The sequence below is a fragment of the Pandoraea thiooxydans genome (genome assembly GCF_001931675.1).
Classification (GTDB): domain Bacteria; phylum Pseudomonadota; class Gammaproteobacteria; order Burkholderiales; family Burkholderiaceae; genus Pandoraea; species Pandoraea thiooxydans.
In genome coordinates, this window is sequence record NZ_CP014839.1 from 2,222,736 (window position 1) to 2,338,078 (window position 115,343).

Annotated in this window: 101 protein-coding genes and 3 pseudogenes (2 of these 104 cut by a window edge); 47 read left to right on the top strand and 57 right to left on the bottom strand. The window is 62.0% G+C overall.

Annotated elements, in window-relative coordinates; genetic code table 11:
* The 9 genes from bamA to rpsB all read right to left on the bottom strand — a co-directional run.
* A protein-coding gene (gene bamA / locus PATSB16_RS10210) for an outer membrane protein assembly factor BamA (RefSeq protein WP_047214032.1) crosses the window boundary here: on the bottom strand, window positions 1-2,184 show its 5' portion. Its footprint begins 123 nt before the window's first position; 2,184 of the gene's 2,307 nt are visible here — the first part of the coding sequence; its start codon is at window positions 2,182-2,184; its stop codon lies off the left edge, out of view.
* Window positions 2,185-2,252: 68 nt separating this feature from the next.
* Window positions 2,253-3,611 (bottom strand): RIP metalloprotease RseP, encoded by a 1,359-nt coding sequence (gene rseP, locus PATSB16_RS10215; protein WP_047216464.1) that lies wholly within the window; start codon window positions 3,609-3,611, stop codon window positions 2,253-2,255.
* A 15-nt stretch (window positions 3,612-3,626) separates the two neighbouring features.
* Window positions 3,627-4,811: a 1-deoxy-D-xylulose-5-phosphate reductoisomerase gene (gene ispC / locus PATSB16_RS10220; protein ID WP_047214033.1), complete on the bottom strand. Its 1,185-nt coding sequence runs from the start codon at window positions 4,809-4,811 to the stop codon at window positions 3,627-3,629.
* A gap of 1 nt (window position 4,812) precedes the next feature.
* Window positions 4,813-5,622 (bottom strand): phosphatidate cytidylyltransferase, encoded by an 810-nt coding sequence (locus PATSB16_RS10225; RefSeq protein WP_047214034.1) that lies wholly within the window; start codon window positions 5,620-5,622, stop codon window positions 4,813-4,815.
* On the bottom strand, window positions 5,623-6,399 hold the full coding sequence (uppS, locus tag PATSB16_RS10230) for a polyprenyl diphosphate synthase (protein ID WP_047214035.1): 777 nt from the start codon (window positions 6,397-6,399) through the stop codon (window positions 5,623-5,625). It lies immediately after the preceding gene.
* A 34-nt stretch (window positions 6,400-6,433) separates the two neighbouring features.
* Complete coding sequence (frr, locus tag PATSB16_RS10235) at window positions 6,434-6,994, bottom strand: ribosome recycling factor (RefSeq protein ID WP_047216465.1); 561 nt, start codon at window positions 6,992-6,994, stop codon at window positions 6,434-6,436.
* A 72-nt stretch (window positions 6,995-7,066) separates the two neighbouring features.
* Complete coding sequence (gene pyrH, locus PATSB16_RS10240) at window positions 7,067-7,780, bottom strand: UMP kinase (RefSeq protein WP_047214036.1); 714 nt, start codon at window positions 7,778-7,780, stop codon at window positions 7,067-7,069.
* 87 nt (window positions 7,781-7,867) lie between these two features.
* Entirely contained in the window at window positions 7,868-8,761 is an 894-nt protein-coding gene (gene tsf, locus PATSB16_RS10245; RefSeq protein ID WP_047214037.1) for a translation elongation factor Ts, read from the bottom strand.
* Window positions 8,762-8,918: 157 nt separating this feature from the next.
* The gene (gene rpsB, locus PATSB16_RS10250; RefSeq protein WP_047214038.1) at window positions 8,919-9,671 is read right to left on the bottom strand and encodes a 30S ribosomal protein S2; all 753 of its coding nucleotides are present in this window, start codon (window positions 9,669-9,671) and stop codon (window positions 8,919-8,921) included.
* A gap of 370 nt (window positions 9,672-10,041) precedes the next feature.
* On the opposite strand from rpsB, the gene map reads away from it, so the two are divergent.
* From map to PATSB16_RS10265, 3 genes are all read left to right on the top strand, one after another.
* The gene (gene map, locus PATSB16_RS10255) at window positions 10,042-10,857 is read left to right on the top strand and encodes a type I methionyl aminopeptidase (RefSeq protein ID WP_047216466.1); all 816 of its coding nucleotides are present in this window, start codon (window positions 10,042-10,044) and stop codon (window positions 10,855-10,857) included.
* 170 nt (window positions 10,858-11,027) lie between these two features.
* Window positions 11,028-13,592, top strand: a complete 2,565-nt coding sequence (locus PATSB16_RS10260; RefSeq protein ID WP_047214039.1) for a [protein-PII] uridylyltransferase — start codon at window positions 11,028-11,030, stop codon at window positions 13,590-13,592.
* Complete coding sequence (locus tag PATSB16_RS10265) at window positions 13,589-14,779, top strand: pseudouridine synthase (RefSeq protein ID WP_083566748.1); 1,191 nt, start codon at window positions 13,589-13,591, stop codon at window positions 14,777-14,779. The genes PATSB16_RS10260 and PATSB16_RS10265 overlap by 4 nt, the downstream gene beginning before the upstream one ends.
* A gap of 24 nt (window positions 14,780-14,803) precedes the next feature.
* Here PATSB16_RS10265 and def read toward each other — a convergent pair whose 3' ends face one another.
* The 5 genes from def to PATSB16_RS10290 form a co-directional block, all read right to left on the bottom strand.
* The gene (def, locus tag PATSB16_RS10270) at window positions 14,804-15,337 is read right to left on the bottom strand and encodes a peptide deformylase (RefSeq protein ID WP_047214041.1); all 534 of its coding nucleotides are present in this window, start codon (window positions 15,335-15,337) and stop codon (window positions 14,804-14,806) included.
* Between the two features lie 16 nt (window positions 15,338-15,353).
* Window positions 15,354-17,444 carry an NAD-dependent DNA ligase LigA gene (ligA, locus tag PATSB16_RS10275; RefSeq protein WP_047216467.1) on the bottom strand — a complete coding sequence of 697 codons (2,091 nt, stop codon included), beginning with the start codon at window positions 17,442-17,444 and terminating at the stop codon, window positions 15,354-15,356.
* 97 nt (window positions 17,445-17,541) lie between these two features.
* The gene (locus tag PATSB16_RS10280) at window positions 17,542-18,828 is read right to left on the bottom strand and encodes a cell division protein ZipA C-terminal FtsZ-binding domain-containing protein (RefSeq protein ID WP_047214042.1); all 1,287 of its coding nucleotides are present in this window, start codon (window positions 18,826-18,828) and stop codon (window positions 17,542-17,544) included.
* A gap of 60 nt (window positions 18,829-18,888) precedes the next feature.
* A complete protein-coding gene (gene smc / locus PATSB16_RS10285) occupies window positions 18,889-22,404 on the bottom strand; it encodes a chromosome segregation protein SMC (protein ID WP_047214043.1) in 3,516 nt (1,171 codons plus the stop codon).
* A gap of 120 nt (window positions 22,405-22,524) precedes the next feature.
* Window positions 22,525-23,487 (bottom strand): DMT family transporter, encoded by a 963-nt coding sequence (locus PATSB16_RS10290; protein ID WP_047214044.1) that lies wholly within the window; start codon window positions 23,485-23,487, stop codon window positions 22,525-22,527.
* Between the two features lie 170 nt (window positions 23,488-23,657).
* Here PATSB16_RS10290 and dapC point away from each other — a divergent pair, with 170 nt between their 5' ends.
* Genes dapC through PATSB16_RS10325 form a run of 7 tightly spaced genes read left to right on the top strand, consistent with a single transcriptional unit; the run spans window position 23,658 to window position 31,649 of the window.
* On the top strand, window positions 23,658-24,860 hold the full coding sequence (dapC, locus tag PATSB16_RS10295; protein ID WP_047214045.1) for a succinyldiaminopimelate transaminase: 1,203 nt from the start codon (window positions 23,658-23,660) through the stop codon (window positions 24,858-24,860).
* A 24-nt stretch (window positions 24,861-24,884) separates the two neighbouring features.
* Window positions 24,885-25,712 carry a 2,3,4,5-tetrahydropyridine-2,6-dicarboxylate N-succinyltransferase gene (dapD, locus tag PATSB16_RS10300; RefSeq protein ID WP_047214046.1) on the top strand — a complete coding sequence of 276 codons (828 nt, stop codon included), beginning with the start codon at window positions 24,885-24,887 and terminating at the stop codon, window positions 25,710-25,712.
* Window positions 25,713-25,714: 2 nt separating this feature from the next.
* A complete protein-coding gene (locus tag PATSB16_RS10305; RefSeq protein ID WP_047214047.1) occupies window positions 25,715-26,062 on the top strand; it encodes an arsenate reductase in 348 nt (115 codons plus the stop codon).
* A gap of 6 nt (window positions 26,063-26,068) precedes the next feature.
* Window positions 26,069-27,244, top strand: coding sequence for a succinyl-diaminopimelate desuccinylase (gene dapE, locus PATSB16_RS10310; protein ID WP_047214048.1), 1,176 nt, complete (start codon window positions 26,069-26,071; stop codon window positions 27,242-27,244).
* Between the two features lie 60 nt (window positions 27,245-27,304).
* The gene (gene prmB, locus PATSB16_RS10315) at window positions 27,305-28,189 is read left to right on the top strand and encodes a 50S ribosomal protein L3 N(5)-glutamine methyltransferase (RefSeq protein WP_047214049.1); all 885 of its coding nucleotides are present in this window, start codon (window positions 27,305-27,307) and stop codon (window positions 28,187-28,189) included.
* 25 nt (window positions 28,190-28,214) lie between these two features.
* Window positions 28,215-29,648, top strand: coding sequence for a cardiolipin synthase (cls, locus tag PATSB16_RS10320; RefSeq protein ID WP_047214050.1), 1,434 nt, complete (start codon window positions 28,215-28,217; stop codon window positions 29,646-29,648).
* 45 nt (window positions 29,649-29,693) lie between these two features.
* Window positions 29,694-31,649, top strand: coding sequence for an ATP-binding cassette domain-containing protein (locus PATSB16_RS10325; RefSeq protein ID WP_047214051.1), 1,956 nt, complete (start codon window positions 29,694-29,696; stop codon window positions 31,647-31,649).
* 24 nt (window positions 31,650-31,673) lie between these two features.
* On the opposite strand, the gene radA is transcribed toward PATSB16_RS10325, so the two are convergent.
* Window positions 31,674-33,032: a DNA repair protein RadA gene (radA, locus tag PATSB16_RS10330; RefSeq protein WP_047214052.1), complete on the bottom strand. Its 1,359-nt coding sequence runs from the start codon at window positions 33,030-33,032 to the stop codon at window positions 31,674-31,676.
* Window positions 33,033-33,093: 61 nt separating this feature from the next.
* Window positions 33,094-34,164 (bottom strand): alanine racemase, encoded by a 1,071-nt coding sequence (gene alr / locus PATSB16_RS10335; RefSeq protein ID WP_047214053.1) that lies wholly within the window; start codon window positions 34,162-34,164, stop codon window positions 33,094-33,096.
* Window positions 34,165-34,446: 282 nt separating this feature from the next.
* Between alr and lplT the strand changes: the two genes are divergently transcribed.
* Both lplT and thiD read left to right on the top strand, forming a co-directional pair.
* A complete protein-coding gene (gene lplT / locus PATSB16_RS10340; protein WP_047214054.1) occupies window positions 34,447-35,751 on the top strand; it encodes a lysophospholipid transporter LplT in 1,305 nt (434 codons plus the stop codon).
* A gap of 5 nt (window positions 35,752-35,756) precedes the next feature.
* On the top strand, window positions 35,757-36,578 hold the full coding sequence (gene thiD, locus PATSB16_RS10345) for a bifunctional hydroxymethylpyrimidine kinase/phosphomethylpyrimidine kinase (RefSeq protein WP_047214055.1): 822 nt from the start codon (window positions 35,757-35,759) through the stop codon (window positions 36,576-36,578).
* A gap of 5 nt (window positions 36,579-36,583) precedes the next feature.
* Here the strand turns inward: thiD and PATSB16_RS10350 are convergent, their stop codons facing one another.
* The 4 genes and pseudogenes from PATSB16_RS10350 to tsaB all read right to left on the bottom strand — a co-directional run bounded on the left by PATSB16_RS10350 (window position 36,584) and on the right by tsaB (window position 39,630).
* A complete protein-coding gene (locus PATSB16_RS10350) occupies window positions 36,584-37,636 on the bottom strand; it encodes a DUF1853 family protein (RefSeq protein WP_047214056.1) in 1,053 nt (350 codons plus the stop codon).
* A pseudogene (locus PATSB16_RS10355) lies at window positions 37,636-38,223 on the bottom strand (uracil-DNA glycosylase); the annotation flags it as partial. The pseudogene PATSB16_RS10355 and the gene PATSB16_RS10350, both read right to left, overlap by 1 nt.
* Window positions 38,224-38,377: 154 nt before the next feature.
* A complete protein-coding gene (gene rimI / locus PATSB16_RS10360) occupies window positions 38,378-38,875 on the bottom strand; it encodes a ribosomal protein S18-alanine N-acetyltransferase (RefSeq protein ID WP_047214058.1) in 498 nt (165 codons plus the stop codon).
* Complete coding sequence (gene tsaB / locus PATSB16_RS10365; RefSeq protein ID WP_047214059.1) at window positions 38,875-39,630, bottom strand: tRNA (adenosine(37)-N6)-threonylcarbamoyltransferase complex dimerization subunit type 1 TsaB; 756 nt, start codon at window positions 39,628-39,630, stop codon at window positions 38,875-38,877. The genes rimI and tsaB overlap by 1 nt, the downstream gene beginning before the upstream one ends.
* 210 nt (window positions 39,631-39,840) lie before the next feature.
* On the opposite strand from tsaB, the gene ehuB reads away from it, so the two are divergent.
* From ehuB to ehuA, 4 genes are read left to right on the top strand one after another with little or no spacing between them, the layout of a single operon-like run.
* The gene (ehuB, locus tag PATSB16_RS10370; protein WP_047214060.1) at window positions 39,841-40,698 is read left to right on the top strand and encodes an ectoine/hydroxyectoine ABC transporter substrate-binding protein EhuB; all 858 of its coding nucleotides are present in this window, start codon (window positions 39,841-39,843) and stop codon (window positions 40,696-40,698) included.
* Window positions 40,699-40,708: 10 nt separating this feature from the next.
* On the top strand, window positions 40,709-41,380 hold the full coding sequence (ehuC, locus tag PATSB16_RS10375) for an ectoine/hydroxyectoine ABC transporter permease subunit EhuC (protein ID WP_047214061.1): 672 nt from the start codon (window positions 40,709-40,711) through the stop codon (window positions 41,378-41,380).
* Between the two features lie 2 nt (window positions 41,381-41,382).
* Window positions 41,383-42,075 carry an ectoine/hydroxyectoine ABC transporter permease subunit EhuD gene (gene ehuD, locus PATSB16_RS10380; protein WP_047214062.1) on the top strand — a complete coding sequence of 231 codons (693 nt, stop codon included), beginning with the start codon at window positions 41,383-41,385 and terminating at the stop codon, window positions 42,073-42,075.
* Window positions 42,072-42,848: an ectoine/hydroxyectoine ABC transporter ATP-binding protein EhuA gene (gene ehuA / locus PATSB16_RS10385; protein ID WP_047214063.1), complete on the top strand. Its 777-nt coding sequence runs from the start codon at window positions 42,072-42,074 to the stop codon at window positions 42,846-42,848. The genes ehuD and ehuA overlap by 4 nt, the downstream gene beginning before the upstream one ends.
* Window positions 42,849-42,960: 112 nt before the next feature.
* On the opposite strand, the gene thpD is transcribed toward ehuA, so the two are convergent.
* The 5 genes from thpD to PATSB16_RS10410 all read right to left on the bottom strand — a co-directional run bounded on the left by thpD (window position 42,961) and on the right by PATSB16_RS10410 (window position 46,805).
* Entirely contained in the window at window positions 42,961-43,887 is a 927-nt protein-coding gene (gene thpD, locus PATSB16_RS10390) for an ectoine hydroxylase (RefSeq protein ID WP_047214064.1), read from the bottom strand.
* Between the two features lie 18 nt (window positions 43,888-43,905).
* A complete protein-coding gene (locus PATSB16_RS10395; protein WP_047214065.1) occupies window positions 43,906-44,304 on the bottom strand; it encodes an ectoine synthase in 399 nt (132 codons plus the stop codon).
* Complete coding sequence (ectB, locus tag PATSB16_RS10400; protein WP_047214066.1) at window positions 44,301-45,608, bottom strand: diaminobutyrate--2-oxoglutarate transaminase; 1,308 nt, start codon at window positions 45,606-45,608, stop codon at window positions 44,301-44,303. The genes PATSB16_RS10395 and ectB overlap by 4 nt, the downstream gene beginning before the upstream one ends.
* 73 nt (window positions 45,609-45,681) lie before the next feature.
* Window positions 45,682-46,221, bottom strand: a complete 540-nt coding sequence (ectA, locus tag PATSB16_RS10405; protein WP_047216468.1) for a diaminobutyrate acetyltransferase — start codon at window positions 46,219-46,221, stop codon at window positions 45,682-45,684.
* 44 nt (window positions 46,222-46,265) lie between these two features.
* Entirely contained in the window at window positions 46,266-46,805 is a 540-nt protein-coding gene (locus tag PATSB16_RS10410) for a MarR family winged helix-turn-helix transcriptional regulator (protein ID WP_047214067.1), read from the bottom strand.
* A gap of 429 nt (window positions 46,806-47,234) precedes the next feature.
* On the opposite strand from PATSB16_RS10410, the gene PATSB16_RS10415 reads away from it, so the two are divergent.
* Complete coding sequence (locus PATSB16_RS10415) at window positions 47,235-48,833, top strand: DEAD/DEAH box helicase (RefSeq protein WP_047214068.1); 1,599 nt, start codon at window positions 47,235-47,237, stop codon at window positions 48,831-48,833.
* 100 nt (window positions 48,834-48,933) lie between these two features.
* Here PATSB16_RS10415 and aceB read toward each other — a convergent pair whose 3' ends face one another.
* Window positions 48,934-50,520 (bottom strand): malate synthase A, encoded by a 1,587-nt coding sequence (aceB, locus tag PATSB16_RS10420; protein WP_047214069.1) that lies wholly within the window; start codon window positions 50,518-50,520, stop codon window positions 48,934-48,936.
* Window positions 50,521-50,579: 59 nt separating this feature from the next.
* Window positions 50,580-51,287: a haloacid dehalogenase type II gene (locus tag PATSB16_RS10425; RefSeq protein ID WP_047214070.1), complete on the bottom strand. Its 708-nt coding sequence runs from the start codon at window positions 51,285-51,287 to the stop codon at window positions 50,580-50,582.
* A gap of 108 nt (window positions 51,288-51,395) precedes the next feature.
* Here PATSB16_RS10425 and PATSB16_RS10430 point away from each other — a divergent pair, with 108 nt between their 5' ends.
* Window positions 51,396-52,355, top strand: coding sequence for a LysR family transcriptional regulator (locus PATSB16_RS10430; RefSeq protein ID WP_047214071.1), 960 nt, complete (start codon window positions 51,396-51,398; stop codon window positions 52,353-52,355).
* Between the two features lie 108 nt (window positions 52,356-52,463).
* Window positions 52,464-52,898: a universal stress protein gene (locus tag PATSB16_RS10435; protein WP_047216469.1), complete on the top strand. Its 435-nt coding sequence runs from the start codon at window positions 52,464-52,466 to the stop codon at window positions 52,896-52,898.
* Window positions 52,899-53,078: 180 nt separating this feature from the next.
* On the opposite strand, the gene aceA is transcribed toward PATSB16_RS10435, so the two are convergent.
* From aceA to PATSB16_RS10460, 5 genes are all read right to left on the bottom strand, one after another.
* Window positions 53,079-54,398: an isocitrate lyase gene (aceA, locus tag PATSB16_RS10440; protein ID WP_047214072.1), complete on the bottom strand. Its 1,320-nt coding sequence runs from the start codon at window positions 54,396-54,398 to the stop codon at window positions 53,079-53,081.
* Window positions 54,399-54,705: 307 nt separating this feature from the next.
* Complete coding sequence (locus PATSB16_RS10445; RefSeq protein ID WP_156884702.1) at window positions 54,706-55,614, bottom strand: DMT family transporter; 909 nt, start codon at window positions 55,612-55,614, stop codon at window positions 54,706-54,708.
* Window positions 55,615-55,760: 146 nt separating this feature from the next.
* The gene (locus tag PATSB16_RS10450) at window positions 55,761-56,174 is read right to left on the bottom strand and encodes a gamma-glutamylcyclotransferase family protein (RefSeq protein ID WP_047214073.1); all 414 of its coding nucleotides are present in this window, start codon (window positions 56,172-56,174) and stop codon (window positions 55,761-55,763) included.
* Window positions 56,171-56,665, bottom strand: a complete 495-nt coding sequence (rraA, locus tag PATSB16_RS10455) for a ribonuclease E activity regulator RraA (RefSeq protein WP_047214074.1) — start codon at window positions 56,663-56,665, stop codon at window positions 56,171-56,173. Before rraA ends, PATSB16_RS10450 begins: the two co-directional genes overlap by 4 nt.
* 41 nt (window positions 56,666-56,706) lie before the next feature.
* Window positions 56,707-57,669, bottom strand: coding sequence for a LysR family transcriptional regulator (locus PATSB16_RS10460; protein WP_047214075.1), 963 nt, complete (start codon window positions 57,667-57,669; stop codon window positions 56,707-56,709).
* Between the two features lie 214 nt (window positions 57,670-57,883).
* Between PATSB16_RS10460 and PATSB16_RS10470 the strand changes: the two genes are divergently transcribed.
* The 3 genes from PATSB16_RS10470 to PATSB16_RS10480 all read left to right on the top strand — a co-directional run bounded on the left by PATSB16_RS10470 (window position 57,884) and on the right by PATSB16_RS10480 (window position 61,702).
* Entirely contained in the window at window positions 57,884-59,200 is a 1,317-nt protein-coding gene (locus PATSB16_RS10470; protein ID WP_047214077.1) for an MFS transporter, read from the top strand.
* A gap of 26 nt (window positions 59,201-59,226) precedes the next feature.
* On the top strand, window positions 59,227-60,792 hold the full coding sequence (locus tag PATSB16_RS10475; RefSeq protein ID WP_047214078.1) for a sulfatase-like hydrolase/transferase: 1,566 nt from the start codon (window positions 59,227-59,229) through the stop codon (window positions 60,790-60,792).
* Between the two features lie 64 nt (window positions 60,793-60,856).
* A complete protein-coding gene (locus PATSB16_RS10480) occupies window positions 60,857-61,702 on the top strand; it encodes an AraC family transcriptional regulator (protein ID WP_047214079.1) in 846 nt (281 codons plus the stop codon).
* 93 nt (window positions 61,703-61,795) lie between these two features.
* On the opposite strand, the gene clpB is transcribed toward PATSB16_RS10480, so the two are convergent.
* Window positions 61,796-64,390, bottom strand: coding sequence for an ATP-dependent chaperone ClpB (clpB, locus tag PATSB16_RS10485; protein WP_047214080.1), 2,595 nt, complete (start codon window positions 64,388-64,390; stop codon window positions 61,796-61,798).
* 174 nt (window positions 64,391-64,564) lie between these two features.
* Between clpB and PATSB16_RS10490 the strand changes: the two are divergent.
* Window positions 64,565-65,020: pseudogene (locus PATSB16_RS10490) on the top strand (group III truncated hemoglobin); the annotation flags it as partial.
* A gap of 18 nt (window positions 65,021-65,038) precedes the next feature.
* Here PATSB16_RS10490 and moaE read toward each other — a convergent pair.
* The 7 genes from moaE to PATSB16_RS10525 form a co-directional block, all read right to left on the bottom strand.
* On the bottom strand, window positions 65,039-65,509 hold the full coding sequence (moaE, locus tag PATSB16_RS10495) for a molybdopterin synthase catalytic subunit MoaE (protein WP_047214081.1): 471 nt from the start codon (window positions 65,507-65,509) through the stop codon (window positions 65,039-65,041).
* Between the two features lie 10 nt (window positions 65,510-65,519).
* Window positions 65,520-65,777, bottom strand: a complete 258-nt coding sequence (gene moaD, locus PATSB16_RS10500; RefSeq protein WP_047214082.1) for a molybdopterin converting factor subunit 1 — start codon at window positions 65,775-65,777, stop codon at window positions 65,520-65,522.
* Window positions 65,778-65,800: 23 nt separating this feature from the next.
* Window positions 65,801-67,009: a molybdopterin molybdotransferase MoeA gene (locus PATSB16_RS10505; protein WP_047214083.1), complete on the bottom strand. Its 1,209-nt coding sequence runs from the start codon at window positions 67,007-67,009 to the stop codon at window positions 65,801-65,803.
* 152 nt (window positions 67,010-67,161) lie between these two features.
* Entirely contained in the window at window positions 67,162-67,770 is a 609-nt protein-coding gene (locus PATSB16_RS10510; RefSeq protein WP_047214084.1) for a uracil-DNA glycosylase family protein, read from the bottom strand.
* A 15-nt stretch (window positions 67,771-67,785) separates the two neighbouring features.
* Window positions 67,786-69,246, bottom strand: a complete 1,461-nt coding sequence (gene thrC / locus PATSB16_RS10515; protein ID WP_047214085.1) for a threonine synthase — start codon at window positions 69,244-69,246, stop codon at window positions 67,786-67,788.
* A gap of 20 nt (window positions 69,247-69,266) precedes the next feature.
* Window positions 69,267-70,577 (bottom strand): homoserine dehydrogenase, encoded by a 1,311-nt coding sequence (locus PATSB16_RS10520; protein WP_047214086.1) that lies wholly within the window; start codon window positions 70,575-70,577, stop codon window positions 69,267-69,269.
* Window positions 70,578-70,640: 63 nt separating this feature from the next.
* Window positions 70,641-71,867 (bottom strand): pyridoxal phosphate-dependent aminotransferase, encoded by a 1,227-nt coding sequence (locus tag PATSB16_RS10525; RefSeq protein WP_206093643.1) that lies wholly within the window; start codon window positions 71,865-71,867, stop codon window positions 70,641-70,643.
* A gap of 273 nt (window positions 71,868-72,140) precedes the next feature.
* Here PATSB16_RS10525 and PATSB16_RS10530 point away from each other — a divergent pair, with 273 nt between their 5' ends.
* The 11 genes from PATSB16_RS10530 (at window position 72,141) to PATSB16_RS21300 (ending at window position 83,148) form a co-directional block, all read left to right on the top strand.
* Window positions 72,141-72,527, top strand: coding sequence for an Mth938-like domain-containing protein (locus PATSB16_RS10530; RefSeq protein ID WP_047214088.1), 387 nt, complete (start codon window positions 72,141-72,143; stop codon window positions 72,525-72,527).
* Window positions 72,446-74,212, top strand: coding sequence for a glycosyltransferase family 39 protein (locus PATSB16_RS10535; RefSeq protein WP_083566750.1), 1,767 nt, complete (start codon window positions 72,446-72,448; stop codon window positions 74,210-74,212). Before PATSB16_RS10530 ends, PATSB16_RS10535 begins: the two co-directional genes overlap by 82 nt.
* A gap of 4 nt (window positions 74,213-74,216) precedes the next feature.
* Window positions 74,217-74,588 carry an SMR family transporter gene (locus PATSB16_RS10540; RefSeq protein ID WP_047214090.1) on the top strand — a complete coding sequence of 124 codons (372 nt, stop codon included), beginning with the start codon at window positions 74,217-74,219 and terminating at the stop codon, window positions 74,586-74,588.
* Window positions 74,589-74,627: 39 nt separating this feature from the next.
* The gene (locus PATSB16_RS10545) at window positions 74,628-75,779 is read left to right on the top strand and encodes a DegT/DnrJ/EryC1/StrS family aminotransferase (RefSeq protein ID WP_047214091.1); all 1,152 of its coding nucleotides are present in this window, start codon (window positions 74,628-74,630) and stop codon (window positions 75,777-75,779) included.
* The gene (locus tag PATSB16_RS10550) at window positions 75,776-76,774 is read left to right on the top strand and encodes a glycosyltransferase (protein ID WP_047214092.1); all 999 of its coding nucleotides are present in this window, start codon (window positions 75,776-75,778) and stop codon (window positions 76,772-76,774) included. The genes PATSB16_RS10545 and PATSB16_RS10550 overlap by 4 nt, the downstream gene beginning before the upstream one ends.
* Window positions 76,775-76,805: 31 nt before the next feature.
* Window positions 76,806-77,714: a formyltransferase gene (locus tag PATSB16_RS10555; protein WP_047214093.1), complete on the top strand. Its 909-nt coding sequence runs from the start codon at window positions 76,806-76,808 to the stop codon at window positions 77,712-77,714.
* A gap of 10 nt (window positions 77,715-77,724) precedes the next feature.
* Window positions 77,725-78,768 carry a bifunctional UDP-4-keto-pentose/UDP-xylose synthase gene (locus PATSB16_RS10560; RefSeq protein WP_052892651.1) on the top strand — a complete coding sequence of 348 codons (1,044 nt, stop codon included), beginning with the start codon at window positions 77,725-77,727 and terminating at the stop codon, window positions 78,766-78,768.
* Window positions 78,769-78,865: 97 nt separating this feature from the next.
* Window positions 78,866-79,774 (top strand): polysaccharide deacetylase family protein, encoded by a 909-nt coding sequence (locus PATSB16_RS10565; protein WP_047214094.1) that lies wholly within the window; start codon window positions 78,866-78,868, stop codon window positions 79,772-79,774.
* A gap of 61 nt (window positions 79,775-79,835) precedes the next feature.
* Window positions 79,836-80,297 carry a peroxiredoxin gene (locus PATSB16_RS10570; RefSeq protein ID WP_047214095.1) on the top strand — a complete coding sequence of 154 codons (462 nt, stop codon included), beginning with the start codon at window positions 79,836-79,838 and terminating at the stop codon, window positions 80,295-80,297.
* A gap of 187 nt (window positions 80,298-80,484) precedes the next feature.
* Window positions 80,485-82,161: a PhoH family protein gene (locus PATSB16_RS10575; RefSeq protein WP_047214096.1), complete on the top strand. Its 1,677-nt coding sequence runs from the start codon at window positions 80,485-80,487 to the stop codon at window positions 82,159-82,161.
* Window positions 82,162-82,410: 249 nt separating this feature from the next.
* Window positions 82,411-83,148 carry a C40 family peptidase gene (locus PATSB16_RS21300; RefSeq protein ID WP_047214097.1) on the top strand — a complete coding sequence of 246 codons (738 nt, stop codon included), beginning with the start codon at window positions 82,411-82,413 and terminating at the stop codon, window positions 83,146-83,148.
* 16 nt (window positions 83,149-83,164) lie between these two features.
* On the opposite strand, the gene PATSB16_RS10585 is transcribed toward PATSB16_RS21300, so the two are convergent.
* From PATSB16_RS10585 to PATSB16_RS10610, 6 genes are all read right to left on the bottom strand, one after another.
* Entirely contained in the window at window positions 83,165-84,532 is a 1,368-nt protein-coding gene (locus tag PATSB16_RS10585) for a replicative DNA helicase (RefSeq protein ID WP_047214098.1), read from the bottom strand.
* A gap of 121 nt (window positions 84,533-84,653) precedes the next feature.
* Complete coding sequence (rplI, locus tag PATSB16_RS10590) at window positions 84,654-85,106, bottom strand: 50S ribosomal protein L9 (protein ID WP_047214099.1); 453 nt, start codon at window positions 85,104-85,106, stop codon at window positions 84,654-84,656.
* Between the two features lie 30 nt (window positions 85,107-85,136).
* Window positions 85,137-85,421 (bottom strand): 30S ribosomal protein S18, encoded by a 285-nt coding sequence (rpsR, locus tag PATSB16_RS10595; protein ID WP_047214100.1) that lies wholly within the window; start codon window positions 85,419-85,421, stop codon window positions 85,137-85,139.
* Between the two features lie 2 nt (window positions 85,422-85,423).
* Window positions 85,424-85,723, bottom strand: a complete 300-nt coding sequence (gene priB / locus PATSB16_RS10600; RefSeq protein ID WP_047214101.1) for a primosomal replication protein N — start codon at window positions 85,721-85,723, stop codon at window positions 85,424-85,426.
* A gap of 62 nt (window positions 85,724-85,785) precedes the next feature.
* Window positions 85,786-86,163 (bottom strand): 30S ribosomal protein S6, encoded by a 378-nt coding sequence (gene rpsF / locus PATSB16_RS10605; protein ID WP_047214102.1) that lies wholly within the window; start codon window positions 86,161-86,163, stop codon window positions 85,786-85,788.
* Window positions 86,164-86,291: 128 nt separating this feature from the next.
* Complete coding sequence (locus PATSB16_RS10610) at window positions 86,292-87,203, bottom strand: LysR family transcriptional regulator (RefSeq protein ID WP_047214103.1); 912 nt, start codon at window positions 87,201-87,203, stop codon at window positions 86,292-86,294.
* Window positions 87,204-87,330: 127 nt separating this feature from the next.
* On the opposite strand from PATSB16_RS10610, the gene gcl reads away from it, so the two are divergent.
* Genes gcl through PATSB16_RS10635 form a run of 5 tightly spaced genes read left to right on the top strand, consistent with a single transcriptional unit; the run spans window position 87,331 to window position 92,668 of the window.
* The gene (gene gcl, locus PATSB16_RS10615) at window positions 87,331-89,100 is read left to right on the top strand and encodes a glyoxylate carboligase (protein WP_047214104.1); all 1,770 of its coding nucleotides are present in this window, start codon (window positions 87,331-87,333) and stop codon (window positions 89,098-89,100) included.
* 50 nt (window positions 89,101-89,150) lie between these two features.
* The gene (gene hyi / locus PATSB16_RS10620) at window positions 89,151-89,942 is read left to right on the top strand and encodes a hydroxypyruvate isomerase (protein WP_047214105.1); all 792 of its coding nucleotides are present in this window, start codon (window positions 89,151-89,153) and stop codon (window positions 89,940-89,942) included.
* A 48-nt stretch (window positions 89,943-89,990) separates the two neighbouring features.
* Window positions 89,991-90,872, top strand: coding sequence for a 2-hydroxy-3-oxopropionate reductase (gene glxR, locus PATSB16_RS10625; protein WP_047214106.1), 882 nt, complete (start codon window positions 89,991-89,993; stop codon window positions 90,870-90,872).
* The gene (locus tag PATSB16_RS10630; RefSeq protein WP_047214107.1) at window positions 90,873-92,192 is read left to right on the top strand and encodes a glycerate kinase type-2 family protein; all 1,320 of its coding nucleotides are present in this window, start codon (window positions 90,873-90,875) and stop codon (window positions 92,190-92,192) included.
* A 53-nt stretch (window positions 92,193-92,245) separates the two neighbouring features.
* Complete coding sequence (locus PATSB16_RS10635) at window positions 92,246-92,668, top strand: GlcG/HbpS family heme-binding protein (RefSeq protein ID WP_047214108.1); 423 nt, start codon at window positions 92,246-92,248, stop codon at window positions 92,666-92,668.
* Between the two features lie 26 nt (window positions 92,669-92,694).
* On the opposite strand, the gene PATSB16_RS10640 is transcribed toward PATSB16_RS10635, so the two are convergent.
* Complete coding sequence (locus tag PATSB16_RS10640) at window positions 92,695-93,267, bottom strand: DUF1439 domain-containing protein (RefSeq protein WP_047214109.1); 573 nt, start codon at window positions 93,265-93,267, stop codon at window positions 92,695-92,697.
* 77 nt (window positions 93,268-93,344) lie between these two features.
* Entirely contained in the window at window positions 93,345-94,379 is a 1,035-nt protein-coding gene (locus PATSB16_RS10645; protein ID WP_047214110.1) for a type II asparaginase, read from the bottom strand.
* Window positions 94,380-94,605: 226 nt separating this feature from the next.
* Between PATSB16_RS10645 and lexA the strand changes: the two genes are divergently transcribed.
* Both lexA and PATSB16_RS10655 read left to right on the top strand, forming a co-directional pair.
* On the top strand, window positions 94,606-95,259 hold the full coding sequence (lexA, locus tag PATSB16_RS10650; protein ID WP_047214111.1) for a transcriptional repressor LexA: 654 nt from the start codon (window positions 94,606-94,608) through the stop codon (window positions 95,257-95,259).
* 55 nt (window positions 95,260-95,314) lie between these two features.
* Complete coding sequence (locus PATSB16_RS10655) at window positions 95,315-95,575, top strand: hypothetical protein (RefSeq protein WP_047214112.1); 261 nt, start codon at window positions 95,315-95,317, stop codon at window positions 95,573-95,575.
* Window positions 95,576-95,648: 73 nt separating this feature from the next.
* Here PATSB16_RS10655 and PATSB16_RS10660 read toward each other — a convergent pair whose 3' ends face one another.
* Together PATSB16_RS10660 and typA are read right to left on the bottom strand one after the other, a co-directional pair.
* Window positions 95,649-96,746 (bottom strand): enoyl-CoA hydratase/isomerase family protein, encoded by a 1,098-nt coding sequence (locus tag PATSB16_RS10660; protein WP_047214113.1) that lies wholly within the window; start codon window positions 96,744-96,746, stop codon window positions 95,649-95,651.
* Between the two features lie 108 nt (window positions 96,747-96,854).
* Window positions 96,855-98,678 carry a translational GTPase TypA gene (typA, locus tag PATSB16_RS10665; RefSeq protein WP_047214114.1) on the bottom strand — a complete coding sequence of 608 codons (1,824 nt, stop codon included), beginning with the start codon at window positions 98,676-98,678 and terminating at the stop codon, window positions 96,855-96,857.
* 221 nt (window positions 98,679-98,899) lie between these two features.
* Between typA and PATSB16_RS10670 the strand changes: the two genes are divergently transcribed.
* The 4 genes from PATSB16_RS10670 to PATSB16_RS10685 all read left to right on the top strand — a co-directional run bounded on the left by PATSB16_RS10670 (window position 98,900) and on the right by PATSB16_RS10685 (window position 103,825).
* Entirely contained in the window at window positions 98,900-99,373 is a 474-nt protein-coding gene (locus PATSB16_RS10670) for a MarR family winged helix-turn-helix transcriptional regulator (RefSeq protein ID WP_047214115.1), read from the top strand.
* 132 nt (window positions 99,374-99,505) lie between these two features.
* The gene (locus PATSB16_RS10675; protein ID WP_237170219.1) at window positions 99,506-100,969 is read left to right on the top strand and encodes an efflux transporter outer membrane subunit; all 1,464 of its coding nucleotides are present in this window, start codon (window positions 99,506-99,508) and stop codon (window positions 100,967-100,969) included.
* A gap of 54 nt (window positions 100,970-101,023) precedes the next feature.
* On the top strand, window positions 101,024-102,259 hold the full coding sequence (locus PATSB16_RS10680) for an HlyD/EmrA/EmrK family protein (protein ID WP_047214117.1): 1,236 nt from the start codon (window positions 101,024-101,026) through the stop codon (window positions 102,257-102,259).
* Window positions 102,260-102,274: 15 nt separating this feature from the next.
* The gene (locus PATSB16_RS10685; protein ID WP_047214118.1) at window positions 102,275-103,825 is read left to right on the top strand and encodes a DHA2 family efflux MFS transporter permease subunit; all 1,551 of its coding nucleotides are present in this window, start codon (window positions 102,275-102,277) and stop codon (window positions 103,823-103,825) included.
* 38 nt (window positions 103,826-103,863) lie between these two features.
* Here PATSB16_RS10685 and truB read toward each other — a convergent pair whose 3' ends face one another.
* The 7 genes and pseudogenes from truB to scpB form a co-directional block, all read right to left on the bottom strand.
* A complete protein-coding gene (truB, locus tag PATSB16_RS10690; protein WP_047216473.1) occupies window positions 103,864-104,844 on the bottom strand; it encodes a tRNA pseudouridine(55) synthase TruB in 981 nt (326 codons plus the stop codon).
* Between the two features lie 43 nt (window positions 104,845-104,887).
* The gene (gene rbfA / locus PATSB16_RS10695) at window positions 104,888-105,259 is read right to left on the bottom strand and encodes a 30S ribosome-binding factor RbfA (protein WP_047214119.1); all 372 of its coding nucleotides are present in this window, start codon (window positions 105,257-105,259) and stop codon (window positions 104,888-104,890) included.
* Between the two features lie 67 nt (window positions 105,260-105,326).
* Window positions 105,327-108,200 (bottom strand): translation initiation factor IF-2, encoded by a 2,874-nt coding sequence (infB, locus tag PATSB16_RS10700; RefSeq protein ID WP_047214120.1) that lies wholly within the window; start codon window positions 108,198-108,200, stop codon window positions 105,327-105,329.
* Between the two features lie 78 nt (window positions 108,201-108,278).
* On the bottom strand, window positions 108,279-109,754 hold the full coding sequence (gene nusA / locus PATSB16_RS10705) for a transcription termination factor NusA (protein ID WP_047214121.1): 1,476 nt from the start codon (window positions 109,752-109,754) through the stop codon (window positions 108,279-108,281).
* Window positions 109,751-110,209: a ribosome maturation factor RimP gene (rimP, locus tag PATSB16_RS10710; protein WP_047214122.1), complete on the bottom strand. Its 459-nt coding sequence runs from the start codon at window positions 110,207-110,209 to the stop codon at window positions 109,751-109,753. Before rimP ends, nusA begins: the two co-directional genes overlap by 4 nt.
* A gap of 288 nt (window positions 110,210-110,497) precedes the next feature.
* Window positions 110,498-111,922 (bottom strand): 23S rRNA pseudouridine(2605) synthase RluB, encoded by a 1,425-nt coding sequence (gene rluB / locus PATSB16_RS10715; protein ID WP_237170365.1) that lies wholly within the window; start codon window positions 111,920-111,922, stop codon window positions 110,498-110,500.
* A 447-nt stretch (window positions 111,923-112,369) separates the two neighbouring features.
* Window positions 112,370-112,943: pseudogene (scpB, locus tag PATSB16_RS10720) on the bottom strand (SMC-Scp complex subunit ScpB); the annotation flags it as partial.
* A 370-nt stretch (window positions 112,944-113,313) separates the two neighbouring features.
* Between scpB and fnr the strand changes: the two are divergent.
* Window positions 113,314-114,066, top strand: a complete 753-nt coding sequence (fnr, locus tag PATSB16_RS10725; RefSeq protein WP_047214123.1) for a fumarate/nitrate reduction transcriptional regulator Fnr — start codon at window positions 113,314-113,316, stop codon at window positions 114,064-114,066.
* 145 nt (window positions 114,067-114,211) lie between these two features.
* A protein-coding gene (aptA, locus tag PATSB16_RS10730; RefSeq protein ID WP_047214124.1) for an omega-aminotransferase AptA crosses the window boundary here: on the top strand, window positions 114,212-115,343 show its 5' portion. Its footprint extends 206 nt past the window's final position; only the first 1,132 of its 1,338 coding nucleotides appear in the window; its start codon is at window positions 114,212-114,214; its stop codon lies off the right edge, out of view.

The following is a 115,343-nucleotide window of genomic DNA, read 5'->3' on the forward strand; positions in this document are numbered from 1 at the left end:
GTAAGAGTAACGCAACTCATTGAGCTTGTAGGGCTGCCCTTCATCGAACACGTTACCGCCGTCCAGGAAGGTGAACACACGGAGCGTGCGGTCATAGCCGGTGCCGGGCAACGGGAAACTCATTTCGATATTGCCGATCAACTCGGACGCGCCGCCCAGCGGGTCCCCGTTGGTGTCGTGCGGGCCGAGCGAGCTCGGTGAATAGCCGCGCACCGACCCGATACCGCCAGCATAGTAATTCTTGAAAATCGGGAACGGTTCGCCGCCGAAACCGTGCCCATACCCGATTTCGCCATTCATCGACAGCGTGTAGCCGCGGGCGATCGGATAGTAGAACTGATGCTGGTAGAACGCACGGAAATACTTGGTCGTGCCGATGGGCGTGCCGACCTCGATGTTGGCCTGCTGATAATGACCTTCAGTCGGCACCAGCGCGCTGTCGCGGGTATCGCGAGACCATCCGATGGTGAACGGATAGTTGTTGCTGACGTAGCCAAATTGATTCGCGTAGTCGATATAGCGTTGCGGCGTGGTTCCGTCGCTGGTCAAATGGAGCTTGGTCTGCTCGATGCCCAGGCCGAAATAGACAGTGTCATTCTCCGAGAACGGAATACCGAATTTGAGACTGCCGCCAGTGGTATTGATCCGGAAATTACTATTGCTCGTCAGCAACAGCGGCTGGTACGTACGATAGTAAAGATCGGTGATACGGCTGATGCCGTCGACCGTGAAATAGGGATCGACCTGGGTGACTGTCAAAGTCCGATAAGTCTTGCCGGTGTTCACATTCATCGACAAGCTCGTGCCTGAGCCGAACACGTTGTCCTGACTGATACCCGCCGTCAGCACGACCTTGTCGGTCGACGAGAAACCCGCCCCGACGTTGATGGTGCCGGTCGGCTTTTCCTTGACCCTGACCGTGATATTGACCTGGTCGGGCGAGCCGGCCACAGGTTGCGTGGTCACATCGACATCGGTGAAGTAACCGAGGCGATTGATGCGGTCTTTCGACAGCTTGAGTTTCGCTGCGTCAAACCACGAACTTTCGAGCTGACGCATCTCACGTCGGATCACGACGTCGCGCGTACGTGAGTTGCCGACAATGTTGATCTTGTTGACGTAGAAGCGACGCCCCGGCTCGACCACCAGCGTGAGTGCGACGGTGTGCTTTTTGCGGTCGACTTGAGGCTGAGCGCTGACGTTGGCAAACGCAAAACCATAGTTGCCAAGCATGTTCGTGATGGCTTTGGTCGTACCTTGCAGTTTGGCCGCCGAGAATGTGTCGCCCGCCTTCAGTTGCACCAGTTTTTCGATCGCGTCCCGCTTGCCCAGCATGTCGCCGACCAGCTTGACGCCGGACACCTTGTACGGCTCGCCTTCGTGCAGATTGAGCGTGAGATACATCGATTGCTTGTCCGGTGTGATCGACACATCGGTGGAATCGATATTGAATTCCAGATAACCGCGATTCAGGTAAAAGGAGCGGAGCTTTTCCAGGTCGCCGGTCAGCTTTTCCTTCGAATACAGATCGTTCTTCGAATACCAGGAGAACCAGTTGGGTGTTCCCAGTTCCATCTCAGCGCGCAGGTCGGACGCGGAGAACGCCTTGTTACCCACGAAATTGATCTGGCGGATCTCGGCTTTCGGCCCTTCGGTCACGGAAAACTGAATACCCACGCGGTTACTGTCCATCGGCGTGACAGTCGTCTTGACGTCCGCCGCGTAAAAGCCGCGGGTCAGGTATTGCCGCTTGAGCTCCTGTTGCGCCTTGTCGAGCAAATTGCGATTGAAACTTTGGCCGACCGCCAATCCAATCGCCGACAACGCCTTGGTCAGCACGTCCTTATCGAATTCCTTGATACCCAGAAAATCGACGGATGCGATCGCCGGGCGCTCGTCCACGTGAATCACCAGTATGTCGCCGGGCGCTTCCTCGACGGTTACGTCACTGAACAACCCTGTCGCGTAGAGCGCCCGAATTGCTTCAGTGCCTTTCTCGTCGTTGAACAACTCGCCGGTCTTGACCGGCAAATAGGCAAACACGGTGCCCGGTTCGATACGCCGCAAACCTTCAACCCGGATGTCCTTCACGACGAAGGGTGTCACCGCATGAGCGACCAGTCCGTAAGCAGTCAACACTGCCGTCACCAGGGTTTTCGGAAGAAGGTGATATTTTTTGGACAACTTGCTTCCCCAAGAAACTATTTAACCGTAATATCGGATTTCCCGCCGCTGGCGGACATGTGACGCCATCAAAAATGCAGCAATTTTGACAGGTCGTTAGATAGGGCAACGGCGGATAGCAGCACAATGCAAATCAAACCGATCCGCTGCAACACGCCCTGCCACTGCTCGGGAACTGCTCGACCAGTGATTGCTTCGACCGCATAATATAACAGATAGCCCCCGTCCAAAACCGGAATCGGCAACAGATTCAACACGCCGAGACTGATGCTGACCAGCGCCAAAAAAGCAATGAAATAGCTGAGTCCCAGGCGCGCCGATTGGCCGGCGTAATCGGCGATGGTGACCGGCCCGCTGAGATTCTTCAAAGACGCTTGCCCGACGATCATCTTGCCCAGCATTTGAAACGAGAATCGAGTCACGTCCCAGGTGTGTTGCGCGCCGCGTTCAATGGCTTGCAGCGGACCGTAGCGCACTTCGACGGTATGCATCCGATTGACCAGAACAACGCCAATCTTTCCTTCCAGGTTCCCTTTGCTGTCGTGTTGCGCGCGAGGCGTCACGGTCAGGATTTGCGTTTTCCCATTGCGCAGCACGGTCAACTGAATGGCGCGCCCGGCGTCGGCATGCACGGCTGACACCAGCGCCGCCGCAGAGTACAGTGGCAGCCCGTCGATTTCGGTCACGCGATCGCCGGCCAGCAAGCCGCCCTGGGCACCGGCGTCATTCGGAATGACAGCACTGACGAAAATTTGCCCGGCAGGTTGCAGGCCGAGCTGTCGCATGAAGTCGTCATCAGCGCCAATGCGGCTTCCAGCCAGATTGAGTCGGTAATCGCGTCTCGCCTGCTGGCCGGCGGCGACCAAGGTGATGGAACCGTCAGCGATGATCGGGTCGAGCAGCCGCCAGCGCAGATCATCCCAGGACCGCACCGGCGTGATGCTACCGTCTCGATTGCGGATTCCCACCACGGTCTCGCCGCCGCCAAGCCCGGCAGATGCCGCGATCGTTCCGGCAGGCGGCGGCGCAAGCTTGGCGGCCGGTTCGAGTACGCCGGCCAGATTCAGGCTCGTGTACAGAAGAATGGCCAATAGGAAATTAGCGACCGGTCCGGCCAGAACGATCAGGAAACGCTTGCCGACGGATTGCCGGTTGAAGGCGCGGTGCGCCTCGTTGGCTGGCACCTGCTGAGTCTCGTCGCGCTCATCGAGCATGCGCACGTAGCCGCCAAGCGGCAATGCGCAAACGGCGAATTCCGTCTGGTCAGGCCCATGCCGCCAACTGAACAGCCGTTTGCCAAAGCCCACACTGAATCGCAGCACCTTGACACCGCACCGCCGCGCCACCCAGTAATGACCGAACTCGTGAATGACCACGAGCACGCCAATGGCAACGGCAAACGCCAGAATCGTGGTGATGAAATCGATCATCTGGGCGTCCGATCACCCCAGGCGCGCGAGCACTTCGCGCGACAGCACGCGAGCGCGCCGGTCCGCTTCGAGCACGTCGTCGAGCGAAGTGGCCTGGCTCGACGGCATCTGCTTTAGCACGTCCTCGACCAGCGCGGCGATCGCGGTGAAGCCGATTCGACGGTCGAGAAACGCAGCAACGGCGACTTCATTGGACGCATTCAGAATGGCGCTCGCGGTGCCGCCCAATTCGAGCGCCTCGAACGCCAGGCGCAGGCAAGGAAAGCGCTGCAAATTCGGACGCTCGAAAGTCAGGCGCGCGACCTCGGCGAGGTCCAGCGGCTTGACGCCCGATTGGATACGCTGCGGATGAGCGAGCGCGTGCGCGATCGGCGTGCGCATGTCGGGATTGCCCAACTGCGCGAGCATCGAGCCATCCGCGTACGAGACCATCGAATGAATCACACTTTGGGGATGAATCAGCACCTCGATGCGCGATGCCGGCATGCCGAACAGCCAGTGAGCCTCGATGACTTCCAGCCCCTTGTTCATCATGGTCGCGGAATCGACGGAAATCTTGCGGCCCATTACCCAATTCGGGTGAGCGCAGGCTTCATCGGGCGTGACATCTGCGAGCGTTGCCAGGTCGCGCTCGCGAAACGGCCCCCCAGATGCAGTCAATACCAGTCGCTCGACGCCCGCGCCTGATCGGGACGACGCGCCGGCGGCCAACGGCAAACACTGAAAGATCGCATTGTGCTCGCTGTCCAGCGGCAGCAATTCGGCGCCGCCATCCGCGACAGCCTGCATGAAAAGCGCCCCCGACATGACCAGCGCTTCCTTGTTGGCCAGCAGGATACGTTTGCCGGTTCGCGCTGCGGCCAACGTCGGCGGCAGCCCGGCCGCACCGACAATCGCGGCGACCACGGTATCCGCCTCCGGCGCCGCGGCAGCCGCGCACAACGCCTGCGGCCCATGCGCGACCTCGGTCGCAACACCCTTGGCGCGCAGCCGTCGCTCGAGCTCCGCCGCCTTGTCGGCATCGCCGATGACCGCCAGGGCCGGGCGCAACGCACAACATTGCTCGAAGAGCTTGTCGAGATTATGGTGAGCCGTCAGCGCGTGCACGCTGAAACGGTCGGGATGACGCCCCACCACGTCGATCGTGCTTTCGCCGATCGATCCGGTGGAGCCAAGTATGACGAGGCGTTGTGCCATATTAGACCAATAGCATGACAAGCGGCAGGACTGGCAGAAGAGCATCGATGCGATCCAATACCCCTCCGTGCCCGGGCAACAATCCACTGGAATCTTTCCTGCCCGCCTGGCGCTTGAGTTGCGACTCGAAAAGATCTCCCACGATGCTGTATATCACCAGCATCGTCAAGCATACAGCGCCAATCGCGACACCGAATCGATCCACCAGCACCGAAACCAGCGTCGGTGCGCCATGGCCATTGGCCAGCATTACGACCGCCGCGACCAGCAAGACCAGTAACCAGCCCCCGGCCGCACCCTCCCAGGTCTTTCCCGGACTGATGCTCGGCGCCAGCTTATGCCGGCCAAATGCCTTGCCCGCGAAATAGGCGCCGGAATCGGCCAGCCAAACGACGACCATGACAGACAGAAGGAATATCACGCCATGCAGGCGCGCCAGCCAAATCGCTTGCCACGCGGCGATCAGGACCACCCACCCGGCCAACAAAAGAAAAACACGCCACGCGCCGGAATTTTGCGGTTTGCGCCACAGCGTGTAGGGACCGATCAGCAGCCAGAAAAGCACTGCGGGGCGCAACCACGCCGACCACGGAATCATTCCGGCATAACTGACCGCCACGCCGGCCAGGGCGACCAACGCGTATGGCACGCTTCCTGCCAACGGCAACCCGAGCAAGCGCGCCCATTCCCAGGCGCCCAGAACCACCGCTACCGCGACCACCAGCCCAAATTGTCCTGGCGTGCCAAGAAACAGGGCCGGAAGCACTATTGCCAGGAGAATCAGCGCGGTCAAGACGCGTGTCTTCAGCATTTATCGAGTTTTTCCGGAATTTTTCTTGGTTTGCGCGCTGGTCCGCCCGAAGCGGCGTTCGCGCAACTGGTACGAAGCAATCGCCTCATCGAGCGCGGCCGCGTCGAAATCCGGCCAATATGTGTCGGTAAAATACAGTTCGGTGTAGGCGAGCTGCCACAACAGAAAGTTGCTGATGCGTTGTTCGCCGCCCGTGCGAACAAATAGGTCCGGCTCGGGCGCATAGGCCATGCTCAGATGCCGCGCCAGCATCTCTTCATTCGGCTCGCCTTCGATCAACAGGCCTTGGGTGCCTGCCTCGAGCGCCATGCGCCGCGCCGCCTGCAGGATATCCCAGCGCCCCCCGTAGTTTGCCGCGATCGTCAGCGTCAGCCGCGTATTGCCCGCGGTCCTGGCTTCGGCTTCCTGCACAAGCTCTCGTATGCGGGGATCGAACGCTTCGAGCGCTCCTATCACTCGCAAGCGAATGCCGTTGCCGTCGAGCTTGTCGATCTCGCGCTCCAACGCGCTGATGAAAAGCTTCATCAGGAAGGAGACTTCTTCACCAGGACGACGCCAATTCTCGGAACTGAAAGCGAACAACGTCAGGTACTCGACGCCGCGTCGCATGCACGCCTCGACCGTGCTTCGCACGGCTTCCACGCCACGCGCATGTCCGGCCACACGAGGCAATTTACGCCGCGTCGCCCAGCGACCATTGCCATCCATCACAATGGCGATATGACGCGGCACCGCGAGAGTCTCCGGCACCGCCAGCGTCGAACTCGAATAAGCCATCAGGATGTCAGTCACCCTCCATGCAGCAGCGGTCTCAGACCGTCAGGATTTCGCTTTCTTTCTGTTGGCCAAGCTTGTCGATTTCAGCCACGAACTTGTCGGTAAGCTTCTGAACATCGTCCTGCGCACGACGCTCATCGTCTTCAGAAATTTCCTTGTCCTTGAGCAATTTCTTGAGCTGCTCGTTGGCTTCCCGACGCAGATTGCGCACCGCAACCTTGGCGCCTTCGGCTTCGCTTTTGACCACCTTGGTCATCTCGCGACGACGCTCCTCGGTCAGCGCAGGCATCGGAACTCGAATCAGATCCCCCTGCGTTGCGGGATTGAGCCCCAGATCCGACTCGCGGATGGCCTTTTCGACCGCGGCGACCATTTTCTTCTCCCATGGCTGCACGCCGATCGTGCGGCCATCGACGAGCGTGACATTGGCCACTTGTGAAATCGGTACCATCGAGCCGTAATAGTCCACCTGCACGTGGTCCAGCAACCCGGTGTGCGCCCGACCGGTACGCACCTTGGCCAGATCAGCCTTGAACGCCTCAATGGACTTCTGCATTTTTTGCTGGACATTCTGCTTTATGTCAGCAACGGTCATGAAAACCTCCGAGCCAGGGAATAGAAAAAAGAAGAATTTGCGCGAGCGCAAATTCTCGATCATATTGGAATATCAAACGTGTACGAGCGTTCCTTCGTTTTCGCCCAAAACGACATGCTTGAGCGCGCCGGGCTTGACGATGGAGAAAACGCGTATCGGCAATTTCTGATCACGGCACAGCGCAAATGCCGTGGCATCCATGACTTGCAGATTTTTTGAAATTGCCTCATCGAAACTGATTGTCGAGTACTTCACCGCGTCGGCCACTTTCTTCGGATCGGCCGAGTATACTCCGTCGACCTTGGTCGCCTTGAGCACGACCTCAGCGCCGATTTCAGAACCACGCAACGCCGCCGCGGTATCGGTGGTGAAGAACGGATTGCCCGTGCCGGCGGCGAAGATCACCACCTTGCCCTCCTCGAGCTGGCGAATGGCGCGCGGGCGAATGTAGGGCTCGACCACCTGATCCATGCGCAGCGCCGATTGGACGCGGCCTTCGATCCCCGCATGACGCATGGCGTCCTGCAGCGCCAGGGCGTTCATCATGGTCGCCAGCATCCCCATATAGTCGGCCGTCGCTCGGTCCATGCCGGCCGCACCACCCGCGACGCCGCGGAAGATGTTGCCGCCGCCGATCACGATCGCCATCTGAACACCCAGACGAACCACGTCGGCGATATCAGCGACCATGCGCTCGATCGTGGCCCGATTGATGCCGAAAGCATCATCCCCCATCAGGGCCTCACCGGAAAGCTTGAGAAGTACGCGCTTATAAGCAGTAGGCATAAGGATCCTTGCAGGGTCTAGGTGGGCACAGTGATCGAGTCTGAAACAACGTTTTTCGGAGGCGGCCCGCGCCGCCTCCGGCATGCATCACGCCTGCTTGGCGGCAGCCACTTGAGCGGCGACTTCTGCCGCGAAGTCGTCCTGCTTCTTCTCGATGCCCTCGCCCACGACGTACAGCGTGAACCCCTTCACTGCGGTATTGGCGGCCTTGAGCATCTGTTCGACGGTCTGTTTGTCATTCTTGACGAACGTTTGGTTCAGCAGCGACACTTCCTTGAGGAATTTTTGTACGCTGCCGTCGACCATCTTGGCGACGATTTCAGCCGGCTTGCCCGATTCGGCGGCCTTTTGCTCGGCGATGCTGCGCTCCTTGGCGATCAGTTCGGCCGGCACTTGCTCGGACGACAGCGAAACCGGCTTCATCGCGGCGATGTGCATCGCCACATCCTTGCCGACTTGCTCATCGGCGCCGTCGTATTCGACCATCACGCCAATGCGGGTGCCGTGCAGGTAGGAAGTCAGCTTGACCGGGCTCTCATAGCGCACGAAGCGGCGAATCGCGACGTTTTCACCGATCTTGCCGATCAAATCCTTGCGCACCTGTTCGACCGTCGAGCCTTGCAACGGCAGGGCCGACAACGCCGCCAGATCGGCCGGATTCTGCTTGACCACCAGTTCAGCCACGGTCTTGCCGAACGCCAGGAAATCGTCGTTCTTGGCGACGAAGTCGGTTTCGCAGTTCAACTCGACCAAAGCGCCCAGACTGCCTGCGCCCTGGCTTTCGATGCATGCGGCCACGATACCCTCGGCCGTCACCCGGCTGGCAGCCTTGCTGGCCTTGTTGCCCAATTTAACGCGCAGAATCTCTTCGGCCTTGTCCATGTCGCCGTCGGCTTCCGTGAGCGCCTTCTTGCATTCCATCATCGGCGCGTCGGTCTTGCCACGCAGTTCGGCCACCATGCTTGCAGTAATTGCCGCCATATGTCACTCCTGAAAATCAAAATCTGTCGAACACGCCCTACCCGTCTCGGGCGGCTGCCTGGCCGCTGCGCCACGGTTCAGCCTCGGCTGCTCAAACGCTTACTTCAAAAAAAAGGGGCTCAACCGCGGCCCCTTTGTGGTTTGCCTGCGCGAGAAATTACGCCTCGTCGCTAACTTCGACAAATTCGTCGCTGCCGTCGCCGCGCACCGCTTCCACGACCTCGTTGACCGCGTTGGCGCGCCCTTCGAGAATCGCGTCGGCCACGCCGCGCGCGTACAGCGCTACCGCCTTGCTCGAGTCATCGTTACCCGGAATGATGTAATCGACACCTTCGGGCGAGTGGTTGGTATCGACCACCGCGATCACCGGCACGCCCAGCTTGACGGCTTCGGTGATGGCAATCTTGTGGTAGCCCACGTCGATCACGAAAATCGCGTCGGGAATACCACCCATGTCCTTGACGCCGCCAATCGATTTCTCCAGCTTGGCCATCTCGCGCTGGAACATGAGGCTTTCCTTCTTGCTCATGCGCTCCGTTTCGCCCGCAGCGAGCGCGGCTTCCATGTCCTTGAGCTTTTTGATGGAAGATTTCAGGGTCTTGAAGTTGGTCAGCATGCCGCCCAGCCAGCGGCTGTTGACGTAAGGCATGCCGGCGCGCGCGGCTTCTTCGCCGATGGTTTCGCGCGATTGGCGTTTGGTGCCGACGAACAGGATGGTGCCGCGATTGGCTGCCAATTGACGCACGTACTTCAGCGCGTCCTGGTACATCGGCAGCGTTTTTTCCAGATTGATGATGTGGATCTTGTTGCGATGGCCGAAGATATACGGAGCCATCTTGGGATTCCAGAAACGGGTCTGGTGGCCGAAGTGGACACCCGCCTCCAGCATTTCACGCATCGTTGCGGACATAAAATTCTCCAAAAGGGTTGGGTCTTAAACCGAGTGCCGCATTCCCGGCGCAGCCTTTCTCAAAGGCCTGCGCAACGGAAACACCCTGGATGCATCGGTTTGCGCGCTAACAACATTCACTACCAAGTACGGCTTCATTCGCCGCCGCGACGACCGCGGCAATCCTGCTCGAATTGCACTATCCCGGAAAACCCTAAGACAGAACCCGACTTAGCCCGAGATTATAGCATCCGCACATCCGCGTGCTCAAGCCGCGCGATCGAGCGCCGAATCGGCGCACCGCCCGGCGCCCCAGCTCAAATATCGTGGGCAACGGCTGACGCCACTTGGTGCGATAATGGTTCATATTTCCGTTTTTTTGCGCAAAGCCATGGCCATTACCCTGAAAACCGCTCACGATATCGAAAAAATGCGTGTCGCCTGTCGCTTGGCGAGTGAGGTACTGGATTTCATTACCCCCCACGTCAAAGCCGGCGTGAGCACGGGCGAGCTCGACCGGCTGTGCCTCGAGTACATGGAGCAGGAGCAGCACACCGTTTCCGCCTGCCTGAATTACCAGCCGCCCGGCTATCCCCCCTATCCGGCGGCCACCTGCATCTCCGTGAACGATGTGATCTGTCACGGCATCCCTGGCGACAAGGTCATCAAGAACGGCGATATTCTCAATATAGACATTACCGTCATCAAGGACGGCTATTTCGGCGACACCAGCCGGATGTTCATCGTCGGCGAAGGCTCGATCCTGGCAAAGCGCCTGGTAAATGTCACTTACGAATGCATGTGGCTGGGCATCGAGCAGGTACGGCCCGGCGCGCATCTGGGCGACATCGGCCATGTCATTCAACGCCACGCCGAGGCACAAGGCTTCAGCGTTGTGCGCGAATATTGCGGACACGGCATTGGCCAGGTATTCCACGAAGATCCGCAGGTCGTACATTACGGACGTCCGGGCACCGGCCTGGAGATCCAGCCTGGCATGATCTTCACCATTGAACCGATGATCAACGCCGGCAAGCGGGACATTCGGACCATGCCCGACCAATGGACGGTCAAGACACGCGACCGCAGTCTCTCCGCCCAATGGGAGCACACCATTCTCGTCACCGGAACCGGGCATGAGGTCCTGACCGTCTCCGCCGGCACCCCAGCCCGCCCCTCCAGCGTCCTGGAAGCGGTCGCCTCGTAAAACACCCATTGCGCGGCGCCCGGCAAGCGGTTGAGATTGTTCGGGCGCCCCGCACAGTGCGCGTCCGGTGACGATTTGATGCGATAATTCGAACGGTTCCGCGCGCGCCATGCATTCGTGCAGGCGCTGTACGCGCCCCCCCCGCCCTCCTGCGCCAGGAAAATCCGACCATGCATGCCCATGCTCGCGCCCCCCATCCGCTTCGCCAGGCTCTCAAATCCCGCAAGGATGCCTTGCTCGAGCACTATAGCCAGCACGGGAAAATCGATCCGCTCTTGCGTGGCCTGAGCGAAACTGTCGATTCGATCGCAGCACAAGCCTGGCATGCCTGCGAAATGCCCCAGCAACTCGCGCTCGTTGCGGTAGGCGGTTATGGCCGCGGCGAGCTGTTTCCCTACTCGGATGTCGACATCCTGCTCCTGCACCCCGACGCGCTCGATGAGTCGATAGCGAGCCGGCTGGAGCGCTTCATCGGATTCATGTGGGACATCGGCCTGGAAATCGGCAGCAGTGTGCGCACCGTCGATCAGTGCCTGAGCGAAGCCGAAGGCGACATCACGATCCAGACCAGCCTGCTGGAGGCGCGCTTCATTACCGGCGACCGCGCTCTATTCGAGCAATTCGAAGGGCGCTTCAAGGCGGCCCTGGATCCTCGCGCTTTCTTCCGGGGCAAGCAGCTCGAGATGCGCCAGCGCCATGCCAAATACCAGGACACGCCGTACAGCCTGGAGCCGAACTGCAAGGAAAGCCCGGGTGGCTTGCGCGACCTGCAGACGATTTTATGGATGACGCGCGCCGCGGGTCTGGGCAACAGCTGGGACGAACTCTACCAGCGCGACTTATTGACCGCGCGCGAGGTCAAGGAACTGCGTCGCAACGAGCGCCTGCTGAAAAACGTCCGTGCCCGCCTGCACCTGCTCGCCCAGCGCCGTCAGGATATCCTCGTGTTCGACCTGCAAACGCCGCTGGCCGAACGCTTCGGCATCAAGCCGACCGCCGCCAAACGTGCCAGCGAACAGCTGATGCGCCGCTATTACTGGGCTGCCAAGGCGGTCACGCAACTCAATACCATCCTGCTTCTCAACGTCGAGGCTCGGCTGTTCCCGCAAAGCAGCGGAATCACACGCGTACTCAACGAGCGGTTTGTCGAAAAACAGGGCATGATCGAAATCGCCGATGACGATCTCTACCAACGTCATCCGACAGCCATTCTGGAAACCTTTCTGCTTTACGAGCAGATCGTCGGCCCCAAGGGACTATCGGCACGCACCCTGCGTGCGCTGTACAACGCCCGCGAGTTGATGAACGTTCAATGGCGCGCCGACCCCGAAAATCGGCGCCTGTTCCTGCAGATTCTGCAGCAGACACGCGGCATTACACACGCCTTGAGACTGATGAACCAGACCAGCGTCCTGGGTCGGTATCTGCTCAGTTTTCGCGGCGTCGTGGGCCAGATGCAGCACGACCTCTACCACGTCTACACGGTCGATCAGCACATCTTGATGGTGGTGCGCAACATCCGCCGCTTCACGATCGCCGAACATGCCCACGAATACCCGTTCTGCAGCCAGCTGATTGCCAATTTCGACCGTCCGTGGGTCTTGATTGTCGCCGCCCTGTTCCATGACATCGCCAAGGGTCGCGGCGGCGACCACTCCAAGCTCGGCATGACCGACGCCCGCCGCTTCTGCGTCAAGCATGGCATGGACGCGGAAGATACCGAACTGGTCGTGTGGCTGGTCGGGCAACACCTGACCATGAGCCAGGTCGCCCAAAAGCAGGACACCACCGACCCGGAGGTCGTGCGGCGTTTTGCCGAAATAGTCGGCAATGAGCGCTACCTGACAGCGCTGTACCTGCTCACCGTGGCCGACATCCGCGGCACCAGCCCGAAAGTCTGGAATGCCTGGAAAGGCAAACTGCTCGAAGATCTCTACCGCATCACCCGCCAGGTGCTCGGCGGCGAACAACCCGATCCGCACGCGCAGCTCAAGGCACGCAAGGCCGAGGCGCTGAGCCTGCTGCGCTTGTATACCGTGCCGGAGCATGCTCACGAAGCGCTTTGGGACCAGTTGGATGTGGCTTACTTCCTGCGTAACGACGCTGCCGATATTGCCTGGCAGACGCGTCACCTGAGTCGCTTCGTCAACACGCCGACGCCGATCGTCAAGGGGCGTCCGGCGCCCATCGGCGAAGGCCTGCAGGTATTTATCTATGCGCCGGATCAACCCGACCTGTTTGCTCGGATCTGCGGCTACTTCGAGCGAAAGGGGCTGTCGATTCTGGACGCCAAGGTTCACACCACGCGCCATGGCTATGCGCTCGACAACTTCCTGATTACCGACCCCGGCGCCGGCACCAGTTACCGGGACATCATCAATCTGGTGGAATCGGAGTTGGCGCAGCGGTTGAGCAGCCAATCGCCATTGCCCGAACCGAACCAGGGCAGGCTGCCGCGCCGCTCGCGCACCTTCCCGATCACGCCGCGCGTCGATCTGCGCGCCGACGAGCGTGGCCAATACTATCTGCTTTCGATCTCGGCCAACGACCGCACCGGCCTGCTGTATGCCATCGCCCGCGTGCTGGCGCAACACCGCATCAGCGTGCATGCGGCCCGCATCAACACCCTTGGAGAGCGCGTCGAAGACATATTCCTGCTCGATGGCCGCGGCTTGCAGGACAACCGTCTTCAAATCGCCCTGGAAACCGAATTACTTGAAACCCTGGAAATATGAGCGACACACCCCGCGCTAAACTCAGCGCCAAACATCCCCGCCCGACTGAGCGCACGCGCGCCCCGGTACGCCCCGGCGGCACCGGCGCAGCGCAGCGCCGACGACCTGCCGAGACAGCGGCCACAGCACCGAATACGGCGCCCGTCGCACCAGCCCGCAAAGCGACGGCGAAGCCGCCGGGCCGTCAAGCCAACGCCGTCGCCGACAAGCGGGCGGGCACGGCAGCCGCGCGCAAGCCACGCCCGGCTTCGCCCACGTCGCCCGCGTCAACGGCTCGTGCAGCGAAACAATCTGCTGCGCCCAAGGGGCGAGCATCATCGGTCGGCGCAAAACGCCCCGCTTCGCCAGCACCGGCGCGGACACCGCGTCAGACCGCGCAATCGCCTGCTTCCCCACAAAAACGGCGCGAAGCGACGAAACAGGACGAGACCGGCATGGTGCGCTTGTCCAAGCGCATGTCGGAACTGGGTATTTGTTCACGGCGGGAAGCCGACGAGTGGATCGCCAAAGGCTGGGTCCGGGTGGACGGCGCCGTCGTAGCCGAGCTTGGCAGCCGGATCCGCCCCGAACAGGCCATCACCGTCGAGCGCGCCGCACGCAACGAGCAGGCCCAACGAGTCACCTTCGTCCTGCACAAGCCGATCGGCTATGTCTCGGGGCAGCCGGAAGACGACTACCCGCCGGCGGCGGCGTTGCTCACCGCAACCAACCGCTGGCAGGAAGACGATGCCAAGATTCGCTTCTCGCCGCAGCAACTGCGAGGGCTGGCACCGGCTGGCCGTCTGGATATCGATTCGACCGGCATGCTGATCCTCACCCAGGACGGCCGCATCGCCCGCCAGCTGATCGGCGCCGATTCGGACATCGACAAGGAATACCTGGTACGGGTCGCCTACCAATCCCATGAAGAGAACGTGCGGGCGCACTTCCCCGCGGCGCTGATCGACAAACTGCGGCACGGCCTCTCGCTCGACGACGCGCCGCTCAAGCCGGCCGAGGTCGAGTGGCAGAATCCGGAGCAGCTTCGCTTCGTTCTGCGCGAGGGGAAAAAGCGGCAGATCCGCCGCATGTGCGAGCTCGTCGGCCTGCGTGTCACAGGCCTCAAGCGTATTCGGATGGGGCGGATCAAACTGGGCAATCTGCCGCAGGGGCAATGGCGCTACCTGCGTCCCGACGAGCAGTTTTGAATGACGATCGAGCGGGTACGCCGCTCAATCGTCGGCCGGTGCGTCAAGCCCTGGGAACAGTACGTCGGTATAGCCGAACTTTGTAAAATCGGTGATGCGCATCGGGTATAGCTTGCCGATCAGGTGGTCGCATTCGTGCTGCACCACGCGCGCGTGGAACCCCTCCGCCACACGGTCGATGGGCTTGCCGTACTGGTCGACTCCCTCATAACGGATCATCGAAAAGCGGTTGACCATGCCGCGCAATCCCGGCACCGACAGGCAGCCTTCCCACCCCTCGTCCATATCCTGGGTGAGCGGCGTAATCACCGGATTGATCAGCACCGTCTGCGGCACTGCCGGGGCGTCCGGATAACGCTCGTTTTGCTCGAAGCCGAAAATCACCAGTTGCAGGTCGACGCCGATTTGCGGTGCCGCCAGTCCGGCACCGTTGGCCGCGTGCATGGTCTCGAACATATCCCGCACCAGTTCGTGCAATTGCGGTGTATCGAAGTGCTCGACGGGCTTGGCGATGCGAAGCAGCCGCGCATCACCCATCTTGAGAATTTCGTGAACCATCGAGTGCTCTCCCTTTTCAGTTCGCATCCAGCAACGCAAGCATGCCGTCTTCGTCGAGCACCGGCACGCCCAATTCCTCGGCCTTGGCCAGCTTGCTGCCGGCTTCGGCACCCGCCACGACGTAGTCGGTCTTTTTCGACACCGACCCGGCGACCTTGGCGCCGGCGGCCTCGAGCCGCTCCTTGGCTTGCTCGCGGGACAGCGTCGGTAACGTCCCCGTCAGGACAAATGTCTTGCCGGCCAATGGACTGACCGCCGCGGCGCGCTGTGGTTCGCTCTCCGCCCAACTGACGCCGGCCGCGCGCAGTTGTTCGATCACCTCGACATTATGCGGCTCGGCGAAAAAATTGGCGATGGACTGCGCTACCACCGGGCCGACATCATTGACCTCCAGCAACTCGGCTTCGCTTGCCGCCATCAGCCGATCCAGCATGCCGAAGTGACGGGCCAGGTCTTTGGCGGTTGCCTCGCCCACATGGCGAATGCCCAGCGCATAGATGAAGCGCGCCAGCGTCGTATGCTTGGCCTGCTCGAGCGCCGCCAGCAAATTGCTGGCCGATTTATCGGCCATCCGATCCAGGGCCGCCAGCTTCGCCAAGCCCAGCTTGAAGAGATCGGCCGGCGTGCGAATCAGGTGCTGATCGACCAATTGGTCGATCAATTTCTCGCCCAGTCCGTCGATGTCCAGCGCCCGGCGCTGGGCAAAGTGCCATAGCGCCTGCTTGCGCTGCGCGGCACAAATCAGTCCACCGGTGCAGCGCGCGATCGCCTCGTCCGGCAGCCGCTCGATGGCCGATCCGCACACCGGGCAGGCGCTCGGCATGACAAACGCGCGCGCATCGGCCGGGCGCCGCTCCAGCACCGCGCCCACCACCTCCGGGATCACGTCGCCAGCGCGCCGCACGATGACGGTGTCGCCAATCAGGAGATCCTTGCGGCGGACTTCGTCCTCGTTGTGCAGCGTCGCGTTGGTTACCGTCACGCCCCCGACGAACACCGGCGCCAGGCGCGCCACCGGCGTGATGGCGCCGGTCCGGCCGACCTGAACCTCGATATCGAGCAAGGTCGTCAGCGCTTCCTGCGCGGGGAATTTATGCGCCAGCGCAAAGCGCGGCGCGCGCGACACGAAGCCCAGGCGCTGCTGCTCATCGAGCCGGTTGACCTTATAAACGACGCCGTCGATGTCATACGGCAAAGACGCCCGGGCCTGGCCGACCTCCCGATAGAACGCGAGCAGGCCACCCGCGCCGTGCACCACGGCACGCCTGTCGCATACCGGCAGGCCGAGCTCGAGATACCAGCGCAACAACGCGTCGTGGGTCGGCGGCATATCCGCGCCCAGCAATTCGCCAATACCGTAAGAAAAAAACGACAGGGGACGTCGTGCCGTCACACGCGAATCGAGCTGACGCAAGCTGCCAGCCGCGGCATTGCGCGGATTGGCAAACTCCTTTTCGCCCGCCTCGCGCTGGCGCTCGTTCATCTTTTCGAAGTCACGGCGGAACATCAACACTTCGCCACGCGCTTCCAACACCGCCGGCGGGGTCCGCGTCCTCAGGCGCAGCGGGATCGAGCGCACGGTCTTGATGTTGGCCGTCACATCCTCGCCGGTCGTGCCGTCGCCTCGCGTGGCGGCCTTCACCAGCAGTCCGTCCTCATAGCGCAGCGCGACTGCCAGGCCGTCGAATTTCAACTCGCAGGCATATTCGACGGCTTGTCCAAAGAGGTCATTTGCATCGCCGTCGCGCTCATACAGCGCCTCGCTGACTCGCCGGTCGAATGCGACGACATCCTCGTCGGCAAACCCGTTGTTGAGCGACAGCATCGGGACTTTATGCGTGACGGTCGCAAAACCCGTGGCGGGCTGTCCTCCAACGCGCTGCGTCGGAGAATCGGGAGTGACCAGCTCGGGATGCTCGGTTTCGATCTGCACCAGGGCCGCGTAAAGGCGGTCGTACTCGGCATCGGGCACCGTCGGAGCGTCGAGCACGTAATAGGCGTAGTTATGCTGTTCCAGCTCGGCGCGCAGCCGCGCAGCCTGTTCGGCCGGAGAAGTGATGCCGGCACGTGCGACTGCCGTGCCGGATTTAGTAAGAGAGTCGGACATGCGCTCGTTCATTGGCGTTGACGACGATCATTATGCCAATGAAGTCGCGGTTTGTACCGCGCAAGTTGAGCGCTAAGCGGCCAATGCCGGCAACCTGCTATTGACCGAAAAGACGACGGGTCGACAGAGTGCCGGCCGGCAATCCGCGTTGTTCCAGCCGTGCATAGAGCGACATCAACTGGGTTTCGATTCCGGTCAGCGCGGCCTCCGGCAGCAGGCGGCGCTGATCATCGACAACCCGCCCGCCGATGCGCTGGCCGATTGACTTCGCGTAGTCGCACATCAACCGGAACGGCAGCAGGTCTTCGTCCGCCACAGGCACGTCGAGCAACAGCGTGATAAGGTCGCCGCCCTTGTAAGTCAGGTCGTCGCGCAGGAAATTGGTGTCGCCGAACTGCAGCGTGAACACCGGATTCTGGCGCGTGTCGAGCTTGACGAAACGCGTGCCGTCACGCGAGAGCAGCAGACCATCCTGGGTCGCCACCGCCTGGATGTAATTCGCGGACCAGGGGGCGCCGTCGGACAGCACGTTGACCGACAGTTGCGCGTCGCATTGCGCGGCGAAGCTGTCGAGGTCGCGCGCCTTGCCGACGGTCTCCATCATGTCGGGCAATTCCGGCAGGGCGTCCACCGCATCGGCCAGCGTCTGGACCTGGCTGATGAATTCGGAAAACTCGACTTCGTTGAGCGGCCCCGCGCGATTTGCCAGCTGCACCGCCATGCGCAACTGCGTATAGCGTCCACCCGAGCGCAGCAATTCCCAATGCGGGGGATCTTCCACCCAGCCTTCGACATGCACGGCCTTCCCACCGGCGCGGCGCATCCGTTGCGCCAGCGGCAGCACACGTTCGGCGTTGATCGTGCCGCCGAGCGGCAAATTCACGACACAATCGATGCGCTCATCCACGACGGCCGGCGCGATTGCCGCATTGCCCGCCGGCGCGGCCGGCTTCGGATTGGAGGCCTGCGGCTTCGGTTCGCTCGGCTCGTTCGATTTGGGGGCGCCATCATCGTGCGTCGCCGCGTCGGCAATCTGTGCAGGCGAAGCCTCTTCGACCGGCGCAGGCGCCTGGGCCGTGTCCGGCGCCTCAGGGACGTCTTCGGCCGGCGGTGTGTGCGATGCATCGACCGCCGTCCGCGCCAGCGTCGGCTCGCGCCGCTCGGCGCTCACCGGGTGAGACTTGCCGGCCGCCGGCAGGCTTGGCTCGATAAACGGACGTTCATCCTCGTGTTCGGCCGCGGCCGGCACCATCCCTTGGCTGCCGCCTTTCATCGAGCGGGGAATTCTTCGTTTCACCTTACTGCTTTGCCAGGCGTTATAAGCCACCACGCCGAGCAATATCACGATCCCTGTGCCAATCAGTCCCAGCTGCAGCTCATTCATGCGCGGCTTCCTTCTCTCGCTCCGTAGGCATTGCTATTCAATCTTTCCTGGCCAGTCCGCTCAGTTGGACTCCACCATGTTCACGGCCGATTCCATATCCACCGCAACGATGCGCGACACACCCTGCTCCTGCATGGTAACGCCGATCAGCTGGTGAGCCATTTCCATGGCGATCTTGTTGTGTGAAATGAACACAAATTGCGTTTTGCTTGACATCCGCTCGACCATCTTCGCGTAACGCTCGGTATTGGCGTCGTCGAGCGGCGCATCCACTTCGTCGAGCAGACAGAACGGTGCCGGATTCAGCTGGAACATGCCGAACACCAGCGCGATCGCGGTCAGCGCTTTCTCCCCGCCCGACAACAGGTGAATGGTCGAATTCTTCTTGCCCGGCGGTTGCGCCATCACCTGCACGCCGGCATCCAGGATTTCCTCGCCGGTCATCATCAGCTTGGCCTGGCCGCCGCCGAACAGCAACGGAAAAAGCTCGCCGAAATGCCGATTGACTTCGTCGAACGTCCCTTGCAAGAGGGTGCGCGTTTCCTGGTCGATCTTGCGGATCGCATCCTCCAGGGTATTGATAGCCTCGGTCAGATCGGCCGATTGCGCGTCGAGGAAGGTCTTGCGCTCGCGCGCGGCGGTCAATTCGTCCAGGGCGGCCATATTGACCGGTCCGAGCGCATTGATCGCATTGTTGATCCGCGTCACCTCGCCTTGCAGCCATGAGGGCTTCATATCGGCCTGCAGCCGGGCAGCCAGCGCCGCCTCATCGACCTGCGCGGCCGCCAGTTGTTCGGCAAACTGCTCCCGGTTCAAACGCGCCGCCTGTTCCTTCAGCTGCAGCTCGGTAATCCGATCGCGCAGCGGCTGCAAACCTCGCTCGACCGTCAGGCGCTGCTCATCCATCTGCCGCAACTGCAATGTCAGCGCATCCAGTTCCGAGCGGGCCGCAGTGAGGATCTCCTCCTTTTCGGCCCGCACCGTCAGGGCGTCCTGCAAACCGTTCTCGACGGTTTGCTCGGTAATTTTTACCAACTCAATCTGAGCTTGCTCGATGCTCGCGACGAGGCGTTCGGCCTGCTCATGCGATGTCTGAATATTTCTTGTTAATTCATTGATTTTATTTTCGATATTCTTCTCGGCAAATTTGGCTTCCTGAGCAGCGCGCTCAAGATCCCGCAGTTGATTGCGCGCCTCGCCAAGCATGGTGTCGAGCGATTCGAATTCGAGCTGCCCATCCTCGAAATGCGCCTGCAACTCGGCCAACCGGGCATCGGCCTGTTCGAAATTCGCCTCCGACTCCGCCCGCAGGGCCAGTTGCTCCTCGATTTGCAGGGCGATTTCGCGCAACTCGTCGTCGATTTGCGTGCTGCGTGCGTTGTAGCGCTCGTATGCCTGGGTCAGCTTGAGCACATCCAGCTGCAGCGCATGAACTTGCTGGGTCGCCCGCTCGGCACGCGCTCGCATCTCGCCAAGCGCCTGACTGCTCTGGCTGTAGGCGGCTTCGCAGCGCACCGCGGCGGTCTTGGCTTCGTCACCCAGCAGCATCTGCGCGCGCAGTTGCCTGGTCAGGTTTTCAATTTCCTGCTGCCGGGCGAGCAGTCCGGCCTGCTCGGAGTCCGCCGCATACAGTTGCACGCCAACGCGGCTGACCAGATGACCTGCTGGCACGACCAGCGTCGCGCCGGCCGGCAGCTGCGCGCGCAGCAACAGCGCCTGTGCCATGTCGTCGGCCACAAACACGGCCCCCAGCCATTCCTGCAACACCGCCCGCAACCCCGGATCGTCGATGCGCAGCAACGCCATCAAGGGACGCAGCCCGGCCGGCGACTCGAGCGGGAGGCTCGCCGCCGGGGGCGAATAAAACGCCAGTTTGGCCGGGGGAGCATCGCTGGCAAACGCCTTGATCCAGTCAAGATTGCTGATTTCGAGTGCCGCCAACCGCTCGCGCAGCACCGACTCGAGTGCATTTTCCCAGCCCGGCTCGATATGCAGCTTTTTCCAGAGGCGCGGCAATTGCGCGAGTTCGTGCTTGTCGAGCCAGGGCTGGACCTTGCCCTCGGTCTGCACGCTTTCCTGCAACTGCTTGAGCGCGGCAAGGCGTGCTTCGAGTTGTGCGATCGCGGCTGCTTCGGCCTGCACCCTAGCCTGCGCCGACCGCCGCTCCTCGTCCAGGCGCGGCAACGCTTCTTGCGCTTCGGCCAGCGCCGCCTGTGCGTCCTCGAGCAGCGCCTGCTGCTCGGCCAACTCGCCACGCAGATTTTCCAGCAAGACTTCGTCCGGCTTGTCGAGCCCGCGCGCCTCGCCCTGCAGGCGCTCCTGGCGCTGCTGCAATTGCTGCAGGGACTGGTCGGCGTTGCGTTGATGTGCGGCCTCGAGTTTCAGGGCCTGCTCGACCTGGGCGATTTCCGCACGTTGCTCGTTGAGCCCGGCCTGAGCGTCGCGCCAGCGAGCCTCGGTGGCCGGCAGTGCGTCACCGCGCGCGGCAGCCTCGTCCTGCGCCCGCGCGCTGCGCTCCTCGGCAATCGATAATTCCTCGGTCGCCTCGGCCAACTCGCTCTGCGCCTGGGCCGAACGTGCCAGCCACTGCTCGCGCTGGGCGCTCAGGGCGGCGAGCTGCGCCTGCACCCGGTTGCGCGACTCCACCACGAAGCGGATTTCCGCCTCGAGCCGGCTGACTTCGGCGTTCGCTTCATACAGTCCACTTTGTGCGGCCTGCACGGCATCGGTCGAGGTGTAGTGCGCGGCGCGCAGGGTTTCCAGCTCGGACTCCGAGGCCCGCAGCCGAGCCATCTGGGCTTCCAGGTCGATCTGCGCCTGCTCGATGGCGCGCTGCTGGCGCTCCTGTTCGGCCTGCGCTTCATTTCTGCGTAACAGCCAGAGCAGTTGCTGCTTCTCTTCGCCGTCGCTTTGCAGGGCCTTGAACTGTTGCGCGACCGCCGCCTGGGATTCGAGCTTGTCCAGGTTACTCGCCAGCTCCCGCAGAATATCTTCTACCCGCGTCAGATTCTCGCGCGTATCGTGCAGGCGGTTTTCCGTCTCGCGGCGGCGCTCCTTGTATTTGGATACGCCCGCGGCCTCTTCCAGAAATACCCGCAACTCATCGGGCTTGGCCTCGATGATGCGGGAAATCATGCCCTGACCGATGATCGCGTAGGCGCGTGGGCCCAGGCCCGTGCCAAGGAAAATGTCCTGAATGTCGCGGCGGCGTGCCGGCAGGTTGTTGATGTAATAGCTCGACGTGCCGTCGCGCGTCAGCACGCGCTTGACGGCGATCTCCGCGTACTGGCTCCATTGGCCGGCCGCGCGGCCGTCGCTGTTATCGAAAATCAGCTCGACGCTGGACCGGCTGGCGGGTTTGCGGGTGGTCGAGCCATTGAAAATGACGTCCTGCATCGATTCGCCGCGCAATTCGGAAGCGCGCGACTCGCCGAGCACCCAGCGCACCGCGTCGATAATATTCGACTTGCCGCAGCCGTTGGGCCCGACGACCCCCACCAGTTGGCCGGGCACGTGAAAATGGGTCGGATCGACGAAGGATTTGAAGCCAGCCAGTTTGATGGAGGTCAGACGCACGGCAGGTTCGCTTATACGGTCATTGGAAAAACGCTGGACACGCCCACAGCAGCGTCAGCACACCCTGTCGGCCCTGATCGCGCTGGCGCGGCACCAGGGAGCCGGATTCATGGGTGTGAATCATACCATCGCATCCCCGGCTCGGGCCCTTTTCCCGGCATCGCGATGCGAAGTTTCGGGTAACAGACCAGCGATGACGCCTGCCGCCACAATGCAAGTACCGCCGGCAACTTCGCGCAACCCGAGCACTTCACCAGCGATCAGGCACGAGGACACCGCCGCCACGACGATCTCGAACAGCATGATCAGCGCCGCGCGGTTGGCGGCGACGCGAGCCAGGCCGAACTGCACGATCACATTGGTCGCGGCGATCGTCACACCCAGCGCGATCAGAACCAGCGCGGCAGGCACGCGCTGCGAAACCGGCGCCGCACCGTGCCCCAAAGCCTCGGGCATGATCCACAGCGACAGCGCGCCGGTGATCACGCAACCGACAAACATCACCCAGGTCCGCATCTCCGCCCGCATCTCGGGCAATACCTGGCTGGCACGCCGAACCAGCACATTGTTGGCCGCAAACCCCATCCCGGCCAGCAGCCCCATCCACTCGGCCGGCGTGGCCGGTACCGGCCACCCGCCCTTGGCCGGCCAAAGCATCAGCGCGGCCCCGCCCAGCGCCAGCGCGATGAGCAGCGCGCCAGCGACGGTGAGCCGCTCGCTCAGCAACCATTGCGCCAGCAGGGCCGTCCACACCGGGCTCAGATAAAACAGCAGTAGAACCCGCATCACATAGCCGTGCGTGGTACCCCAGACGAAACAGATATTTGCGACGCCGGCCGCCAGACCGATGGCCGGCAGCAACCACGAAGCGCGCAGCGTCGAGAACCGGCGCCAGTAAACCACGCTGATGAAAAGCGTCGCGACCACTGCGCTCAACACTTGCGCCAAAGCCGCGGAAATCCCCCACGTCAGCAGCATCCGGTACGGATACCAGGAAATGCCCCACACCGACGATCCGACCAGAATCGACAGCGCCGGTGCCCAGCCCGGCGCTGCTGGAGCCGAGCGAACCGCTTCCGTCATGTTTTCCCCTTAAGAAAGCCGCCGAATGCCGCGCCGCCGATGAAGACATTCAGCGCCGAGGCGTTCTACCACGGTATAATTTTCGACTTGCCAATTTTGCGCTATCACTGCGCGTCGGCGTGAACACCCCCGATCACCCCCGATGCATTGACCGAGAATCCTCATCGCCCGTGAATCCGTTACTCGCAAAACTCCAGCCGTACCCCTTCGAGAAGCTCAGAGCCCTGGTGCAGGACATCACGCCGGCGGCTGGTTTTAAACCCATCAGTTTCGGCATTGGCGAGCCCAAGCACCCCACCCCGCTGTTCATCAAGGAAGCCCTGAGCGACGCGCTCGGCGGCTTGTCCAATTATCCAGCGACCCAGGGCACCGAGGCTTTGCGGCAGGCCATCGCCAACTGGCTCGAAAAACGTTACCGGCTGCCGAACGTCAACCCGGCAACCGAAGTACTGCCGGTCAACGGTTCTCGCGAGGCGCTGTTTTCGTTCGCCCAGGCAGTGGTCGACGCCAGCCGTCCCGGTGCGCTGGTGTTGTGTCCGAATCCGTTCTACCAGATTTACGAGGGTGCGGCGCTCCTGGCAGGGGCGACCCCTTATTTCGCCAACAGCGATCCGGCGCGCAATTTTGCGCCCGATTACGATGCAGTGCCAGCAGAAATCTGGCAGCAGGTGCAACTGCTGTTCGTTTGCTCGCCGGGCAATCCGACCGGCGCGGTACTCGGCCTGGACGACTGGCGCAAACTATTCGCGCTGTCCGACCAGTACGGCTTCACCATCGCCAGCGACGAATGTTATTCGGAGATTTATTTCGACGAAGAACGCCCGCCGCTCGGCGGGTTGGAGGCAGCGCACCAGTTGGGTCGGAATTTTGACCGCCTGGTGGTGTTTTCCAGCCTGTCCAAACGCTCCAACGTGCCGGGCATGCGCTCGGGGTTCGTCGCGGGTGACGCAGCCTTGCTCAAGCAATTCCTGCTTTACCGCACCTACCATGGCTGCGCGATGAGCCCGGCGATCCAGGCCGCCAGCGTCGCGGCCTGGAGCGACGAGGCGCACGTGCGCCTCAATCGCAGCAAATATGTGCGCAAATTCCAGACGATCGCGCCACTGCTGGGCGAAGTACTGGACGTCGCCATGCCCGACGCGGGCTTTTATCTGTGGGCCCGCGTCGACCGGCGAACCGGCCTGTCGGATACCGAATTCACCCGGCGCCTGCTGGCCGACTACAATGTGACTGTTCTGCCCGGCTCGTTTCTCGGCCGGGAAAGCCAGGGGACCAATCCGGCAAAGAATTTCGTACGCATCGCACTGGTGGCGGAAGTCGACGAATGCACCGAAGGTGCTCAACGCATCGTGCAATGCTGCCGAAGTCTTTAATTTCTTTTTTTATCGATCTATACCATGTCGCAACAACTGCAAAATATCATCGACCAAGCCTGGGACAACCGCGCTGAGATCTCCGCCAAGAACGCACCGGCCGACGTGCGCGAAGCTGTCAATCACGTGCTCGGCGAGCTCGACCGGGGCGCACTGCGCGTGGCTGAAAAGAAAGACGGCCAGTGGATTGTCAACCAATGGCTGAAGAAGGCGGTGCTGCTGTCGTTCCGCCTGGAAGACAACGTGCCGATGCCGGCCGGCGGTTTTTCGCAGTTCTACGACAAGGTGCCGACCAAGTTCGCCAATTACACCGCGGAAGATTTCGCGGCCGGCGGCTTTCGCGTGGTCCCCCCCGCCGTGGCCCGGCGCGGCTCGTTCATCGCCCGCAACGTCGTGCTGATGCCCTCGTACGTGAATATCGGTGCCTACGTCGATGAAAGCACGATGGTCGACACGTGGGCTACCGTCGGCTCATGCGCGCAGATCGGCAAGAACGTGCACCTGTCGGGCGGCGTCGGCATCGGCGGCGTGCTCGAGCCGCTGCAGGCCAATCCGGTCGTCATCGAAGACAACTGCTTCATCGGCGCGCGCTCCGAAGTCGTCGAGGGCGTCATCGTCGAGGAAAACTCGGTTATCTCGATGGGTGTCTACATCGGCCAGTCCACCAAAATCTACGACCGTGAAACCGGCGAGGTGCATTACGGCCGCGTGCCGGCAGGCTCCGTGGTGGTGCCGGGCAACCTGCCCTCGAAAGACGGCAAGTACAGCCTCTACTGCGCCGTCATCGTCAAGAAGGTCGACGCGCAAACGCGCGCCAAGACCGGCATCAACGAACTGCTGCGGGGCGACTGACCATGAGCGCGGTGCTGCACGGCATTCCCAATTGCGACACCGTGAAAAAGGCCCGCGTCTGGCTCGACGAGCAGCGCGTGGCCTACACGTTCCAAGATTTCAAGAAAGCCGGCGTGAGCGCCGCCATGCTCAGCGGCTGGCTGACCCAGGTGCCGCTCGAGACGCTGCTCAATCGGCGGGGCACCACCTGGCGCAAACTCACCGCGGCCGAGCAGGCCAGCGCCAGCGATGAAGCCGGCGCAATCGCGCTGATGATGGCCCAGCCTTCGCTGATCAAGCGTCCCGTATTGGTTGCGCACGGACGCGTTACCGTCGGCTTCAAGCCCGAACTCTATCGAGCGCTGTTCTGAACGCCCATGACCCATACGTCGCCCCACACGTCGTCCCATCCGCCCTCGCCCACCCTGGTGCTCACCGAGCAATTGATTGCCCGCCGATCGGTGACGCCCGACGACCAGGACTGCCAGGACCTGCTGATCGAACGCCTCGCGCCGCTCGGGTTCGTCTGCGAGACGATCGTCTCGGGCGACGTCACCAATCTCTGGGCAGTGCGGCGCGGTAGCGCAGGCACGGACGGCAAGCTGCTCGTGTTCGCCGGCCACACGGATGTCGTGCCGACCGGCCCGCTCGATCAGTGGCACTCCGATCCATTTCTGCCGACCCATCGCGACGGCAAGCTCTATGGCCGCGGCGCTGCCGACATGAAGACCTCGATCGCCGCGTTCGTCGTCGCAGCGGAGGAGTTCATCGCACTCGAGCCGGATCACCGCCATGCCATCGGACTGCTGATCACCAGCGACGAGGAAGGACCCGCCACCGACGGCACGGTCAAGGTCGTGCAGGCCCTGCAGCAACGGGGCGAGCGCCTGGACTACTGCATCGTCGGCGAGCCGACATCGGTCGACACGCTGGGCGACATGGTCAAGAACGGCCGGCGCGGATCGCTGTCCGGCAAACTGACCGTCAAGGGCGTGCAAGGCCATATCGCTTATCCGCACCTGGCGAGCAATCCGATTCATCTGGTCGCGCCGGCGCTGGCCGAACTGGTGGCCGAGCGTTGGGACGACGGCAACGAATATTTCCCGCCGACCACCTGGCAGATGTCGAATATCCATGCCGGCACCGGCGCCACCAACGTCATCCCTGGCGAGGCGGTGATCGATTTCAATTTCCGCTTTTCCACCGCCAACACGGTCGAGAGCCTGCAGGCGCGCGTTCGGGCGATACTCGACAAACATGGTTTTGCCTACGACCTGAACTGGACCGTCGGCGGCCTGCCGTTTCTGACCCCGCGCGGCGATCTCTCGCAAGCGCTTGGCGCGGCCATCCGGCAGGAAACCGGCGTCGAGACCACGCTCTCCACCACGGGCGGCACGTCGGACGGGCGCTTCATTGCCCAGATTTGCCCGCAAGTGATCGAATTCGGGCCGCCCAACGCCAGCATTCACAAAATCGACGAGCACATCGAAATCGCGTTCATCGAACCGCTCAAAAACGTATATCGCGGCGTACTGCTGCAGCTGGTGCGGTAGGTTTCCCAATAACGATCTTCCGCGCTGCCGGCCGCCGGCGGCGTCAATCTGGAGAAGTTCATGTCCGACCATCCCTTCACGACGGTGCGCGATCTGCTGCGCTACGCCGTCTCGCGTTTTACCGAGGCCAAGCTGGCGTTCGGCCACGGGTGCGCGTCAGCGTACGACGAGGCTGCCTACCTGGTACTGCACACGCTGCATTTACCGCTCGACACGCTCGATCCGTTTCTCGACGCCACCTTGCTGCCAGCCGAAATCGAGCGCGTGTTGTCGGTCATCAACCGGCGTGCCGGCGAGCGCGTGCCCGCCGCCTACATCACCAATGAAGCCTGGATGCACGGCTACCGGTTCTATGTCGACGAGCGCGTGATCGTGCCGCGCTCGTTCCTGGGCGAATTGCTGGAGGAGCAGTTCGCTCCCTGGATCGCCCAGCCGGAACAAATCAGCCACGTGCTCGAACTCTGCACCGGCTCCGGCTGCCTGGCGATTCTGGCAGCCGAAGCTTTCGCGCAGGCGCACATCGATGCGGTCGACCTGTCCGGCGACGCACTGGCGGTCGCCGCGATCAACGTCCGGGACTACGAATTGCAGGATCGCATCGCCTTGCACCAGGGCGATCTTTACGCGCCGCTGCCATCCACGCGGTACGACCTAATTCTGAGCAATCCGCCATACGTCAATGACCAGGCAATGCAGAGCCTGCCCGCCGAATACAGGCACGAACCCCGCATGGCCCTGGCCGGCGGCAACGACGGTATGGAGGTGGTGCGCCGCATCATCGCCGATGCCGGGCAATGGCTCACCCCCGACGGCCTGCTGGTCATCGAGGTCGGTCACGAGCGCGCCCACGTCGAGGCGGCCTTCCCCGACCTGGAAATGACGTGGCTGAGCACCAGCGCCGGCGACGACATGGTATTCCTGGTGCACGCCGCGGCGCTGCCATGACGGCGCGAGCCAATCTTTCCAGATAATGTCGCTGACACCGTTTCATCTCGGATCGCTGCTTGCACTGCTGCACCTGCTCGGCATATTGGCCGCGATCCACGCCATCCTGACGGTGCGCACCTCGCAGGGCGCGGTCGCGTGGGCCGTATCGCTGCTCGCCGCGCCTTACTTCACCCTGATTCCCTATTTGATCCTGGGGCGCAGCAAATTCTCCGGCTATGTCGAGGCGCGCCGGCAGCGAAACCGCTTAATGCACTCGCGCGTTGGCGAAATCGACTGGCATGCCGGCCAGCCGGGCGCGCTGCAACGGAACGTCGGGTTCAGCGCGCTCACACGCCTGACCGGCATGCCGTTTACCGCGAACAACGGCGTGCGGCTGCTGATCAATGGCGACGCGACCTTCGCGGCCATATTCGAAGCGCTGCGCCGGGCACGCAGTTACATCATCGTGCAATTTTTCATCGTGCATGACGATGCGCTGGGCCGGGAATTGCAGCAGATTCTGCTCGAGCGCGCCGCCGCCGGTGTCAAGGTGTACTTCCTGTACGACAGTATCGGCAGTTACGATCTGCCGGCGCAGTACACCGAGACGCTGCGCGACGGCGGTGTCCATGCGCACGCTTTCGCCACGCAGCGCAGCCTCATCAAACGCTTCCTCAACCGCTTTCAGCTCAACTTCCGCAATCACCGCAAAATCGTCGTGATCGACGGCGACCGTGCCTTCATCGGCGGGCATAACGTCGGGGTCGAATATCTTGGCCGCAAGCCACCCCTGTCACCCTGGCGCGACACCCACATCGATGTCACCGGGCCGGCCGTCATCGGTATTCAGCGCGCATTTGTGGAAGACTGGCACTGGGCCACCGGTGAGATTCCCTCGGTCAAGCGCCTGCCGGCCCCGTCCGGGGCCAGCATGCATTGCCAGGTGGTTCCCAGCGGCCCGGCCGACCGGCTCGAGACCTGCTCGCTGTTTTTCGTCGAGTGCATCAATGCCGCCGAACAACGGGTCTGGATCACCACGCCTTACTTCATCCCGGACGAGGCGGTTTTCTCGGCACTGCGCCTGGCGGTACTGCGCGGCGTCGACGTGCGCCTGTTGATTCCGAGCCGGCGCGATCACTACGTCGTGTTCGAGGCCACCACGCTCTACGCCTATGACGCGGTGCGCGCCGGCATCCAGGTCTACCAATACCAGCCCGGCTTCGTGCATCAAAAGGTCGTGCTGATCGACGACGCCGCCGCCGCGGTAGGCAGCGCCAACCTTGATAATCGCTCTTTCCGGCTCAATTTCGAGATCATGCTGTTGACCGTCGACGACGTCTTCGCCAAGGATGTCGAACACATGCTCGATACCGATTTCGCCCAGGCCAGGCCAATGACGCGCGACGCTTACTACCGTTTGCCTTTCTGGCGACGCATCGCGATGCACGTCGCGCGGCTGTTCGCCCCCATCCTGTAATTGCCCGCCCGCTAAAATACGGGTTTCACCGATTTTGACCGCATTGTGATTCGTTTCGAACGCCTTAGCCTGTCGCGTGGCACCAAGCCACTTTTCGATAACACCTCGGTGCTGATCAATCCCGGCGAGGCGGTCGGCCTGATCGGCGCCAACGGCGCCGGCAAAACCACGCTGTTCGCGCTGCTGCGCGGCGCGCTGCATGCGGATGGCGGCGAGGTGACGATGCCGCCGAGCTGGCGCATCGCGCACGTCATGCAGGAAACGCCGGCCGTCGAGCGCATTGCGCTGGACTATGTGCTCGATGGCGACACGGCGCTGCGCGCGGCCGAAGCCGCCATCGAAGCGGCTCAGCGCCAGCACGATGGCCACGCCGAGGCCGAGGCGCATGCCACCTTCGCCGATGTCGACGGCTATACCGCGCCGGCGCGAGCTGAAGCGCTGTTGCTGGGCCTGGGCTTCACGCTCGAGCAAACGCGCCAGGCGGTCGCCAGTTTTTCCGGCGGCTGGCGCATGCGGCTGAACCTCGCGCAAGCTTTGATGTGTCCGTCCGATCTGCTGCTGCTCGACGAGCCGACCAACCACCTCGATCTCGATGCGATCGTCTGGCTCGAAGACTGGCTGCGCCGCTACGCCGGCACGCTGATCGTGATCTCGCACGATCGGGAGTTTCTCGATGGCGTGTGCAATGTGACGCTGCACATCGAAAATCAGCAGATCAAGCGCTACGGCGGCAACTATAGCCAGTTCGAAGTACTGCGAGCTCAACAGATCGCGCTGCAGCAAAGCGCCTATGAGAAGCAGCAAAAAACCATTGCCCACCTGGAAAGCTTCATCAACCGCTTCAAGGCGAAGGCCACCAAGGCGCGGCAAGCGCAGAGCCGGGTCAAGGCGCTCGAGCGCATGGAGCTGATCGCGCCGGCTCACGTCACCTCGCCATTCACCTTTGAATTCCGCTCACCGGACGCCGCGCCCAACCCGATGCTGGTCCTCGAAGACGTGCGCTGCGGCTATCGTGCCGAGAACGACGGCGGTGCCTCCGCCATGGCGGAGAAAGTCATCCTGCCGGCGGTCACGCTGTCGGTGCAAAACGAGCAACGTATCGGCCTGCTGGGCGCCAACGGCCAGGGCAAATCGACCCTGATCAAAACGCTGGCCGGCACGCTCGCGCCATTGGCCGGCCGCGTCAAACACGGCAAAGGCCTGCAGATCGGTTACTTCGCGCAGCACCAGGTCGAAACGCTTCGCCACGACGACTCCCCGCTGCAACATATGGCGCGATTGGCGCCGGACACCCGCGAGCAGGAACTGCGCGATTTCCTCGGCGGTTTCAATTTCCGTGGCGACATGGCAAGCGCGCCGATCGCCCCATTCTCCGGTGGCGAGAAAGCCCGGCTGGCCCTGGCGCTGATCATCTGGCAAAAGCCGAATCTGCTGCTGCTCGACGAGCCGACCAACCACCTCGACCTGGAAACGCGCCATGCATTGACCATGGCGCTGGCGCAATTCGATGGCACCTTGATTCTCGTGTCGCACGATCGGCATTTGCTGCGCGCCACCACCGACCAATTCCTGCTGGTCGCCGGCGGGCGCGTGCAGCCGTTCGACGGCGACCTGGACGACTACCGCGACTGGCTGTTGCAGGACGCTGCGGACAAACGCAGCGCGTCACGCGCGGCTGCCAGGCCGGACGCCGGCGCGCCGGCTGACACGGGCACCAACCGCAAGGAGCAGCGCCGCGCCGAAGCTGAAGAACGGCAACGGCTGACTCAGTTGCGCAAACCGCTGCAAAACAAAATCGCCAAGCTGGAGAAGGAACTGGCCGAGCTCGAGCAGGAGAAGCAACGGCTCGAAGCCATTTTGGCCGACTCGGCCACCTATACCGACACCAACAAAACGCTGTTGACCGACAGCCTGAAGCGTCAGGGCGAGCTCACCGCCCGGCTGGCCGAAGTCGAGAGCGCATGGCTCGACGCGCAGGAAGCGATCGACAGGATCGCCTGAACGATCGGCGCGTACGCAGCGGCGTCAGAGCGCCGCGATGGCCTGGTCGATACGATCGACCGCACGCACCTCGAGTCCGTCGATAGGTTGCTTGGGAGCATTGGCCTTGGGGATGATTGCCAGCGAAAAACCGAGTTTCGCGGCTTCTTTCAAACGGTCCTGCCCGCGCGGGCTGGGCCTTATTTCGCCGGCCAGACCGACCTCGCCGAACGCCACGATGCCGCGCGGCAGCGGCCGGTTGCGCAATGACGAGTGAATCGCGAGCATGACCGCCAGATCGGCCGCCGGCTCGGTGATTTTTACGCCGCCCACGGCATTGAGAAAGACATCCTGATCGAAACACGCAATACCGGCATGGCGATGCAACACCGCCAGCAGCATCGCCAAGCGATTCTGTTCGAGCCCGACGGCCAGGCGCCGGGGGTTCGGCACTTGCGCCGTGTCGACCAGGGCCTGGATTTCGACCAGCAGCGGCCGCGTGCCTTCCTGCGTGACCAGCACGCACGAGCCTGGTACGGTCTGATCGTGCTGCGACAGAAACAGCGCCGATGGATTGGAGACGCCCCGCAGCCCTTTTTCGGTCATGGCGAATACGCCAAGCTCGTTGACCGCACCAAAGCGGTTCTTGAAGGCGCGCACCAGCCGGAACGACGAATGCGTATCGCCCTCGAAGTAAAGCACCGTATCGACGATATGCTCGAGCACGCGGGGCCCGGCCAGGTTGCCCTCCTTGGTCACGTGCCCGACCATGATCACGGTCACGCCGGACTGCTTGGCCGTGCGCGTGAGTTGCGCAGCGCATTCGCGCACCTGCGCGACGGAGCCGGGGGCGGAGGTCAATGCCTCGGAATAAACGGTCTGGATGGAATCGATCACGACGATCTCGGGGCGCTCGGCCTCGATCGCCGCCAGGATCTTCTCCAACTGAATTTCAGCCAGCAAATGGAGCTCGCCGCTGGCCGGACCGGTCAGATCCAGACGCTGCGCCCGCAGTGCGATCTGCGCGCCGGACTCCTCGCCGCTGACATAAAGCGCCGGCCGCTCGCGCGCGACCTGCGCCAGCGATTGCAGCAGCAGCGTCGATTTTCCGATGCCCGGGTCGCCGCCGATGAGCACCACCCCACCGGCCACCAGCCCGCCGCCCAGCACCCGGTCGAACTCGCCGATGCCGCTCGAAAAACGCGGCACGTCCGCTGCCTCGATATCCGCCAGACGCCGCACCGGCGTGCTCTTGGCCAGCGCCTGGTAGCGATGCCCCGAGGGGGATTCGGCGACCGTTTCCAATAACGAATTCCAGGCGTTGCAATGCGGGCATTGGCCCTGCCATTTCGGCACCTGGCCGCCGCATTCCGAACAGGTATAAATCGTCTTGGCTTTGGCCATCCGGGACAGATCTCAGAAATTTCAGAAATAACGAGGGGACAACGCGGGAGATGTCGAGCGCTTACTGCTCGATCACCGGCACGCGCGGCGCCAGTGCGCACATCAACTCGTAACCGATCGTTCCGCACGCGCAGGCCACGTCGTCGATCGGCAGCCCACGCCCCCACAGCACGGCGTTGCTGCCCACGCGGGCTTCCGGCACGGGACTGAGATCGACCATCAGCATGTCCATCGAAACGCGACCGACCACCTGGGTCAGGATGCCAGCGACCAAGACAGGCGTGCCTGTCGGAGCGTGGCGCGGATAACCGTCGGCGTAACCGCAGGCCACCACACCGATGCGCATCGGCCGCTCGGCGGTAAACACGCTGCCGTAGCCGACGGTCTGCCCGGCACCGAGCTCCTGCACGGCGATCACCTCGCTCTCGAGTGTCATCGCGGGTTGCAGGCCGAGCCCCTCGACATCCGCGGTTCTGCCGCTAGGCGAGCCGCCGTACAGGGCGATGCCGGGCCGCACCCAGGCGTAATGCGTCTGCGGATGAAACAGCGTCGCCGCCGAATTCGCCAGGCAGCGCTCACCAGGAATATCGCGTGCGCCGCGCTCGAACGCTTCCATCTGATAGTCGACGCCGCGCTCGCCGTCGGCATCCGAAAAATGCGTCATGAGCACGATCTGGCCGACTCCAGGCATCGCACGGACACGCTCCCAGGCCGCGCGGTATCGCTCGGGCACGAAGCCCAGCCGGTTCATGCCGCTGTTCATCTTGAGCTGCACCGTCAGCGGCTTCGACAGCCGCGCACCTTCGAGCATGCGCAATTGCTCGTCGCAATGCACGGTCGTGGTGAGGCCGTATTCATCGATGACCTTGAGATCCGCGGGTTCAAAAAAACCTTCCAGCAGCAAAATCGGACCGGCCCAGCCGAGTTCGCGCAAGCGCACCGCCTCATTCAAATCGAGCAGACCGAAGCCGTCGGTCTCACGCAGGCCGGGAAAGGCGCGTTCGATGCCATGCCCGTAGGCATTGGCCTTGACCACGGACCAGACCTTGGCATCGGGCGCGTGGCGCCGGGCAACATCGAGATTATTGGCAAGCGCTGCGGTGTGAATCGTGGCACGAATGGGACGAGGCATGACGATGAAGTTCTTCGGACGAGAGAGTGATTGAGTTCGGGGCTTTGCGACGGCAGCCGACCGAGGCCGGCGCCGCGCAGCGGCCGGCCGCGGCCGGGCTCGGTTAGGATTATGCATATTTTCGTGTTATAAAGCCGTGCGCACAACTTGTTTTGCCGATTTCTTTTTCCCGCCAGAGGAGCCGCCGAGGGCTTGGCCGCGCCGGACCACACTCAGCCGGCGGTGAGCGCCGGTGACATGGGACGGACGCAAAACCGCCGTCGGGAACCAATCCAAGCTGAGATGAAGACAGGTTTTTACACCATCATGGCCGCGCAGTTTTTTTCGTCGCTGGCCGATAACGCATTGCTTATTGCTGCGATAGCGCTCCTCAAGGATTCCCATGCGCCGCAATGGATGACGCCGCTTCTTAAGCTGTTTTTCGTGTTGTCCTACGTCGTTTTGGCGGCATTTGTCGGCGCATTCGCCGATTCCATGGCCAAGGGCAAGGTCATGTTCATCACCAACAGCATCAAGGTGGTGGGCTGCATCATGATGATGGCAGGCTCCCATCCGCTGATCGCCTACGGCATCGTCGGTTTCGGCGCGGCCGCCTACTCGCCGGCCAAGTACGGCATTCTGACCGAATTGCTGCCAGCCGAGCGGCTGGTGGCCGCCAACGGCTGGATCGAAGGCCTGACGGTTACATCCATCATTCTCGGCACCGTCCTCGGCGGCGCGCTCGTCAATCCGCACATCGCGCACTACATCATCGCTCGCACACCGGCTGCCATCAGCACCTCTGCCGATGCCGCCATGCTGGTCATCATGGGCATCTACATCGTCGCCGCGCTGATCAATCTCGGCATCCCCGACACCGGCGCACGCTACCGGCGTCAACAACGCAATCCGATACGCCTGATCACGGACTTCGCCGGCTGCTTCGTGACCCTTTGGCAGGATCGGCTCGGCCAGATATCCCTGGCCGTCACCACGCTGTTCTGGGGCGCCGGCGCCACGCTGCAGTTCATTGTCTTGAAATGGGCCGAAAAGGCCCTCGACATGAATCTGTCCGAAGGCGCGATTCTGCAAGCGGTGTCCGCGCTGGGCGTGGCGATCGGCGCGATGCTCGCGGCCGCCAGGATACCTCTGAAAAAATCGTTGTCGGTATTGCCGGTGGGCATTGCCATGGGCATCGTCGTGATGGGCATGGCCTTTTTCTCGAAACACACGCTGCCGGACTGGCCGATCAGCATCGGCTTCTGGCACGTTCCGTTCTATCTGGTGGTTGCTTACCTGTTTTTGATTCTGGTGGGCGGCCTGGCAGGCTTTTTTGTGGTGCCGATGAACGCCCTGCTGCAACATCGCGGGCACATCCTTCTGTCGGCGGGCCACTCCATCGCCGTGCAGAATTTCAACGAGAATCTGTCGGTGCTGCTGATGCTGTGCCTCTACGCGCTGCTGATCTGGTTCAACGTGCCGGTCGGCGTGGTGATCGTGCTGTTCGGCACCTTCGTATGCTGCACCATGTGGCTGGTGATGCGCCGCCATCAAGCCAATCAGCGTGAGTTCGATTCGGTGGCGCTGATCGGCGAAATCAAGCACTGACGACAATGGCGGCTCGCATCTTCAATGTACTGACCATCGCCGGGTCCGATCCCGGTGGCGGAGCCGGTATCCAGGCCGATCTCAAAACGTTCTCGGCGCTGGGCGCCTACGGCATGAGCGCGATCACCGCACTGACCGCGCAAAACACCCTCGGTGTCAGCGCAGTGCACGTGGTGCCGAGCGCATTCGTCGCCGCCCAACTCGACGCCGTGTTCAGTGACATCGAGTGCGCCGCGGTGAAGATCGGCATGCTGGCCAACGCCGATATCGTACGCACGGTGGCCCAGGCATTGCGACGCTACCGCCCCCCTCACGTGGTGCTGGATACCGTCATGGTGTCGAAAAACGGACATGCGCTGCTTGCGCCTGAAGCGGTCGAGGCGCTGCGCCTGGAACTACTGCCGCTGGCCGACCTGATCACGCCCAACCTGCCTGAAGCGGCCGTGCTGCTCGACCAGCCGCCAGCGACCGACGAAACTGCAATGGCGATGCAGGCACAAGCACTGCGCGACCTGGGCGCGCGCAACGTGCTGCTCAAGGGTGGACATCTGGGTGGCGCCAACAGCCCCGATTGGCTGCTCACCGAGCAGGGCAGCGAAAGGTTCGACGCCCCGCGCCTGCCGATGCGCAATACCCACGGCACCGGCTGCACGCTATCGGCCGCACTCGCCGCCCTGCGCCCGCAACATGACGGCTGGCCGGATACCGTGCGCGCCGCAAAGCAATACGTGAGTCAGGCGCTGGGATCGAGCGACGCGTTGCAGGTCGGCCATGGCATCGGCCCGCTCCATCATTTTCACGCCTGGTGGCCGCGCCGCACCGGCTGAGCCGCTCAGGACGTTTCGCCCCGCTGTGCCGCGCGCTGCCACAGTTCCGCCATGCGCCGGCGCGCACGCGCGAGCCAGTCGTCCGGGACGATGAACCCGCGTTGGGTCTCGTCCCATGTGCCATCCGCATTTTCGGCCAGGCCGACCACCAGCAGGGGCTCATGCGGCTGACCGTTTTGCCAGAGCGCGGCGATGCGCGCGCCCAACGCTGGCCGATCCATGACCTCTGAGGCTGTCAGGCGCGCCGGCGCCAGCCAGTGAACGCGCGGCAGCACGCTCCAGGCGGCGACTGCCGAGCCGTTGGCTGCCGCATCGGTCGCCTGTTGCCACTCGGCCCGCGTGGCCCACCACCCTCGCCCGTGGCCGGCCGAGATCACCGCCGGCAACGGCACACTCGGCACAGCATCGCGGCCGGCACCGAGTGGGTGGAACATCCAGCCCTTCAAATACGCCTGCGCCTGCCATGGCCCGGCGTGCGGCAGTATCGATTGCGCCGCCTCCATCGTCGTCAGGCGCAATTGATGCAGCAGCAGATGCTGGAGCTTGTCTCCCAGGCTGTCGGCAAGATTCGGCCCAAGCCATCGATATTGCTCGGCACTCGCGATGCTCGGGTCATCGACGCTCGTGTCTTCGCCCCCGGGAGGCACATAAAGATAAAGCTTGACCGCCAATTCCCAGTGCAGCATTCGCTGGCTGGCCAAATGCCTGATCAGAAAATCGCATTCTCCGAGCGTCTGCCCACCCTGCCGCCGATCGCGCACCTGCAGTCCGGCGGCCATCAATTCGTAACCGGGCCCCTCACGCAGGTAGAACTGCAGCAAGCGCTCCGCGTATCGCCCGAGGCGGGCGCTTTCGCCGGCGGCAAGGAACGTCTTCAGAGATGCCGGTTGCCGGTCCTGCGCCAGCAGCCAGCGCTCCAGCATCGCCAGTTCGGCGTCGCTGGGCGTGGCGTTGCCCAGCTCGGCGGGGAATGCGTTTGCGCCGTCGGCGCGCAGCAAATCGGAGGACAACAGCAACCACGCGAGGTCCCGCACCGGGGCCTCGTGCAATTGAGGCATCAAAGTGCGGTAGCGCTCGAGTTGCAAAGCGATTCGTAAGTGGCGCGCGCCAGACACCAGTCGGTCCAGGCCTTGGCTTTGTCCGGCAAATTGCGCAGTAAGTAGGCCGGATGGTAAGTCACGATCACCGGCACGCCTTCATAATGATGGATCTTCCCGCGCATGCTGGCGATGCTGGCCTGCGAATTCAGGATGCTTTGCGCGGCAAAGCGCCCCATCACGACGATCAATTTCGGCTGAAGCAGCGCGACCTGCCGCTTCAGATAGGGCTCGCACTGCCTGACTTCAGCCGGCTCGGGGTCCCGGTTGTTGGGCGGCCGGCATTTCAGCACGTTGGCAATGTAGACATTCTTGCCGCGCTGCAATTGGATCGCGGCAAGAATATTGTCGAGCAGCTTGCCGGCCTGACCGACAAACGGCTCGCCCTGCAAATCCTCCTGTTGGCCCGGCGCTTCTCCCACCAGCAGCCAATCGGCCTGGCGATCGCCGACGCCGAATACCGTCTGAGTCCGATGCTCGCACAATTGGCAAGCGCGGCAGCCCGCCACGCGTGCAGCCAGTGCATCCCAATCGAGTTGCCCGACGGGTGTCTGATCGGCCTCGCCCGGACTGCTTTCGGCAGGCGCCTCGCGCACCTGCACGTGCGCCGCCAGTTCGGCAGGCTTGTCGACAGGGGGAGCATCGCTGGGCGCGAGGCGACGCGCCCACAACGGCCACAATCCAAACTCTTCCAGTATCGGCTTAGGCAACGGCACGGCGATCCTCCAGCGTCAAGCGCATCACGATGGCATCCTCGCGCCGGCCATGATACGAGGGGTAATACCCCCTGCGGCAACCGATCTGCCGAAATCCATAGCGTTCATAAACCGCCAGTGCGCGGCTGTTGGAGGGGCGCACCTCGAGCAATACGCCAGTCATGCCCTGCGCCCGGGTGCGCCGCACGATCTCGTCGAGCAGGCGCACCCCCCAGCCTTGCCCGTGATGCGCCGGGTCGACACACACATTAAGCACATGATTCTCGTCGACCACCGGCATGCAAATAAAGTAACCAAGCAGATCGCCGCCCCCACCGCCCTCACCGCGCAGGCAGCAGGCGTCCTGACTGGGCCCCTCGGCGCGCAGCGAATCGACGAAATTCACCCGTTTCCACGGAAATGGATAAGCGCGCGTTTCGATCTGCATGACCTCGTCGAGGTCGGCTTCGGTCATCGCCGCGAATTGGTGAGCCTGCACCGCCATCAGCGCCCCTCCGCCAAGTGCGCCAAGGTGGCACGATTGCCGGCAGCGGCCTGCCGCTCGGCCACTGTCTGCGCAACCTTGTTGCGAATATAGAAAGGTGCCGCCTCGTGCGCCGGCAGCGTCCGCCCCAGCGCGTAATCGCGCGCGGCCAGCGCGGCCACCGCGCTGGCGTGCGGCAGCGCGTCGGACAACACGGCTGCGGCTTGCCCGGCCAGGGGCAAGCGATCCCCGAATATCGCCGCTGCGTTGCCGGCCAGCGAGAATGGCTCGTCCGGTCGCGGCAGGGCATCGGGCGCATCAAGCGCCGCGTCATGATTGACAACCCAACTCCGAGACGGCTTATCCCACGAGTAATCGGCCCAGTAGACCTCGTCCATGCGGGCGTCGAGCGCTACCACAACGCGGTCCGGCGCGGCGTCCGGCGCACGGGTCATTTCGGCGCAAGCCAGCAAAGTGCCGACCGGGATCACCGGCAACCCCGCACCATAGGCAAGCCCCTGGGCTACGCCGCAGGCAGTGCGCAATCCCGTGAAAGAACCCGGTCCGGCGCCGAAGGCAATCGCATTGCACGCGCCGAGCGCCAGCCCCGCCTCATCGAGCACTTCCCGGATGAGCGGAAGGATGTGTGTACTGGACACCGCCCCGGTATGGCGATGCCGGAAGATCGCGCGTTCGGTGCCGAGCGAATTCAGATACAAGGCTACCGAGCAAAATTCGGTCGACGTATCGAGGGCAAGTATGGAAATGGCAGACATGCCGACATTGTAATCGCCGAAACCGTCACACAGGCGTTCGCGCCGCTGCGAGGCGATGTTCCCGGGCTCGGCGACGCTCTATTCATTCGGCACACTATTAATTTCAACTGAAATCATTCTATAATGGATAATTATTTCCGCTATCGTTGCCAGACGAATGAAATAAGCGCGAAAGTCATTTCGGTAAATTTCCCTTAAAAGGACATGCTCATGAAAAAGGCCCGCAAAACAGCCCTCGCCACGCTACTGATCGCTCTGGCAGCCGGGCTGGCACAGCAAGCCGGCGCTGTCACGCTCAAGCAAATCCAGCAACGCGGCTATGTGCGCATCGCCATTGCCAATGAAATTCCGTACGGGTACATGAATCTTTCGGAGCAGGCCAAAGGCATTGGCCCCGACGTTGCCAAGCAGGTCATGAAGCAGCTTGGCGTGAAGAAGATCAAATGGGTCGTCACCGGCTTCGGTTCGTTGATTCCCGGTCTGAAGGCCAACCGTTTCGATATGGTCGCCGCGGAAATGGCGATCCTGCCGCCACGGTGCGAAAAGGTGCTGTTCTCGGAGCCTGACAGCTCCTACGGAGAGGGTCTGCTGGTCGCCAAAGGCAATCCGGATCATCTTCACTCGTATGAAACGTTCGCCAAATCGGGCAAGAAGGTCGCGATCATGGCGGGCGCGGATCAACTCGATATGCTCCAGGCGCTGGGCGTGCCCAGCAGCAATATCGTGACGATCTCGAGCAACGCCGATGCCATTTCAACGGTGGCAACCGGCCGCGCCAGCGCCTATGCGGCAACGGGTCTGACGGTGAACCAGTTGGCGGCCAAGAGCAACAAGGTGCAGGCCGCCAAGGGCTTCACCGATCCGGTCATTCATGGCCAGCCGGCGCGCAGTTGGGGCGGCTTCGCCTTCGCTCAGGACTCGAAGGGTCTGCGTGACGCCGTCAACACCCAATTGGCTCAGTTCAAGAAGACCCCCGGTTGGAAGAAACTCATGAAGCAATATGGTTTCAGCAACAAGGATGCACAGGCATCCTTCGACAAAACCACGGCACAGCTGTGCACCAAGTAAGCGTTGAGCCATGCATTGGATCAGCTACGCCACGCCTCTGCTGCAAGGGGCGTGGGTCACCGCACAGCTCACGGTCTACTCGACGCTGCTGGGCGCCTTCTTCGCCTTTTTGTTCGGTCTGGGCAAGCTCTCGCGCTTTTGGCCGATCAAGGGTCTATCGATCGGCATCATCGAGATCTTTCGCGGCACCTCGCTGCTGGTCCAATTGTTCTGGCTGTATTTCGCGCTGCCGGTGGTCGGCCAGCTGGTCGGCATCGATCTGCGGCTGCCGCCGGTCGCGGCAGGCACGCTGGCGTTGAGCCTGAACATCGGCGCTTATGGCGCGGAGGTGGTGCGCGGCGCGATTCAAGCCGTCCCGTCGGCGCAGCACGAGGCCGCCCAAGCGCTCGACTTTACGCCGCGCCAAACCCTATGGCGCATTGCGTTGCCGCAGGCCATTCCGGAGATGATGCCGAGCTTCGGCAATCTGGCCGTGCAAAATCTCAAGGACACCGCGCTGGTGTCACTGATCAGCCTGGGAGATCTGGCCTTTCGTGCCGAGCAGATCCGCAACTTCACCCAGGACAGCACGACCGTCTACACAGTGTTGCTCTTCATGTACTTTGGCATGGCCCTGATTCTGACCGCGGCGATGAAGCTGCTTGAACGCTCGGTCGGCCGTTGGCGCGCACGGAGGATCTGAGCATGTTGTTCGGATTCCATTGGAACACGGCGAATAACTGGCTGTTCGCTCAATCGATCCTGCCCATCCTGCTCAAGGGCATGCTCATCACGATCGAGGCCTCGCTGTTGGGTTTCGTGGTAGCGGCGATCCTCGGCCTGATGCTGGCCGCGCTAAAATCGTCGCGCCTGCGCATCGTCGCGTGGCCAGCGCGGCTGCTGACGGAGTTCCTGCGCGATACGCCGCTGCTGGTGCAGTTGTTTTTTCTGTATTACGTGCTGCCCGACTACGGAATCGTCCTGCCGGCGTTCATGACCGGCGCCCTCGCGCTGGGTGTGCAATACAGCGCCTACACCTCGGAAGTTTATCGCGCCGGCATCGAGTCGATTCCGCGTGGCCAGACCGAGGCGGCCCGCGCGCTCGATCTCTCCGGCTTGCGCACTTTCAGCGTGATCATCGTGCCGCAGGCCATCCCGCGCATCATTCCGGCGCTGGGAAACTACCTGGTGTCGATCATGAAGGACGTGCCGGTGCTCTCGGTGGTCTCGGTACTCGAAATGCTGAACGTCGCCAAGATCATTGGCGACCGTACCTTCAACTACCTGATTCCGCTCTCGATGGTGGGCGGCCTCTACATGATCCTGACACTGTTGGCCTCGGCCGTCGTGCGCTCTCTCGACAAGCGACTCCCTAAACGAGGATTGCCCCTGCGATGAACGAATCCATCATCAAATTCGATCAGGTCACCAAGCGCTTCGGCTCGGTGACCGTGCTCGACGCCTTGGACTTCGAGGTCCGCAAAGGCGAGAAAGTCTCAATCATCGGACCCTCGGGCTCCGGCAAATCGACCGTGCTGCGCATTCTGATGACGCTCGAAAAGATCAATGACGGCGTTATTCACGTGGTCGGGAAGCCACTTTGGCACGAAGAGAAAAACGGCCACCTGGTGCCGGCCGGAGAAAGTCATTTGCGCGAAATGCGCAAGGAAATGGGCATGGTGTTTCAGCAGTTCAACCTGTTTCCTCATATGACAGTGCGCCGCAACATCACCGAGGCGCCGATACACGTGCTGAAACTATCGAAGCAAAAAGCCAACCAGCGCGCCGACGAATACCTGGAGCTGGTGGGCTTGTCGGAGCACGCGAACAAGTTTCCGAGCCAGTTGTCCGGCGGGCAGCAGCAGCGCGTAGCGATTGCGCGCGCCCTGGCCATGCGGCCCAACATCATGCTGTTCGACGAACCGACCTCGGCACTCGATCCGGAATTGGTAGGCGAGGTGCTCAACGTCATCCAGCGGCTGTCCGAGGAGCACGACCTGACCATGCTGCTGGTGACCCACGAGATGCAGTTCGCCAAGCAGATTTCCGATCGCGTCTGCTTTTTCGACAGGGGCTCGATCGTCGAGGAAGGCCCGCCCGAGATTTTGTTCACCGAACCTCGCGAAGAGCGCACGCGGGAATTCCTCAAGGGTTTTATCCATCCCGCGTGACGGACCATCGCGCCGGCCACGCGCGCGACTCGCACACAAAAAAAACCGGACCAGTCCGCAAGGATCTGGCCCGGCCAAGTGCGACCGGCCCGCAGGCCGGCCGGGGTCACGGTTACGCCACCATGGCGGCTTGCTCGATGGGCTCCAGGGCGGCGAAGTTCCGGCGGGCCGCGATATATTCGGGGCGCGGCTCGAGTCCGTGCTTCGGCGGCTCCAATGTATTTTCTACACTGTTGTAGACCATGAACACGTTCGCGCGGGGCCACGGCGAAATATTGCCGTTCGAACCGTGCATCGTGTTGCAATCGAAAAACACGACCGAGCCGGCCTTGGCCGTCATTGCCTGAATGCCGCCCTGCTCCGCCAGCAGGTTCAGGCTAACCGGATCGGGCACGCCATACTCCTGCTTCTTGAGCGATTGCTTATAGTGATTGTCCGGCGTGCGTCCCTGGCAGGCAATGAACTGCTGCTGCGATCCGGGAATCAACATCAGCGGCCCATTGCAAGCATTGTTATCGGTCAACAGGACCGAACAACTCAACGCGCGCATGGCTGGCATGCCGTCTTCGATATGCCATGTCTCGAAATCCGAATGCCAATAAAATTCCTTGCCTTTGAAGCCAGGTTTCATGTTGGCACGCGATTGATGCATATAGACTTCCGAGCCCAGAATCTGCCGCGCGACGTGAATCAGGCGCGGATCGCGCGCCAGCCGGTCCAACTTCTCGCTGAGCTCATGCACCCGGAAAATGGAGCGTACGGCTTTGCTTCCCGGCTCGGTAATCGCCTCGTCGCGCGAGACAATTTCCGGCGCGGCGCTCATGCGTTTGACTTCGGCGAGCAACACCTCTACCTCAGCTTCATCGAACACATTTTCCAGCAATATGAAGCCGTCCCGCTCATAGCCGCTCAACTGTGCCTGAGTCAGCGCATCGGCATAGCGTCCGCCGTCATAGACGACCGGATCTTGCCTGGCAATGATGGCCGAAGTGCCATCGGTCGTGCGGGAAGCATATAAATCACTTACCGATATAATCATATCGTACTCCTTTACATCTCAGGCAGCCTGCGGCTGCTCGACCGGGTACACGCCGTCGGCGTCGTGCACTTCCTGCCCCGTCAACGGCGGGTTGAAAACGCAAATCACCCGCAAAGGCTCTTTTCCGCCGCGCAGCCAGTGGTCGTCGTGCTCGTTCAACGCATAGACGACGCCCGGGCCCAACGCATACTTCTTTCCGTCAGCAATGGTTTCCACCTCGCCGTCGCCCTCGATGCACCAGACCGCCTCAAGGTGATTCTGGTAATGGATATGCGTCTCGGTCCCCGGAAAAATCACGGTCTCATGGAAAGAAAACCCCATCCCGTCTTGCTTGAGCAGGACCCGCCGGCTCAGCCAGTTATCGGTTTTGATCTCGTCCTTGGTGCCGATCACATCATTGACGTTCTTAACGATCATCGTTTGTTTCCTCCGAATTTGAAGACATGGGCGCTGGCGCCTTCGCTGGCCAGCACATGTGCGACACTTTGCTCGATGACTTCGAGTCCGCGCTTGAGCAGGTCGTCCTCGATGGTCAAGGCCGGCAGAATCTTGAGGACTTCGTCGTTGGCGCCGGACGTCTCGATCACGAGGCCGTGCCTGAACGCCTGGCGCGCGATCTGGTTTGCCATGTCGTTGCGCCCGGAGGTTGCCAGGCCTTGAATCAAGCCCCGACCGCGCACGCTCAAGCCGGCGCCCGGATAGCTATGAACCAGATTCTCCAGCCAGTCGCGCACCAGGCGCTCCTTGCGGGCGGTTTCATCGGCAAATGTGCTGTCCGTCCAATAGGCGTCGAGCGCTTCGGCCGCAGTGACAAACGCCATGTTGTTGCCGCGGAAGGTTCCGCTGTGGGCGCCGGGCTTCCAGACGTCGAGTTCCGGCTTCATCAGCACGAGCGACATGGGCAGGCCGAAACCGGACAGCGATTTCGACAATGTAATGATGTCGGGCTTGATACCGGCGACTTCGAAGCTGAAGAAATTGCCGGTGCGCCCGCAGCCGACTTGAATATCGTCGACGATCAGCAGCATGTCGTGCTGGTGGCACAAACGCTCGAGCTCCTTGAGCCAACGCTTGCTGGCGACGTTCACGCCGCCTTCGCCCTGAACCGTTTCGACGATCACCGCGGCCGGATGATCCAGGCCGCTGCTGGGATCGTCCAGCATGCGCTCGAGATACGCCATGGTATTGACGTCGGTGCCAAGATAACCGTCGAACGGCATGAAAGTGGTATTGGCCAGACCGACGCCCGCCGCGCTGCGGAACTTGGCGTTGGCGGTGACAGCAAGCGACCCGCCAGTGACGCCGTGAAAGCCGTGAGTGAAAGAGATGACGTTTTGACGGCCCTTGACCTGACGGGCCAGCTTCAGCGCCGCTTCCACCGCATTGGTACCCGTCGGGCCGGTGAATTGCAGCGTATATTGCCAGTTGCGCGGTTTAAGCAGCACTCTCTCCACCGTCTCGAGAAAATGCTTTTTGGCGCACGTCGCCATATCCAGCCCATGCACCAGTCCATCGGTATTCAAATACTCGATGAGGCGTTTTTTCAGAATCGGATTGTTATGACCGTAGTTGAGGGTTCCGGCACCGCTGAAAAAATCGATGTATTCGTTGTTGGCTTCATCGACCAGCACGGAACCTCTGGCCTGTTTGAAAATCACCGGGAAAGACCGAACGTAGCCACGCACTTCCGACTCCATCCGGTCAAATATTTTTAAGTCCATTGCGGTTTCTCCGTGTTTTATCGGACGCGCCGATGAGCGCCATGGCGGCGCCCATCCCTCCACGCACGTCCCATCATTGAGCTGCGCAGTCTGTCCGAGCCAAAACCCGACTGGCTTGAAACGGACCGATACGCAGCAGCGGTTCGTCATCGTGGCCGTGGCCGGCAAACAGATGACGATCAAACAGCGGCAACTCGTCGATCGAGGCCTGCAATGCGTTGGCCAGCGCCGCGAAAAGGCTTCGCGATGCCCGGTTTTCCGGGCTGACCGTTGTTTCGATATATTGAATATGTTTTAAGTGCGGGCGCTGCAGCAACGTCCGCAGCATGCGTTGCCCGAGCCCCCGGCCGCGTGCTTGTCGATGGACGGCGACTTGCCATACGAACAGCACGTCGGAGCGGGACGGCGGCTCATAGGCCGAGATGAAACCGAGCACCTGATCGCCCGCCTGGGCCAGCACGCAGGTGTCCGAGAAATGCTCGCACAACAAAAGATAGGCGTACTGCGAATTAAGATCGAGCGGTGGGCACTCCTCGATCAGACGGTGTATCTGCGCGCCGTCGCGCTTGTCGGGCACCCTCAGGCATAAGCCGGGCGGATCCTGCACGGCCAAGCGGCTATTGGAATTTTCGCTGCGGTAAGCGCCGTCGTTGTCTATCAAACCACCAATCCTGATTCGGGGGGCACATCGCCCGTAGGTACATCAAGAATCGGCGGAGCGGGCTCGCTCGCCGATTCCGCGGAAACACCGCCCGACTCGATCAGATCGACAACTCGCTCTAGCGCCATCGTGATCGTGGCCTGCTCCAGTTCGGGTAGCGCATTGAGCGCCTCCGACAGCTTCTTCTGCATCGGCGCGGGCGTTTCGGTGGCAAGCTTGAAACCCGCTTCGGTCGCCGACACAAACACAATCCGCCGATCTTCCCGACCGCGCTCGCGACGAATCAACCCCTTGTCTTCCAGGCGATCGAGAATGCCCACCACTGTGCTGGCGCTGACATGAATTTCCCGGCTGATCGCGGTCGCCGTCAGCGGGCCGCGATCGATCACGGCGCGCAGACAAATCAATTGAGGCGCCGTGATGTTGCTGCAGGCGGCCAACTGCCGGGAATGCAGGGCAATCGATCGCGTGATGCGACGCAGCGCGCGCAGGATGCGCAAATCGTACTGCTGACTGCTGATTGGTGGCGTTGTCATGGATGGATCGAACAGAAAATTCCGATAAATTAATTTGCACTGAAATGATAATGTTAGAAACGATTTGAGTCAAACGGCTATGCTCTCCCTGCGACGAGAAGGCTGTCGCGGTATTGACGAGGCGATTTTGCGACGCACAACATGGCGTAAGTCTTTATAAATGCCAGCAGAATTTTCCCAAGTGGTCTATAATCTCGGCTTCCGTTGCTGCGCTGCACTTGTCAACGGATTGTTTGCGTTTTGCCCCAATCCAGTTATAAGCCTCTCCGTTCGCTCACGTAGCACTCGAGCACACTCCCGGCTTACGATTCGGGAAGTCTCGTTGTTCAACTTCCCCTGCCCCACCCGCGATTTGCTATTAGCAGCCGTCGACCCGGGTTTGCCGATTGGCGCCAACGCCTTATTCAAACCTGTGTTGTTGAGGGATTAATGGAAATCACTTCCAAACTATCTGCGCTCGCGCAGACGATCTTCGCTGCGTCCGACGAAAACGCCACCCAAGCTTCCGCGCCCGCGGAAAAAACCGCGACGCCGGGCGGGCCGACTTTTGCCGAGCTGGGCCTGAATGCCGGCATTCTGTCCGCGCTCGAGGCCGCCGGTTATACGCAGCCCACGCCCGTACAACAGCGCGCGATCCCCGCAGCGCTGGCCGGTCGCGATTTGCTGGTATCGAGCCCGACCGGCTCCGGCAAGACCGCCGCATTCATGTTGCCGGCGATTCACCGCTTCGCTGAATGGCAGGCCAATCACCCCGCGCGTGCGGCGCATCCGCGCAACGAAGTTGCCGCGCCGGGCGAGAAGCCCCGCAAGGGTCAGCGCGTGCGCCCCGCACCGGCACAGCCGGCGCTGCTGGTGCTCACCCCCACGCGTGAGTTGGCCCTGCAGGTCACCAATGCCGCGGAAACCTATGGCAAGCATCTGCGCCGCCTGCGTACGGTCAGTATCCTGGGCGGCATGCCGTATCGCCGTCAGCTTGAACTGCTGGCACGCCAACCGGAAATTCTGGTGGCAACCCCCGGACGCCTGCTCGACCACATCGCCAGCGGAAAAATCGATTTGTCGGCCCTGCAAATCCTGGTGCTGGACGAAGCCGACCGGATGCTCGACATGGGCTTCATCGAAGATATCGAAACGATCGTCGATGCCACACCGGCCACCCGCCAGACACTGCTTTTCTCGGCCACACTCGACGGCAAGATCAGCACGATCGTGCATCGCCTGCTGCGTAACCCCGAGCGCATCGAAATCGCCGCCCGCGCCGACCAGCGGACCAACGTCAATATCGCGCAGTCGCTGCATTACGTCGACGACCGTCAACACAAGGACCGCCTGCTCGCGCATCTGCTCGGCGATCGCGCACTGGACCAGGCGATCGTGTTCACCTCCACCAAACGCGACGCCGACCAACTGGCCGGCCAACTCGATCAGGCCGGTTTCAGTAGCGCCGCGTTGCACGGCGACATGCCCCAGGGCGTGCGCAACCGCACGCTCAAAGACATGCGCGAGAAGCGCTTGCGCGTGCTGGTGGCCACCGACGTCGCAGCGCGCGGCATCGACGTGCCCGGCATCACCCACGTGTTCAACTATGACCTGCCGAAATTCGCCGAGGATTACGTGCACCGCATCGGCCGTACCGGCCGCGCAGGGCGCTCCGGCACGGCCGTGAGCCTGGCGCAGCACAGCGAAGCGCATGCGGTGCGCCGCATCGAGCGTTATACCCGTCAGCCACTGGCAGTCAATGTCGTAGCCGGCTTCGAACCACGCCGTGCGGCACCGGCGGGCAACAAACCTGCCCCTGGCAAGCGCCCTGGCTATGGCCGGGCCGGCAAGCCCGGCGGCTCCGGCAACTGGGGCAATTCGCGCGACGGTGCCCGGCAAGGCGCAGGCCGCTCGTTCGGTAACCGCGAAGGCGCTGGTGGCGGCTTCCGTGACGGCGGCAACCGCTCGGAACGCGGCTTTGGCGGCGGTTACGCCGGCAAAAGCGGCGGTAATGGCGGCGGTTACGGGCGCCATACCAAGCGCGGCTGAGCCGTTTCAGCCCAGGCAATAAAAAGCCCCGCCGATTTTTTCGGCGGGGCTTTTTGCTGTTCGGCGATGCGAGCTGCGCATCGCCGCGGGCTCAGGCTGCTTAGATTTCTTCGTACAACGGCAGCGTCAGGAATTCGACGAAATTTTCGCTGGTGCTCATTTCCTCGAAGATCTTGGCGGCACGGTCGTAAGTCGGCGTTTCGCCACCAACCGTCTGCTTCACTTTGGCAAGCTCCTGCGGAATCAGCTCGCGCACCAGTTCGGCACTCACTTTGCGGCCGTCGTCGAGCACACCCTTGGGCGAGCGAATCCACTGCCACACTTGCGAGCGCGAAATCTCGGCGGTCGCGGCGTCTTCCATCAGATTGTGGATCGGCACGCATCCATTGCCTGCCAGCCACGAACCCAGGTAGTGGATGCCGACGTTGATATTGTTGCGCAGGCCGCTTTCGGTGATCGGCGCCTCCGGCTGGAACTCCAGCAGGTCCTTGCCAGCCACGTTGACGTCGTCGCGCCGCTTGCTGATCTGATTGGGACGATCGCCCAGCACCTTGACGAACTCTTCCATCGCCACCGACACGAGGCCCGGGTGTGCCACCCAGCCGCCGTCATAACCGTCGGTCGCGTCCCGCGCCTTGTCGCTGCGAATGCCAGCCATCGCCTTCTCGTTGGCTTGCGGATCGTTCTTGATGGGGATCAGCGCGCTCATGCCGCCGATGGCCGGTGCATTGCGCTGATGGCAGGTCTTGAGCAGCAGCAGCGCATACGCGCGCATGAACGGCACCGTCATGGTGATCTTGGAGCGATCGGCCAGGCAGAAATCCTTGTTGACCTTGAACTTCTTGATGCACGAGAAGATGTAGTCCCAGCGGCCGGCGTTCAGGCCGGAGCTATGGTCACGCAATTCATAGAGGATTTCGTCCATCTCGAAAGCCGCCAGAATCGTCTCGACCAGCACCGTGGCCTTGATGGAGCCTTGCGGGATTCCCAGCTCGTTTTGCGCCAGCACGAACGTGTCATTCCACAGGCGGGCTTCGAGGTGGCTCTCGATCTTCGGCAGGTAGAAGTAAGGGCCACTGCCGCGCGCCAACAGGGCCTTGGCGTTATGGAACAGGTACAGGCCGAAATCGAACAGCCCGCCGGAGACGCGCTGCCCATCGACCAGCACGTGCTTCTCGTCGAGGTGCCAGCCGCGCGGACGCACGATCAACGTGGCGGTTTTTTCGTTGAGCTTATAGGTCTTGCCGTTTTGTTCCAGGCTGATCGTGCCGCGCGCGGCGTCGCGCACGTTGATCTGGCCTTCGATCTGATTATTCCAGTTGGGCGTGTTGGAATCCTCGAAATCGGTCATGTAGCTATCGGCACCGGAATTGAGCGCGTTGATGATCATCTTGCGCTCCACCGGCCCGGTGATTTCGACGCGGCGGCACTGCAGGTCTTGCGGCAGCGGCGCGATCTTCCAATCGCCTTCACGAATCGCCTTGGTTTCCGGCAGGAAGTCAGGCTGTTCGCCGGCGTCCAGGCGCGCGGTGCGGACCACGCGCGCCTTGAGCAATTCCTGGCGACGGGCTTCAAACGCGCGATGCAACTTCGCCACGAAAGCCAATGCGTCAGTGGTCAGGATCTCTTCGAATTCGGGACGGATTTCCGCCTTGATTTCCACGCCCGCAGGCAGATTAATCGCCATGGTGACTCCTTGGTTCAACAGGTTATGTAAGAAAACGGTCGCACAAGCGTGCGTCAAATTCAAGCTGGCGCCGCGTTGCGCGCGGCAACGAAGCGCACAACGTCGCGCAGATCACGGCCCATGCCGTGCGGCGTCACGCCCAACTGCTCCAGCGGCAGCCCGCCCCGGTTGACCCAGAAGGTCGTGTAGCCAAACCAGGTTGCGCCGATCGCATCCCAGCAATTGCTAGAGACGAACGCCATTTCGCCAACAGACAGCCCGAATGCTTGCGTACCCAACTGATACGCTTCGGGCGAAGTCTTGTACTTGCGCGCCACATCAATACTCAAGACATGCTCGAACAACCCCTTCATGCCGGCACTCTTGACGGCGATATCCAGCATTTGCGGGTTGCCATTGGACAAAATGCCCAAGCGCAGCCCGTTCTCGCGCAAGCGGCGCAAGGCCTCGAGATTTTCGGGAAACGACGACAGGCAGGTGTACTCGTCCATCAGCCGCTTCTCCGCCACTGGCGACAGGCTCAGGCCCAGTCGCTGCGTGGCGAACCGCAAGGCATCGATCGTGACGTCCCAGAAGGGTCGGTAGTGCTCGCCGCGCGGCCCCGATAACGTGCGCAGAAGCGTGTACTCGATTTGCTTGTCGCGCCACAACGCGGCAAGCGCATCGCCATGGCCCGGGAACAACTGCTCGGCGGCCGCGCGCACCGAGTACACGTCGAATAACGTGCCATACGCGTCAAAAACAACCGCTTTGATATCCGTAGCCATAGTTTCGGTATAACTTGAATTTACTTTAGCATTGTATTATTTATCAATGAGCGAATAAAAGTTCATTGAAATCAATTTATCTTTTACTTTTTTATAGGTAATCGAAGCGTGGATCGTTTCAAACAAATGGAAACTTTCGTCGCTGTCGCCTCGCGGGGCAGCCTGTCGGGTGCCGCAGCGCTCGAGGGCGTGGCGCCGGCGATCATCGGCCGGCGCATCGACGGGCTGGAAGAGCGCCTCGGAGTCAAGCTGCTGGTACGGACCACGCGCAAAGTCACGCTGACCTATGAAGGCTCGGCCTTTCTCGAAGACTGTCAGCGAATTCTTAACGAAATGCACAATGCCGAGGCGACCGTCTCGGCCGGAGGCGTGAAAGCCAGCGGTCATCTGCGCATTACCGCCCCGGCCGGTTTCGGGCGACGGCATGTCGCGCCGCTGGTGCCGGCCTTTCTCGGCGCCCACCCCGAGGTCACGTTGACGCTGGATCTGTCGGACCGGCTGATCGACCTGGTCAATGAAGGTTTCGACTGCGCGGTGCGGCTCGGCGAGTTGCCCGATTCGAGCCTGGTCTCGCTGCGCCTGGGCGAGAACCGCCGGGTGTGCGTGGCCGCGCCGGCCTACCTGGCTCGCCATGGCACGCCGACCTCGCTGGAGGACCTCGCGCATCACAATTGCCTTGCGTTCGGCGCCAGCAGCAACCAGCAGCGCGGCTGGACCTTCCAGCAGGATGGCAAGGTGCTCAACATCCGCGTGGCTGGTTCGATGGAATGCACGGACGGCGCGGTCCTGCACGAGTGGTGTCTCGAGGGGCACGGCCTCGCATGGCGCTCTTGGTGGGAGGTTGGCGAGGATATCCGCGACAAGCGGCTGGTCACCGTGCTCGACGAATTCGCGGCGCCGCCGATCGGCATTCATGCGGTGTTTCCGCAGCGCAAGCACCTGCCGTTGCGCGTGCGGCTGTTCATCGATTACCTGAAACATAGCTACAGCAACCCGGTCTACTGGGAAGTAGCCGAGCACGCCGAATCCGACAGGCACCCGGTGCCCGACGCCACTGCGATGCCCTGAGCAACGGCCAGCCGGTGCGGCGCTGCGCGAAACCGACCAGAATCGCCCGCGTCGAGGATTACAATGAAATCGCTGGGCTGGCCAGCCATATCGCAAGGAGGTCATATGCTGTTCACTCATATCCTCTTACCCACCGACGGCTCCGAACTTTCCGCCAAAGCCGTCAACGGCGGACTGGAGCTGGCCAAGGCGCTGGGCGCCAGAGTGACCGGCTACGTGTGCCTGGCCGAATACCCTTACTCGCCGTTCAGCGAATACGTGCTGGAGGCACCCGCCACCTTCAACGACCGCATTCAGCAGGAAGCCCAGGTCCATCTGGATAAGCTCGCCGAGGCGGCAAAGGCGGTGGGTGTGCCATTCCGCAGCGACACCTCGGCATTCCCCACGCCGTACCTGGGCATCATCGATGCCGCCGAACGCCACCGCTGCGATCTCATCCTGATGGCCTCGCACGGCCGGCGTGGCCTGACCAGCCTGCTGCTGGGCAGCGAAACGCAACGTGTCCTGGTGCATTCGAAAATTCCGGTACTGATTTACCGGTAGTCCGGGCGGGCCGAACACACAATAAGAACTACGCCGCGCAAACCGGGTTCGCGCGGCGTGCCCTCTTTTTGTCTCCCCCTCCCTGCCGGCCAGCCGACTTTCGCGGCGGGCCGTTTTGCCTTATCGCACTTCGATCGAGGCGCTGCGCACGAGCACGCACCGCCTCGCGCATCCTGACTATCAGGCTGCCTTGGCAGTCCCCTGCGATGCATCGAAGAATTGCTCGTCTTCAGTCGAGCCCTTGAGCGCCGTGGTCGACGCTTCGCGTTCGATGGTCTGGGTCACTGCATCGAAATAGCCGGTGCCGACTTCGCGCTGATGCTTGACCGCCGTGAAGCCCTTGGTGGCCGCCGCGAATTCCGCTTCCTGCAGTTCGACGAACGCGCTCATTTGATTGCGCGCATAGCCGTATGCCAGATTGAACATCGAGTAGTTCAGGCTATGGAAGCCGGCCAGCGTGATGAACTGGAACTTGTAGCCCATCGCACCCAGCTCGCGCTGGAATTTGGCAATGGTCGCGTCGTCCAGGTTCTTCTTCCAATTGAACGAAGGCGAGCAGTTGTACGAGAGCATCTTGCCGGGGAATTCCTTGTGGATGCCTTCGGCGAATTTCTTCGCGAATTCGAGATCGGGCTTGCCCGTCTCGCACCACACCAGGTCAACATACGGCGCATACGCCAGGCCACGCGAGATTGCCTGCTGCAGGCCGGCGTTCGTGCGGTAAAAGCCTTCCACGGTGCGCTCGCCGGTGCAGAATGCCCGATCGTTTTCATCGACGTCCGAGGTCAGCAAGTCGGCCGCTTCCGCGTCGGTACGCGCGATCAACACAGTCGGCGTGCCCATGACGTCGGCCGCCAGGCGCGCGGCCACCAGTTTGGCCACGGCTTCGCGCGTCGGCACCAGCACCTTGCCGCCCATATGGCCGCACTTTTTGACTGACGCCAATTGATCTTCGAAGTGAACGCCAGCCGCGCCCGCTTCGATCATCGACTTCATCAGCTCGAATGCGTTGAGCACGCCGCCAAAGCCGGCTTCGGCATCGGCCACGATCGGCGCGAAGAAATCGACATAACCTTCGTCGCCCGGGTTTTTGCCTTCCGACCATTGAATTTGGTCGGCGCGCGCGAACGTGTTGTTGATGCGGCGCACCACCGACGGCACCGAATTGGCCGGATAGAGCGACTGGTCGGGATACATTTCACCGGCCAGGTTGGCGTCGCCGGCGACTTGCCAGCCCGACAGATAAATTGCCTTGAGGCCGGCCTTGACCTGCTGCATCGCCTGATTGCCGGTCAGCGCGCCCAGCGCGTTGATGAACGGTTCGCTGGTGATGCCGGCCCAGAGCTTTTCCGCGCCCCGTTTGGCCAGCGTGTGCTCGATCTGAAGCGAGCCGCGCAGGCGAATGACATCTTCTGCGGAATACCCACGCTTGATGTTTTTCCAGCGCGGATTGGAAGCCCATTCCTGTTCGAGCTGCTTCACTTCTTGTTGACGCGACATGGCAATCTCCTAGTCCTATGGATAAAACGAAAAACCGCTTTTTTCGCCGCCGGGTGCCGTAACGGATGTTTCTGGCACTTCTGGCGGCGAAGTCTTATATAAGAGTCTAGTGATTTCTTACGCGTCGCAACAGATCTAACCGGCCGAAAAATGAAAAATTTTTACCATATTTATCAATAACTTAAAAATATAATTTCTTATTATGGAAAGCGATTTTTTATATTGAAAAATTTTCTTTGTGCTTAGCAACGCAGATTTTTACTGACCAAAACAAGATTCCGCATCGTGAAAAATGACTGAAGCACAATCATGCCGCTTTTCTGACGCGAGCGGCCGCACCCGCCGGGCGCAAAACCAGCCACAGTGCCAGGCCGATCAGGCCACCGCCGACGGCATGAGCCCAGGACAGGCGTTCGCCCAAAAAGAGCGCGCCCCAGAGCACGCCGAACAAGGGAATCAGGAATGTCACGGTCAGCGATTTGATCGGCCCGATATCGGCGATCAAGCGGAAATACAGGATGTAAGCCAGCGCGGTGCACATGAAGCCGAGGCCGGCCATCGCCGCCCACACGCCGGGCGTGCCCCAATCGGGTACCGGCCCCGTGACGGACGAAATGGCGAAGAACGGCAGCACCAGCAGGACCGCCCCCAACTGAGATCCGAATGCCACCAGCTTGCTGTCCAAGCCACCCTTTTCGGTAATCCAGCGACGCGTGAGGAAACCCGCCAAGCCATAGCAGGCGGTGGCGACCAGGCAGGCGCCAGCCCCCAGCAGCACCGTCGGGGTGAGCGCAACCGGCCCAGCCCGAGTCAGCACACCGACACCTGCCAGGCCAAGCACCATCGCGAGGACTTTGGGCGGCGTCAGACGCTCTCCAAACAGCAGCGCGCCGATCAGCACGCCCATGAGCGGCGTGGTCGCGTTGAGAATCGCCGAGTAGCCGGCCGGCAGCGCTTCGGCTGCCAAACAGTACATGATGAAAGGCACGCCGGAGTTGATCGCGCCCAGCGCCAGCGTCGCGCCGAATTTGCCGTTGAACCGCCACCGCACACGCATGGCGGCAAGCAGCGCCGCCAGGCCAAGCGCGCCGAACAGCACGCGGAAAAAAGCGGTCGGCAAGGCCCCCAGTACCGGGGCGGCGATCCGCATGAAAAGAAAGCTGGCGCCCCAGATCGCGGACAAGGCGATCATTCGTGTGAAATCGGCAGGTCTCAAGATATTCCTCTGCGCCCATGCATGGCATTCGTGCATCGGCCCATCCGATGCGGTCGCCATCTTCGCATGGACGCAGACGGTTGTCTGGCCAATTTCGGACCTCGAACCGGCTGCTCGCCATGCCGGCCGCAACCGGCATGGCGAGCTCAGGCGCGCGCCAGCCGATGGGCGACCCAGTCGCCCGATTCAATGCGCGGCCGCCCGGCAACAGCCGATGCGGCAACCGGGTAGACGATGCAATCGTGGATTTCTCCGGCGCAGGTCACCGCCACTTGCTCGCGCACGAAAAGGCCCGTCTGGCCGGGGTAGACCTCCTCGATCTCGTCCAGGACGGGTACCAGCGCCGGCGCGATCCGGTAAACCTCGCCGCGCACATACCCCTGCCCGATCGCGCGCACCATGCCGGGGTAGCCGCCAAAGTCGAACAGCAACCCCTCGGCGTCGGCCTCGCCTACCAGCACCGGTGCCGGCAGACCATGGCGCGCGGCCGCCCGTCGCAGGTCGTTGACTTCGCCGGCGCGCAGCGTGCCATAGACAAACGTATGGAGCGAGTCACTCACGCCAGCTTCTCCTGGCTGGCGATAATGCCGTCGCGGTCGGCGTAGATCCAATCGCCCGGGCGAATCAGCGCGCCGGCAATATGCACTGGAACGTCACGCTGCCCCTGGCCGAGCTTGGCGCCCCGCCGAGGATTGACCGCAAGCGCGCGCACGCCGATGTCGCACGCGTCGAGTTCGTCCGAGTCGCGCACGCAGCCGTTGACGATAATGCCGGCCCAACCGTTGGTCGCGCCGAGCACGCCAAGGTTGCCGCCCACCAGCGCACAGCGCAGCGAGCCGCCGCCATCGACGAGCAGCACCCGCCCGTCACCTGGCGTCTCCAGCGTCGCGCGCACCAGCGCGTTGTCCTCGAACACCTTGAGCGTGGTCGCCGGGCCGCTGAAGCGGGCAGCCTTGCCAAACCCCAGAAACATCGGAGCAAGCACGCGCAGCGAACCGTCCGCGAGCCGGGATTCGTGGGCGTCGCAAAGATCACATGTGGCAAATGACATCGTTTCCTCGCATAAAACGGAATAGACCGGATGATAGCGCGTCACGGCGCGCCGTCGTGACCCTGCGCGTTCGGCATGGTCCGCGCCGCCTCGCCCAGGCAGCGGCGAAACAGCGTGAGCGCGGGGGTGATCTCGCCGCCGACGTTCCAGGCGACGCTGACCGGGCCCATCACGCCGCCAAGATCGAGAGGCAGTATTTTCAGGATGCCGTCGGCGGCATAGTGCGTCGCCAGCGAACGCGGCAACAGCCCGAGCACCGCCGACGATTGCAGCAAGGCGAGATTGGCCGTGGTGACGACAGACTCCACCACATTGACCGGCGTCCTGACCTGGTGCGCGGCGAGGATCGATAGCAAGCGTTTATACATTGGCGCACCGACGGTCGGCACAATCCAGGCACAACCGTCGAGGTCCTGCCAGGCAACCTTGCGTTTGCGCGCGAGCGGGTGCGAGCGCGCTGCCACGATAACGGTCGGATCGTCGAACAGCGCTTCGCTGACCAGCGAATCGTCCGTCAGTTCGTGCGGGACCCTCCCCACCACCAGATCGAGGTGGCCGGCCCGCAGTGCCGGCAGCAGTTGATCGAGCGTTCCTTCGTGCAGGCACACCGTCGCGGTCGGGGAATGCCGTTTGAAGCGCAACACCGCTTCCGGAATCAGAATCGGCGCGGCCACCGACAACACGCCCACGTCGATCCGGCCGCCCATGCCGTTGGCCATCGCCTGCAGCGCCTCGCTGGCGCGACCGGCGTGCCGCAACACTTCGCGGGCGTGGTGAATCAGGCAGGCGCCATAAGGCGTGGGCTTGATGCGGCGGCCATCGCGCTCGAACAGCGGCACACCGACACCACGCTCGAGATCCGCAATCATTTTCGAGACAGCCGGCTGGGTCACATGCAGCGCCTGAGCCACCTTCCCGACGCTCGGCAAGTCAGCCACCGTGACCAGCAATTGCAGGTGCCGCAGCTTCAATTGACGAGAAAAATAACTTTCGATCGGCAGCATGACAGCCCTTATTTCATAACCATAAATTTATTAATTGACACGAATATCTCATTAGACGGTAATAAATTATAGGTGGAAAATCCGTCGAAAAATCGCGGCAGCCACAGCCCGGCGCTGGGCCGGCTCGCCGAGAACGGATCGGGGCTGCCCTTGCCAGCCCCGGAGAACGAGACACCCCGGCCGGCACCGGCCGCCTTCCCCAGGAGGATTTTCCATGTCATCCCTTGCAGCGCATCGGCGCGCCATCGTTGCCGCAACCATCGGCAACGCATTCGAGTGGTACGACTTCATCGTTTTCGGCTTTCTGTCGGTCATCATCGCCAAGCAGTTCTTTCCGTCGACCGACCCCACGCTTTCGGTGCTGCTCACCACCGCCACCTTCGGCAGCGCGTTCCTGGTGCGCCCGCTGGGCGGCATCCTGCTTGGCATCTACGCCGACCGGGCCGGACGCAAGGCTGCGCTGTCACTGGTTATCCTGCTGATGAGCGTTGCCTCGGCAATGATCGCCTTCACGCCGAATTACGCCACTATCGGTATCGCCGCGCCGGTAATCGTCGTGCTCTCGCGCCTGCTGCAGGGTTTGTCGGCCGGCGGCGAATTCGGTAGCGCGACCGCGCTGTTGATCGAATACGCACCGGCGAACCGACGCGGCTTCTATGGCAGTTGGCAGAACTTCGGACAGTTTCTGGCAGCAGTCGTGGCCGCCACCATGGGCGCGCTGATCTCGCGCGGCCTGTCCGCCACGGCCCTGAACGATTGGGGCTGGCGCATCCCGTTTTTGTTCGGCTTGTTGATCGGTCCGGTGGGCTTTTACATCCGCACGAAGATCGACGAGGCGCCCGGCTATACACAAGCGATCGCCACGGCAACGGACGCGGCCCGCGTCACCTTCGGAGCGATATGGCGCGAGCATCGCGGCGCGCTGCTCATCTCCTTCGGCCTGGTAGTGTTCAGCTCGGTCGCGCAATACGTGCTCAACGTCTATTTGCCGATCTATTCGGTGCGCCAGTTGCACCTGCCGGTCGCCGCACCGTTCGTGGTCCTGGTGGTCACCGGCACCACGCGCATGATCCTGATCCCGCTGTTCGGCTTGCTCTCCGATCGTGTCGGCCGCAAGCCGGTGATGGGCACGGCCATGGTGCTCTACCTGCTGACCATCTACCCGCTCTTTGTCTGGCTGGTGGCCGCGCCGAGCCTGCCGCGCCTGCTGGCCACCGAAATGATCTTCGCGATTTTGATGGCGGCGTCGCTGGGCCCGGCGGCCACGGCGCTGGCGGAACTGTTCCCCACACGGGTCAGGGCCACCGGACTGTCGATTTCGTACAATGTGGCCACGACGTTGTTCGGCGGTTTTTCGCCATTCCTGGTGGCTTGGCTGATCGAAGTCACCGGCGACAAGATGATGCCGGCCTACTTCGTCACGATCGCTACGTTAGTCGGCGTGGCCGCGCTCTGGCCGATGCAGGACAAGTCGCGCGAGACTTGCCTGGATGCCGCCGGCGCGGCCGGACAAGGCGAATTTTCGATGTAACCGGTGATTTTCAGGGCACTGTATTCATGTCATCCATTCGTAATGTGCTGTTCGTGATGTGCGATCAACTGCGGGCCGACCACCTCGCCTGCTATGGTCACCCGTATCTCAAGACACCGAACATCGACGCGCTGGCGCGGCGCGGCGTGCGCTTCGAGCGCGCCTTCGTCCAGTCTGGGGTGTGCGGGCCATCGCGCATGTCGTTTTATACCGGCCGCTATGTCTCGAGCCACGGGGCGACCTGGAATCGCGTCCCGCTGTCGATCGACGAGCTCACGCTGGGCGAATACCTGAAAGACCGCCAGCGGCAGCTCGCGCTGGTGGGCAAGAGTCACGTCACGCCGGATCGCCACGGCCTCGAGCGCCTGCACATCGAGGGCGACAGCGAACTCGGCGTATTGCTGCGCGAAGGCCATTTCAAGCTGGTCGACCGCTACGACGGCCATCATGCCGAGCCGGACGGCGGTTACGCCCGCTATCTGCGCGAGCGCGGCTACGCCAGCGCCGACCCGTGGACCGACTATGCGATCTCCGCCGAAGACGAGCACGGACGGATTGTCAGCGGCTGGCACATGCGCAACGTCCACCTGCCGGCCCGGGTGGCCGAAGCCGACTCCGAAACGGCCTACACCACCGATCAGGCGATTCGCTTCATCGAGGGTCACGGCGACGCGCCGTGGGTGCTGCATCTGTCATATGTCAAACCGCATTGGCCATACATGGCCCCGGCGCCATATCACAACCAATATGCGCTGGACCAATGCCTGCCGCTGCAGCGTCACCCGCGCGAGCTGACTGCGCCGCATCCTGTGGTAGCAGCCTACCGGCAGCAGGAGGAGTGCGCGAATTTCATGCGCAAGGAGGTCGCCCATCACGTTCGCCCCGCCTACCAGGGACTCATCAGCCAGTTGGACGCGCACTTCGGCCGGCTCTGGGAGACGCTGGAAAGACTGGGTCGCTGGCAGGATACGCTGATTATTTTCACCGCCGATCACGGGGATTTTCTCGGCGACCATTGGCTCGGCGAAAAGGAGCTTTTCTACGACACCGTGCAACGCGTGCCGTATATCGTCTACGACCCGTCGCCCGAGGCCAACGCCACGCGCGGTCACACCAGCAAGCAGTTGGTCGAGGCAATCGATACGGTGCCGACCATCCTCGACGCGCTCGACACACCACTACCATCGCACCGCCTGGAAGGGCGCTCGCTGCTGACGCTCACGCGGGGTCGGGAAACGGCCCAAGCGTGGCGCGAGGCGGTGTTCTCGGAACTCGATTACTCATATCGCCAGGCACGCCTGACATTGGGTCGCGGCCCCGGCGAATGCCGCGCATGGATGGTGCGCACCGATACCTGGAAATATGTCCATTGGGAAGGCTACGCGCCGCAATTGTTCGATCTGCAAAACGACCCCGAGGAATTTTTCGATCTGGGCCGGGAGCCCGGCTACGAATCCGTTCGCGATGGCATGCGCGAGCGACTGCTGGACTGGCTCAGCCATTTGAAGCATAGAACGACCGTCTCAGAGGCCGATGTGGAGCGCGGCACCAACCAGTACAAGAACGCGGGAGTGTTCTACGGCGTTTGGTGACGGACCACGCGCGTTCGGCGAGGGTGCGCTAAGATCGCCTCAATAAAGCTCTCGCCTCATAGCCATGCCCGAGCAGATCCCAAGCGCGCCCATCGCGCTGCATATCGTGCCTCACGAATACGGGCCCAGCGACGCCCGGCCGGTGAGGTTGCGTTCGCGACCGCTGGCACAGGGCGTCGTCGTGCCCCGGCATGCGCATCCGTGGGCTCAGGTCGCCTATACCACGCAGGGCGTCATCCGCCTGGCGGTTGCCAATGCCGCGTGGATCGTGCCGCCGTCGCGAGCGCTCTGGATTCCGCCGCATACGCCGCACCAGTTATCGATTCTGAAAGACGCCTATCTGCGTACGCTGTACGTGCTGCCGGCGGCTATTCCGACCGCGTTGAGCGGTTGCCGCGTGGTCGAAGTCTCGCCCCTGCTGCGCGAATTGATCGCCGCGATCGACCAGCCCGGGCCACTGGATCCCGCGCGTGAACGCCTGCTCGGCGCGTTGGCCCTCGACGAGATCGGGCGTGCGGCGCCGCTGCCGCTGCAAGTGCCGCTGCCCAGCGACAAGCGTCTGCTGAGCCTGTGCAATGCGATTCTGGCGGACCCCGCACGCACCTGGACGCTCGAGCAGTGGTCTCGCTATGCCGGCGCGAGTTCGCGCACGATCGCCCGGCTATTTCGCCAGGAGATGGGTACGACCTTCGTACATTGGCGCCAGCAAGCGCTGCTTGCGCAGGCGATCCCACTCGCCTCGCGAGGTTACTCGCTGGCTCGCATCGCGCACGAGCTCGGCTACAGCAGCCAAAGCGCGTTCTCGGCAATGTTCCGGCGCGCCTTCGGCGAGAGTCCGAGCACGTTCTTCGCGCGTGGCCAGCACCAGGTCGCCGAACACCGCACCCCTCCGGCACGCAGCGGCGACTGAATGCCTGCCGCACGCCCCGAGCATCACACCGACGCGCACGCAAAAAAAAAGCGCGGCCGAAGCCGCGCCTGTGCTGCACTTCGCCGTTAGCGATCAGTGCACGATCCGCTCGAACTGATACTTGCCATCGTGCCAATCGACCGGCACGATATCCTTCGGTCCGAACTTGCCCGCCAGAATCAGCTTGGCCACCGGGTTCTCGATCTCCTGCTGGATCGCGCGCTTGAGCGGCCGGGCCCCGAACACGGGGTCATAGCCTTCTTTGGCGACATGTGCCAGCGCGGCCTCCGAGACGTCGAGCTGCATGTCCATCTTGGCCAGCCGTTCGCGCAGGCGTTCGATCTGGATCATCGCGATCGACTTGATGTGCTGCTCGTCGAGCGCATGGAACACGACCACTTCGTCAATGCGATTCAGGAACTCAGGCCGGAACTGCTCCTTGATTTCGCCCCACACGGCATCCTTGATGCGCTCCTGCGGCTCGCCCACCATCGCCTGGATCAACGACGAACCGAGGTTCGAGGTCATCACGATGACCGTGTTCTTGAAGTCCACGGTGCGGCCCTGACCGTCCGTCATGCGGCCATCGTCGAGTACCTGCAGCAAGACATTGAAGACATCCGGATGCGCCTTCTCGACCTCGTCGAGCAAAATCACGCTGTACGGTTTGCGCCGCACGGCCTCGGTCAGGTAACCGCCTTCCTCGTAGCCGACGTAGCCCGGCGGCGCGCCGATCAGACGTGCCACGCTGTGCTTTTCCATGAATTCGCTCATGTCGATGCGAATCAGATGGTCTTCCGAATCGAACAGGAACGTCGCCAGCGCCTTGCATAGCTCGGTCTTGCCGACCCCCGTCGGGCCGAGGAACAGGAACGAACCATATGGCCGGTTGGGATCCGCCAGCCCGGCACGCGAGCGCCGGATGGCATCGGCCACCGCCTCGATGGCCTCGTCTTGCCCGATGACCCGCTCGTGCAGCTTGTCCTCCATGTGCAACAGCTTTTCCCGCTCGCCCTGCATCATCTTCGACACTGGAATACCGGTCGCGCGCGAGACCACTTCCGCGATTTCCTCGGCGCCCACTTGCGTGCGCAGCAGCTTGGGTCGCGCCTGCGCCTTGCCCGACGCCTCGGCCTGCGTGACTTCCTTGAGCTTGGCCTCGAGTTGCGGCAAGGTCCCGTATTGCAGCTCGGCGACCTTATCGAGCTTGCCCTCGCGCTGCAGGCGCACGATCTCGGCGCGGGCTTTTTCGATGTCTTCCTTGATCTGCGCGCTGCCCAGCACGGCGGCTTTCTCGGCCGTCCAGATTTCCTCGAGATCGGCATACTCCTTGCCCAGCCGGACGATTTCGTCCTCGATCAGGGCCAGCCGCTTTTGCGACGCTTCGTCGGTTTCCTTCTTCACGGCTTCGCGTTCGATCTTCAGCTGAATCAGCCGGCGGTCGAGCTTGTCCATCGCCTCGGGCTTGGAGTCGATCTCCATCTTGATCTTGGAGGCGGCCTCGTCGATCAGGTCGATCGCCTTGTCCGGCAGGAAGCGGTCGGTAATGTAGCGATGGCTCAGTTCCGCGGCCGCGACGATCGCCGGGTCGGTGATTTCGACGCCGTGGTGCAGCTCGTACTTCTCCTGCAGGCCGCGCAGGATGGCGATGGTCGCCTCCACCGAGGGCTCGTCCACCAGGACCTTCTGGAAGCGGCGCTCGAGCGCGGCGTCCTTCTCGATGTACTTGCGATATTCGTCGAGCGTGGTCGCGCCAATGCAATGCAGTTCACCGCGCGCCAATGCCGGCTTGAGCATATTGCCGGCGTCCATGGCGCCTTCGGCCTTGCCGGCGCCCACCATGGTATGGATTTCGTCGATGAAGACGATCGTGCGGCCTTCGTCCTTGGCAATGTCCTTGAGTACGGCTTTGAGGCGCTCCTCGAATTCACCCCGGTACTTGGCGCCGGCCAGCAGGCCCGCCATGTCCAGCGCCAATACGCGCTTGTTTTTGAGCGACTCCGGCACCTCACCGTTGATGATGCGCTGCGCCAACCCTTCGACGATGGCGGTCTTGCCCACGCCGGGCTCGCCGATCAGCACCGGGTTGTTCTTGGTGCGACGCTGCAGAATCTGGATCGTGCGGCGAATTTCATCGTCGCGGCCGATGACCGGGTCGAGCTTGCCCGCCCTGGCCCGCTCGGTCAGGTCGAGCGTATATTTCTTGAGCGCCTCGCGCTGGCCCTCGGCGTCCTGGCTGTCGACAGCCTGGCCTCCGCGCACCGCTTCGATGGCGGCCTCGAGCGCCTTGCGCGAGAGGCCGTGCTCGCGCGCCAGACGGCCGGTGTCGCCCTTGTCGTCGGCCAGTGCAAGCAGGAACATTTCGCTGGCGATATAACTGTCGCCGCGTTTTTGCGCTTCCTTGTCGGCCTGATTGAGCAGGCCGGCCAGATCGCGCCCGACCTGCACATTGCCGTTGGTGCCCTGCACTTGCGGCAGGCGCTCGATGGCCTGCTGCGCCGCACTGGTCAGCGGCTGCACGTGCACGCCGGCGCGTGCCAGCAGCGAGCGCGCTGCGCCCTCGGGCTGTGCCAGCAAGGCAGCCAGCAGATGGACCGGTTCGATATATTGGTTGTCGCGTCCGACTGCGGTACTCTGCGCGTCTGACAGCGCTTCGAGGAACTGCGTGGTGAATTTGTCTTGTCGCATCGAATGCTCCAGGGAAAGATTGACTTTGCCTTCGATGTGTGGCCAATACCTGCGGTTTTCAAGGGAAAAAAGGCGTATTTCGCCGAATCTGTGCGCCAAACCCGTACACGGTGCCCGGCTTGCCTTCCGGGCAGGCATCGTTTAATATGCATAAAATTTACATATTTTAGTATCGTGACCCGACCCGATGACCCAGCCGTGGCGCCCCGCGCGGCATCGCCCGACGAAGCCAATATTCGCACGCTGGTCGATACTTTTTATGACAGGGTCCGCGAGGACGACATGCTCGGCCCGATCTTCGACCGGATCCTGGCCGGCCGCTGGGACCAGCACCTGCCGAAAATGTACGATTTCTGGAGCAATATCGTGCTCGGCACCAAGCGTTTTCGCGGCAATGTGATGCAGGCGCATATGCCGCTGCAGGGGCTGCGCGGCGAGCACTTCAACCGTTGGCTCTATCTTTTTCTGGATACGGTCAACCACCTTTACGAGCCGGCCGCCGCCGCAGCCTTCATGACGCCGGCCTTGCGTATCGCGCAAAGCCTGCAGCTTGGCCTGTTCGGGTGGGACTACGTCTTGCCGCCAGAGCAGCAAGCCCTGCTGGCGCGCCTGACCCGCCCCGCCCAGCCATAGCGCGCGCCGGCCAAGCTATTCGTCCTGCGTTTTATCCACGCCCCAGCGAGCCAGCGCCGCCTCGTCGCTATGCCGAGCCTCGACCCAGCGGGCCCCGGCCGGCGTCTGTTCCTTTTTCCAGAACGGCGCTTCCGATTTCAGGTAATCCATGATGAATTCACACGCCGCAAACGCCTCGCCGCGATGCGCGGAGGTCACCGCGACCAGCACGATCTGATCGGCCGGCTTGAGCTTGCCGTAGCGGTGGATTACCAGTGCGTCATAGATGTCCCAGCGTTCATGGGCCTGCTCGACAATCGCGGCCAGTGACTTCTCAGTCATGCCGGGATAGTGCTCGAGTTCGAGTTCGGCGACGTCCTCGCCGCCGCTGAGGTCGCGCACCGTACCGACAAAGCAGGCCACGGCGCCTACCCGCAGATCGCCGGCCCGCAGTGCCGCGACTTCCGCGCTCAAGTCGAAATCGTCCTGCTGGACTTTGATAGGCATGGCGTTGTCCTCAACCGCCGGTGACCGGCGGGAAAAAAGCCACCTCGCACTGCTCGCTCAGGCGCGTGGCCGGGCTGCACATCTGGTGGTTGTAGGCCGTGCGCAGAGCCTTGCCTTCGGCCAGAGTCTCTTGCCACGCCGCGCCGCGCTCGCGCAGCCAAGCCCGCACGTCGCCGACCGTGCGCACCGATTCCGGCACCTCGACGGTTTCCTGGGCCGTGCCCAGCGCCTCGCGAACGCTGGCAAAAAAACGCAATTCAATTTTCATGGGAAACCAATAGCTCCTGCGGTTCAGTAAAGCAATTCGGCAAAGGGAATGAATTGAACATTCTCGCCAGCCTGGATCGCGTGATTGGGAGGATTATCGATCAGGCCGTCGCCCCAGACAGTCGAGGTCAGTACCGCCGAACTCTGGTTGGCGAACAGCGACAGGCCGCCGTCCTCGTTGAGCCGCGCACGCAGGAATTCGTTGCGGCGATCGGCCTTTTTTTGCGTGAAATCGGCGCGCATCGCGAAGCGCCGCGGCGTGACGCGCTCGACGCCCTGCAAGCGCAGGATGAACGGGCGCACGAACAGCAGAAACGTCACCAGGCTGGAGACCGGATTGCCGGGCAGCCCCATGAAATAGGCCGGCCGGGTGGTGCCGTTGTCAACTTCGCCAAACGCCAGCGGTTTGCCGGGCTTGAGCGCGATCTGCCACAGGTTGAGGCGCCCCTCGGCCTGCACGGCCGGCTTGATGTGGTCTTCCTCGCCGACCGAGACCCCGCCCACGGTGATGATCAGATCGTGCTCCCGCGCGGCTTGGCGCAGCGTCGCGCGCGTCGTGTCGAGCCGGTCGGGCACGATGCCGAAGTCGGTCAGCGCGCAGCCGAGATTTTCGAGCAGACCGCGCAGTGTAAAGCGGCTGGAATTGTAGATCGAGCCTGGGCGCAGCGGCTCACCCGGCATGACCAGCTCGTCACCCGTGAAAAAAACCGCCACACGCAAGCGCCGGGTGACCGGCACCCGCGCGCAACCCACCGAAGCAGCCAACCCCAGCGCCTGCGGGCTCAGGCGAGTGCCGGCCGGCAGGATCACGCTGCCCGCCTGTATATCCGCTCCCTGGCGCGTTATCCATTCGCCGATCTGGGGCTGATGACGAATGACGACCTCGTCGCCGCGCGCTTCGCACTGCTCCTGCATGATCGAGGTGTCGGCACCCGCCGGGATCGGCGCGCCGGTGAAAACCCGGGCCGCGGTGCCCGGCTCCAACGGCTCGGGCTGGTGTCCGGCGGGCACCCGTTGCGACACCGGCAGAACCGTTTCGGCGCCATGCAGATCGGCATGACGCACCGCGTAGCCGTCGACCGCGCTGTTGCTCATCGGCGGCACGTCCAGCGGCGACACGATGTCCTCGGCCAGCACGCGGCCATTGGCTTCGAGCGTGTTCAGGCTTTCGCTCTCGCGGATCGGGCGGGCCGCGCTCAGGACGGCTTGCAGCGCTTCTTGGGTACTCAGCATGGTCGATGTCACGGGTCAGGGGTTCGCGGTCGGTACGATGCGCATGGCGCCCAGTCGTCATGCCGGCGCATCGGGATGCGGGCACGCCCCGCATCTTTTGCATTGTAGCGGCTGCCCCGCCGTTGCACAGCGCCGTTGCCGCATATGGATTATCAGGATGGCTGCGCCGCTGGCGGCAGGATCCCGCGCAAGCGCTCGCGCAACGCGGGCAGCACCTCGGCCTCGAACCAGGGGTGGTGCTTGAACCATGCCTGATTGCGCGGACTGGGGTGCGGCAGCGGAAAATAGGTCGGCAGATAGTCGCGCCATTGCCGTACGGTGTCGGCCATGGTGGCGCCGCACGCGTCGCCGAGGTAATAGCGCTGCGCATAGCTGCCGATCAGAAGGGTCAGACGGATCTCAGGCATGGCCTGGCGCAATGGGCCGTGCCAGCGTGGCGCGCAGATCGGCCGCGGCGGCAGGTCGCCGCTTTTGCCGCTGCCGGGAAAGCAAAGCCCCATCGGCACGATCGCCAGCAGCGAGGCATCGTAGAAGCGCTCACGGCTCATCTCCAGCCAGCCGCGCAGGCGGTCACCCGACGGGTCGTTCCACGGCACACCGGTGTTGTGAACGCGCCGGCCCGGCGCCTGGCCGACGATCAGCACACGGGAAGATGGATGCGCGACCACCACCGGGCGCGGCTCATGCGGCAGATCCGCCGCACAGGCGCGGCATGCACGCACCTCCTGCAGCAGCGGCGACAAGCGGGGCGCGCGGGCCATGCCGAATGCAGAGAACTAGAGGCCGGTGTGCGCGGCGATGAATGCCTTCACACGGGCAACGTCGGCCGGCACGGTTTCGAAACGCTGCGGCAGGGCCTCGAGGTGCTCGAAACCTGCCGGGCGCGGCGGTTCGCGGTGCAGCGCCTCGCGAATCGTCTCGGCGAACTTGGCTGGCTGTGCCGTTTCGAGCACAACCATCGGGATGCCGGGTTCGAGTTGTTCGCGCGCGACTTTGACACCATCGGCGGTATGGGTGTCGATGACCACGCCATAACGCTGGTCGATGTCGCGAATCGTCGCCAGGCGGTCGTCGTGCGTGCTGCGCCCCGAGACAAAACCAAACTCGGCGATGCGGGAGAAATCGGCCGAGCCGGCCAGATCGAACCCGCCGTCGGCCTCGACGGCCTGGAAGAGATCGACCGTGCGCCGGGCATCGCGGCCCAGCAGATCGAACATGAACCGCTCGAAATTGGACGCCTTGGAGATATCCATGCTGGGGCTGCTGGTATGCAGCGTCTCGGCCGATTTGCGCACGCGGTAGCGCCCGGTGCGGAAAAACTCGTCGAGCACGTCGTTTTCGTTGGTGGCCACCACCAGCCGGTGGATCGGCAGGCCCATCATGCGGGCGATGTGGCCGGCGCAGACGTTACCGAAATTGCCCGAGGGCACCGTGAACGAGACCGGGCGGTCCTGCCCGCTCGCGCCGCCGGTTGCCGCGAAGTAGCCCTTGAAGTAGTACACCACCTGCGCCACCACACGCGCCCAGTTGATCGAATTGACCGTGCCGATCTGCTGTTGCGCCTTGAACGCCAGGTCGTTGGAGACCGCCTTGACGATGTCCTGGCAATCGTCGAACACGCCCTGCACCGCCAGATTGAAGATATTCGGATCCTGCAGGCTGTACATCTGGGCGGTCTGGAACGCGCTCATCTTGCCGGCCGGGGACAACATGAAAACCCGGATGCCCTGCTTGCCGCGCATTGCGTATTCCGCCGCGCTGCCGGTGTCGCCCGAGGTCGCACCGAGGATATTGAGCGATTGTCCATGCTGCGCCAACGTGTATTCGAACAGGTTGCCCAGCAGTTGCATGGCCATGTCCTTGAACGCCAGCGTCGGCCCGTTGGACAGACCCAGCAGGGACATTTGCGTGCCCCGCTCGTCACCGAGCACGCGCAGCGGCGCGATCTCGCGCGGGTCTTCGCCGGCGCGCACGTTGCAGTAGACCTCGGGGGTGTAGGTGCGGCGCGCGAGCCGGCGCAAGTCGTCGGCGGGAATGTCGTCGCAGAACTTGGCCAGGACGGCGCAGGCCAGATCGGCATATGAAAGCCGCCGCCAGGAAGCGAGTTCGGCGGCGTCGATGCGCGGATACTCGAGCGGCAGGTACAGCCCTCCGTCCGGCGCCAGGCCGCCCAACAGAATGCGGGAAAACGAAAGCGGCTCGCTGCCGGAGGTGTCGCGTGTGGAGAGATATTTCATGGCGTGGCGACCGGTTGCGTTCAATTCAGGCTTTCCATGCGGATGCGGGTGACGTTCGAGAGCACCGTGGGCAGCGCCTCGATGCGGCCGATCGCGGTGTTGATGTGCTTTTCCTGCGTTTGGTGGGTCAGGATGATGATATCGGTCTGCTGTTCACCCTCGCGCGATTCCTTTTGCAGCAAAGCATCGATGGAGATGCCCAGATCGGCCAGGATGCGGGTGATCTCGGCCAGCACGCCGGTTTGGTCGGCTACCCGCAGACGCAGGTAGTAGCTGGTGGTGACCTCGTCGATCGGCAGCACCGGGGTGTTCGACAGCGCATCGTGCTGGAACGCGAGATGCGGTACGCGATGGCCAGGGTCGGCAGTATGCAGGCGGGTGACGTCGACCAGGTCGGCCACCACCGCCGAGGCGGTCGGCTCGGCCCCCGCACCCTTGCCGTAGTAGAGCGTTGCGCCCACCGCGTCGCCCTGCACCACGACCGCGTTCATCGGCCCCTCGACGTTGGCGATCAGCCGCTTGCCGGGGATCAGCGTGGGGTGCACGCGCAGCTCGATACCTGACGCGACCCGGCGCGTGATGCCGAGCAGCTTGATGCGGTAGCCCAGTTCCTCGGCGTATTTGATATCGATCGCCGCCAGCCTGGTGATGCCTTCGACATAGGCCTTGTCGAACTGCACGGGCACCCCGAACGCGATGGCGCTCATGATGGTGATCTTGTGCGCGGCGTCGATCCCCTCGATATCGAAGGTCGGGTCGGCTTCGGCATAGCCCAGTTGCTGGGCCTCCTTGAGCGCAACATCGAAGTCGAGGCCCTTGTCGCGCATTTCGGACAGGATGAAGTTGGTCGTGCCGTTGATGATCCCGGCGATCCATTCGATGCGGTTGGCGGTGAGCCCTTCGCGCAGCGCCTTGATGATGGGAATGCCGCCGGCCACGGCAGCCTCGAATGCCACCATGACGTTGTTGGCTCTGGCCGCGGCGAAAATTTCGTTGCCGTGGACCGCCAGCAGCGCCTTGTTGGCGGTGACGATGTGCTTGCCATTGGCAATCGCCGTCAGGACCAATTCGCGTGTCAGGTCGTATCCGCCGATCGTTTCGACGACGATGTCGATATTGGGGTCGGTCACCACCCGCATCGGGTCGTCGACCACCTCGCAGGCTCCCGCCAGGCGTTGCCGCGCACGCTCCACGTTGCGTACCGCGACGATCGTGATTTCGATGCCGCGGCCTGCGCGGCGTTGAATTTCTTCCTGATTGCGGCGCAACACGTCGAATACACCGTATCCCACGGTGCCCAGTCCCAGCAAACCTACTTTAATCGGATTCATGCGTCGTTACTTTTTAAAATCGAAATCGATGCCGCCCACGCCGCACCAGCGGCCGAGCCGGGCTCAAGTGCCGTGGCGTCGGCGGTAACCGTCCAGGAAACGGGCGATGCGGCCGATGGCATCGCGCAAGTCGTCCTCGTTGGGCAGGAACACGACGCGGAAATGATCCGGCTGCTGCCAGTTGAAACCGCTGCCCTGCACCAGCAGCACGCGTTCCTCGAGCAGCAACTCGAGAATGAAGGCCTGGTCGTCCTTGATCGGATAGACCGCCGGATCGAGTTTCGGGAACAGGTAGAGCGCCGCCTTCGGCTTGACGCAAGACACCCCCGGAATCTCGGTGAGCAGCCGGTGGGCGAGTTCGCGCTGCTTGAAAAGCCGCCCGCCGGGGACGATCAGGTCGTTGATGCTCTGGTAGCCGCCGAGCGCGGTCTGGATCGCATATTGGCCCGGCACATTGGGGCAAAGGCGCATCGAGGCCAGGATGTTGAGGCCTTCGATGTAATCCTGCGCATGCCGCTTGTCGCCGGACACGACCATCCAGCCGGCCCGATAACCGCACGAGCGGTAGCTTTTCGACAAACCGTTGAAGGTCACCGTGAGGACGTCGTCGGACAGCGCGGCGATCGAGGTGTGCGTGGCGCCGTCGTAGAGGATCTTGTCGTAAATCTCGTCGGCGTAGATGATCAGTTGATGCTCTCGCGCCAGCGCGACGATCTCGCGCAGCAGTTCGTCGGAATACAGCGCGCCGGTCGGATTGTTGGGGTTGATCACCACGATGGCCCGCGTATTCGGCGTGATCTTGCGGCGGATATCGTCCAGATCGGGCTGCCAGTCCGCCTGCTCGTCGCAGATGTAATGCACCGGCGTGCCGCCCGACAGGCTCACCGCCGCGGTCCAGAGCGGATAATCCGGTGCCGGCACCAGAACTTCGTCACCCGTGTTGAGCAACGCCTGCATCGACATCACGATGAGTTCCGAGGCGCCGTTGCCGAGGTAGATATCGTCGAGCTGCACGTCGCGCACATTCTTCTGCTGCATGTAGTGCATGATCGCCTTGCGCGCCGAGAAAATGCCGCGCGAGTCGGAGTAGCCGGACGACGACGGGATGTTGCGGATCATGTCCTGCACGATCTCGTCGGGCGCCTCGAAGCCGAACGGCGCGAGATTGCCGATGTTCAACTTGATGATGCGGTGCCCTTCTTCCTCCATGCGCTTGGCATGTTCGAGTATCGGGCCGCGAATGTCGTAACAGACGTTTTGCAGCTTCTGGGATTTCTGAATCGGTTTCACAGCGTCGGCTTTCTCGGCGGGATCGGGGGAGACAGCGCGCCTGGCGGCTGCCCAATGCTGCATCGCAGAGGCCGCAGCCGCCAGCGAATCGCAAAAAGTTATAATTTAGCGAATTATGACAGAGTTCGGCAACGCATTATTGACGCGGCCAGGCAGTAGCGGCATGATGCGCGGCACATTGCGGCATTCAGGCGCTGTCCGAAATACCATCGTCAACACATTGCCGCCGGCGGCCCCGACCCGCCGGCGGCAACCATTTGCGGACCATCGACCTTGAAATTACACCAGGAGTCACTTCAGGCCAACAATGCCGTCACGGCATATGGGCCGGATTACGTCGATATCAACAAGGAGCGCTTCACGCACAGCGTCGTCGTCCAGCCCACCGGTCCGGTGCAGGCATGGCCGGTGAACTCTTTTACCGCGTTGCAGCCAGAGCATTTCGCGGCTTTGCTCGACGGCACTCCGGAAGTGGTCATTTTCGGCAGCGGCCAGCGCCTGCGGTTTCCCCACCCCCGCCTGACCAGTGCGCTGACGAGCGTGCGCATCGGCGTGGAAACCATGGATTTCCAGGCGGCATGCCGCACCTACAACATTCTCATGGCGGAAGGCCGCAAGGTCACCGCCGTTCTCCTGATCGAAAACGAGACCTCCGCGTGACAGACTCTTCGACACAAACTCAAGATCGTTTCCCGCTCTCCCGCCCCGCTCTCTGGCTGTTATTGCTCCTCTTCACATTAGTCTGGTTCGGCACCCTCAATTACCGTCATCTGATTGCCAGTGACGAGGGGCGCTATGCCGAGATGGCCCGCGAAATGCTGGCTTCCGGCAACTGGATCACGCCACGCTACGACGGCTACAAATACTTCGAAAAGCCGCCGCTGCAGACCTGGATGAATGCGCTGACCTTCATGTGGTTCGGTCTCGGCGAATGGCAGGCGCGCCTGTGGACCGCACTGACCGGCTTCGGCGGCATTCTGCTGGCCGGCTACACCGCCAAGCGCGTGTTCAATGCCCGCACCGGCCTGATGACTGTGCTGGTGCTGGTCGGCGCACCGATGTGGGGGTTGCTGGGCCATTTCAACGTGCTCGACATGGGCGTGACGTTCATGATGGAGATTTCGTTGTGCGCGATGCTGCTCGCCCAACGACCGCAGTTGCCACGCGCGCAGGTGCGCCGCTGGATGTGGCTGTGCTGGGCCGGCATGGCATTGGCGGTATTGAGCAAAGGGCTGATCGGCATTGTGCTGCCTGGCGGCGTGCTGGTTTTGTACTCGCTGATTTCGCGTGACTGGGCGGTCTGGAAGCGAGCCTACATCGTCAGCGGCCTGTTGATTTTTCTGGCTATTTCGGCCCCGTGGTTCATTCTGGTCTCGATCCACAACCCCGAATTTGCTTACTTTTTCTTTGTCGACCAGCATTTCAAACGGTTTCTGACCGATTACGCCCGTCGCGAAGGGCCTTTTTACTATTTCGTGCCGGTCTTGCTGGTCGGCTTTTTGCCGTGGGTCAGCGTCATGTGGCAAACCGCCGCATTCACGCGCAGGATGCCGCGCCAGCCCAACGGCTTCGCCCCGGTGACGCTGCTCTGGGTGTGGACCGGCTTCATTTTTGTTTTTTTCAGCATCTCCAGCTCCAAGCTGATTTCATACATTCTTCCGATCGCTCCGGCGCTGGCCATGCTGATCGGACTTTACCTCTCGCAATTGACGGCCGAGCGGTTCAAGCGCCATTTGGCCGGATATGCGGTGTTACTGGTGCTGGTGACGGTGCTCACGGCAATTTTCGGCGCGCGTCACGGCAGCGCGAAAAATCCGCTGATCCTGTATCAGGAATTTCGACTGTGGCTTTATGCCGCCTACGCTGCCGCCATGGTCGGTATCCTGCTGGCGTGGCGCCTGAACCGCCATAGCGTGCGCCGCGCGCTGATCGCGTTCAGCGCCGGCATGTTCGCGCTGGCCATGATCGGCGGCTCGGGACATGAGGTATTCGGCCGCAACAGCTCTGGCGTGCTGCTGGTCCCTGCCGTCAAGAAGGCAATGACGCGCCTCGGGCCGGACACGCCATTCTATTCAGTCGGGATGCTGGATCACACGATGCCGTTCTACCTGCGCCACACCATGACGATGGTGGCGTTCGAGGATGAACTCGCGTTCGGCATCTCCCAGGAGCCGCAAAAATGGATTCCGACCATTCCGGAGTTCATCAAGCGCTGGGACAGCGAACCCAAGGCGCTCGCGCTGATCAGTCCGCCCATTTACGAAAACCTGAAAAACCAGCACGTGCCCATGCAGGTGATCGCCCGCGACGCACGCCGCGTCATCGTGGAAAAGCCTCAGTCCTGACATCATGAACCTGGTTACCTTCTCTCTTGTGCTCACTGGCGTATTGCTCAATGCCTGCGCTCAACTGCTGCTGAAGGCGGGTGCCGACGCGATCGGCACGCTGGCCTTCACACGCGCCAACATCTTGCCCATCGGCATTAAGCTTGCTACCCAGTTGCCGATCCTGGGTGGTCTGGCCTGTTACGCCGTCAGTGTGGTGGTGTGGATTCTGGCGCTCTCGAGGGTACAGGTTTCGCTGGCCTATCCAATGCTTTCGCTGGGCTATGTGGTCAACGCCCTGGCCGCATGGTACCTGTTCGGCGAGGCGCTCAGCTTGCAACGCGTAATCGGAATCGGCATCATTCTCGTCGGCGTGTACGTGCTGGCGCGCAGCTGACGCGCAACCCGTTCCCCACAGACAACTCAACTCACACAGATGAACACATCGGACCAGCCCTTCCTGCCATTCACTCGCCCTACCCTCGACGAGCAAACGATTGCCGAGGTCGGTGATGTATTGCGTTCGGGCTGGATCACCTCGGGCCCGCAAGTCCAGGCATTCGAGGCGGAGCTCTCGCAGCTTTTCGGGGGGCGCCCGGTGCGCACCTTCAATTCCGGCACGGCAACCATGGAGATCGCGTTGCGCATTGCCGGCATTGGTCCGGGCGACGAAGTCATCACCACGCCGCTGTCATGGGTGGCCACCAGCAATACCATTCTCGAGGTCGGCGCCAAACCGGTGTTCGTCGATATCGATCCGGTGACGCGCAACATCGATTTGTCACGCGTGGCGGCCGCGATCACGCCCGCCACGCGTGCCATCATGCCGGTCTACCTGGCAGGGCTGCCGGTGGACATGGACCACCTGTACGACATCGCCAAGCGGCATCGCCTGCGCGTCATCGAAGACGCGGCGCAGGCGATCGGCTCGCAATGGGGCGGCAAGCGAATCGGCGCTTTCGGCGATTTCGTATCATTCAGCTTTCATCCGAACAAGAACATTACGTCGATCGAGGGCGGCGCCCTGGTGCTCAACAATGACGACGAGGCACGCCTGGCGGAAAAATACCGCCTGCAAGGCGTCAGCCGCAGCGGCATGGACGGCATGGAAGTCGACGTGCTCGGCGGCAAATTCAACCTGACTGACGTCGCGGCCTGTGTCGGGCGCGCGCAACTGAAGCGTCTGGACGAATTCAACGCCCGCCGCGCCGAGTTGGCCCGGCGGTATTTCGACGGCCTGGCCGGCGGCGACGCGCTCGCGTGCGGCGTGCAGTTGCCGCCGGCCGATTTCGCCAACACCAACTGGCATATGTTCCAAATCATGCTGCCGCTGGAGCGGTTATCGCTCGATCGGGCCGGTTTTATGTTGCAACTGAAGGAGCGCGGCATCGGAAGCGGGGTACACTACCCGGCAATTCATCTTTTTAAACTTTATCGTGCGCTGGGCTTTCGCGATGGCATGTTCCCGCACGCGGAACGGGCGGGACGGGCAATTCTGACGCTGCCCCTGTTTCCTGCGATGAGCGACGCGGATGTCGAGCGCGTGTGCCTGGCCGTCAACGCTATCTGCCTAAAATATAAGAAATGAATCGACCGCAACTCTCCGTCGTCATCCCCGTATACAACGAAGAGGCCGGTTTGGCCGCGCTATTTGCGCGCCTTTATCCGGCGCTCGATCAGATGGAGCTGTCCTACGAGGTTGTCTTCGTCAACGACGGCAGTCGCGATCGATCCGCAGCGATCCTCGGCGAGCAATTCCGGGCGCGCCCCGATGTCACTCGCGTGGTGCTGTTCAACGGCAATTATGGCCAGCACATGGCGATCCTCGCCGGATTCGAGCAGACCCGCGGCGAAATCGTCGTGACGCTCGACGCCGACCTGCAGAACCCGCCCGAGGAAATTCCCAACCTGGTCGACAAGATTCGGGCAGGCCACGATTACGTCGGCACGATTCGCCGCAATCGGCGCGATTCATGGTTTCGCCGCAATGCCTCGCGCATGATGAACCGCTTGCGCGAGCGCATCACCCATATCCAGATGACGGATCAGGGTTGCATGCTGCGGGCCTATAGCCGGCAAATCATCGATACCATCAATCAGTGCCGCGAAATCAATACCTTTATCCCGGCATTGGCGTACACATTCGCGCAAAACCCGGTGGAAATCGAAGTTGCCCACGAGGAACGCTTTGCCGGTGAATCGAAATATTCGCTGTACAGCCTGATCCGCCTCAATTTCGACCTCGTGACCGGGTTCTCGGTCGTGCCGTTGCAATGGCTGGCGGCCATCGGCATGGGGCTGTCGTTCGTCTCCGCGGGCCTGTTCGTGCTGCTGATGGTGCGGCGCTTCGTGCTGGGCGCGGAAGTTCAGGGTGTTTTCACGCTGTTCGCCATTACGTTCTTCTTGCTCGGTGTGATTCTGTTCGGCATCGGCATCCTCGGCGAATATATCGGCCGGATTTACCAGCAGGTTCGGCAACGGCCACGCTTCCTGGTGCAGGCAATCCTCGAGGACGACGCGGAATCGGCCGCGCGGGAACACCCGGCCGGCACGCTGGAGCGGCATGCCGCCGGCCGGCGATGATCAGTCGATCGTTCGGTCAACAGGAAAACAGATGAGTGCGCGCGCCGTTGTCTTTGCTTATCACAATGTCGGCCTGCGCTGCCTGCGCGTGCTGCTCGCACGCGGCATCGACGTCGCACTGGTGGTGACCCACCAGGACAACCCCAACGAAAACATCTGGTTCGGCAGCGTCGCGCAGGTCGCGGCCGAACACGGCATCCCGGTCATCACGCCGGAGGATCCACGCGATGCGGCTTTGTTCCGGCAGATCGAGGCCATCGCGCCGGATTTCATCTTTTCGTTTTACTACCGTCATATGCTGCCGCCCGCGCTGCTGGCGCTCGCCCAGCGCGGCGCGTTCAACATGCATGGGTCGCTGTTGCCGCACTATCGCGGCCGTGTGCCGATCAATTGGGCAGTGCTGCATGGCGAGACCGAGACGGGCGCCACGCTGCACGAAATGACCGCCAAGCCGGACGCGGGCGCCATCGTTGCACAAACCGCCGTGCCGATCTTGCCGGACGACACGGCCGCCGAGGTGTTCGATAAAGTCACCGTCGCCGCCGAGCAGACGCTCTGGCGAGTCCTGCCCGATCTCGTCGCCGGCAGTGCGCCCAGGCTCGAGAACGATCTGGCGGCGGGTAGCTATTTTGGCGGACGCAAGCCCGAGGATGGCCGCATCGACTGGTCACTACCGGCCCAGCAAGTCTACAACCTGATTCGCGCGGTCGCGCCGCCCTATCCTGGCGCGTTCTGCGAAGTCGCCAATCACCGCTTCATCATCGCGCGGGCGCGCATCGCGCCAGACATGCCGGCGCTTCAAGGTTTGCCCTTGGGCCTGCAGGTGGTGGATAATGCGCTATTTGGCGTTTGCGGCGATCATCGCGCCGTCGCCATTCACGAGCTACTGCACAATGGGGTGCCCATCACCCCGGCGGAAGTGTCCCGCTTAATTTACTGAACGCAATACCATGAAAAAAGTCCTGATCCTCGGGGTAAATGGGTTTATCGGCCACCATTTGTCAAAGCACATTCTCGAGACTACCGACTGGGAAGTCTACGGAATGGACATGTTGACCGACCGCCTCGGCGATCTGCTCAACCACGAGCGCATGCACTTCTTTGAAGGCGATATCACCATCAACAAGGAATGGGTCGAATATCACATCCGCAAATGTGATGTGATCCTGCCGCTTGTCGCCATCGCCACGCCGGCGACCTACGTCAAGCAGCCGTTGCGCGTGTTCGAACTCGATTTCGAGGCGAACCTGCCGATCGTGCGATCGGCCGCAAAGTACAGGAAGCATCTGGTATTTCCGTCGACCTCGGAAGTGTATGGCATGTGCAGCGATGCCGAATTCGACCCTGAGCAATCCTCGCTGGTATATGGCCCGATCAACAAGCCGCGCTGGATTTACGCTTGTTCCAAACAATTGATGGATCGGGTGATCTGGGGCTACGGTATGCAGGACGGCCTGAACTTCTCGCTGTTCCGCCCGTTCAACTGGATCGGCCCGGGACTGGACTCGATCTATACCCCCAAGGAAGGTTCATCGCGCGTTGTGACGCAATTCCTCGGGCACATCGTGCGCGGCGAGAACATCAGTCTGGTTGACGGCGGACAGCAAAAACGCGCCTTCACCTATATCGACGATGGTATCGAGGCACTGGTGCGCATCATCGACAATCCGAATGGCATAGCCAGCGGCAAGATATACAACATCGGCAATCCAGCCAACAACTTCTCGGTTCGCGAATTGGCCCACATGATGCTCAAGTTGGCGGCGGAGTATCCAGAGTATCGGGACACCGCCAAGCAAGTTCAACTGGTCGAAACTTCGTCGAACGCCTACTACGGCAACGGCTACCAGGACGTGCAGAACCGCGTGCCCAAGATCGACAATACGATGGCCGATCTTGCATGGAAACCGACCACTTCAATGGGCGACGCATTGCGCAAGATTTTCGAAGCCTATCAAGGACACGTTGCAGAAGCGCGCCAATTGGTCGACTGATCCAACGCATCGCAAAACACTCCTGTGTGCCCGGGCCTCGCGGCATGAGCGCACAGGACTGCCGGACACTCAATCGGGCGCCTTCGTTCCATAAACCATGGCCATCATCGCCCTCAAAATCGACGTCGATACACTGCGCGGCACGCGCGAAGGCGTCCCGACACTGCTGGGGCTGCTGGAGCAAGCCAGAGCCCGGGCAACGTTCCTGTTCAGCCTGGGCCCGGATCATACCGGGTGGGCACTCAAACGGGTTTTCCGGCCGGGATTTCTGCAGAAGGTTTCCCGTACCTCCGTCGTTGAGCACTACGGCATCAGGACATTGCTGTACGGCACCTTGCTGCCGGGCCCCGACATTGGCCGGCGTGCGGCCGCCGAGATGCGTGCGACGCAGGCCACCGGACACGAAATCGGCATTCACACATGGGACCATGTCTACTGGCAGGATAATGTGCGACAGCGCGATGCTGCCTGGACGCAGCGTCAAATGTCTCTCGCCTACCAGCGCTTCGGCGATATCTTTGGCGAGCCGCCTGCGACCCATGGCGCGGCAGGCTGGCAGATGAATGACTTCGCCTTCGCTCAATTGGATGCCTGGCAATTGCGCTACGCGTCCGACGGGCGGGGGACGCATCCTCACTTCCCGGTCGTCGGGGGCAAACGCCTCTCGCACGTTCAGTTGCCCACCACGCTGCCAACGCTGGATGAATTGCTGGGAGTCGACGGGCGCGACGCCGCGGGGGTGGCGGCCGACATACTCGCCCGCACCGAGAATTCCATGCAGAATCATGTCTTTACTCTGCATGCAGAACTCGAAGGGCAGAAATTGGCGCCGATTTTCAGCGAGCTGCTCGCTGGCTGGCAGCGTCAAGGTCATCAACTCGTCTCCGTGGGCGATTATTATGCAACCCTGGATCTTCACTCACTCCCGGCCTGTCCTGTCGTCTGGGGGGAAATTCCGGGGCGCGCGGGCGAGTTGATTTTGCAAGGCGCGACCGCGCAAGCGTGAACGCGGCAGCGCCAATACCGTGGGGGCTCTGCACAGCCCCGACATAAAAAAGGAGCGCATTTTGACGGTCGTACTCAACAAACCCGTGCCCGATTTCAGCGCCCCCGCCACTGGCGGAGATTTTTCGTTGAGCGCTCACCGAGGCACCAAGCTGGTCGTCTATTTCTATCCGAAGGACAACACGCCCGGATGTACCGCCGAGGGCATGGAATTTCGCGACCTTTACCCAAAATTCCAGCAAGCCGGCGCGGAAATCATCGGGATCTCCCGTGACAGCCTCAAATCCCACGACAATTTCAAGAACAAGCTCGGCCTGCCGTTCCCGCTGGTGTCGGATCAGGATGAGGCGGTGTGTCAACTATTCGATGTCATCAAGATGAAAAAAATGTATGGCAAAGAAGTACGGGGTATCGAGCGCAGCAGCTTCCTGATCGATGCCGACGGGGTGCTTCGCCAGGAGTGGCGTGGCATCAAAGTACCAGGGCATGTTGCGGACGTGCTGGCTGCTGTACAAGTTTTATAACTGGCGTTATAGTCGGTCGTAATGATCGAGCGCAACGAAGAACTCAAAGGTTGTCGGCGCCGCAGGGATGCAGCAGCGGCGTCACGCGGGCAAGCCGCCTCTCCGGAGCGTCCGGGCAGGCGGCTTTTTGTTGCTCCGGTGCAGCGTATTGCGCCGGAGGCTGGTGTACTACTTGAACGGGAAATTTATGCCTCTGCCACCCGCACCGACTAAGCCGGGCTCGCTTTTGACCCCGGACCAGTTCTCCTCTCGTCTGAAACCCTCTCGTACCGACACAAAAAAACCCGTCCCTGCCGCCGAACACGCATCCTTGAGCGAAAGCGGTGGCCAAGCCAACGCTGCCGCGCCACAGAGCCGTACCCCGGTCGCCCGCGCGCCGATGCCTTCGGTCAGCGCGGAGAAAGCCGGCGAATTGGCCAAACCGGCCACCAAGCCTCGCCGGTCCGCCCGCCAGAAAGCCGTCGAACCGGCCAAGCTGTTCGTGCTGGATACCAATGTCCTGATGCACGACCCGACCAGCCTGTTCCGCTTCGAGGAACATGACGTCTATCTGCCCATGATGACGCTGGAGGAACTCGACAATCACAAGAAAGGCATGTCCGAAGTCGCCCGCAATGCGCGGCAGGTGAGCCGGACACTGGATGCTCTGCTGGTCGCGGAGAGCACCAAGTCGATGGCCGACGGCATTTTGCTCTCGCGCCTGGGCAACCAGGAAGCCCGGGGCCGACTGTACTTTCAGACCGATCTGCCGGCGGCAGAGCCGCTCGAAGGTCTGCCGCAGGGCAAGGCGGACAATCAGATTCTGGGCGTTGTGCGCGCCTTGCAGAACAAGCATCTGGATCGCCAGGTCGTGCTGGTGTCGAAAGACATCAACATGCGGGTCAAGGCGCATGCGCTGGGCCTGCCGGCCGAGGACTACTTCAACGATAAGGTGCTCGAAGACAGCGATCTGCTGTACTCCGGCGTGATGGCATTGCCGCCGGACTTCTGGACGCGGCACGGCAAAGGGATGGAAAGCTGGCAGGACAATCGAACCGGCACGACGTTCTATCGCGTCACCGGGCCGTTGTGCGCCGCCTTTCTGATCAACCAGTTCGTCTACCTTGAGTCGGCCAATGGCGAGGCGCCGTTCTATGCGCAGGTCAGGGAAATCAACGGCAAGACCGCCCTGCTGCAAACCCTGCGCGATTACGGGCACCACAAGAACAACGTGTGGGGCATCACGGCACGTAATCGGGAACAAAATTTCGCGCTCAACTTGCTGATGAATCCGGAGGTCGATTTCATCACCCTGTTGGGCCAGGCGGGCACCGGCAAGACGCTGCTCGCACTGGCGGCAGGGCTGGCGCAAGTGCTTGACGACAAGCGCTACAATGAAATCATCGTGACGCGCGCCACGGTTCCGGTTGGCGAGGACATCGGCTTTCTGCCCGGTACCGAGGAAGAGAAAATGCAGCCTTGGATGGGCGCCTTCGACGATAACCTCGAAGTGCTCCAAAAAACCGACGACACTGCCGGAGAATGGGGCCGCGCAGCCACCCAGGAGCTGATTCGCACCCGCCTGAAAGTCAAAAGCATGAATTTCATGCGCGGCCGCACCTTCGTCAACAAGTTCGTCATCATCGATGAAGCGCAAAATCTGACACCCAAGCAGATGAAGACGCTGGTGACACGGGCGGGTCCCGGCACCAAACTCATCTGTCTGGGCAATATCTCGCAAATCGATACGCCTTATCTGACCGAGGGCAGTTCGGGACTTACCTACGTCGTGGACCGCTTCAAGGGGTGGGGACACAGCGGCCACATCACGCTGGCGCGGGGCGAGCGCTCCCGCCTGGCCGACTACGCAGCCGAAATTCTCTAGTCGACAAACGCCGATGCAGTGGCGCCCGCTCGCAAGAGGGGCGCCATTTTCATTGAACGAGAGCGCTCACGCGTTGTGACGATAAAGCGACAAAATCCGCGCGCCGTGGCCGGAAAATACACCAAAATCTGCAATCTCAAGAAAAACAACGTACTATCCGAGATATCTGACGTAACGCGTGAATAACATTCAATGTCGGTCACGTTATCGCTTGGTTCCTCATCCGTTGTCCCATGCCGCAGTCTCAAGGTGCATCGATTGCTGGCGGCGTTGGCCACGGCCTCTTTGTTGGCCGCCTGCTCCAGCGTGCCGACGTCTCATCACGCGGCAAGCTACGGTTATCGCGCCGGCCCGTTCGGCGCCGATCATAGCGCCGGGCAGGAAGAAATCACGCTCGAAGCCATGGGGTTGGTCGGCGTCCCTTATCGTTGGGGCGGCAATACCCCCGCCTCCGGTTTTGATTGCAGCGGCTTGGTCAAGTATGTCGTGCAGCGAGCCGCGGGCGTTGATCTGCCGCGCACGGCAGCGCAAATGAGTGCAGTCGGCACACCCGTCAGCCCGCAAAATCTTGCCTCGGGAGATCTGGTGTTTTTCGACACCGACGGCCGTCCCGACTCTCATGTGGGTATCTACGTCGGCAAAGGTCTATTCGTGCACGCGCCCAAAACGGGCGGCACGGTCAGCCTGGCCAACATGAATCTGCCTTATTGGATTGACCACTACAACGGTGCGCGGCGCGTAGCCGCCGAGCGCGCTCCTGCCGAAGTCGGCTCGTTGGCGGCGCAGCGCTCCGCGCCGGCCGCACCGCTTGCCGAGCCGGAATCCACTCCTCAGTCGCCGGGACCCACCCAGCCGGCGCAAGCCGATAACGCCACTGCGCCGTTGCCGGATTCGCCCGCCGCTGCGCCGCTTCCCAGCGACCGCGCCAGCCATGGTGACGGCAACGATAGCGACCCGATCGCGCGTTTTGCCAGCAACGCCTATTGAGCGGCGGCGTGCGACATCAATAGTTCTGCCCGGCGAAATTGTCGAACTTGGTATACGCGCCGATGAAAGTCAGTCGCACGGTTCCGATCGGCCCGTTACGTTGCTTGCCGATGATGATTTCCGCGGTCCCCTTGTCAGGCGAGTCCGGGTTGTAGACTTCGTCCCGGTAGATAAAGAGAATAACGTCGGCATCCTGCTCGATAGCGCCGGATTCACGCAAATCCGACATCACGGGCCGCTTGTTCGGGCGTTGCTCCAAACCGCGGTTGAGCTGCGACAGCGCAATGACGGGAACATTCAATTCCTTGGCCAGGGCCTTGAGCGAACGCGAGATCTCCGAGATTTCCGTGGCCCGGTTTTCCCCTGAACTGGAGCCGGACATCAGTTGCAAATAATCGATGATGATCAGGCCAAGCTTGCCGCACTGGCGGGCCAGGCGCCGCGCGCGGGCGCGCAGCTCCATGGGATTCAACGCAGGCGTCTCGTCGACGAAAAGCTGCGTGTCGTTCATTTTCTGCATCGCGTGCGTCAGCTTGGGCCAGTCCTCGTCGGTCAGCCGGCCGGTACGCAACCGGTGCTGGTCGAGTCGCCCGACCGAGCCCAACATCCGCATGGCGAGCTGGGTGCCCGGCATTTCCATCGAAAATACAGCGACCGGCAGGCCTTCCTCTACGGCGATGTGCTCGCCGATGTTCATCGAGAACGTCGTTTTACCCATCGAGGGGCGCCCGGCGACAATGACCAGATCCCCGCCCTGCAGGCCCGAAGTCATTCGATCGAGATCGGTGAAGCCGGTCGGCACACCGGTGACATCGTTCTGGTTTTCGCTGTGGTAAAGCTCGTCGATCCGTTCCACCACCTGTGCGAGCAGGGGCTGCAGCTCCAGAAAACCCTGATTCCCGCGCGCACCTTCTTCGGCAATGGCAAACACCTTCGACTCGGCCTCGTCGAGCATCTGCCGGACTTCCTTGCCCTGCGGATTGAACGCATCGCTGGCAATCTCGTCAGCCACCGAGACCAGCTTGCGCAGCACCGCCCGATCGCGCACGATTTCCGCGTAGCGCCGGATATTGGCCGCGCTCGGGGTGTTTTGCGCCAGCGCGTTGATGTACGCCAGGCCGCCCACTTCCTCGGCCTTGCCGGCAGTGGTCAGCGATTCGTACACAGTGATCACATCGGCGGGGCGATCCTGCGCGACCAGTCGACCAATGTGCTGGTAGATCAGGCGGTGATCGTAGCGGTAAAAATCGTGCTCCCCCAGGAAGTCACCGACGCGATCCCAGGCACTGTTATCGAGCAACAAGCCGCCGAGCACGGACTGCTCTGCCTCGATCGAGTGCGGGGGGACTTTCAGGGATTCGAGCTGGGGGTCTGGGGCATTCATGGAGGGAGATTATAGCGTTGCGCCGTGAGCATGCCCACGAGGTCAGGGACGGAAAGTCGTCGGGCAAATAAAAAAGGCAGAACCGGTCACCCGTGTTCTGCCTTTCAGGGCTGAGTGGCGCTTACACGTGCTCGCCCAGCACCGACACCGTCACGTCGACCAGCACGTCGGTATGCAGCGATACCTGAACCGGGAAATCACCCACGGTCTTGAGCGGGCCATTCGGCAGGCGGACCTGCATTTTCTCGACCGCGAAATCCTGCTTTTGCAGCGCTTCAGCGATGTCCGCGTTGGTGACCGACCCGAACAGGCGACCATCAACACCGGCTTTCTGCACGATTTGAACGGTCAGACCGCTGAGCTTCTCGCCCTGGCTCTGCGCGGCCGCCAGCTTCTCGGCAGCAGCTTTTTCCAGCTCGGCGCGACGCGCTTCGAATTCCTTCATCGCGACGTCGGTGGCGCGACGGGCTTTCTTCTGAGGAATCAGAAAATTGCGTGCAAAGCCGTCCTTGACGCGAACCACGTCGCCCAAGTTACCCAGGTTGACCACTTTCTCCAGCAAAATCACTTGCATCTTGAATTCTCCTTAGCAGCCGTCAGCCAATTAAGCCGAGTGCAGATCGGTATAAGGCAACAGGGCCAGGAAGCGCGCACGCTTGATCGCAGTGTCGAGCTGACGCTGATAATGCGCCTTGGTACCCGTCAGACGGGCCGGCGTGATCTTGCCGTTATCGCCGATGAAATCTTTCAGCGTTTCGATATCTTTGTAGTCGATCTGTTCGACACCGGCAACCGTGAAGCGGCAGAATTTCTTGCGCTTGAACAGCGGGTTCTGCTGTTGGCGGCGGCGGTCGAATTTTTTGTTACCTTTACCGTTAGGACGTGGCATGTTCAATCCCTTCCAATTTCTTGCAATGCTGTAATGTGAAACACCAAAGTGCGGCTATTGCGATGCTTGCGGGCCAGGAATCCGCTCAGCCGGACCGGTTGACCCAGCCCCAGTGCCATCACGCCTTCAACGATTTCGCCCAATGCAACTGCGGAAATATTGAATTCGATCTGGCGCGGCGTACCTGCTTCGAGCACCGATCCGGCATGCGTCAATGTGCATTCGATGGCGGGGATGCCCGCCGGGGTATATCGCAAAGACCCCATTTCGACGACACTGGCTTCAAGCTCTAACCGGTTCACTCCCGTAACCCGCGCAAAGCGCGCTTCATGTTTTGGTGTAGTCGTTAATCCCGGCTTGTCGCTCAGGCGGCGGGCGCTTCAGTGCTGGCTGCCGGCTGGGCCTTGCGAGCCTCTTCGCGCTGCACTTCCTTCATCATCGGCGACGGCGCGGTTTCCGCCTTCTTCATCTTGATGAAAAGATGGCGCAACACGGCGTCGTTGAACTTGAACGCGTGTTCGAGTTCATCCAGGGTCTCCTGATCGCACTCGATGTTCATGCACACATAGTGCGCCTTGGCGAGCTTCTCGATCATGTAGGCCAGTTGCCGACGACCCCAGTCCTCGACGCGGTGAATCTTGCCTTGACGGGCTTCCACCATGCCACGGTACCGCTCGATCATCGCAGGCACTTGCTCGCTTTGATCGGGGTGGACGATAAATACGATTTCGTAATGACGCATGTACGCTCCTTATGGATAAAGCCGCCTGGGCGTCAAGACCAGTGCGGCAAGGTTGCAAAACGCTTGATTTTATCGGGTTTTTCTCATTTTCTCAAGCTAAACCGCGACCCGGCAACGACAGGCACCGCCTACTCGTTCTCCAACCAGTAATTCGGCTTGGCGTAAATAGCGCGCAAGTGTTCGATGAACAGCCTGACACGCGCGGGCTGAAAGCGTTGCTGGGGATAGACGGCGAGGATATCGTAATCTGGCAGCGCGTAGTCGTCGAGCACCGTTTCCAGCTCGCCGCTGGCCAATTCCCGCTGGATTTCCCAGGTCGAGCGCCAGCCCAGCCCGAGGCCCTCGAGCGCCCAGCGATGCAGCAGCTCGCCGTCGTTGCAATCGAGATTGCCGTCGACCCGGATCGTGACGGTCTTGCCCTGCCGGCGAAAATACCAGCCGCGTTGCTGCCCGCCCTGCAGATTGAATGCCAGGCAATTGTGCTTGCCAAGATCTTCCAGCGTCTTGGGGCGGCCGTAGCGGGCGAAGTACTTGGGCGTGCCGCACACGACGCGGCGGTTTTGAGACAGTTTGACAGCCACGAAATTCGGATCGACCGCACCGCCAATGCGAATCCCAAGGTCGTAACCTTCGCGCACCAGATCGACCACACGGTCGGTCAGATTGAAAGAAAGCTGAACTTCCGGGTATTGCTTCAGAAACGACGGGGCATGGGAGGCGACATGCTTGCGACCAAAAGCCGCCGGCGCCGATACGATCAAGTGGCCCGACACGGCGTGCCGGCCGGCACTGATTTCGTTCTCCGCCAACTCCCATTCGCCCAATAGCTGCTTGCAGCGCTCCAGGAAGGCGCCGCCCTCCTCGCTCAGCACCAGACGACGCGTCGAGCGGTACATCAGCTTGATGCCGAGCCGCTTCTCCAGGGCGTCGATGCGCCTGCCCAGAATCACCGGCGAGACCCCCTCGCGCAAGGCCGCGGCGGCCAGACTGCCCGCCTCCGCCACCTGTACAAAAGTCTCGATTTGCTTGAAGCGATCCATGTGTGTCTCCCTTATTTCGATACTTTTAGTCTCTAAAAAAACGAGTATTTATTATCTTATCAAACAAAACATGAAGTATTACATTGATTGCCAGAGATATCACTCACCATCTGGAGGAGAAACAATCATGGCAAAGATGACCGCAGTCGACGCCGCCGTGCGCGTCCTGGAAAAGGAAGGCATTACCAACGCCTTCGGCGTTCCGGGGGCCGCCATCAACCCGTTTTATGCGGCCCTTCGCCGCGCCGGCAGCATTGACCACGTACTGGCGCGTCACGTCGAAGGCGCCTCTCACATGGCCGAGGGTTATACGCGAGCCGCGCCCGGCAACATTGGCGTTTGTATCGGCACCTCGGGGCCGGCGGGCACGGACATGATTACCGGACTGTACTCGGCCCAAGCCGATTCCATTCCGATTTTGTGCATTACCGGGCAAGCGCCGCGCGCACGCCTGTACAAGGAAGATTTCCAGGCTGTCGACATCGAATCGATCGCCAAGCCGGTCACCAAATGGGCCGTCACGGTGCGTGAGCCTGCATTGGTGCCGCGCGTGTTCCAGCAGGCGTTTCACCTGATGCGCTCCGGCCGGCCTGGTCCGGTGCTGATCGACTTGCCGATCGACGTCCAAATGGCGGAAATCGAATTCGATCCCGACACCTATGAGCCGCTGCCCGTCTACAAGCCGGCGGCCACGCGCGCGCAGATCGAAAAGGCGCTGACAATGCTGATCGAGGCCGAGCGTCCGCTGCTGGTGTCGGGCGGCGGCGTCATCAATGCCAACGCGGCCGACCTGCTGGTCGAGTTCGCCGAATTGGTGAACGTGCCGGTGGTGCCCACGCTGATGAGCTGGGGTGCGATCGCCGACGATCATCCGCTGATGGCAGGCATGGTGGGCCTGCAAACCTCGCACCGCTACGGCAACGCCACGCTGCTCGCTTCCGATTTCGTGATGGGCATCGGCAATCGCTGGGCCAACCGCCATACCGGTAGTATCGATGTCTACACCAAGGGCCGTAAATTCGTTCACATCGATATCGAACCGACCCAGATCGGCCGGGTATTCGGCCCCGACTACGGCATCGTCTCCGATGCCGGCGCGGCGCTCAAGCTGTTCGTGGAGGTCGCACGCGAATGGAAAGCGGCCGGACGCCTGCCGTGCCGCAAGACGTGGGTCGCCGATTGTCAAAAACGCAAGCGCACCATGTTGCGCAAGTCGGACTTCGACAACGTGCCGGTCAAGCCGCAGCGCGTCTACCAGGAAATGAATGCGTTCTTCGGCCGCGATGTCCGCTACGTCAGCACCATCGGCCTGTCGCAAATCGCCGCCGCGCAATTCCTGCGCGTGAACCACGCGCGCCACTGGATCAACTGCGGCCAGGCGGGCCCGCTGGGTTGGACCGCGCCGGCTGCCATCGGCGTCAAAGTCGCCTCGCCCGAGAGCGACGTCGTCGCGGTGTCGGGCGACTACGACTTCCAGTTCATGGTCGAGGAGCTGGCGGCTGCCGCGCAGTTCAAGGTGCCCTACATCCACGTCGTGGTCAACAACTCGTACCTCGGCCTGATTCGCCAGGCGCAACGGAATTTCGATATGGACTACTGCGTGCAATTGGCATTCGAGAACGTCAACGCACCCGAGCTCAACGGCTATGGCGTCGACCACGTCAAGGTCGCCGAGGGCCTGGGCTGCAAGTCGATTCGCGTGTTCAAGCCGGAAGATATCCAGCCCGCCTTTGCGCAGGCTCGCAAGCTGATGGCCGAGTTCTCGGTGCCTGTGGTCGTGGAGGTCATCCTGGAACGCGTCACCAACATCGCCATGGGCACCGAAATCAACAACGTGACCGAATTCGAGGAAGTGCTCGACATCGCCGAAGACGAAAAGGCCTTTGAAACAGCCTGAGCGTCCGCACCGATTCGAGTTCCGTTCAATTTTTATCTAGGAGTCGCGAGATGCCAAAATTCGCCGCCAACCTGACCATGCTGTTCAACGAAGCGCCCTTTCTGGATCGCTTCAAGGCCGCCGCCGCCGCCGGCTTTCGCGGCGTGGAGTTTTTGTTTCCCTATGCGTTTCACCGCGACCAGATCGCCGACAAGCTGAATCAGTACCAGCTCGATCTGGTGCTGCATAACCTGCCGGCCGGCAACTGGGAAGCTGGCGAGCGAGGCATCGCCTGTCTGCCGGAGCGCGTCGGGGAGTTCCGCGACGGCGTCGGCGAGGCCATCGTGTACGCCAAAGCGCTGGGCGTGAAGCAATTGAATTGCCTGGTCGGCCGCCGCCCGGCCGACGTCGATGCGGACAAAATCCGCACGACCGTCGTCGACAATCTGCGCTTTGCCGCCGACCAGCTCAAGGCCGAGGGTATCCGTTTGCTGATCGAGCCGATCAATACGTTCGACATCCCCGGCTTTTACCTTAGCGGGACCAAGCAAGCGCTGGACCTGATCGACGCGACCGGCTCCGACAACGTGTTCGTGCAGTACGACATCTATCACATGCAGCGCATGGAAGGCGAGTTGGCCAAGACCATCGAGACGAACCTGGCGCGCATCAAGCACGTGCAGCTCGCCGACAACCCGGGGCGCAACGAGCCAGGTACGGGTGAGATCAACTACCCGTTCCTGTTCGATTTTCTCGATCGCATCGGTTACGACGGCTGGATCGGCTGCGAATACAAGCCGGCCACCAACACCGTCGACGGTCTCGGCTGGCTCAAGCAGGCCGGCTTGCGCCAGGCTGCCTGAGCGGCGACATAACCCAACCCATTATTTATTCATTAGAGGAGTCACACCATGGCACAACTCGGTTTCATTGGCCTTGGCATCATGGGCGCGCCGATGGCGAAGCATCTGCAGGACGCCGGACACAAGCTGTTCATTTGCGATCGCAAGACGCCGCCGCAAGAGCTGATCGATGGTCAGGCGACCTGCTGCACGTCGCCCAAGGAAGTTGCCAAACGCGCCGATATCATCTTCGTCATGGTGCCGGATACGCCCGACGTGGGTGCCGTCCTGTTCGGCGAAAATGGTGCGGCAGAAGGTCTTTCCAAGGGCAAGATCGTGGTCGACATGAGCTCGATCTCGCCGATCGAGACCAAGGAATATGCGAAAAAAGTCAAGGCGCTCGGCTGCGAATACCTCGACGCGCCCGTCTCCGGCGGTGAAGTCGGCGCCAAAGCGGCCTCGCTGACGATCATGGTGGGCGGTTCGCAAAGCGCGTTCGACGACGTCAAGCCGTTCTTCGAGCTGATGGGCAAGAACATTACGCTGGTCGGCGACACCGGCGCGGGGCAAACCTGCAAGGTTGCCAACCAGATCATCGTCGCGTTGACCATCGAAGCCGTTGGCGAAGCGCTGCTGTTTGCCTCCAAGGCCGGGGCCGATCCCGCCAAGGTGCGCGCCGCGCTGATGGGCGGGTTCGCCTCCTCGCGCATTCTCGAAGTGCACGGCGAGCGCATGGTGAAGCGCAATTTCGAACCGGGTTTCCGCATCGCCCTGCATCAAAAGGATTTGAATCTGGCCTTGCAAAGCGCGCGTGCGCTGGGCGTCGCCCTGCCGAACACGGCGACCTGCCAGGAGTTGTTCAACACCTGCGCGGCCAATGGCGGCGCGGCTTGGGATCACTCCGGGCTGGTGCGTGCACTGGAACTGATGTCCAACCATACGGTGGCGTAAATGTCGGCTCGCCCGCAAGCGGTGGCAGTGGCCGGCAACGCCGCTGCCCTGGAACCCCGCACGTTTTTGCTGTCGCTGTTCCAGCATGCGGTCGAGGCCGTCTCGCCCGCGCGCTGCCTGGCCCAGCATCTGCCGCCGGCACCGCGCGGCCGCACTATCGTGATCGGCGCCGGCAAAGGCGCCGCATCGATGGCGCAAGCCGTCGAGCAGCACTGGCAAGGCCCGCTTTCGGGTCTGGTCGTCACTCGTTATCAGCATGGTGTGCCCTGCCGTCATATCGAGGTCGTGGAGGCCGGGCATCCGGTGCCCGACGAGGCCGGCTGGCAGGCCGCCCAGCGCATGCTGGAGATGGTCCAGGGCTTGAGTGAAGACGACCTGGTGCTGTGCCTGATTTCGGGTGGCGGTTCCTCATTGCTGTCGCTGCCCGCCCCCGGCATCACGCTGGCGCAAAAACAGGCGCTCAACAAGGCGCTGCTGCGCTCGGGCGCGACCATCTTCGAAATGAATTGCGTGCGCAAACATCTGTCGGCCATCAAGGGCGGGCGGCTGGCGCTGGCCTGTGGCCGGGCACGCGTGCATACGCTGCTGATTTCCGATATCCCCGGCGACGACCCCGCCGTCATTGCTTCCGGTCCAACGCTGGCCGACGAAACGACCTGCGCGGACGCGTTGGCGGTATTGGGAAAATACCAAATCGACGTGCCCGACAACGTACGCGAATATCTCGCCTCTGGCGCCGGCGAGACACCCAAACCCGGTGATGCGCGGCTGCGTCATGCCACACATGCGACGATCGCCACGGCCCAGGAGGCGCTGGAAGCCGCCGCGCGCCATGCGCAGTCTCATGGCATTACGGCGCACATCCTGTCGGATTGCCTCGAGGGCGAGGCGCGCGACGTGGCACTGGTGCACGCCGGTATCGTGCGGCAAATCCTCGCGCACGGCCAACCGTTCGAGCGACCGTGCCTGCTGCTGTCCGGCGGCGAAACCACAGTGACGGTGCGCGGCGAAGGCCGCGGCGGGCGTAACGCCGAGTTCCTGCTGGCGCTGGCCGCGGCGCTCGACGACGGTCACGGTGCCAGCTTGCCTGGCGTGCATGCGATCGCCTGCGACACCGACGGGATCGACGGCACCGAGGACAACGCCGGTTGCCTGCTCGGGCCCGACACACTGACGCGCGCAGCGGCAGCCGGGCTGTCGCCCAAAAACCACTTGCAGAACAACGACGGCTACTCATTTTTCGCCGCCTTGGATGACTTGGTGGTGACCCAGCCCACGCGGACCAACGTCAACGATTTCCGGGCCATCCTGATCGAATGATCGCCGGATCGTACCGGGCCAAGATCTAACACCATGAAGCAGGAGATTCTCCGATGCAAACCCGTTCCATGCTGACCCTGGAAGATGCTCGCCGGATGGCCGAGGCAGCCGCGGCCGAAGCAGTTCGCCATCAGTGGCCCGTTACCATCGCCATCTGCGACGACGGCGGCCATCTGCTGTGGCTGCAGCGCCTGGATGGCGCCTCGCCGATATCGGCGGAAATTGCCGCTGGCAAAGCCCGCACCGCGGGTGTGTCGCGACGCCCGAGCAAGGCGTTCGAAGAAATGGTCAACCAGGGCCGCTACGCCGCGCTATCGATGCCGATCACCGCGCTCGAGGGGGGTGAGCCGGTGATCGTGGACGGCACCTGCATTGGCGCGGTCGGCGTCTCCGGTGTCAAGCCCGGCCAGGATGCACAGGTCGCCCAGGCTGGCGTTGCCGCGCTGCTCGCGCCGCAGGCCAAGGCCGCCGCGTAGGCCGCACCGGGCAGGTATTGCGAGCGTCAGCGTTCGACGATTTCGACCCGTACGCCGGCCGGCACGACGGTGATGGCGCCGGGTTGGAATTGCACGCCGGCGAAGGTGAGCTGGTTGGGCTTGAAGGTATAGATCGGATAATTTTGAAGAACCTGGCTGGCCAGCATATTGGCCGCCATATCGATCTGCTGACCGTAGATGGCCGTGGCTGGCCCGAAGTCGGCCTGCGTGACCGCAGGATCGCGCACCACGACCGAACGGGTCGCAGCGTCATAGGCGAGCCCGCCCACCAGCACAAAAGTCCCGTTCAGCGTTTGCGGCACCATGAATGGGCTGCTGATGAGCGCATCCACCGTCAAAGCCAACCGATTTTGGGCCGGCTGCAAAGCGATTTCGGGATGCGTCAGATCCATTGAGAATACTTGCGCAACGGCCCGGTGAAACGGGAACTTCCGGGCCACCGCGGCTTGCACCTGCGCACGCGAGAAGGTGTAGTGATCGGGGATGAACGGAAATGTCGGCGACGCCAGCGCCGGTAGCGGCGCCAGCGTCAGCACACTGCCGCCGAGCATGATTTCAAGAAAGCGGCGTCGACGCATGGGGGGATGAGTTTGCACAGGAGATAGGCGGAGCCAGTCGATGTAGAAGTTGACCGGCACCCGCAAGCTTGGTTCGTTCAATAAACCTCGAACAGCGACTGCCAGCGATCGGTGGGCATATCGTGCGCCAGTGCCAGCATCGCGAGCACGCGCGCCTTGTACGGTTGCAGATTGCCCGCGCTGACGAAGCCCAGCGTGTCATCGGCGGCCGCACCGTTGCGCATCACGTGCCCGGCCCCGGTGCGCGAGGCACGCACCACCCGCACGCCTTGCCTGGCAGCGTCGGCCAGCGCCTGCTGCAGCGGACCGTACAGCGAACCGTTGCCGGTGCCCGCCACGACCAGCCCTCGCACCCCGGCGCTCACCAGCGCCTCGACCGGCACGGTCGAAGCATTCGCATAACTGGAGAGCACTTCGACCATCGGCAGCGCGTGCCGCCCCGCCACGTCGAACTCGCTTTGTACCGTGTGGCGCCGCAGCGCGCGGCGCTGCAATTCGACCCACTCGTCTTGCACCCAGCCCAGTACACCAATCTCGGGCGACTGGAACGCCTGGACCGAATAGGTGCTGGTCTTGACGACATCCCGCGCACAATGAATCTGATGATTGACGACCACCAGGACGCCCTGCCCGGCGGCCTCCGGATGGGCAGCGACCCGTACCGCATTGAGCAGATTGAGCGGCCCGTCGGCCGATAGCGCCGTGGCGGGCCGCATGGCGGCAGTCATCACAACCGGCTTGTTGCTTTTGACCGTCAAATGAAGGAAATAGGCCGTCTCCTCCAGCGTATCGGTGCCGTGTGTAATCACGACGCCATCCACGTCCGGCTCGGCCAGCACGGCATTGACCCGCTCGGCCAAGGTCAGCCACAACGCACACGTCATGTCCTTGCTGTCGATTTGCGCAACCTGTTCGGACCGCATGCGTGCGACGTCGGTCAAGCCCGGGACAGCGGCCAGCAATGTTTCGATATTGAGCGCGCCGGCCTGATAGGTCGCGGTGCGACCGGCGTCGGCCGCGTAGCCGGCAATCGTGCCGCCAGTGGCCAACAGGACGACCTGGGGCAAACGGAGAGCACTGCCGTGCCCGGACATGGAAGAGGATGTTTTCATGACCGCGATTGTAGCCAATTCGCCGCATTCATCAATTTGGGGTCATCCATGAGCGGCGATTGCCGCCGATCATTGGCGCGGCAACGCTGGTACGGATATCGCGGCGCATGGCGACGTCTCCAATCGGGCCGGCCTCGGCCCGACTTGAGAATCGACATGAAGTTCTGCTTGCATAAATCAGAATACTGTACAAAAATACAGTTGCCTGTACTTCCATACAGTAACCATGCACAAACTCACTGCCCGCCAACAACAGGTCTATGACCTGGTCCGCCAAGCCATCGAGCGCACCGGATTTCCGCCCACTCGGGCCGAAATTGCCGCGGAGCTCGGCTTCAGTTCCGCCAACGCCGCCGAAGAGCACCTGCGCGCCCTGGCACGCAAGGGCGTCATCGAACTCGCGGCAGGCACGTCGCGCGGCATTCGCGTCAAGGCGCTCGGCGATGACGACACCCCGCATCAGTTCACGCTGCCTCACATGGCGCTGATGCAATTGTCGCTCCCGCTGATTGGCCGGGTCGCCGCAGGCAGCCCCATCCTCGCGCAGGAACACATCGAAGCCCACTATCAGTGCGACCCGGCGCTGTTCGCCCGCCAACCGGATTACTTGTTGAAGGTACGCGGGCTCAGCATGCGCGATGCCGGCATTCTGGACGGCGATCTGCTTGCCGTACAGCGTGCGAGCGATGCCCGCGATGGCCAGATCGTGGTGGCCCGGCTGGGTGACGAGGTAACCGTCAAGCGCCTGAAACGACGCCCGGGCGGAGTTGAGTTGATTGCGGAAAACCCGGATTTTCAGAATATCGTCGTGACCGGGAACCCTGAAGATTTCTCGCTTGAGGGCATTGCCGTCGGCCTGATCCGCACCAGCGAATTGTAATTTGCATCGAAAATATTTTTTTCCCCGTCGCTGACGCATCGCACCGACGTGCGTCATGAAATACATCAAAAAGCATCGGCAACGGGCCCTTCACTTCACGCTTTGCAAGGATGGGATCATGGGTAAATTATTTTCTTTCATACGCGCCTCGCGCGCGCCCGCCGCCAGCACTGTCTCAGTCCGCGCGCTGCGCTCACCGCGCCCGGTTCGGGTGTATCGCGGCCCTTCGCACATTATCATGGTCGGCAATATCAACGATATCTGCCACAAGCTGGATCAATCTCTCGCAGAACGCTATTGCCATATCGAGGCGTGACCGCGGTCGTGCGCATCGCCCTGTCGCTGCTCCAGGCTCGGTACGACAACGCCCGCGCGCTATCGTTCGTGCCCTACACACCCAGTTGCGCCAGCGGATGCGCCTGGGCCGGCCACTCGCTCTCGAAGAATCGCTCCACTTGCATCGCGTCGACTTGGTCGAGACTAGCCGGAAGCCACCGTGGCGCATGATCCTTGTCTATAGCCAGGGCACGAATGCCCTCCAGCCCGTCGTGACCGTCGAACACGCGCTTCATCATCGACAGTTCGACTCGCAATTCGTCTGCCAGTGAGAGCGACTTCGAACGTGCGCGGCGAATTTGCTCGAGCGTCACGCACACCATCAACGGTGACCGCTTGCGCAGCTGCGCCTCGACGTGCTGCGCCCACTCGCTGAATTCGCAACGTGCCTCGCGCGACAGCGATGCCAGAATCGCTGATACGCTCTCGCAGGAAAAATGCATGTCGATGGCGTCGCGCAAATCTTTCAGTGCCATATCGCGCGGCGGCGGCGCAACGTGGCCGTCGGCCATGGCGCGCACGCGTGCCACCACTGCGTTGCCGTCGCGCCACGGCTCGGTCTCCAGTAACGAGAGAAGATCCGCCGTCATGTTGCGCGGCAGATAAATATCCGCCAGGCCGGCATAGAGCGCATCGGCCGCCCCGATCGCCACACCGGTGGTGCCCAGGTAATCGCCAATGCGTCCCGGCACTCGCGCCAGAAAATATCCGCCGCCAACGTCGGGGAACAATCCAATCTGCGTCTCCGGCATGGCCATGCGCGTCGTCTCGGTGACGATACGCAAGGCGGCGCCTTGCGAGATTCCCATGCCCCCGCCCATCACGATGCCGTCGAGCAATGCGATGTACGGTTTTGGATAGGTCGCGATCAGATAGTCTAGTGCGTACTCGTCGACGAAATACGGCAGCAGTGCAGCGCGCTCGCGCTGCGCCGTCTCATAGAAGTAGCGAATATCTCCGCCCGCGCAAAATCCTTTCTCGCCGGCGCCTCGCACGAATACGGCGTAGACCTCGGGATCTTCGGCCCATTGCGCGAGCGCGGCCATCAGCGCCCGGATCATGTCAGGCGACAGCGCGTTCAAGGCTTTTGGCCGATTCAAGGTGATCAGGCCGACGTGATTGACGATCCGTGTTTCGATGAATTCGGACATGATGCAGTATCGAGGCAAGAGGTAAAGAAAAAAGCCGGTGCGTCGCACCGGCTTTCATCGTAGCGCAAACGTGCCGGCCGAGTGCCGGCAGCACACGCGGGCCGGAGCTCAGGTCCGCTCTTCGCGCGAGGCCTTCTTGCGCTCGTGCTCTTTCAGGAAGCGCTTGCGCAGGCGAATCGACTGCGGCGTGATTTCGACCAACTCGTCGTCGTCGATGAACTCGACCGCGTACTCGAGCGACATCTGGATCGCGGGCACCAGGCGCACGGCTTCGTCCGTACCAGAGGCGCGCACGTTGGTCAGTTGTTTGCCCTTGATCGGATTGACCACCAGGTCGTTGTCGCGGCTGTGAATGCCGATGATCATCCCTTCGTAGAGCGCATCGCCGGGCTTGACGAACATACGGCCGCGGTCTTGCAGTTTCCACAGCGCATAGGCGACCGCGGCGCCATCGTCTTGGGAAATCAGCACGCCATTGCGGCGTTCGCCCAGATTGCCTTCACGCACCGGCGCATAGGCGTCGAAAATATGACTGATGAGCCCGGTACCGCGGGTCATCGACAGGAATTCTCCCTGAAAACCGATCAGGCCGCGCGCCGGAATGCGGTATTCCAGCCGCGTGCGGCCTCGACCGTCGGATGCCATGTCGATCAACTCACCCTTACGGCGGCCCAACTCTTCCATCACCGCGCCCTGGTGGCCGTCTTCGACGTCGACCGTCAGCAGTTCGTAGGGCTCGTGCTTGACCCCGTCGATCTCCTTCATGACCACGCGCGGGCGCGACACGGCAAGCTCGTAGCCTTCGCGGCGCATGTTCTCGACGAGAATGGTCAGGTGCAATTCGCCACGGCCGGACACTTCGAAGATGGTTTCGTCATCCGTGTCTTTTACGCGCAATGCGACGTTGTGGTTCAATTCGCGCATCAGGCGTTCGCGAATCTGCCGGCTGGTGATGAACTTGCCTTCGCGCCCCGCCAGCGGCGACGTATTGACGCAAAAATTCATCGTCAGCGTCGGCTCGTCGACACTGATCATCGGCAGCGCCTCGGGCTGCTCGACGGCGCAGATCGTCGCCCCGATGCCGATATCCTCGATCCCGTTGATCAACACGATGTCGCCTGCTTCCGCGCTCTCCACCTGAACCCGTTCGAGCCCCTTGAACGACAGGACCTGATTGATCTTTCGATTGAACACTTCACCTTCCGGGCCGAAGCGCATCGCCACCGGTTGCCCCGGACGAATGCGACCGCGGGATACGCGCCCGATACCGATCCGGCCAACGTAGGTCGAATAATCGAGTGAGGTAATCTGAAGCTGCAGCGGTGCGTCGGGGTCGGCCGGACGCACGGGCACGTGCTCCAGAATCGCTTCGAACAGCGGCCGCATATCCCCCTCGCGAACGCTCGGATCGAGGCTCGCGTAGCCATTCAGGGCGGAGGCATAAACCACCGGGAAATCCAGCTGCTCGTCGGTCGCGCCGAGCTTGTCGAACAAATCGAACGTCTGGTTGATGACCCAATCGGGGCGGGCGCCCGGCCGATCGATCTTGTTCACCACCACGATCGGCTTGAGCCCGAGCGCCAGCGCCTTGCGGGTCACGAAGCGCGTCTGCGGCATCGGCCCTTCAACCGCATCGACCAGCAGCAGCACACTGTCGACCATCGACAGCACCCGCTCGACCTCGCCGCCGAAATCGGCGTGTCCCGGCGTGTCGACGATGTTGATATGCGTATCGCCATATTCCACGGCGCAATTCTTGGCCAGAATCGTGATGCCGCGCTCCTTTTCGATGTCGTTCGAATCCATCACACGCTCAGCGATTTGCTGGTTCTCGCGGAAGGTGCCGGATTGGCGCAGCAGTTTGTCGACGAGCGTGGTCTTGCCGTGGTCAACGTGGGCAATGATGGCGATGTTACGTAGGGCGCGGGTCATGAAAAGAAGGAGAGAATGTTTTTGGAGCAATCGAACATTTTAGCACGGCTGGCTTGTTCGCTTATGACAAGCAAACGCAGGCCGATACGAAAAACATAGCGTCGCTCGTCGGACGTTGTTGTCCAACCACAATAATTGCATAGTCAATTATTGACACGCCTTGCAAATAATTAAGCAGTCGCTATAATCATGCCTAGGCAACTATTGCACGAGCACCAAAAATGACACAACCCGACCTTCCCGCGCCTGAACAACCCCCCTACCCCGGGTATGACATGGAAGACTCCATCGGCTACCTGGTCGCGCGTGTTCGTTCGCTGCTGATGGCGCAACTGACCCAGGAAACCGCCCGTTTCGGCCTGACCAGCACCCAGGCCACCATGCTGTACAAGCTGGCCACCGGGAAATGCACCACAGCCGCAGACCTCTCGCGCGAGTATTGCATCGACGCAAGCGCAGTGACGCGCTTGCTCGATCGCCTCGAAAAGCATGGTCTGCTGATCCGGGAACGCAGCCGGGAGGACCGGCGTACAGTCATTTTGACCCTGACCGCCGAGGGCCGCGCGCAAGCCATGCGGATGCCGGAAATTTTCGTCGCTTGCGCCGACCGCCTGCTGCGAGGTTTCACCCCGGACGAGGTTGCTCTTTTGAAGGACATGCTGCGGCGAGTGATCGCCAACAGCGAGATCGGATAAATATTGCGTTAGCAATCATTTCATGCCGAAGAATCATTCTAACGCGTTGTATTACCATCCATCGATTCAATGACTAAGGGTTTTGCTATGCAAGCAACCTATCCCAATATGCCTCGCCTGCGGACTCTCTCCATGGCGTGCATCGCCATTGCCGTGCTGGGACTGTCCGGATGCGCGAACTACATGGGAATCCACAGTGACAAGCACATTGCATCACCGAATGCCTACGCAACTGCACGCAGTCTGCCCAACCAGGGCGGGCAATGGCCGACGACCGATTGGGCGGCTCAATTCGGCGACCCCCAACTTCAGCAATTGATTCACGAGGCGCTGGCCGGCAATCCCGATTTGCAGATGGCGCAAGCGCGCCTGGCCGCTGCTCGCGCCCAGGTCGAAGGCGCCGGGGCCGCGCTCTTGCCCAGGATCGGCGTGAGCGGCGATGTCTACCGGCAAAAGTTCACCGAGCACACAATTTATCCGCCGGGCTATGGCGGCTCCTGGTTCACGCAGGGCGATGCGATGGCGAATCTGACTTACGAGCTGGATCTGTGGGGCAAAAATCGCGCGGCCCAGGCTCAGGCCATTTCCGCGGAAAAAGCCGAAGAGGCCGCAGATCAGGAGGCACGCCTGACCGTGGCCACCGCGGTAGCGCGCGCGTACAATCAGCTGGCCCAGCAGTACGCGCTGCGGGACGTGCTCGTGCGTGAATTGAAGCAACGCGAAATGCTCAGCCGCCTGGCCCGCGATCGCCTGAAAGCCGGGCTGGATACGGAAGTCGAGACCAAGCAGGCGCAAGGCAACATCGCCGACGCCAAAACGCAATTGAGCCAGTTGGACGGACAAATCCTCGTAACCCGGCATCAGTTGGGCGCACTGCTCGGCAAAGGCCCCGATCGCGGCCTGCAGATCGCCAGACCGAGGCTCGCGACGATCGCCTCCCCCCGCATCCCGGACAACCTGCCGCTCAACCTGCTTGGCCGTCGGCCGGATATCGTTGCCGCGCGCTGGCAGGTGGAAGCCGCACTCAAGGGCGTGGATGTTGCCAAGGCGCGCTTCTACCCGGACATCAACCTGATGGCGACGATCGGCTTCAGTTCGTTCGGCCTGGGACAATTGTTCACCGCCGCCAGCCAACAAATACAGGCCGGACCGGCTATCAGTCTGCCGATTTTCGATGGCGGGCGCCTGCGTGCCAACCTGAAGGGCGAGTATGCGCGTTACGAAGAAGCCGTCGCCTCGTACGACAAGACACTGAACGACGCCTTGACCGACGTTGCCGACCGCCTGAGCAACATTCACTCGACCGACCAGCAAATGGTGACTCAGGCGCAAGCCTACGACGCAGCCAAAAGCGCCTATGACCTGGCCGTGAGCCGCTACAGGGCCGGGCTGGCGCCACAGCTGGTTGTGCTCAACGCCGAATCGTTCCTGCTGGCACAAGAACAATTGCGCGCCAATCTGGTCGCCACTCGCCGTGACCAGCAGATGGCGCTTATCAAGGCCATGGGTGGCGGGTTCGATGCCCAGGCGGCCGGTCTGGCTCAGTCATCGGGCAGTGTGGCTCAGGCGGCCTCACCGGCTCCGGCAATTCATTGAAGCGGCACGTTGCCCAACGAATTTAAAAATTGAAAGATTTCAACGGAGCAGATTATGAGTGACAACCAACAGGGCGCAGCCGCCCAACCCGCACCAGCGGCCGCGGCCGGCAACAACGGCAAGCGCAAGCGCATGATGCTGACGCTGAGTGCCGTGATCATCGTGGCGGCCATCGGATATGGACTCTACTGGGGTTTATACGCGCGCTTCTATGAAAGCACCGACGACGCCTATGTATCCGGCAACGTGGTACAAATCACGCCGCAAGTAGGTGGCACGGTGACTGGCGTGAACGCCGACGACACGCAAATGGTGCAGGCAGGCCAGACACTCGTGCAGCTCGACCAGGCCGATGCACGGGTTGCGCTGCTGCAGGCCGAGGCCAATCTGGCGCAAACGGTGCGCCAGGTGCGCACGATGTATGTCGATAATCAGGCGCTGGCCGCGACCGTTGCAATGCGTGAAGCCGATCTGGCCAAGGCCCGTGCCGACCTGCATCGCCGTGAAATCGCCATGCCCAGCGGCGCGGTCTCGCGCGAAGAACTGGGACACGCGCAGGATGCCGTCAAGACGGCCGAAGCCGCGCTGGCGGTGGCTCGCAGCCAGCTCCAGTCGAACCATGCGCTAACCGACAGGACCACTGTTGCCACCCATCCGCAAGTACGGCAAGCCGCCGACAAACTGCGTGCGGTGTACCTGGACTACGCCCGCGCGTCGATCCCGGCGCCAGTCTCCGGTTATGTTGCCAAACGCGCCGTCCAGGTCGGTCAGCGCGTGGCGCCGGGCACGCCGTTGATGGCGATCGTTCCGCTCAATGAAGTCTGGGTCGATGCGAACTTCAAGGAAGTGCAGATCGCGCATATGCGGGTTGGACAACCGGTGGAAATGACGGCGGACGTCTATGGCTCGAGCGTCAAATTCCACGGCACGGTCGCCGGATTCTCGGCCGGTACCGGCAGCGCTTTCTCGTTGCTGCCGGCGCAAAACGCCACCGGCAACTGGATCAAGGTAGTGCAGCGTCTGCCTGTGCGCATTGCGCTGGATCCGAAGGAACTTGCCAAGCATCCGCTGCGCATCGGCCTGTCGATGCAAGTCGAAGTCGACGTGCACAACACCGAAGGCAAGACGCTCGGCAACGCACCAGCCATGCCGACCTACCAGACCGACGTGTTCGAGAAAATCGGACACCAGGCCGACGCCATCGTGGCCCGCATCATCGAGGACAACATGGGCGCACATGCCAGCGCCGATGAATCCTCGGAAAAACCGGCCAAGGCGAAACTTCTGTAACCCCCGCGCCAGGTTATGACATCTCACGCCCAACCCGCGCCGCTGCGCGGCGGACAACTCGTACTCGGGACCGTCGCGCTGTCGCTGGCGACGTTCATGAACGTGCTCGACACGTCGATCGCCAATGTGTCGATCCCGGCGATTTCCGGTGATCTTGGCGTGTCCGCAAGCCAGGGCACCTGGGTCATTACGTCATTCGCCGTGGCCAATGCGATCTCGGTACCGCTAACGGGATGGCTGACCGAGCGCTTCGGCCAGGTCCGCCTGTTCATCTCGTCGATACTGTTGTTCGTGATCTCGTCCTGGCTGTGCGGCATGGCGCCTACCCTCGGTTTTCTGCTGGCCGCCCGCGTGCTCCAGGGCGCGGTGGCCGGCCCAATGATTCCGCTGTCGCAATCGCTGTTGCTCTCCAGTTACCCGCAGCAGAAAAGCGCGATGGCCTTGTCCATGTGGGGCATGACTACGCTGGTCGCGCCAGTGCTCGGTCCCATCCTGGGCGGCTGGATTTCAGATAATTACCAGTGGCCGTGGATTTTCTATATCAATATTCCGATCGGCATTCTCGCGGCGTCGGTAACCTGGTCGATCTATCGCACGCGCGAATCGCAGATTCAGCACAAGCCCATCGACAAGGTCGGCTTGACGCTGCTGGTGTTGTGGGTCGGGTCGCTGCAGATCATGCTCGATAAAGGCAAGGAGCTCGACTGGTTCAACTCGACGACGATCGTGGCGCTGGCCTTGGTCGCCATCGTGTCGTTCGCCTTTTTTATCGTGTGGGAAATCACCGAGAAATACCCGGTCGTCGACCTCACCTTGTTCAAGGGGATTAATTTCACCGGAGGCGTAGTCGCCATTTCCGTCGGGTATGGCCTGTTTTTCGGCAACCTGGTGATCCTGCCCCAATGGCTGCAGATCTATCTGGGCTACACCGCGACTCAGGCCGGCCTGATCCTGGCCCCGGTGGGACTGTTCGCCATATTGCTCTCGCCGGTCATCGGCAAGACCTTGCCCAAAGTCGATGCGCGATGGCTCGTCACCGCCTCGTTCGCGCTCTTTGCGCTGGTGTTCTATATGCGCTCGGAATTCAATACGCAGGTGGACGTACACACGTTGCTGATCCCAACGTTCCTGCAGGGCATCCCGATGTCGATGTTCTTCATTCCGCTCACTGCCATCATCCTGTCGGGTTTGCCGGCACGACGCATCCCGGCAGCGGCGGGTTTGTCGAATTTCGTGCGGATTCTATGCGGCGGCGTCGGCACCTCGATTACCGCCACCCTATGGGACAACCGGATATCGCTGCACCATGCGCAATTGACCGAAAGCGCGAACGTCTACAATCCGATCTTCGATCACGCCGTCAACGGACTGACTACGCTGGGTTTAAGTCACCAGCAAGCGTATGGCATGATCGACGGCTTGATCACCAATCAGTCGGCGATGTTGGGCGCCAACGACATTTTCTGGATCTCGGCGGTGCTGTTCATCTTGATGATCGGCCTGGTGTGGTTCACGCGCCCCATCAAAAGTTCTGGCGGCGCCGACGTGGCAGCAGGAGCCCATTGAGGAAAAAAACCCGCAATCTTTTGTCGATTGCGGGTTTTTCAGTTTTGCGCGACAAGCCGGCGAGGCACCAGCAAGCCATCCGCGCTGCGTGTTGCAACACCGAGAAGCGCCGGCTTTCGCTCGGGGTCGAGGCGGCCGTAGACCCTTATCAACGTCTGAGCCGAGCCGGCAGTCTGTGAAAGCGACGGCTCCGCAGTGTCGTCCAGTCTCAGCCGCTGCCCGTGGCAAAAGCGACGCGCCAGATCGTCCGAAAGCGTCAAGCTCGGCAACGCCTGGAGCAACGCATCGAGCGGTGCCAATCGCGCCGCACGCTGCCCTTCGTCCAACGCTTCCAGGTCTTCGAGCGTTACGGCTCCATCCAGGCTCAGCGCGCCGACACCAATGCGGCGCAGCCCCGTCAAATGGGCGCCGCACCCTAACGCCTCACCAATATCCTCAGCAAGGGTACGCACGTAGGTACCCTTGCTGCAACGCACACGCAAGGTGAGCATTGGCGCGTCAGGAAGTTGACTGTCGATCAATTCGAGTTGATGAATCGTCACGCGCCGCGGCTCGCGCGCGAGCACTTGTCCGGCTCGCGCATACTCGTAGAGGGGCTTGCCATCGCGCTTGAGTGCCGAGTACATCGGCGGAACCTGATCGATTGCGCCGGTAAACCGGGGCAAGATCGCTTCGACGTCGTCCGAACCGACATTAACGGGACGCTCGGACACCACCTCGCCTTCCGCATCGCCCGTCGTCGTGCACACGCCGAGCCTCACGCTGGCCAGATACGTCTTGTCGGCATCGAGCAAATCCTGAGCGAATTTAGTGGCTTCTCCAAAGCACAGCGGCAAGAGCCCAGTGGCCAAAGGATCAAGCGTGCCGGTATGGCCGGCCTTCTGCGCGTTGAGAAGCCGCTTGGCGCGCATCAACGCATCGTTCGATGACAGTCCAAGCGGTTTATCGAGCAGCAATACGCCGTTCAGAGGCAATCTGGGCGGACGTCTACGTTCTACGTTTGATTTGAGGTCAGGCATGTCGGCAAAAAAAGAGCGGTCGAACACTGACCGCCCGCACGGCTCATTCGTCGTCTTTGGCCCGATCGGCGTTGGCGGCATCGATCAGCTTTGACATTTCGATGGCTTGCTCGATGGATTTGTCATGCACGAAATGCAGCGTCGGCACGGTATGAATATGCAGCAATTTGAACAGCAGACTGCGGAGAAATCCGGCCGCCTCGTTGAGTGCGACACGAGTTTTTTCCGGATCGCCGGTAAGCGTCGTGAAATAGATCTTGGCGTGAGCGTAATCAGGCGTCAGTGAGACGCTCTGAATCGTGACCATCCCGATCCGAGGGTCTTTGATCTCGCGCATGATGATCGCCGAAAGATCACGCTGGATCTGATCGGCGATGCGCAAATTGCGGTCTGGCGTACTGCGTTTTTTCGACATCGAACTCTCAAGCGCGTAGACCGCGAGGACTCAGCGACGCCGGGGCTCGGCCCGGCACCGCGTCGCGTCACAGGGTACGGGCAACCTCCGTGATTTCGAAAACTTCAAACTGATCGCCTTCCTGAATGTCGTTGAAGTTCTTCACCGACATACCGCACTCGAAGCCGGCCTTGACTTCCTTGACGTCGTCCTTGAAGCGCTTGAGCGAATCCAGTTCGCCAGTGTGGATGACCACGTTGTCGCGCAGCACACGTACCGACGACGATCGCTTGACCACGCCTTCGAGGACCATACAGCCGGCCACCGTTCCGACCTTCGGCACCTTGAACACCTGGCGCACGGACACCAGGCCTGTGATTTCTTCCTTCTTCTCCGGCGACAGCATGCCCGACATCGCGGCCTTCACTTCATCCACGGCGTCGTAGATGATGTTGTAGTAGCGAATATCGATACCATTGGCTTCGGCCAGCTTGCGCGCAAGCGCGTCGGCACGGGTGTTGAAGCCGATAATGACCGCCTTCGAGGCCGTGGCCAGGTTGACGTCCGACTCGCTGATACCGCCGACGGCGGCGTGCACGATCTGCACCCGAACTTCGGCGGTCGACAGCTTATTGAGAGCATGCACCAGCGCTTCCTGCGAGCCCTGCACGTCGGCCTTGACGATCAACGCCAGGGTCTGCACTTCGCCCTCGGCCATCTGGTCGAACATGTTTTCGAGCTTGGCCGCCTGTTGCTTGGCAAGCTTCACGTCGCGGAACTTGCCCTGACGGAACAATGCGATTTCACGCGCCTTGCGCTCATCGGGCAGCACCAGCACTTCCTCGCCGGCGCCCGGCACTTCGGACAGCCCCTGGATCTCGACAGGAATCGACGGGCCCGCCTCTTTGGTGGGTTTGCCGATCTCGTCGAGCATCGCCCGCACGCGGCCGTAAGCCTGCCCGGCCAGCACCATGTCGCCGCGATGCAGCGTGCCGGACTGCACCAGAATCGTGGCGACCGGGCCCTTGCCTTTGTCCAGCTTCGCTTCAATGACGATGCCTTTGGCCGGCGCTTCGACCGGCGCCTTCAGCTCAAGCACCTCGGCCTGGAGAATGACGTTCTCCAGCAGGTCATCGATGCCTTGTCCCGTTTTGGCCGACACCGGCACGAACGGCGAATCGCCGCCGTACTCTTCCGGCACCACGCCCTCGGTGACCAGTTCCTGCTTGACGCGCTCCGGATTCGCGTCCGGCTTGTCGATTTTGTTGAGCGCCACCACAATGGGCACGCCGGCAGCCTTGGCGTGTGCAATCGCTTCCTTGGTCTGAGGCATCACGCCGTCGTCGGCCGCGACCACCAGAATCACGATATCGGTCGATTGTGCGCCACGCGCGCGCATTGCGGTAAATGCCTCGTGCCCCGGGGTATCGAGGAACGTGACAACGCCGCGCGGCGTTTCCACGTGATAAGCGCCGATGTGTTGGGTAATGCCGCCAGCTTCGCCCGCCGCCACCTTGGCACGGCGGATGTAATCGAGCAGCGAGGTCTTGCCATGATCGACGTGGCCCATCACCGTCACCACCGGGGGCCTCGGCAATGCCTCGGCGTCGATGTGCTCGCCACCCAGCTCGAGCGCCGTTTCCGGATCATCCAGTTTGGCGGCAATGGCTTTGTGCCCGAGTTCCTCGACCACGATCATGGCGGTTTCCTGATCGAGCACCTGATTAATCGTGACCATCTGGCCAAGCTTCATCATCAGCTTGATCACCTCGGAAGCCTTGACCGACATCTTGTGGGCCAGGTCAGCCACGGTAATGGTTTCCGGCACCATTACTTCACGCACAACCGGCTCGGTAGGCGCCTGGAACACTTGACGATGATCTTCCTGGGCATGTCGGCGATGGCCTTTCGGTCCGCGCCAGCCGTCACCGACGCCACCCGACGAATCACCGCGGGTCTTGATGCTGCGTTTGCGGCTGGCGTCGTCCTTCTGCCATGTCGACGGCGCACCTGCCTGCTTGACGGGTTTCTTGCCCTTGTCAGCCGCGGCAACCGTCGTGCTGACCGTTTTTTTCTCTTCCTTCTTGTCCTCGGGCTTGGCTGCCTTGGCCGGCTTGTGAAGCGTGCCCTTGCTTTCGGTTTTGGCTGCCGGTTGCGGCTCGGGCGCCTTGAGCACTTTGCGCGGCGCATTCATCATCTCGCGAATGGCGCGCGCCTCGGACTCGGCGGCCGCACGCCGCTTGCGGATTTCATCTTCCTCGGCGCGCGCCTGCTCGGCGGCCGCGCGCGCTTGCGCCGCCTCCGCTTCGCGCGCCGCTGCAACGGCGCCTTCTTTGGCGTCGACCTGAGCGGCCTGCGTCGCGCCGCCCTCCTCGCCCTGAGCGGTTGTTTCCTGCTCGGCGGTTGCCGTCGCATGCTGGGCGACGCGCTCTGCCGCGGCAGCGGCTGCGGCGCGTTCGCGCTCGGCTTCGGCAGCAGCGGCTTCGCGGGCCTGGCGTTCCGCTTCCTCGCGGGCCAAACGCTCCTGGCGCTCCTTGAGCTCTTCCGCCTGACGCGCCAGCAGCTCGGCCTGACGCCGCGCTTCTTCTTCACGTCGAGCAAGTTCCGCGTCGCTGACCACAGGCTCGGCCGGTTGCGCTTCGGCGACCTCGATCGGAATATCGTCCCGCTTGACGAAGACGCGCTTCTTGCGGACTTCGACCTGGATGGTGCGGGCCTTACCCGAGGAATCCGCCTGTTTGATTTCGGAGGTCTGACGGCGCGTCAAAGTAATCTTTTTCTTCTCGCCGTCACCGGCGCCATGCGACCGGCGCAAATGATCCAGCAGCTGCGCCTTGTCGGCTTCAGTCAGTGAATCGTCCGCGCTGCGCTTGTCCACACCGGCGGCTTTCAATTGCTCCAGCAGCACGCCGGCCGGCATTTTCAATTCTGCAGCAAATTGGGCTACGTTGATGCTCGCCATTCAAACCTCTTCAGGCAAGGACCCGGTCCTTGCAGTTAACTCAAAATTTACTGTTCCATATGCATGCGATCTGGCAAATCACTGGAACCAATGCTCACGCGCTTTCATGATCAGCGCCTTCGCCTGCTCTTCGTCGATGGCCGTCATCTCGACCAGTTCGTCGACGTCCAATTCAGCCAGATCGTCACGCGTCTGAATGTTGTGCTCGGCCAACTTGGCCAGCAGCTCGGTGGTCATGCCATCGAGACTCTTGAGATCGAGGGCTACGCCTTCCACCTTCTCTTCGCTGGCGATGGCCATCGTCAGGAGCGCGTCGCGTGCGCGATTACGCAGTTCATGCACCGTATCCTCGTCGAATGCCTCGATTTCGAGCATTTCGTTGAGTGGAACGTAGGCGATTTCCTCGAGACTCGAGAAACCTTCCTCGATGAGGATATCCGCCATTTCTTCATCGACGTCGAGGCGCTGCATGAACAGCTGGCGCAGCTCACCTTGCTCCTGGTTTTGCTTTTCTGCCGATTCGTCCGGCGTCATGATGTTGATCTGCCAGCCGGTCAACTCGCTGGCGAGACGAACGTTCTGACCGCTGCGCCCGATGGCCACAGCCAGTTCGTTTTCATCGACCACCACGTCCATGCTGTGCTTTTCTTCGTCGACCACGATCGACTGCACCGCGGCAGGCGCCAGCGCCCCAATGACGAATTGCGCCGGATCCTCCGACCACAATACGATATCGACGTTCTCGCCGCCCAGCTCGTTACGCACCGCCTGCACTCGCGTACCACGAATGCCGACGCAGGTACCAATGGGGTCGATACGCTTATCGTAAGCAACAACCGCTATTTTTGCACGTACGCCTGGATCACGCGCGGCCGACTTGATTTCCAGCAGACCTTGCTCGATTTCAGGCACCTCGATCTCGAACAGCTTGATGAGGAATTCCGGCGCAGTGCGCGACAATTCGATCTGCGGTCCGCGAGCGGTACGGTCGACTTTGACGATGTACGCACGGGCGCGGTCGCCGACGCGCAAATTTTCCTTTGGAATCAATTGATCACGGCGCAGCAGCGCCTCGACTCGGCCTGACTCGACAATCAGGTTGCCCTTGTCGATGCGCTTGACCGTGCCGGTCATGATCTTTTCGCCGCGTTCGAGAAAATCGTTCAGAATCTGCTCGCGCTCGGCATCGCGGATCCGTTGCAAAATCACCTGCTTGGCGGCCTGCGCGCCAATCCGACCGAACTCGATGGACTCGACCGGTTCTTCGATGTAATCGTCGACCTCGATGTCGGGAATCTGTTCACGCGCCTCGAACAGCAGTATCTGCCGATCCGGCTCCTGCAAGCCCGCTTCGTCGGGCACTACCAGCCAGCGGCGGAAAGACTCGTGCTCACCGCTCTCGCGATCGATTGCCACGCGAATATCGGCATCTTCCTGATAGCGTTTCTTGGTGGCCGAGGCCAGCGCCGCTTCCAGCGCGGCGAATACGACGTCCTTATTGACGTTTTTCTCGCGCGCGAGCGCATCGACCAACAACAACACTTCGCGACTCATCGTTTGCGACTCCTAAAATCAATCTGCGGCACCAGGCGCGCACGGTCAATATCCGACAGCGTAAACTCCAGCATCGCCGGGCCGTCCTTTCCTTCGAATTCCAGGTTTATTCTTTCATCCACGGGCGGATGCAGGATGCCACGAAACTGCTTACGGCCCGAGACAGGCTGGCGCAGCGTCACTGCAGCTTCACAACCCGCAAAACGAACAAAATCGGCCAGCTTGCGCAATGGCCGATCCAGCCCCGGGGAGGACACCTCCAGCCGATCGTAATCGACATTCTCCACCGTCAGCACATGCGACAATTGCCGGCTGACCTTCTCGCAATCGTCGATTCCGACTCCAGTCGGCTGATCGATAAAGACGCGCAGCAGCCCGCCCCCGGATCGTTCCAGATCGACCAACTCATAACCTAACCCGATGACGGTCGTCTCGATCAATTCTGAAAGCTGCAAATTCGCTCACCCTTTGAAAATTCGCGTCAATACCCTATTTTCATCGGCTTCATCGTATGCCGAACGCTCACTAGGTGCATTTCGGCAAAAGCAAAAAAAAATGGGCGGAACGCCCATTTTTCCTCGCCTCTTTGCGCATGAGGTGCGCCCCTGGAAATATTGCACAACGCGCAAACTAGCTTATCTTTTGATTTTATACGTTTTTGACCCAATTTGCAACGCCGCTCGCGCCCCAGATGCACCAAACACGGCCTTATGGTGGCTCACCCACAGGCACTCGCGGCACCTCTAACCGGATCGGCCGCGACCACCCCGCCCCCGGCCGCCCCCCGGATGCCTGTTCGCGGTGTCGGCACCGCGAGACGGCGAGTAGTTTCCCCAGGCGGCACCACCGCCGCCCCCGCGACGGGACTGACCGAAACCCGGCTCCTTACCGAAGTATCCCAGCGCAGTCTGCATCGGGTCAGGTTGTCGGCGCGGCGCGCCACTCTCGCCCGGGCGACGCTCGTCGCTACGCTGCGCGCCCGGAATTTTCATACCAACCGCGTTGAGCAACGCCCGGACCTGTGACTCGTCCAGTTCCTCCCAACGGCCACGCCGCAACCCGTGCGGCAAAGTCAGCGGGCCATGCCGAGTCCGAATCAAGCGGCTGACCATTTGACCGACGGCCTCGAACATTCGACGTACCTCGCGATTGCGGCCCTCGGCCAGTGCGACGTGATACCACCGGTTCGAGCCCTCGCCACCCCCGTCCTGCAAACGAAGGAAGTTTGCCGGTCCGTCCTCCAGTTCGACGCCCTTGAGCAGTTGCTGGCGCGCGCCCTCGGTCAACTCCCCCATGATCCGCACCGCATACTCTCGCTCGATGGCATAGCGGGGGTGCATGAAGCGGTTGGCCAGATCTCCGGAGGTGGTCAGTATCAGCAGCCCCTCGGTGTTGAAGTCCAGCCGGCCGACCGCAAGCCATTTGGCTGACTTGATCGGCGGCAATTTATCGAAAACCGACGGCCGGCCCTCGGGGTCCGCGTGACTGACGATCTCTCCGGCTGGTTTGTGATACAGCAACACGCGTGGCGGTCGCTGAATGATTTTGCGCTTGATGAGCTTACCGTTGATGCGGACCTGATCGGTCGGCATGATGCGCTGGCCAATATGGGCGGGCTCGCCATTGACCGACACGCGCCCGGCCATGATGAGTTCTTCCATTTCGCGGCGCGAGCCCATGCCGGCATCCGCGAGCACCTTGTGCAATTTCGGCGTTTCCTCATCCGGCGAGAGCACCCGCTTGGCCGTGACCGGCTTGCGTCCCCGGCGCAGCATCGGCGCACGCACGCCGCTGCCATTATTGTCATTGTCGAACGACTCCGAGGTGACATAGGCGAAGATATTATCTTCCGCACGCTTTGCCGCACCCGGCTGGCGAGGCGCCTTGCCGCCACGCTCGCGCGCGCCGCCATTGCCACGCCCCTTGCCGCGCCGCGCACCTGGCTGCCGTTGTTCGCCCGGTGCCTGAGCCGCGACGGGCGGCGTCGGCACGTCACCCTCATCGCCCGCAGCCGTCGAATCGCCCTCGCCTTCGCGCTTGCCTTGCCCAGCGGCACGCCGGCGCGCGATCAGACTTCGCGGACCGCGCCGCAAACCGCGGCGCGCCTGCTTGTCCTCCGCGCTCTGCGCCTCTCCAACGGCACGCTCGGATTCGCCATTGGCGTCAATCGGATTCAGTTCCTTGGACTCTTCGCTGTGCTTCAAAACAACCTCAAAGAAAAAGAGCCGCCGCGGGCATACGCCGCGCACAGGCAACTCATGCAAATAGGCAGGCCGGCGGGGCCATTGGTGCGGCGCCCTCGTCGTCCATCGCAACTACGATCGTCCGGGTTCACGTCCCGGCAATCAGATCAGCGCCATCATCGGCCGCCGACACGGAGGCGTCGGGATCCGCAGACACCAACGCCTGATCCGACGGCGATGCCACCGTGGCCGGATCACCTGCCAGCGCCGTCTGCTCGTCGAGGCTCTGCGCATTGCCGGCGGACGCCACGCTCGCCGCATCGGCATGCGGGTCTGTTTCATCATGCGGGCCATCGAGAGGCGCCGGCGGCGCGTCATCGGCGTCACCTACCGAAGACTCCGGTTCGCCAGACGCGGCAACCGCGACGGCCTCGCCCGCGCCATCGTCAAACACGATATTTTGCTGCGCCAGCAAATCAATCTGCGACTGCGCCGCGGGATCCTCGAGTGGAGGTAGGGCGTCGAGCGCCTGCAAGCCAAGATCGTCGAGAAACTGCTTGGTCGTCGCATACAGCGCCGGACGGCCAGGCACGTCGCGATGCCCAATGACGTCAATCCAGCCGCGCTCTTCGAGTTGCTTGATGATCTGGGTGTTGACGGTCACGCCGCGAATTTCCTCGATATCGCCACGCGTCACCGGTTGCCGGTAGGCAATGATTGCCAGCGTCTCGAGCACCGCGCGCGAGTACTTCGGCGGCTTTTCCGGGTTGAGTCGATCCAGATATTCACGCATCCTGGGCCGGCTCTGTAACCGCCAGCCAGACGCCAGCGCCACCAACTGCACGCCCCGTCCCTCCCATTCGCCGCGCATTTCCTCGAGCAGGGCGCGCACGACTCCCGCCGAAACGTCTTCGGCAAATAGCTTGCACAAATCGCCGACTTTTAGCGGCTCTTGGGCACAAATCAACGCTGTCTCGAGGACGATTTTCGCCTCTTGAGTATTCATGCGGCTATGCAGTGCCGGGGATTTTGCAACCCGGTCTCAGGAATAAATTGAGTGCTGGAACAACACAAGAGCGCGCCCGATGATTGTGATCGGTCGAGGAGACGGCAGCGCAACCCGGTTATATCGAATGCTTACTAGGTTGCCTGGAGATTTTCAGGAAGAAACATCTCGCCACCCAGTTCGGGGTCAATTATTACGCAAAGCGATTCGCCCGTAAAGTCGTTTCCCATCCGATTACCGCAGAATTACTATGTCGCCCCCCCTCGCAAGAAGAGCAGGCGCTGCCGGCATGTCCGGCAGCGGGCCAAGTGAGGCGGTACCCTGTCACCGGGCCTCGTGCTAAAATCGTACGCTAAGTTCAGAGGGAACCATGACAACGCAATCCGGCCCGACATCCCCGCCGCCCCGTTGTTCAGCCTGCTCTCTCAGCCAATTCTGCTTGCCTGTGGGCATCCCCCAAAATGAATTGACCCGGCTCGACCAACTGGTAGCGGAGCGCATCCGATTGAAAAAAGGCGATGCGCTCTATCTCTATGGCGACCCGCTGCGGGCCATTTTTGGCGTGCGCTTCGGATCGCTCAAGAGCTATATCGATTCCGAAGATGGCCGCGAGCAAGTCGTCGGCCTGCATATCCAAGGCGAATTGCTCGGCCTCGATGCCATCGCCGACGAGCGTCACGCCTCGACCGCCGTGGCCCTGGAGGACAGCGAGGTCTGCGTGGTGCGCTTTGCCGAACTCGAAAAGCTGTCGGCCCAGGTGCCGTCGCTGCAACGGCAACTGCACCGTCTGTTGAGTCTCGAGATCCGCAACGACCATCGCATGCTCCTGTCGCTGGGCACCATGCGGGCCGAGCAGCGTCTGGCCGTGTTCCTGCTCAATCTTTCCGAGCGGCTGTCGATGCGCGGTTACGCCGCCAACGAGTTCGTGCTGCGTATGAGCCGCGAGGAAATCGGCAGCTACCTCGGGCTGACGCTGGAAACCGTCAGCCGGCTGTTCTCCCGCCTGCAACAAAGCGGCGTTTTGTCGATCAAGCAGCGCCGCCTGAAAGTCACCGATCCCGACGCCTTGCGGCATTTGGCCGGCGAAAGCTGCCAGGCGCCAGCGATCTCGCGTCCCCGCTGAACGGGCCAATACGCGCGGCCGATCGCCCGCGTCGACGCGCCGAAAAGGCGGCACCGCGGCGCGCTTGGCCGAACATCTCGCGCCAATCGACAAAGGCACCAAAACTCACTATATTTCAATCCATCCCTATTCGCCGGAGCCAGACATGGCGGCGCTGTCCAACACCCTGAAGCTTGACCGGGACGAACTGGATACCTACTGGATGCCTTTCACGGCCAACCGCCAGTTCAAGGCTGCGCCGCGCCTTATCGCTTCAGCCGAAGGGATGTACTACACGGATGTCGACGGCCGCCGGCTGCTCGATGGGATCGCCGGGATGTGGTGCTGTAATGCCGGCCACAACCGCAAGCCGATCGTCGAGGCGATCCAGCGGCAAGCCGCCGTCCTCGATTTCTCCCCGCCGTTTCAGGTTGGGCAGCCTTTGCCCTTCGAACTGGCCAACCGGTTGGCCGGGTTGGCACCGGCGTCGCTAAATCGCGTCTTCTTCACGAATTCCGGATCCGAATCGGTCGATACAGCGCTCAAAATCGCCATCGCGTATCAGCGCCAGCGCGGGCAAGGCACCCGCACGCGGCTCATTGGCCGCGAGCGCGCTTACCATGGCGTCGGCTTTGGCGGCATCTCGGTAGGCGGCATCGGCGCCAACCGCCGACTGTTCGGGCCGCTGCTGCCGGGTATCGACCACCTCCCCCACACTCATGACCTGGCGCACAATGCGTTCAGCCGCGGGCAGCCGGCCTGGGGAGCGCATCTGGCTGACGACCTCGAGCGGCTGGTGCAGTTGCACGACGCATCGACGATTGCAGCAGTCATCGTCGAACCGGTGGCCGGCTCGACCGGCGTGCTGGTGCCGCCCAAAGGTTATCTCGAGCGTTTGCGCGAGATAACCCACAAATATGGCATCGTGTTGATTTTCGACGAAGTCATCACCGCCTTCGGCAGACTGGGCGGGTCATTCGCCGCGGGCGTGCTGGGCGTCGAGCCGGACATCATCACCACCGCCAAGGGGCTCACCAGCGGCACAGTGCCGATGGGCGCGGTGTTGGTGCGCGAGGAAATATACGACGCGTTCATGACCGGCCCGGAAAATGCCATCGAACTGACGCACGGGTACACCTACTCGGCCCACCCGCTGGCATGCGCCGCCGCGCTTGCCACGCTCGATCTCTACCGCGATGAAGCGCTCTTCGAGCGCGCTGCATCGCTGGCGGGCTATTGGGAAGACAGATTGCACGCCTTGCGGGAAGCCCGACACGTGGCCGACCTGCGCAACATCG

Bases quoted from the DNA above. Each gene is read 5' to 3' on its own strand.
- PATSB16_RS10260 (WP_047214039.1), top strand. From the start codon at position 11,028: ATGCATGCCCATGCTCGCGCCCCCCATCCGCTTCGCCAGGCTCTCAAA.
- PATSB16_RS10505 (WP_047214083.1), bottom strand. From the start codon at position 67,009: ATGCTGAGTACCCAAGAAGCGCTGCAAGCCGTCCTGAGCGCGGCCCGC.
- moaD (WP_047214082.1), bottom strand. From the start codon at position 65,777: ATGAAAATTGAATTGCGTTTTTTTGCCAGCGTTCGCGAGGCGCTGGGC.
- PATSB16_RS10290 (WP_047214044.1), bottom strand. From the start codon at position 23,487: ATGACGGAAGCGGTTCGCTCGGCTCCAGCAGCGCCGGGCTGGGCACCG.
- thiD (WP_047214055.1), top strand. From the start codon at position 35,757: ATGGCGGCTCGCATCTTCAATGTACTGACCATCGCCGGGTCCGATCCC.
- uppS (WP_047214035.1), bottom strand. From the start codon at position 6,399: ATGGCTTATTCGAGTTCGACGCTGGCGGTGCCGGAGACTCTCGCGGTG.
- PATSB16_RS10635 (WP_047214108.1), top strand. From the start codon at position 92,246: ATGCAAACCCGTTCCATGCTGACCCTGGAAGATGCTCGCCGGATGGCC.
- PATSB16_RS10575 (WP_047214096.1), top strand. From the start codon at position 80,485: ATGCCTCTGCCACCCGCACCGACTAAGCCGGGCTCGCTTTTGACCCCG.
- PATSB16_RS10280 (WP_047214042.1), bottom strand. From the start codon at position 18,828: ATGAATGAGCTGCAGCTGGGACTGATTGGCACAGGGATCGTGATATTG.
- PATSB16_RS10470 (WP_047214077.1), top strand. From the start codon at position 57,884: ATGTCATCCCTTGCAGCGCATCGGCGCGCCATCGTTGCCGCAACCATC.
- typA (WP_047214114.1), bottom strand. From the start codon at position 98,678: ATGACCCGCGCCCTACGTAACATCGCCATCATTGCCCACGTTGACCAC.
- rbfA (WP_047214119.1), bottom strand. From the start codon at position 105,259: ATGTCGAAAAAACGCAGTACGCCAGACCGCAATTTGCGCATCGCCGAT.
- PATSB16_RS10660 (WP_047214113.1), bottom strand. From the start codon at position 96,746: ATGTCCGAATTCATCGAAACACGGATCGTCAATCACGTCGGCCTGATC.
- rraA (WP_047214074.1), bottom strand. From the start codon at position 56,665: ATGTCATTTGCCACATGTGATCTTTGCGACGCCCACGAATCCCGGCTC.
- PATSB16_RS10640 (WP_047214109.1), bottom strand. From the start codon at position 93,267: ATGCGTCGACGCCGCTTTCTTGAAATCATGCTCGGCGGCAGTGTGCTG.
- ehuD (WP_047214062.1), top strand. From the start codon at position 41,383: ATGTTGTTCGGATTCCATTGGAACACGGCGAATAACTGGCTGTTCGCT.
- aceB (WP_047214069.1), bottom strand. From the start codon at position 50,520: ATGGCGATTAATCTGCCTGCGGGCGTGGAAATCAAGGCGGAAATCCGT.
- thrC (WP_047214085.1), bottom strand. From the start codon at position 69,246: ATGAAATATCTCTCCACACGCGACACCTCCGGCAGCGAGCCGCTTTCG.
- truB (WP_047216473.1), bottom strand. From the start codon at position 104,844: ATGCCTGACCTCAAATCAAACGTAGAACGTAGACGTCCGCCCAGATTG.
- PATSB16_RS10520 (WP_047214086.1), bottom strand. From the start codon at position 70,577: ATGAATCCGATTAAAGTAGGTTTGCTGGGACTGGGCACCGTGGGATAC.
- rpsF (WP_047214102.1), bottom strand. From the start codon at position 86,163: ATGCGTCATTACGAAATCGTATTTATCGTCCACCCCGATCAAAGCGAG.
- PATSB16_RS10425 (WP_047214070.1), bottom strand. From the start codon at position 51,287: ATGGCTACGGATATCAAAGCGGTTGTTTTTGACGCGTATGGCACGTTA.
- dapD (WP_047214046.1), top strand. From the start codon at position 24,885: ATGTCGCAACAACTGCAAAATATCATCGACCAAGCCTGGGACAACCGC.
- PATSB16_RS10395 (WP_047214065.1), bottom strand. From the start codon at position 44,304: ATGATCGTTAAGAACGTCAATGATGTGATCGGCACCAAGGACGAGATC.
- PATSB16_RS10225 (WP_047214034.1), bottom strand. From the start codon at position 5,622: ATGCTGAAGACACGCGTCTTGACCGCGCTGATTCTCCTGGCAATAGTG.
- PATSB16_RS10630 (WP_047214107.1), top strand. From the start codon at position 90,873: ATGTCGGCTCGCCCGCAAGCGGTGGCAGTGGCCGGCAACGCCGCTGCC.
- PATSB16_RS10305 (WP_047214047.1), top strand. From the start codon at position 25,715: ATGAGCGCGGTGCTGCACGGCATTCCCAATTGCGACACCGTGAAAAAG.
- nusA (WP_047214121.1), bottom strand. From the start codon at position 109,754: ATGAGTCGCGAAGTGTTGTTGTTGGTCGATGCGCTCGCGCGCGAGAAA.
- lplT (WP_047214054.1), top strand. From the start codon at position 34,447: ATGAAGACAGGTTTTTACACCATCATGGCCGCGCAGTTTTTTTCGTCG.
- thpD (WP_047214064.1), bottom strand. From the start codon at position 43,887: ATGATTATATCGGTAAGTGATTTATATGCTTCCCGCACGACCGATGGC.
- ispC (WP_047214033.1), bottom strand. From the start codon at position 4,811: ATGGCACAACGCCTCGTCATACTTGGCTCCACCGGATCGATCGGCGAA.
- tsf (WP_047214037.1), bottom strand. From the start codon at position 8,761: ATGGCGGCAATTACTGCAAGCATGGTGGCCGAACTGCGTGGCAAGACC.
- PATSB16_RS10480 (WP_047214079.1), top strand. From the start codon at position 60,857: ATGCCCGAGCAGATCCCAAGCGCGCCCATCGCGCTGCATATCGTGCCT.
- PATSB16_RS10645 (WP_047214110.1), bottom strand. From the start codon at position 94,379: ATGAAAACATCCTCTTCCATGTCCGGGCACGGCAGTGCTCTCCGTTTG.
- PATSB16_RS10670 (WP_047214115.1), top strand. From the start codon at position 98,900: ATGACACAACCCGACCTTCCCGCGCCTGAACAACCCCCCTACCCCGGG.
- gcl (WP_047214104.1), top strand. From the start codon at position 87,331: ATGGCAAAGATGACCGCAGTCGACGCCGCCGTGCGCGTCCTGGAAAAG.
- PATSB16_RS10565 (WP_047214094.1), top strand. From the start codon at position 78,866: ATGGCCATCATCGCCCTCAAAATCGACGTCGATACACTGCGCGGCACG.
- rpsR (WP_047214100.1), bottom strand. From the start codon at position 85,421: ATGCCACGTCCTAACGGTAAAGGTAACAAAAAATTCGACCGCCGCCGC.
- PATSB16_RS10680 (WP_047214117.1), top strand. From the start codon at position 101,024: ATGAGTGACAACCAACAGGGCGCAGCCGCCCAACCCGCACCAGCGGCC.
- ectB (WP_047214066.1), bottom strand. From the start codon at position 45,608: ATGGACTTAAAAATATTTGACCGGATGGAGTCGGAAGTGCGTGGCTAC.
- pyrH (WP_047214036.1), bottom strand. From the start codon at position 7,780: ATGCCTACTGCTTATAAGCGCGTACTTCTCAAGCTTTCCGGTGAGGCC.
- hyi (WP_047214105.1), top strand. From the start codon at position 89,151: ATGCCAAAATTCGCCGCCAACCTGACCATGCTGTTCAACGAAGCGCCC.
- rimI (WP_047214058.1), bottom strand. From the start codon at position 38,875: ATGGCGGTGCAGGCTCACCAATTCGCGGCGATGACCGAAGCCGACCTC.
- rpsB (WP_047214038.1), bottom strand. From the start codon at position 9,671: ATGTCCGCAACGATGCGTGAAATGCTGGAGGCGGGTGTCCACTTCGGC.
- glxR (WP_047214106.1), top strand. From the start codon at position 89,991: ATGGCACAACTCGGTTTCATTGGCCTTGGCATCATGGGCGCGCCGATG.
- aceA (WP_047214072.1), bottom strand. From the start codon at position 54,398: ATGTCGCGTCAACAAGAAGTGAAGCAGCTCGAACAGGAATGGGCTTCC.
- fnr (WP_047214123.1), top strand. From the start codon at position 113,314: ATGACAACGCAATCCGGCCCGACATCCCCGCCGCCCCGTTGTTCAGCC.
- ehuA (WP_047214063.1), top strand. From the start codon at position 42,072: ATGAACGAATCCATCATCAAATTCGATCAGGTCACCAAGCGCTTCGGC.
- PATSB16_RS10265 (WP_083566748.1), top strand. From the start codon at position 13,589: ATGAGCGACACACCCCGCGCTAAACTCAGCGCCAAACATCCCCGCCCG.
- PATSB16_RS10560 (WP_052892651.1), top strand. From the start codon at position 77,725: ATGAAAAAAGTCCTGATCCTCGGGGTAAATGGGTTTATCGGCCACCAT.
- ehuB (WP_047214060.1), top strand. From the start codon at position 39,841: ATGAAAAAGGCCCGCAAAACAGCCCTCGCCACGCTACTGATCGCTCTG.
- rplI (WP_047214099.1), bottom strand. From the start codon at position 85,106: ATGCAAGTGATTTTGCTGGAGAAAGTGGTCAACCTGGGTAACTTGGGC.
- map (WP_047216466.1), top strand. From the start codon at position 10,042: ATGGCCATTACCCTGAAAACCGCTCACGATATCGAAAAAATGCGTGTC.
- clpB (WP_047214080.1), bottom strand. From the start codon at position 64,390: ATGCGACAAGACAAATTCACCACGCAGTTCCTCGAAGCGCTGTCAGAC.
- cls (WP_047214050.1), top strand. From the start codon at position 28,215: ATGTCGCTGACACCGTTTCATCTCGGATCGCTGCTTGCACTGCTGCAC.
- infB (WP_047214120.1), bottom strand. From the start codon at position 108,200: ATGGCGAGCATCAACGTAGCCCAATTTGCTGCAGAATTGAAAATGCCG.
- PATSB16_RS10685 (WP_047214118.1), top strand. From the start codon at position 102,275: ATGACATCTCACGCCCAACCCGCGCCGCTGCGCGGCGGACAACTCGTA.
- prmB (WP_047214049.1), top strand. From the start codon at position 27,305: ATGTCCGACCATCCCTTCACGACGGTGCGCGATCTGCTGCGCTACGCC.
- PATSB16_RS10535 (WP_083566750.1), top strand. From the start codon at position 72,446: ATGCCGCACCTACAACATTCTCATGGCGGAAGGCCGCAAGGTCACCGC.
- PATSB16_RS10415 (WP_047214068.1), top strand. From the start codon at position 47,235: ATGGAAATCACTTCCAAACTATCTGCGCTCGCGCAGACGATCTTCGCT.
- tsaB (WP_047214059.1), bottom strand. From the start codon at position 39,630: ATGTCTGCCATTTCCATACTTGCCCTCGATACGTCGACCGAATTTTGC.
- moaE (WP_047214081.1), bottom strand. From the start codon at position 65,509: ATGCCTATCAAAGTCCAGCAGGACGATTTCGACTTGAGCGCGGAAGTC.
- def (WP_047214041.1), bottom strand. From the start codon at position 15,337: ATGGTTCACGAAATTCTCAAGATGGGTGATGCGCGGCTGCTTCGCATC.
- PATSB16_RS10510 (WP_047214084.1), bottom strand. From the start codon at position 67,770: ATGGCCCGCGCGCCCCGCTTGTCGCCGCTGCTGCAGGAGGTGCGTGCA.
- PATSB16_RS10545 (WP_047214091.1), top strand. From the start codon at position 74,628: ATGAACACATCGGACCAGCCCTTCCTGCCATTCACTCGCCCTACCCTC.
- PATSB16_RS10540 (WP_047214090.1), top strand. From the start codon at position 74,217: ATGAACCTGGTTACCTTCTCTCTTGTGCTCACTGGCGTATTGCTCAAT.
- PATSB16_RS10555 (WP_047214093.1), top strand. From the start codon at position 76,806: ATGAGTGCGCGCGCCGTTGTCTTTGCTTATCACAATGTCGGCCTGCGC.
- radA (WP_047214052.1), bottom strand. From the start codon at position 33,032: ATGGCCAAAGCCAAGACGATTTATACCTGTTCGGAATGCGGCGGCCAG.
- frr (WP_047216465.1), bottom strand. From the start codon at position 6,994: ATGACCGTTGCTGACATAAAGCAGAATGTCCAGCAAAAAATGCAGAAG.
- PATSB16_RS10410 (WP_047214067.1), bottom strand. From the start codon at position 46,805: ATGACAACGCCACCAATCAGCAGTCAGCAGTACGATTTGCGCATCCTG.
- ehuC (WP_047214061.1), top strand. From the start codon at position 40,709: ATGCATTGGATCAGCTACGCCACGCCTCTGCTGCAAGGGGCGTGGGTC.
- ligA (WP_047216467.1), bottom strand. From the start codon at position 17,444: ATGTCCGACTCTCTTACTAAATCCGGCACGGCAGTCGCACGTGCCGGC.
- PATSB16_RS10655 (WP_047214112.1), top strand. From the start codon at position 95,315: ATGAAATACATCAAAAAGCATCGGCAACGGGCCCTTCACTTCACGCTT.
- PATSB16_RS10585 (WP_047214098.1), bottom strand. From the start codon at position 84,532: ATGAATGCCCCAGACCCCCAGCTCGAATCCCTGAAAGTCCCCCCGCAC.
- alr (WP_047214053.1), bottom strand. From the start codon at position 34,164: ATGCCTCGTCCCATTCGTGCCACGATTCACACCGCAGCGCTTGCCAAT.
- PATSB16_RS10350 (WP_047214056.1), bottom strand. From the start codon at position 37,636: ATGCCTCAATTGCACGAGGCCCCGGTGCGGGACCTCGCGTGGTTGCTG.
- PATSB16_RS10675 (WP_237170219.1), top strand. From the start codon at position 99,506: ATGGCGTGCATCGCCATTGCCGTGCTGGGACTGTCCGGATGCGCGAAC.
- PATSB16_RS10460 (WP_047214075.1), bottom strand. From the start codon at position 57,669: ATGCTGCCGATCGAAAGTTATTTTTCTCGTCAATTGAAGCTGCGGCAC.
- lexA (WP_047214111.1), top strand. From the start codon at position 94,606: ATGCACAAACTCACTGCCCGCCAACAACAGGTCTATGACCTGGTCCGC.
- PATSB16_RS10610 (WP_047214103.1), bottom strand. From the start codon at position 87,203: ATGGATCGCTTCAAGCAAATCGAGACTTTTGTACAGGTGGCGGAGGCG.
- PATSB16_RS10475 (WP_047214078.1), top strand. From the start codon at position 59,227: ATGTCATCCATTCGTAATGTGCTGTTCGTGATGTGCGATCAACTGCGG.
- dapE (WP_047214048.1), top strand. From the start codon at position 26,069: ATGACCCATACGTCGCCCCACACGTCGTCCCATCCGCCCTCGCCCACC.
- PATSB16_RS10550 (WP_047214092.1), top strand. From the start codon at position 75,776: ATGAATCGACCGCAACTCTCCGTCGTCATCCCCGTATACAACGAAGAG.